The organism is Pleomorphomonas sp. T1.2MG-36, from assembly GCF_950100655.1.
In the GTDB taxonomy this organism is placed as follows: domain Bacteria; phylum Pseudomonadota; class Alphaproteobacteria; order Rhizobiales; family Pleomorphomonadaceae; genus Pleomorphomonas.
On record NZ_CATNLY010000052.1, the window covers coordinates 1 to 112575 of the forward strand.

103 protein-coding genes, 1 tRNA gene, 1 pseudogene and 1 riboswitch (1 of these 106 only partly in view) are annotated in these 112575 nt (G+C 64.8%); of the genes and pseudogenes, 67 read left to right on the forward strand and 38 right to left on the reverse strand.

The window, feature by feature from the left end:
- The first annotated feature begins 913 nt into the window (after positions 1 to 913).
- The 11 genes from QQZ18_RS21085 (at position 914) to QQZ18_RS21135 (ending at position 12605) form a co-directional block, all read left to right on the forward strand.
- Entirely contained in the window at positions 914 to 1429 is a 516-nt protein-coding gene (locus QQZ18_RS21085; RefSeq protein ID WP_284542965.1) for an SH3 domain-containing protein, read from the forward strand.
- A 1-nt stretch (position 1430) separates the two neighbouring features.
- On the forward strand, positions 1431 to 2030 hold the full coding sequence (locus QQZ18_RS21090; protein ID WP_284542966.1) for a cation transporter: 600 nt from the start codon (positions 1431 to 1433) through the stop codon (positions 2028 to 2030).
- A 557-nt stretch (positions 2031 to 2587) separates the two neighbouring features.
- Complete coding sequence (locus tag QQZ18_RS21095; protein ID WP_284542967.1) at positions 2588 to 3313, forward strand: hypothetical protein; 726 nt, start codon at positions 2588 to 2590, stop codon at positions 3311 to 3313.
- A 92-nt stretch (positions 3314 to 3405) separates the two neighbouring features.
- A complete protein-coding gene (locus QQZ18_RS21100; RefSeq protein WP_284542968.1) occupies positions 3406 to 4278 on the forward strand; it encodes a hypothetical protein in 873 nt (290 codons plus the stop codon).
- A gap of 31 nt (positions 4279 to 4309) precedes the next feature.
- The gene (locus QQZ18_RS21105; RefSeq protein WP_284542969.1) at positions 4310 to 5197 is read left to right on the forward strand and encodes a hypothetical protein; all 888 of its coding nucleotides are present in this window, start codon (positions 4310 to 4312) and stop codon (positions 5195 to 5197) included.
- A gap of 666 nt (positions 5198 to 5863) precedes the next feature.
- Positions 5864 to 6571 (forward strand): hypothetical protein, encoded by a 708-nt coding sequence (locus tag QQZ18_RS21110; protein ID WP_284542970.1) that lies wholly within the window; start codon positions 5864 to 5866, stop codon positions 6569 to 6571.
- Positions 6572 to 6614: 43 nt separating this feature from the next.
- Positions 6615 to 7544 carry a hypothetical protein gene (locus QQZ18_RS21115; RefSeq protein ID WP_284542971.1) on the forward strand — a complete coding sequence of 310 codons (930 nt, stop codon included), beginning with the start codon at positions 6615 to 6617 and terminating at the stop codon, positions 7542 to 7544.
- A 25-nt stretch (positions 7545 to 7569) separates the two neighbouring features.
- Positions 7570 to 9447 (forward strand): hypothetical protein, encoded by a 1878-nt coding sequence (locus QQZ18_RS21120; protein ID WP_284542972.1) that lies wholly within the window; start codon positions 7570 to 7572, stop codon positions 9445 to 9447.
- 214 nt (positions 9448 to 9661) lie between these two features.
- A complete protein-coding gene (locus QQZ18_RS21125; protein ID WP_284542973.1) occupies positions 9662 to 11527 on the forward strand; it encodes a hypothetical protein in 1866 nt (621 codons plus the stop codon).
- Positions 11528 to 11844: 317 nt separating this feature from the next.
- Positions 11845 to 12222, forward strand: a complete 378-nt coding sequence (locus tag QQZ18_RS21130; protein WP_284542974.1) for a DUF134 domain-containing protein — start codon at positions 11845 to 11847, stop codon at positions 12220 to 12222.
- Positions 12219 to 12605, forward strand: a complete 387-nt coding sequence (locus QQZ18_RS21135) for a NifB/NifX family molybdenum-iron cluster-binding protein (protein ID WP_284542975.1) — start codon at positions 12219 to 12221, stop codon at positions 12603 to 12605. Before QQZ18_RS21130 ends, QQZ18_RS21135 begins: the two co-directional genes overlap by 4 nt.
- A 740-nt stretch (positions 12606 to 13345) precedes the next feature.
- Here the strand turns inward: QQZ18_RS21135 and QQZ18_RS21140 are convergent.
- Positions 13346 to 14068 carry a type 1 glutamine amidotransferase gene (locus QQZ18_RS21140; protein WP_284542976.1) on the reverse strand — a complete coding sequence of 241 codons (723 nt, stop codon included), beginning with the start codon at positions 14066 to 14068 and terminating at the stop codon, positions 13346 to 13348.
- A gap of 242 nt (positions 14069 to 14310) precedes the next feature.
- On the opposite strand from QQZ18_RS21140, the gene QQZ18_RS21145 reads away from it, so the two are divergent.
- Both QQZ18_RS21145 and QQZ18_RS21150 read left to right on the forward strand, forming a co-directional pair.
- Positions 14311 to 15213 carry a DUF4405 domain-containing protein gene (locus tag QQZ18_RS21145; RefSeq protein ID WP_284542977.1) on the forward strand — a complete coding sequence of 301 codons (903 nt, stop codon included), beginning with the start codon at positions 14311 to 14313 and terminating at the stop codon, positions 15211 to 15213.
- A 113-nt stretch (positions 15214 to 15326) separates the two neighbouring features.
- The gene (locus QQZ18_RS21150; RefSeq protein WP_284542978.1) at positions 15327 to 15452 is read left to right on the forward strand and encodes a hypothetical protein; all 126 of its coding nucleotides are present in this window, start codon (positions 15327 to 15329) and stop codon (positions 15450 to 15452) included.
- Positions 15453 to 15464: 12 nt separating this feature from the next.
- Here QQZ18_RS21150 and QQZ18_RS21155 read toward each other — a convergent pair whose 3' ends face one another.
- The 4 genes from QQZ18_RS21155 to QQZ18_RS21170 form a co-directional block, all read right to left on the reverse strand.
- Positions 15465 to 15896 carry a hypothetical protein gene (locus QQZ18_RS21155; RefSeq protein WP_284542979.1) on the reverse strand — a complete coding sequence of 144 codons (432 nt, stop codon included), beginning with the start codon at positions 15894 to 15896 and terminating at the stop codon, positions 15465 to 15467.
- Between the two features lie 33 nt (positions 15897 to 15929).
- Positions 15930 to 16238, reverse strand: coding sequence for a class I SAM-dependent methyltransferase (locus QQZ18_RS21160; protein ID WP_284542980.1), 309 nt, complete (start codon positions 16236 to 16238; stop codon positions 15930 to 15932).
- Positions 16239 to 16424: 186 nt separating this feature from the next.
- Positions 16425 to 16832, reverse strand: a complete 408-nt coding sequence (locus QQZ18_RS21165) for a type II toxin-antitoxin system MqsA family antitoxin (protein ID WP_284542981.1) — start codon at positions 16830 to 16832, stop codon at positions 16425 to 16427.
- Positions 16829 to 17011 (reverse strand): type II toxin-antitoxin system MqsR family toxin, encoded by a 183-nt coding sequence (locus tag QQZ18_RS21170; protein ID WP_284542982.1) that lies wholly within the window; start codon positions 17009 to 17011, stop codon positions 16829 to 16831. Before QQZ18_RS21170 ends, QQZ18_RS21165 begins: the two co-directional genes overlap by 4 nt.
- Positions 17012 to 17480: 469 nt before the next feature.
- On the opposite strand from QQZ18_RS21170, the gene QQZ18_RS21175 reads away from it, so the two are divergent.
- Positions 17481 to 17639, forward strand: coding sequence for a DUF3309 family protein (locus QQZ18_RS21175; RefSeq protein WP_284542983.1), 159 nt, complete (start codon positions 17481 to 17483; stop codon positions 17637 to 17639).
- Between the two features lie 111 nt (positions 17640 to 17750).
- Here the strand turns inward: QQZ18_RS21175 and QQZ18_RS21180 are convergent, their stop codons facing one another.
- On the reverse strand, positions 17751 to 18068 hold the full coding sequence (locus tag QQZ18_RS21180) for a type II toxin-antitoxin system RelE/ParE family toxin (protein ID WP_284542984.1): 318 nt from the start codon (positions 18066 to 18068) through the stop codon (positions 17751 to 17753).
- Complete coding sequence (locus QQZ18_RS21185; protein ID WP_284542985.1) at positions 18058 to 18339, reverse strand: ribbon-helix-helix domain-containing protein; 282 nt, start codon at positions 18337 to 18339, stop codon at positions 18058 to 18060. Before QQZ18_RS21185 ends, QQZ18_RS21180 begins: the two co-directional genes overlap by 11 nt.
- 338 nt (positions 18340 to 18677) lie before the next feature.
- Here QQZ18_RS21185 and QQZ18_RS21190 point away from each other — a divergent pair, with 338 nt between their 5' ends.
- The 4 genes from QQZ18_RS21190 to QQZ18_RS21205 are packed head-to-tail and all read left to right on the forward strand — an operon-like array spanning position 18678 to position 22417.
- Positions 18678 to 19280: a hypothetical protein gene (locus QQZ18_RS21190; protein ID WP_284542986.1), complete on the forward strand. Its 603-nt coding sequence runs from the start codon at positions 18678 to 18680 to the stop codon at positions 19278 to 19280.
- Entirely contained in the window at positions 19277 to 21373 is a 2097-nt protein-coding gene (locus QQZ18_RS21195) for a hypothetical protein (RefSeq protein ID WP_284542987.1), read from the forward strand. The genes QQZ18_RS21190 and QQZ18_RS21195 overlap by 4 nt, the downstream gene beginning before the upstream one ends.
- A complete protein-coding gene (locus QQZ18_RS21200) occupies positions 21363 to 21818 on the forward strand; it encodes a hypothetical protein (RefSeq protein ID WP_284542988.1) in 456 nt (151 codons plus the stop codon). Before QQZ18_RS21195 ends, QQZ18_RS21200 begins: the two co-directional genes overlap by 11 nt.
- A 2-nt stretch (positions 21819 to 21820) precedes the next feature.
- Complete coding sequence (locus QQZ18_RS21205) at positions 21821 to 22417, forward strand: virion core protein, T7 gp14 family (protein WP_284542989.1); 597 nt, start codon at positions 21821 to 21823, stop codon at positions 22415 to 22417.
- A gap of 45 nt (positions 22418 to 22462) precedes the next feature.
- Here QQZ18_RS21205 and QQZ18_RS21210 read toward each other — a convergent pair whose 3' ends face one another.
- Positions 22463 to 22864: a hypothetical protein gene (locus QQZ18_RS21210; protein WP_284542990.1), complete on the reverse strand. Its 402-nt coding sequence runs from the start codon at positions 22862 to 22864 to the stop codon at positions 22463 to 22465.
- A 346-nt stretch (positions 22865 to 23210) separates the two neighbouring features.
- On the opposite strand from QQZ18_RS21210, the gene QQZ18_RS21215 reads away from it, so the two are divergent.
- Complete coding sequence (locus QQZ18_RS21215; protein WP_284542991.1) at positions 23211 to 24119, forward strand: HNH endonuclease; 909 nt, start codon at positions 23211 to 23213, stop codon at positions 24117 to 24119.
- A gap of 32 nt (positions 24120 to 24151) precedes the next feature.
- Here the strand turns inward: QQZ18_RS21215 and QQZ18_RS21220 are convergent, their stop codons facing one another.
- Both QQZ18_RS21220 and QQZ18_RS21225 read right to left on the reverse strand, forming a co-directional pair.
- Positions 24152 to 25723 carry a Fic family protein gene (locus tag QQZ18_RS21220; protein WP_284542992.1) on the reverse strand — a complete coding sequence of 524 codons (1572 nt, stop codon included), beginning with the start codon at positions 25721 to 25723 and terminating at the stop codon, positions 24152 to 24154.
- Between the two features lie 338 nt (positions 25724 to 26061).
- Entirely contained in the window at positions 26062 to 26676 is a 615-nt protein-coding gene (locus tag QQZ18_RS21225; RefSeq protein WP_284542993.1) for a TetR/AcrR family transcriptional regulator, read from the reverse strand.
- A 398-nt stretch (positions 26677 to 27074) separates the two neighbouring features.
- Between QQZ18_RS21225 and QQZ18_RS21230 the strand changes: the two genes are divergently transcribed.
- The 8 genes from QQZ18_RS21230 to QQZ18_RS21265 all read left to right on the forward strand — a co-directional run bounded on the left by QQZ18_RS21230 (position 27075) and on the right by QQZ18_RS21265 (position 39078).
- The gene (locus tag QQZ18_RS21230; RefSeq protein WP_284542994.1) at positions 27075 to 30467 is read left to right on the forward strand and encodes an acyl-[ACP]--phospholipid O-acyltransferase; all 3393 of its coding nucleotides are present in this window, start codon (positions 27075 to 27077) and stop codon (positions 30465 to 30467) included.
- 1046 nt (positions 30468 to 31513) lie between these two features.
- Positions 31514 to 32464, forward strand: a complete 951-nt coding sequence (locus QQZ18_RS21235; RefSeq protein ID WP_284542995.1) for a sugar-binding transcriptional regulator — start codon at positions 31514 to 31516, stop codon at positions 32462 to 32464.
- An 81-nt stretch (positions 32465 to 32545) separates the two neighbouring features.
- The gene (locus QQZ18_RS21240; protein ID WP_284542996.1) at positions 32546 to 33169 is read left to right on the forward strand and encodes an SIS domain-containing protein; all 624 of its coding nucleotides are present in this window, start codon (positions 32546 to 32548) and stop codon (positions 33167 to 33169) included.
- A 10-nt stretch (positions 33170 to 33179) separates the two neighbouring features.
- Positions 33180 to 34634, forward strand: coding sequence for a xylulokinase (xylB, locus tag QQZ18_RS21245; RefSeq protein ID WP_284542997.1), 1455 nt, complete (start codon positions 33180 to 33182; stop codon positions 34632 to 34634).
- Between the two features lie 17 nt (positions 34635 to 34651).
- On the forward strand, positions 34652 to 35674 hold the full coding sequence (locus tag QQZ18_RS21250; protein WP_284542998.1) for an ABC transporter permease: 1023 nt from the start codon (positions 34652 to 34654) through the stop codon (positions 35672 to 35674).
- 74 nt (positions 35675 to 35748) lie between these two features.
- Positions 35749 to 36702: a substrate-binding domain-containing protein gene (locus QQZ18_RS21255; protein ID WP_284542999.1), complete on the forward strand. Its 954-nt coding sequence runs from the start codon at positions 35749 to 35751 to the stop codon at positions 36700 to 36702.
- 229 nt (positions 36703 to 36931) lie between these two features.
- The gene (locus tag QQZ18_RS21260) at positions 36932 to 38428 is read left to right on the forward strand and encodes a sugar ABC transporter ATP-binding protein (RefSeq protein WP_284543000.1); all 1497 of its coding nucleotides are present in this window, start codon (positions 36932 to 36934) and stop codon (positions 38426 to 38428) included.
- Positions 38425 to 39078, forward strand: a complete 654-nt coding sequence (locus tag QQZ18_RS21265) for a hypothetical protein (RefSeq protein WP_284543001.1) — start codon at positions 38425 to 38427, stop codon at positions 39076 to 39078. The genes QQZ18_RS21260 and QQZ18_RS21265 overlap by 4 nt, the downstream gene beginning before the upstream one ends.
- A 26-nt stretch (positions 39079 to 39104) precedes the next feature.
- Here QQZ18_RS21265 and QQZ18_RS21270 read toward each other — a convergent pair whose 3' ends face one another.
- Positions 39105 to 39386 (reverse strand): hypothetical protein, encoded by a 282-nt coding sequence (locus QQZ18_RS21270; protein ID WP_284543002.1) that lies wholly within the window; start codon positions 39384 to 39386, stop codon positions 39105 to 39107.
- A 265-nt stretch (positions 39387 to 39651) separates the two neighbouring features.
- Here QQZ18_RS21270 and QQZ18_RS21275 point away from each other — a divergent pair, with 265 nt between their 5' ends.
- Positions 39652 to 41697 carry a hypothetical protein gene (locus QQZ18_RS21275; RefSeq protein WP_284543003.1) on the forward strand — a complete coding sequence of 682 codons (2046 nt, stop codon included), beginning with the start codon at positions 39652 to 39654 and terminating at the stop codon, positions 41695 to 41697.
- On the opposite strand, the gene QQZ18_RS21280 is transcribed toward QQZ18_RS21275, so the two are convergent.
- Positions 41694 to 42035 carry a hypothetical protein gene (locus QQZ18_RS21280; RefSeq protein WP_284543004.1) on the reverse strand — a complete coding sequence of 114 codons (342 nt, stop codon included), beginning with the start codon at positions 42033 to 42035 and terminating at the stop codon, positions 41694 to 41696. The two genes, QQZ18_RS21275 and QQZ18_RS21280, sit on opposite strands and share 4 nt — an antisense overlap.
- A 353-nt stretch (positions 42036 to 42388) precedes the next feature.
- On the opposite strand from QQZ18_RS21280, the gene QQZ18_RS21285 reads away from it, so the two are divergent.
- Positions 42389 to 45682: a hypothetical protein gene (locus QQZ18_RS21285; RefSeq protein ID WP_284543005.1), complete on the forward strand. Its 3294-nt coding sequence runs from the start codon at positions 42389 to 42391 to the stop codon at positions 45680 to 45682.
- A gap of 454 nt (positions 45683 to 46136) precedes the next feature.
- Positions 46137 to 49259 carry a hypothetical protein gene (locus QQZ18_RS21290; protein WP_284543006.1) on the forward strand — a complete coding sequence of 1041 codons (3123 nt, stop codon included), beginning with the start codon at positions 46137 to 46139 and terminating at the stop codon, positions 49257 to 49259.
- Between the two features lie 46 nt (positions 49260 to 49305).
- On the opposite strand, the gene QQZ18_RS21295 is transcribed toward QQZ18_RS21290, so the two are convergent.
- Positions 49306 to 49575 (reverse strand): hypothetical protein, encoded by a 270-nt coding sequence (locus QQZ18_RS21295; RefSeq protein ID WP_284543007.1) that lies wholly within the window; start codon positions 49573 to 49575, stop codon positions 49306 to 49308.
- Between the two features lie 241 nt (positions 49576 to 49816).
- Here QQZ18_RS21295 and QQZ18_RS21300 point away from each other — a divergent pair, with 241 nt between their 5' ends.
- The 13 genes from QQZ18_RS21300 (at position 49817) to QQZ18_RS21360 (ending at position 62397) form a co-directional block, all read left to right on the forward strand.
- On the forward strand, positions 49817 to 51079 hold the full coding sequence (locus tag QQZ18_RS21300) for a hypothetical protein (protein ID WP_284543008.1): 1263 nt from the start codon (positions 49817 to 49819) through the stop codon (positions 51077 to 51079).
- 547 nt (positions 51080 to 51626) lie between these two features.
- A complete protein-coding gene (locus QQZ18_RS21305; RefSeq protein WP_284543009.1) occupies positions 51627 to 52253 on the forward strand; it encodes a DUF4376 domain-containing protein in 627 nt (208 codons plus the stop codon).
- 414 nt (positions 52254 to 52667) lie between these two features.
- Positions 52668 to 53210: a hypothetical protein gene (locus QQZ18_RS21310; protein WP_284543010.1), complete on the forward strand. Its 543-nt coding sequence runs from the start codon at positions 52668 to 52670 to the stop codon at positions 53208 to 53210.
- Between the two features lie 261 nt (positions 53211 to 53471).
- Complete coding sequence (locus tag QQZ18_RS21315; RefSeq protein WP_284543011.1) at positions 53472 to 54488, forward strand: hypothetical protein; 1017 nt, start codon at positions 53472 to 53474, stop codon at positions 54486 to 54488.
- Positions 54485 to 55072, forward strand: a complete 588-nt coding sequence (locus QQZ18_RS21320) for a hypothetical protein (protein ID WP_284543012.1) — start codon at positions 54485 to 54487, stop codon at positions 55070 to 55072. The genes QQZ18_RS21315 and QQZ18_RS21320 overlap by 4 nt, the downstream gene beginning before the upstream one ends.
- Positions 55069 to 55554 carry a DUF4376 domain-containing protein gene (locus QQZ18_RS21325; RefSeq protein WP_284543013.1) on the forward strand — a complete coding sequence of 162 codons (486 nt, stop codon included), beginning with the start codon at positions 55069 to 55071 and terminating at the stop codon, positions 55552 to 55554. The genes QQZ18_RS21320 and QQZ18_RS21325 overlap by 4 nt, the downstream gene beginning before the upstream one ends.
- Before the next feature lie 9 nt (positions 55555 to 55563).
- On the forward strand, positions 55564 to 55962 hold the full coding sequence (locus tag QQZ18_RS21330) for a DUF1515 family protein (protein WP_284543014.1): 399 nt from the start codon (positions 55564 to 55566) through the stop codon (positions 55960 to 55962).
- A 105-nt stretch (positions 55963 to 56067) separates the two neighbouring features.
- On the forward strand, positions 56068 to 56301 hold the full coding sequence (locus QQZ18_RS21335; RefSeq protein WP_284543015.1) for a DUF7940 domain-containing protein: 234 nt from the start codon (positions 56068 to 56070) through the stop codon (positions 56299 to 56301).
- A complete protein-coding gene (locus QQZ18_RS21340; RefSeq protein ID WP_284543016.1) occupies positions 56288 to 56878 on the forward strand; it encodes a lysozyme in 591 nt (196 codons plus the stop codon). The genes QQZ18_RS21335 and QQZ18_RS21340 overlap by 14 nt, the downstream gene beginning before the upstream one ends.
- Positions 56875 to 57276, forward strand: coding sequence for a hypothetical protein (locus tag QQZ18_RS21345; RefSeq protein WP_284543017.1), 402 nt, complete (start codon positions 56875 to 56877; stop codon positions 57274 to 57276). The genes QQZ18_RS21340 and QQZ18_RS21345 overlap by 4 nt, the downstream gene beginning before the upstream one ends.
- Positions 57227 to 57505: a hypothetical protein gene (locus tag QQZ18_RS21350; protein WP_284543018.1), complete on the forward strand. Its 279-nt coding sequence runs from the start codon at positions 57227 to 57229 to the stop codon at positions 57503 to 57505. The genes QQZ18_RS21345 and QQZ18_RS21350 overlap by 50 nt, the downstream gene beginning before the upstream one ends.
- Positions 57506 to 57596: 91 nt before the next feature.
- A tRNA-Ile gene (locus QQZ18_RS21355) sits at positions 57597 to 57672 on the forward strand.
- A gap of 318 nt (positions 57673 to 57990) precedes the next feature.
- The gene (locus QQZ18_RS21360; RefSeq protein WP_284543019.1) at positions 57991 to 62397 is read left to right on the forward strand and encodes a hypothetical protein; all 4407 of its coding nucleotides are present in this window, start codon (positions 57991 to 57993) and stop codon (positions 62395 to 62397) included.
- A 406-nt stretch (positions 62398 to 62803) separates the two neighbouring features.
- Here the strand turns inward: QQZ18_RS21360 and QQZ18_RS21365 are convergent, their stop codons facing one another.
- The gene (locus QQZ18_RS21365; RefSeq protein WP_284543020.1) at positions 62804 to 64783 is read right to left on the reverse strand and encodes a putative bifunctional diguanylate cyclase/phosphodiesterase; all 1980 of its coding nucleotides are present in this window, start codon (positions 64781 to 64783) and stop codon (positions 62804 to 62806) included.
- A gap of 323 nt (positions 64784 to 65106) precedes the next feature.
- Positions 65107 to 65673 (reverse strand): hypothetical protein, encoded by a 567-nt coding sequence (locus QQZ18_RS21370; protein WP_284543021.1) that lies wholly within the window; start codon positions 65671 to 65673, stop codon positions 65107 to 65109.
- Positions 65674 to 66359: 686 nt separating this feature from the next.
- On the opposite strand from QQZ18_RS21370, the gene QQZ18_RS21375 reads away from it, so the two are divergent.
- A complete protein-coding gene (locus QQZ18_RS21375; RefSeq protein WP_284543022.1) occupies positions 66360 to 66785 on the forward strand; it encodes a DUF805 domain-containing protein in 426 nt (141 codons plus the stop codon).
- 322 nt (positions 66786 to 67107) lie between these two features.
- Positions 67108 to 67204, forward strand: a riboswitch (yybP-ykoY riboswitch).
- 79 nt (positions 67205 to 67283) lie between these two features.
- Positions 67284 to 67847 carry a manganese efflux pump MntP gene (locus QQZ18_RS21380; protein WP_284543023.1) on the forward strand — a complete coding sequence of 188 codons (564 nt, stop codon included), beginning with the start codon at positions 67284 to 67286 and terminating at the stop codon, positions 67845 to 67847.
- Positions 67848 to 67941: 94 nt separating this feature from the next.
- On the opposite strand, the gene QQZ18_RS21385 is transcribed toward QQZ18_RS21380, so the two are convergent.
- On the reverse strand, positions 67942 to 68610 hold the full coding sequence (locus QQZ18_RS21385; protein ID WP_284543024.1) for an outer membrane protein: 669 nt from the start codon (positions 68608 to 68610) through the stop codon (positions 67942 to 67944).
- A 509-nt stretch (positions 68611 to 69119) separates the two neighbouring features.
- Between QQZ18_RS21385 and QQZ18_RS21390 the strand changes: the two genes are divergently transcribed.
- Positions 69120 to 70055, forward strand: a complete 936-nt coding sequence (locus QQZ18_RS21390) for a transposase (protein WP_284543286.1) — start codon at positions 69120 to 69122, stop codon at positions 70053 to 70055.
- Between the two features lie 14 nt (positions 70056 to 70069).
- Here the strand turns inward: QQZ18_RS21390 and QQZ18_RS21395 are convergent, their stop codons facing one another.
- Positions 70070 to 70264: a hypothetical protein gene (locus QQZ18_RS21395; protein WP_284543025.1), complete on the reverse strand. Its 195-nt coding sequence runs from the start codon at positions 70262 to 70264 to the stop codon at positions 70070 to 70072.
- A gap of 269 nt (positions 70265 to 70533) precedes the next feature.
- On the opposite strand from QQZ18_RS21395, the gene QQZ18_RS21400 reads away from it, so the two are divergent.
- Both QQZ18_RS21400 and QQZ18_RS21405 read left to right on the forward strand, forming a co-directional pair.
- Positions 70534 to 70782, forward strand: coding sequence for a type II toxin-antitoxin system ParD family antitoxin (locus tag QQZ18_RS21400; RefSeq protein WP_284543026.1), 249 nt, complete (start codon positions 70534 to 70536; stop codon positions 70780 to 70782).
- On the forward strand, positions 70779 to 71072 hold the full coding sequence (locus tag QQZ18_RS21405) for a type II toxin-antitoxin system RelE/ParE family toxin (RefSeq protein ID WP_284543027.1): 294 nt from the start codon (positions 70779 to 70781) through the stop codon (positions 71070 to 71072). The genes QQZ18_RS21400 and QQZ18_RS21405 overlap by 4 nt, the downstream gene beginning before the upstream one ends.
- A 75-nt stretch (positions 71073 to 71147) precedes the next feature.
- Here the strand turns inward: QQZ18_RS21405 and QQZ18_RS21410 are convergent, their stop codons facing one another.
- Positions 71148 to 72812 (reverse strand): methyl-accepting chemotaxis protein, encoded by a 1665-nt coding sequence (locus tag QQZ18_RS21410; RefSeq protein WP_284543028.1) that lies wholly within the window; start codon positions 72810 to 72812, stop codon positions 71148 to 71150.
- A gap of 426 nt (positions 72813 to 73238) precedes the next feature.
- Between QQZ18_RS21410 and QQZ18_RS21415 the strand changes: the two genes are divergently transcribed.
- The 9 genes from QQZ18_RS21415 (at position 73239) to QQZ18_RS21455 (ending at position 82834) form a co-directional block, all read left to right on the forward strand.
- Complete coding sequence (locus QQZ18_RS21415; protein ID WP_284543029.1) at positions 73239 to 74384, forward strand: ABC transporter ATP-binding protein; 1146 nt, start codon at positions 73239 to 73241, stop codon at positions 74382 to 74384.
- Entirely contained in the window at positions 74377 to 75303 is a 927-nt protein-coding gene (locus QQZ18_RS21420; protein WP_284543030.1) for a carbohydrate ABC transporter permease, read from the forward strand. Before QQZ18_RS21415 ends, QQZ18_RS21420 begins: the two co-directional genes overlap by 8 nt.
- Entirely contained in the window at positions 75303 to 76145 is an 843-nt protein-coding gene (locus QQZ18_RS21425; RefSeq protein ID WP_284543031.1) for a carbohydrate ABC transporter permease, read from the forward strand. Before QQZ18_RS21420 ends, QQZ18_RS21425 begins: the two co-directional genes overlap by 1 nt.
- Positions 76146 to 76276: 131 nt before the next feature.
- Entirely contained in the window at positions 76277 to 77557 is a 1281-nt protein-coding gene (locus tag QQZ18_RS21430; protein ID WP_284543032.1) for an ABC transporter substrate-binding protein, read from the forward strand.
- Positions 77558 to 77625: 68 nt separating this feature from the next.
- A complete protein-coding gene (locus QQZ18_RS21435) occupies positions 77626 to 78522 on the forward strand; it encodes a PHP domain-containing protein (RefSeq protein WP_284543033.1) in 897 nt (298 codons plus the stop codon).
- Between the two features lie 42 nt (positions 78523 to 78564).
- Complete coding sequence (locus tag QQZ18_RS21440; protein ID WP_284543034.1) at positions 78565 to 79344, forward strand: MurR/RpiR family transcriptional regulator; 780 nt, start codon at positions 78565 to 78567, stop codon at positions 79342 to 79344.
- Positions 79345 to 79480: 136 nt separating this feature from the next.
- Positions 79481 to 80095, forward strand: coding sequence for a DUF6273 domain-containing protein (locus QQZ18_RS21445; RefSeq protein ID WP_284543035.1), 615 nt, complete (start codon positions 79481 to 79483; stop codon positions 80093 to 80095).
- A gap of 359 nt (positions 80096 to 80454) precedes the next feature.
- Positions 80455 to 81927 (forward strand): N-6 DNA methylase, encoded by a 1473-nt coding sequence (locus QQZ18_RS21450; protein ID WP_284543036.1) that lies wholly within the window; start codon positions 80455 to 80457, stop codon positions 81925 to 81927.
- On the forward strand, positions 81917 to 82834 hold the full coding sequence (locus QQZ18_RS21455) for a hypothetical protein (protein ID WP_284543037.1): 918 nt from the start codon (positions 81917 to 81919) through the stop codon (positions 82832 to 82834). Before QQZ18_RS21450 ends, QQZ18_RS21455 begins: the two co-directional genes overlap by 11 nt.
- Before the next feature lie 41 nt (positions 82835 to 82875).
- Here the strand turns inward: QQZ18_RS21455 and QQZ18_RS21460 are convergent, their stop codons facing one another.
- The 4 genes and pseudogenes from QQZ18_RS21460 to QQZ18_RS21475 form a co-directional block, all read right to left on the reverse strand.
- Positions 82876 to 83343, reverse strand: a complete 468-nt coding sequence (locus QQZ18_RS21460; protein WP_284543038.1) for a GNAT family N-acetyltransferase — start codon at positions 83341 to 83343, stop codon at positions 82876 to 82878.
- 52 nt (positions 83344 to 83395) lie between these two features.
- Positions 83396 to 83515, reverse strand: a pseudogene (locus QQZ18_RS21465) (helix-turn-helix domain-containing protein); the annotation flags it as partial.
- Between the two features lie 12 nt (positions 83516 to 83527).
- Positions 83528 to 85414 carry a PAS domain-containing protein gene (locus tag QQZ18_RS21470; protein ID WP_284543040.1) on the reverse strand — a complete coding sequence of 629 codons (1887 nt, stop codon included), beginning with the start codon at positions 85412 to 85414 and terminating at the stop codon, positions 83528 to 83530.
- Between the two features lie 363 nt (positions 85415 to 85777).
- Positions 85778 to 86599 carry an alpha/beta fold hydrolase gene (locus QQZ18_RS21475; RefSeq protein WP_284543041.1) on the reverse strand — a complete coding sequence of 274 codons (822 nt, stop codon included), beginning with the start codon at positions 86597 to 86599 and terminating at the stop codon, positions 85778 to 85780.
- Positions 86600 to 86840: 241 nt separating this feature from the next.
- Here QQZ18_RS21475 and QQZ18_RS21480 point away from each other — a divergent pair, with 241 nt between their 5' ends.
- Positions 86841 to 87293, forward strand: a complete 453-nt coding sequence (locus tag QQZ18_RS21480) for a MarR family winged helix-turn-helix transcriptional regulator (protein ID WP_284543042.1) — start codon at positions 86841 to 86843, stop codon at positions 87291 to 87293.
- Between the two features lie 175 nt (positions 87294 to 87468).
- On the opposite strand, the gene QQZ18_RS21485 is transcribed toward QQZ18_RS21480, so the two are convergent.
- Entirely contained in the window at positions 87469 to 89124 is a 1656-nt protein-coding gene (locus QQZ18_RS21485; protein WP_284543043.1) for a methyl-accepting chemotaxis protein, read from the reverse strand.
- Between the two features lie 551 nt (positions 89125 to 89675).
- Between QQZ18_RS21485 and QQZ18_RS21490 the strand changes: the two genes are divergently transcribed.
- The 3 genes from QQZ18_RS21490 (at position 89676) to QQZ18_RS21500 (ending at position 92956) form a co-directional block, all read left to right on the forward strand.
- Entirely contained in the window at positions 89676 to 91769 is a 2094-nt protein-coding gene (locus tag QQZ18_RS21490; RefSeq protein ID WP_284543044.1) for a putative bifunctional diguanylate cyclase/phosphodiesterase, read from the forward strand.
- Between the two features lie 74 nt (positions 91770 to 91843).
- Positions 91844 to 92686 carry an alpha/beta hydrolase gene (locus tag QQZ18_RS21495; RefSeq protein ID WP_284543045.1) on the forward strand — a complete coding sequence of 281 codons (843 nt, stop codon included), beginning with the start codon at positions 91844 to 91846 and terminating at the stop codon, positions 92684 to 92686.
- 27 nt (positions 92687 to 92713) lie between these two features.
- The gene (locus tag QQZ18_RS21500) at positions 92714 to 92956 is read left to right on the forward strand and encodes a hypothetical protein (RefSeq protein ID WP_284543046.1); all 243 of its coding nucleotides are present in this window, start codon (positions 92714 to 92716) and stop codon (positions 92954 to 92956) included.
- Positions 92957 to 93561: 605 nt separating this feature from the next.
- Here the strand turns inward: QQZ18_RS21500 and QQZ18_RS21505 are convergent.
- Complete coding sequence (locus tag QQZ18_RS21505) at positions 93562 to 95733, reverse strand: TonB-dependent siderophore receptor (protein ID WP_284543047.1); 2172 nt, start codon at positions 95731 to 95733, stop codon at positions 93562 to 93564.
- 168 nt (positions 95734 to 95901) lie between these two features.
- Here QQZ18_RS21505 and QQZ18_RS21510 point away from each other — a divergent pair, with 168 nt between their 5' ends.
- Complete coding sequence (locus tag QQZ18_RS21510) at positions 95902 to 96915, forward strand: helix-turn-helix transcriptional regulator (RefSeq protein WP_284543048.1); 1014 nt, start codon at positions 95902 to 95904, stop codon at positions 96913 to 96915.
- A 30-nt stretch (positions 96916 to 96945) separates the two neighbouring features.
- Here QQZ18_RS21510 and QQZ18_RS21515 read toward each other — a convergent pair whose 3' ends face one another.
- From QQZ18_RS21515 to rpsU, 4 genes are all read right to left on the reverse strand, one after another.
- Positions 96946 to 97662, reverse strand: a complete 717-nt coding sequence (locus QQZ18_RS21515) for a hypothetical protein (protein ID WP_284543049.1) — start codon at positions 97660 to 97662, stop codon at positions 96946 to 96948.
- 58 nt (positions 97663 to 97720) lie between these two features.
- A complete protein-coding gene (locus QQZ18_RS21520; RefSeq protein WP_284543050.1) occupies positions 97721 to 97903 on the reverse strand; it encodes a hypothetical protein in 183 nt (60 codons plus the stop codon).
- 680 nt (positions 97904 to 98583) lie between these two features.
- Positions 98584 to 98793 carry a cold-shock protein gene (locus QQZ18_RS21525; protein ID WP_284543051.1) on the reverse strand — a complete coding sequence of 70 codons (210 nt, stop codon included), beginning with the start codon at positions 98791 to 98793 and terminating at the stop codon, positions 98584 to 98586.
- A 258-nt stretch (positions 98794 to 99051) separates the two neighbouring features.
- A complete protein-coding gene (gene rpsU, locus QQZ18_RS21530) occupies positions 99052 to 99333 on the reverse strand; it encodes a 30S ribosomal protein S21 (protein WP_284543052.1) in 282 nt (93 codons plus the stop codon).
- Between the two features lie 514 nt (positions 99334 to 99847).
- Between rpsU and QQZ18_RS21535 the strand changes: the two genes are divergently transcribed.
- The 3 genes from QQZ18_RS21535 (at position 99848) to QQZ18_RS21545 (ending at position 101089) form a co-directional block, all read left to right on the forward strand.
- Positions 99848 to 100147, forward strand: a complete 300-nt coding sequence (locus tag QQZ18_RS21535) for a hypothetical protein (RefSeq protein WP_284543053.1) — start codon at positions 99848 to 99850, stop codon at positions 100145 to 100147.
- Positions 100140 to 100298 carry a hypothetical protein gene (locus tag QQZ18_RS21540; RefSeq protein WP_284543054.1) on the forward strand — a complete coding sequence of 53 codons (159 nt, stop codon included), beginning with the start codon at positions 100140 to 100142 and terminating at the stop codon, positions 100296 to 100298. The genes QQZ18_RS21535 and QQZ18_RS21540 overlap by 8 nt, the downstream gene beginning before the upstream one ends.
- Before the next feature lie 155 nt (positions 100299 to 100453).
- The gene (locus tag QQZ18_RS21545) at positions 100454 to 101089 is read left to right on the forward strand and encodes a LysE family translocator (protein WP_284543055.1); all 636 of its coding nucleotides are present in this window, start codon (positions 100454 to 100456) and stop codon (positions 101087 to 101089) included.
- Between the two features lie 21 nt (positions 101090 to 101110).
- On the opposite strand, the gene QQZ18_RS21550 is transcribed toward QQZ18_RS21545, so the two are convergent.
- The 3 genes from QQZ18_RS21550 to QQZ18_RS21560 are packed head-to-tail and all read right to left on the reverse strand — an operon-like array spanning position 101111 to position 102722.
- The gene (locus QQZ18_RS21550; RefSeq protein ID WP_284543056.1) at positions 101111 to 101818 is read right to left on the reverse strand and encodes a GIN domain-containing protein; all 708 of its coding nucleotides are present in this window, start codon (positions 101816 to 101818) and stop codon (positions 101111 to 101113) included.
- Positions 101815 to 102399, reverse strand: coding sequence for a DUF1700 domain-containing protein (locus QQZ18_RS21555; protein ID WP_284543057.1), 585 nt, complete (start codon positions 102397 to 102399; stop codon positions 101815 to 101817). Before QQZ18_RS21555 ends, QQZ18_RS21550 begins: the two co-directional genes overlap by 4 nt.
- Entirely contained in the window at positions 102396 to 102722 is a 327-nt protein-coding gene (locus tag QQZ18_RS21560) for a PadR family transcriptional regulator (protein ID WP_284543058.1), read from the reverse strand. The genes QQZ18_RS21555 and QQZ18_RS21560 overlap by 4 nt, the downstream gene beginning before the upstream one ends.
- Positions 102723 to 103338: 616 nt before the next feature.
- Between QQZ18_RS21560 and catB the strand changes: the two genes are divergently transcribed.
- Positions 103339 to 103968, forward strand: a complete 630-nt coding sequence (gene catB, locus QQZ18_RS21565; protein WP_284543059.1) for a type B chloramphenicol O-acetyltransferase — start codon at positions 103339 to 103341, stop codon at positions 103966 to 103968.
- A 52-nt stretch (positions 103969 to 104020) separates the two neighbouring features.
- Here catB and QQZ18_RS21570 read toward each other — a convergent pair whose 3' ends face one another.
- The 7 genes from QQZ18_RS21570 to QQZ18_RS21600 form a co-directional block, all read right to left on the reverse strand.
- Entirely contained in the window at positions 104021 to 105472 is a 1452-nt protein-coding gene (locus QQZ18_RS21570; RefSeq protein ID WP_284543060.1) for a GGDEF domain-containing protein, read from the reverse strand.
- A gap of 277 nt (positions 105473 to 105749) precedes the next feature.
- Positions 105750 to 106277 carry a YccF domain-containing protein gene (locus QQZ18_RS21575; RefSeq protein WP_284543061.1) on the reverse strand — a complete coding sequence of 176 codons (528 nt, stop codon included), beginning with the start codon at positions 106275 to 106277 and terminating at the stop codon, positions 105750 to 105752.
- A gap of 146 nt (positions 106278 to 106423) precedes the next feature.
- Entirely contained in the window at positions 106424 to 106894 is a 471-nt protein-coding gene (locus QQZ18_RS21580) for a YccF family protein (RefSeq protein ID WP_284543062.1), read from the reverse strand.
- 571 nt (positions 106895 to 107465) lie between these two features.
- Positions 107466 to 108200 (reverse strand): class I SAM-dependent methyltransferase, encoded by a 735-nt coding sequence (locus tag QQZ18_RS21585; protein WP_284543063.1) that lies wholly within the window; start codon positions 108198 to 108200, stop codon positions 107466 to 107468.
- Between the two features lie 239 nt (positions 108201 to 108439).
- The gene (locus tag QQZ18_RS21590) at positions 108440 to 109423 is read right to left on the reverse strand and encodes a DUF4062 domain-containing protein (protein ID WP_284543064.1); all 984 of its coding nucleotides are present in this window, start codon (positions 109421 to 109423) and stop codon (positions 108440 to 108442) included.
- A 452-nt stretch (positions 109424 to 109875) separates the two neighbouring features.
- Positions 109876 to 110571 (reverse strand): class I SAM-dependent methyltransferase, encoded by a 696-nt coding sequence (locus tag QQZ18_RS21595; protein ID WP_284543065.1) that lies wholly within the window; start codon positions 110569 to 110571, stop codon positions 109876 to 109878.
- A 19-nt stretch (positions 110572 to 110590) separates the two neighbouring features.
- Positions 110591 to 111667 carry a LacI family DNA-binding transcriptional regulator gene (locus QQZ18_RS21600; RefSeq protein WP_342398938.1) on the reverse strand — a complete coding sequence of 359 codons (1077 nt, stop codon included), beginning with the start codon at positions 111665 to 111667 and terminating at the stop codon, positions 110591 to 110593.
- A 314-nt stretch (positions 111668 to 111981) separates the two neighbouring features.
- Between QQZ18_RS21600 and QQZ18_RS21605 the strand changes: the two genes are divergently transcribed.
- A protein-coding gene (locus tag QQZ18_RS21605; protein WP_284543066.1) for an extracellular solute-binding protein crosses the window boundary here: on the forward strand, positions 111982 to 112575 show its start. Its footprint extends 693 nt past the window's final position; only the first 594 of its 1287 coding nucleotides appear in the window; the start codon lies at positions 111982 to 111984; the stop codon falls past the right edge of the window.

Below are 112575 nucleotides of genomic sequence, written 5' to 3' on the forward strand. Positions count from 1 at the left end.
GATGCGGTGAACGTGTTCTTCCGGAAAACTTTACCAAGCCAATGGCCTAAGTTGAGAGACTTTATATCCGATGACTTCCATATCATCGATCCGAGAAATTTCCGGGTTTTGATGTAGGCCGGGTATAAAACAAATAGATAGAGTGTTGCGTGTGGGTGTGAGCGGGTGTGCCCTCTACTGGGGCGCGCAATGCGCCAAGTGGGTTGGCGCGCGGTCTATCCCACTGTTCCTTCTATATAAATTGTCATCCTTGCGAAAGCGAGGACCTCAGGCCGGAAGGGGCGATCGGCCCATATAGCGCAGCCTTGTTTCTGGGAGCTCGATAGGGCCGCTGCGCCATCTCGTCCCGAGGTCCAAGGGGGAGCCGGGATAGGGGGCGTGAAGGGGAGCGCTATATGGGCGTGGTGCTCCATTCGGCCTGAGGTCCTCGCTTTCGCGAGGATGACAGTTAATTGATATAAAACAAATAGATAGAGCGTTGAGTGTGGGTGTGAGCGGGTTTGCCCTGTTGGGGTACGCAATGCGCCAAGCGGGTTGGTGCGCGGACTATTCCACTGTTCCATCTATATAAATTGTCATCCTTGCGAAAGCGAGGACCTCAGGCCGTAAGGGGCAAGGGGTTGATATCGGGCTCCCTGTTTCTGGGAGCTTGATAGGGCCGCTGCGTCATCTCGTCCTGAGGTCCAAGGAGGATCTCGGGAGGATGGGCGATCGGGGAGTGTCCGGCGCTGCCCTACCCGTGGACGGCGGGCAGTGTCGCGGCCGTCCGTCGCGTAAGGTTGGAGGATTGGCCGTCGCGTGCTAGCAAAAGCAACCGTCGGCCGCGCCGAGTGCCTGCCGGCCCCATGCCCCGGCGCCATGTGCCAGGGCTCCCGCGCACCCTATCGTTCGAACATGGATTGCCCGAGGAGACATGAGCCGCACCTTTCGATTTTACTGCGTCGCGGCCTCGGTGGCGCTCTCTGTCCTGCTTGCGAGCGAGGCGGCGGCGGCCGGGTTGCGCGGGCCGTCGGGGCTGCCGCTGCCGCGCTTTGTCAGCGTCAAGGCGGCCGAGGCCAATGTCCGGCTCGGACCCGGCGCGAGTTACGGCGTGAAATGGACCTTCGTCCAGCACGGCCTGCCGGTGGAGATCTACCAGGAATTCGGCCACTGGCGGCGCATCCGCGACTGGACCGGCGAGGACGGCTGGATTTTCGGGCCTCTCTTGTCGGGCCGAAGGACGGCGCTGGTGGAGCCGTGGTCGGACGGCGACGCGGCCAAGCTCAAGACGCGCCCCGGCGGCCGGGTGGCGGCGGTGCTGGAGCCGGGCGTCGTCGTCCGCCTGCGCGGCTGCGACGGCACGTGGTGCGAGGTGGCGACGTCGGCGGTGTCGGGCTTCGTGCGGCAGGACCGCCTGTGGGGCGTCTACCCCGGCGAGCGGTTCGACTGACATGGCGGCCTCCTACTCCCCGCCCTGGGGCCCGCTTCGCCGTGCCGCGATGATCGTGGCGGTTCTCAACCTCGGCTACTTCGGGGTGGAGTTCGCCGTGGCCCTCGCCATCGGCTCGGTGTCGCTGTTCGCCGACAGCGTCGACTTCCTCGAGGATACCGCGATCAACCTCCTGATCGTGCTGGCGCTGGGCTGGTCGGCGCCGGCACGGGCGCGGGTGGGCATGGCGCTTGCCGCCATCATCCTGGTGCCGGGCCTCGCCACGCTGTGGACCGCCTGGCAGAAATTCATGGTGCCGGTGGCGCCGGAGCCGCTGGCGCTGTCGCTCACCGGGCTCGGGGCGCTGGCCGTGAACCTCGGCTGCGCGCTGCTGCTCGCCCGCGTGCGCCACCACGGCGGCAGCCTCGGCAAGGCGGCCTTCCTGTCGGCCCGCAACGACGCTCTCGCCAACGTGGCGATCGTCGCCGCCGGCCTCGTCACCGCCTTCCTGTGGCCCTCCGCCTGGCCCGACCTGATCGTCGGCCTCGCCATTGCGGCGATCAACGCCGACGCCGCGCACGAGGTGTGGGAAGCCGCGCGGGAGGAGGGGAAGGCGGGGTAGGGGGGGAGGGGGAGAGTTGGGGCCCTATATTGGCGTGGGTGCCTTCTCGTCCTGAGGTCCTGGCCTTCGCCAGGATGACAGTATTATGGTGACGTTTCAGTGGGATAGGCCGACCGCGAGCCGCACCATCGCAGCGTATGCCTCAACAATAAAGCGCGCAACCTCAGCCCGAAAACCCAGCGCCTATCACGACGCCCTATGAAAGCACACAAACTCTATCCGATTGATTCCCATACATAATGCTGGCCTCCTTGCGGGTGCGAGTATCTCGGGCAGAACAAGGCTCTCGGCCGATATCAGGCTCCCTCTCGCCGTGGCCTGACACCACCCTCTCTGCCTTCGCGAGGGCTTCCGCGAAGGGCCACCTGCCCCCTGTCCGTATTTCCATGGGGGTCCGCAGGACTGCGGTTGTGGGACCCATGATGCCAACATAGATTGCTACCTTGGGCTGCTGACACGGCTTGGCTCGCCTCTCTCTTGGGGCATGACGACGGTGTCGTTTCGTCGACGGTGGATGGAGGCCACGCCGGAGTGCGGCGTTTGGGGGCATTGAAGAGATGGACGATTACGAGGTTTGGCGGTGGGCTGTCACCGGGGCACTGTCGGGCTGTGCCGGCGCCTACATCGCGATCCTGAACAAGCGCCAACCGGTGATCTGGGGCGTGATCTGCTTCCTGACCGCCGGGCTTGGCTTCATCGCGCTGATGCTCCTCGGCAAGGCGCCGGAACCGAGGCCGCTTCGGGGCGCGGCCTGGGACATCGATCTCAACAAGGCACCGGCGCCCGTCCCCGCGAGCTCTGCGAACCCCACGAGCTCCGTCAGGCCCGAGCAGGCCTGGTGGGATCACCTCAAGGACATCGACCCCGACGTGAGGCAGGCGGCCGACGAGGTGGCGCGGCTGTCGCCAGCCTATGAGGACGTGCTGGCCGACCGGTTCCTCACGCCGACGGACAAGAAGGACCATCTCCGCTCGCTGGTCGAGGAATTGCGTGCGGAGCATGCCGCGCGCGTCGAGCCGCCGGTTGGCGAAGAGGACGCCGGTTTGCAGGCCAAGCGGAAGCTGGCGCTGGAAAAGCGACTGGAGCGCTCGAAGGCGATGATGGCCGAGATCGCCGCCAACGGCATGGTCTGCCGGCAGACCGGCAAGAAGGTGGCGTTGATGCAGCTCTATGCCGGCCGGCATGTCGACGATCACGGCTACGCCTACCTCCGCTACGAGGACGGCACCCGCGAGCTGAGGTCCGGCGACTACTTCACGCAGGCGCCGAGCGACGAGCCGTAGCTTCGGCTGCGCCCGGGGCGGGGCGCACTGCGATGGGGTGCGGAGACGCCGTTTCGTCGGGGCTTTGGGGACGTTGTGAAGGGGGCAGTCCGTTGGAAGAGCTGGCCGTAAAAGTCGTCATCAGTGGGCCGTATAATCTTGTTTCATATGGCTTGTTGCCGTTCGTGGCAGGGGCGCTTGCTGCGATCTTCGTACCCAAATCCGAGTTGAGGCTCGCGAGAGGGACTTACGTTTTCGCTATCGGGCTGGCCGGGCTTGTCCACGCACTGTGCTTTTTCTCCTGGGCGCATACGGCCGAGGCGATCGTGGCCGGAAGAGCCTGGATGCTGATGCTGGATGCGGCGAGCGCGTGGTTTGCCTTAGGACTCGTCCTGGCTTTGCTGGCGGTCGCAAGGTCGTACGATGCATACGGCCATGCCCAGGGCGCCGTTCTCGCCTTTATCCCCATTGCGAACCTCTGGCTTATTTTCTCTCGGTCGAGAGACAAAAGCGGCGCGGTGTTCCCATGGTTCGCGAAGGGCTTTGTCGGCGTCGTGCTCGGTTTGGTGCTTGCCACCTCGGGTAATGCCGTGACGAAGCAGATTCTCGAGGATAGGGTTAGTTCTATACTCGACAGTAAAACTTTTCCTGGAGAGACCTATGCGCAGTTTCTTGTCAATAATTGGGGGCTCAGGGATGCTCTAGATAATATTTTCAACTTTGATGGGAAGCCCTTCGACGTGGATTTCACCACCACTCTTGTCGATATGGATGTCGAAGGGACGACGGTGTCGTTCTTTTACAGATTGGGTGCGCTGGGGACGATGTTTGGTGTCTCGGAGAGTTCGATCAAGGCGAATGCCTGCGACACTCCTCTGGTTTTGACCCTTCTGCGCGCCGGGGCGACCTTCAAGCATGTCTTTAAAGATAAGAACGGCCGCGATGTCAGTGTCGTGACGGTGAGGCGCGGCGATTGCGAGAGCTGACCGGCTGGGCGGGAGTGGAGACACGGTGACGGTGGCGGGGTTCAACGATTTCGCATTGGGTTTCATGGTGATGGGCAGTGGCCGGATCGCGCTCGCCAGCTTCGGGTTGCTGATCGCGGGCGGCGCGCTGTCGGCCTTTCTGTTCGTTTCGACGGCGCGGACGGAGCGGCCCCGCTACGTGCTGGGAAACGCGGCGCTGTTGCTGGCGGCGACGTTGTCGGGGGCGATGCTGATCCCGGCGCCGGGGGTGATCGAGAAGGGCCTTGCCGGCCCGCTGTGGCTCGTCTGGGCGCTGGCCCAGATTGCCTGCGGCTTCGCCCTGTGGCGCCTTGCCGAAACGCGCTCGCGCGACGCCTACGGGCATGCCGGCGCGGCGCCGCTGGCTTTCGTGCCGCTGGTCAACCTCTGGCTGATCTTCGCGCCGCGGCGGCTGGAGAGCGGAGAGGCCGACCGGCCCGGAGCGCAGATGGGCGACATGGCGGCGCTGGTCGTCGGAATCGGGTTCGTCTGCCTGTCGCTGGTGGTGACGAGGATTGTCGCCGAGCGGACGGAGGCGGCCCTGCGCGGGGGCGGGGCGCCGTCCGAAGAGGCGTGGGTGCGATACCTTCTCGACGGGCACGGCCTCGAAAGGACGATCGAGGTGCTGGCGGCCGGCAGCCTGCCGCCGGCCGAGCCGGGGGCAAGCAACCTCACGCGCAGGGAGGCGGTGGGGACGGAGCTGCGCGGCACCTATGTGATCGACGGCGAGGGCTACACCTTCAGCGACGGCTTCCGCCAGGTGTTCATCATGACCGAATGCTCCGCCGGCACCGACCTGTTGCTGCTGAAGGCCGGCGCCACCATTCGCCACGACTATTTCGACAGGACCGGCGCCAAGCTCGGACAGCAGGCGATCACCATCAAGGATTGCCAGAGCTGACGCGACGGCTCATCGCGCGGGTCCTTGGTGCAAAGAAAGCCGCAGGGCGAAGGCTTGATATCGAGTCCGCCTTTCCCCTGTCGCCATCGTTGCGCACTGCATCCTTGGGCGCTCTATATCAGCGTTGCACTCCGTTCTGCCTGAGGTCCTCGCTTTCGCAAGGATGACAGTATTATATATAGGAAACAATCGGATAGCCTTGTGTACCCTCATGTAGCGTCGTGATCGGCGCTTGGCTTTGGGGCTGAGGGTTGCGCGCTTCAATTTTGGGGCATGCGCTGCGATGGTCAGTTCGCGATTGGCCTATCCCACTGAAACGACACTATAATACTGTCGTCCTTGCGAAAGGCGCTTGAATTCGCGTGCGAATTCAAGGTGTACCTCGGGCAGAACAAGGCTCGCGGCCCATATCGCGCTCCCTGTCATCGGCGCCGGACATTGGTCTCCGTCGTGGATCGTGCCGGAAGAGTTGTGCGGTTCGGGGACTCCCGCGAAGGGTGGCGGGTAACCTTGTCCTTATTTCCAAGGCGAGTCTGCAGGATTGCGATTGTCGGGCCCATTGGGGCTGCCTAGATTGCCACCTCAGGCTGCTGACACGGCTTGGTTCGCTCCGCTCTTATAGCGTGGCGTCGGAACCGGCGGGCGGGGTTTGGGGGCATTGACGACATGTACGATTACGAGATCTGGCGGTGGCTCTTCGCGGCGTGCCTGACGGGCTTTGTCGGCGGTTACATCGCGACGCTGAACGGGCGGAATCCCTGGATTTGGGGCGTGGTCTGCTTCTTCACGGCGGGGCTGGGCCTCATCGTGCTGATGATCCTCGGCAAGGGGGCGGAACCGAAGCCGCTGCCCCGCGCGGCCTGGGAGGTCGACCTCAACGCCGCGCCGGCGCCCGTTCCCGTGCGCCCCGAGCGCGCCTGGTGGGACCACCTGAAGGAGATCGACGCCGACGTTCGGGAGGCGGCCAGCGAGGTGGCCCAGCTGTCGGACGACTATGAGGACGTGCTGGCCGACCAGTTCGTTTCGCCGACGGACAAGAAGGACTATCTCCGCTCGCTGGTCGAGGCGCTGAAGGCGCAGCATGCCGCGCTGGTCGAGCAGCAGGCCGGCGAGGACGAGGCGGCGCTGCCGTCGATGCAGGCCAAGCGCAAGCTGGCGCTGGAAAAGCGCGTCGACCGCTCCCGGGCGATGATGGCGGAGATCGCCGCCAACGGCATGGTCTGCCGGCAGACCGGCAAGAAGGTGGCGCTGATGCAGCTCTATGCCGGCCGGCAGATCGATGACCACGGCTATGCCTACCTCCGCTACGAGGACGGCACCAGCGAGCTGAGGTCCGGCGACTATTTCGCGCTGGCCCCGAGCGACGGGCCATAGCCTCCCGCCCTGTCGGGAGCGACTGTTTGCATGGGAGAGGGACGTGACGGACGAGTTGGCGATCGACTTCATCGTGCGGAGCGAGTGGCAGATCTGGGCCACGGCCTTTGCGCTGGCCGTGCTGGGCGCCGCGATGTCGGCGCTGCTGTTCATTTCGAGCGCGCGCATGGCGAGGGCGCCGTATTTCCTCGGTTGCTGCATCGTGCTTGTGGTGATGGCGTTCTCCAAGGGGATGCTGGTGCCGACGCGGAACGCCATGGAAAAGGGCCACATGGCGGAATGGCTGGCGCTCTGGGGGCTGGTGCAGGCTGGCTGCGGCTTTGCGCTGTGGCGCCTCTCCCTGGCGCGGGTGAACCACGCGGGCCGCCATTGGGGACTGGCGGCGCTGGCCTTCGTGCCGCTGGCCAATCTGTGGCTGTTCCTCACCCCCGGGCAGGGGGAGACCGCGCTCGCGCAGGAGGCGCCCGGCCCGATCCGCCGCGAGCGCTCGTCCGGCCCTGCCGCCATCCGGCTGGTCGCGGGAGTCGCGGTCATCGCCGTGGCCCTGACGGCGCTGGTTGAGATCGACAAGCTGAAGCGGTGGGCGCTGGTCTCGGCCAAGGGGATTCCGTTCGGCGTGCTGGTTCAGTACGTGCTGAACAGGGATGGCGTGGAGAAGACCATCGAGCTGATCGCCGGCGTGCCGGTGGGGGCGGAGGCGCAGAGCGGCATGATCAGGAAGATCGACCACAGCGCGGATGGCACGACGCTCAAGCGGACCTTCCTCATCGACTCCGACGACCCCAAGCTCGTCGATCCCTCCGACCCCGAACTGGGCAAGCTGATCCGGGGCGCGGTGGTGCAGCGCGCCTGCGAGGAAGAGGATCTGGTGCCCTTGATGAAGGCGGGGGCCTCCATCGAGGAGACCTATCGGGACCGGCAGGGCCGGGAGATTGAGACCGTGACGATGACGTGGGGCGATTGCGAGAGCTGACCGACTGGGCGGGAGTGGGGGAGACATGACCTTGGAAGCGGTTGCCACCGCCTATCTCATCCAGGTGCCGGACGACCTTTGGATGGGGGTTTATGGCCTGGCGTGCGTCGGCGGGCTGGTCGGGTCGATCGCCGGCTTCTGGCTGACCAAGCCGCTGCGGCGGCCGGCGTATTTCTTCTGGGCCAGCCTTCTGGTCATGGCCATCAGCGGCTCCCAGTATTGGCTGACATCGGGGCCGGCGGCGATCGTCGCCGGGGCGGCCTGGCCGCTGATGATCAAGCTGATGCTCGGGCCGGTGGTCGGCGGTTTCCTCATCGGCCTCCTGTCGGCGGCGCGCTCGCTGGATGCCTTCGGCCACCCCAAGGCGGCGCCGCTGATCTTCGTGCCGCTCGTCAACCTGTGGCTGGTGCTGGCGCCGTCGCGGATACCCAAAGAGCGACAGGAGGATGTGGGGCCTGTCAGCGGCGCCGGAGTGGCGTCCGCGTTGGCCGGTTTCTTTCTCCTGACGGGGGCGAACATTTTCGGCTCGCTGCTGGTCAACGACGTGGCGCGCGCCTTTGGCGATGCCGAGGGCGTGCCGCTGGACGTCAGCGTTCAGTACCTCGTGAACGTGAGGGGGGTGAACGGTGGGGCCGTGTTCATCGCCGACCTCGCGACGCCGCCCTACCAACTGTCCGACACCCTGACGCTGTCGGACATCGAGGCATCGGGCAGCGAGCTCACCACGACCTACACCTACACCGGCGACGCGCCGCTGACGGAGGCTTTCTGGAACGAGGTCCGGTATCAGGCGTGCTCCAATGAGCTCAAGGCGCCGCTCGTCAAGGCCGGGGCGACGGTGCGCGAGATCTATGTCGACGGCGGCGGGCGGCGGCTGTGGGAGGCGACCGTCACCCGGCAGGACTGCCATCTCAAGCCGGAGGTGGGGGGCTGGTCGCGCCTTGCCGGGCTGATCGGCGGCTGGCCGAAGGCGATGACGCTGGAATACCGGGCGGTCGGCTTCAGCCTCGATGCCGATTGGCGGATCCAGACGGCGGGGCTGTGTCTTCTGGCGATCGGCGGGCTGTTCGCGGCGCTGTTCCAGCCGCGCGGCGGCACCGCGCGCCTGGGGCGGGGGCTGTATTTCCTTGGCAACTGCGCGCTCATTCTGGTGGCGGCGGCCTCTCTGGCCCTGCTGATCCCGACGCGTGAGGCGGTCTTCGGCGGTTACGTCGGCTGGAAGGTGGCGCTTTGGGCGCTGGCGCAGGCCGCCTGCGGCTTCGCCCTGTGGCACCTTGCCGTCCTGCGGTCGCGCAGCGCCTGCGGCCACGGCAAGGTGGCGGTGCTGGCCTTCATCCCGATCGCCAATGTCTGGCTGCTCGTCGCGCCCGAACGCCAGACGGGCGAGGGCGGCGACGCGGCCGAGGTCGTCGTGCGGTCCCGGCCGACGCCGATCCCCGTCGTTTCGGGCCTCGCCGGGCTGGCGGCGCTGGGGCTGGCCTATGTCGTGGCGGAAGAAATCGACACGCGCACCATCGTGAGCCTCGTGGTCAACGAGGATTTCCCGCCGGAGATGCGTGTCGAACACATGCTGGGCCGGATCGGGCTTGAGAAGACGCTGGAGGCGGCGACCGAGGCGCCGCCGGAGCCCGATGGCGACAAGCTGGTGCCGCAGCTCGCCCACTCGGCGCAGGGAACGGAGCTTCTGAGGACGTTCCTGATCACCCCGAGGGTCGTCGCGGAGATGGAGGCCGGCAATCCGATCTTCGCCACCTTCTTCACCCAGATGGCGCGCAACGAGATCTGCGACGGCCGCACCTTCATTCCGCTGTTGAGAGCCGGCGCCACGGTCATCAACAGCTACGGCGATGGCGCGCGAGAGAGGGTGAAGATCACGCTGACGGCGGCCGATTGCGGGCTATAGGGCGCCGGTCGATCTGATTGAATCAGATCGGCGCCCTAAGCTTTTGTTTGCAGCGCATCATCTTGCCGATCCTCGTTTCACTCCGGTCGGATGATGCTTTAGAGCGCTGTTCGATCTGACTGAATCAGATCGGCGCTCCAAGCTTTTGTTTGCAGCGCATCATCTTTTCGATCCTCGTTTCACTCTGGTCGGATGATGCTGTAGGGCTCTGGTCATGGAAGAACTTGCATCCGCTTATCTCATGCAGGACGGGCTTGCCTACTGGCTGAGCGTCTATGGCCTGATCGTCGCCGGCGGGCTCGTCGGCTGGATCTGGTCGGCGCTCGGCAGGCGGCGGGCGCGGCTGGGGCAGGCGCCGTTCTTCGTCCGGCTCTGCCTTGCCACCTTGTTCCTCTGCGTGGCTCAGATGGCCTCCTTCAAGTCGCCGGAGGCGATGGCGTGGATGGTTGAGACGCGGTTCGCCGCATGGCTGACGGCGTCGTCGCTGATCGGCGGCGTCTATATCGGGCGCATCGCGGCGGCGCGGTCGCTGGATGCCTTCGGCAACATGAACGGGACGCCGCTGGTCTTCATTCCGGTCGTCAACCTCCTGCTGGCGCTGATGGCGTCGGAGGAGGCGCGCCCCGCCCGGCGTTTCGGCCTGATGCATGGGGAGGAGGGGGCGGTGTTCGGCGTGATCCTTCTCGTGCTGGCTGGCGGGAGCTTGTGGTTCGCCAGCATCCCGAGCGGCGACCTCGAGGAAGTGCTCGTCTTGATGAAGGCCATGAACGCCACCGCGACGCAGAAATCCATCCGGGAGGACGGCCTTCCGAAGGCGCTGGAGTGGCCGGCCGAACTCGCCAGGAGATCGCCCGATTACGACGACACCTATGTCTACACCGCCGCCGAGATCGACCGGGAGACCATCACCTTTACCCTGAGGGCGCAGAAGCCGGGGGGCTCCGCCGACGCGGGCGTGCTGCGAGGGCGGCGGGAGAAGCTGTGCGACGATTCCGTGAATGCCGAGTTTCTCAAGGCCGGCGCCACCTACCGGACCGTTTTTCTCGACAGCGACGGCCGCGAACAGGCAACGGAGACGACGACGGCCGCCGATTGCACCTTTCCGCCGCTGCTCCGGCCGTGGTGGGCGGCGCCGCCATCCGAGATCCGCCTGTCGGACGCCCTCGGGCTCGACGGCGCCACGCCGAAGGAGAAGGCGCTGAGCTTTCTCATCCTGCCCGACAGCCGGATATGGCTTGTCAGCCTCGCCCTGACCGTGCTGGGCGGGCTGGGATCGGCGCTCGTCCGGTCGACGGGAACGGTGGGCCGGGCGTCGTATTTCCTTGGCAACTGCCTTCTCGCGATGGTGGCGGTGGGGTCCTGGGTCCTGCTCATTCCGACGCCGGTGGCCATGGTCGGCGAGCGTCTGGCGGCGATGGCGGGGCTTTGGGCGCTGGTGCAGGTGGCCTTGGGCGTCGTGCTGTGGCGGCTGGCCGCGCGGCGGTCGCGCGATGCGCATGGTCATGCCTGGGCGGCGCCGCTGGCCTTCATACCGATCGCCAATGTCTGGCTGCTGATCGCCCCGGCGCCGTCCCCGTCCCTGGGCGAGAAAGCGCCCGATGCCATCGTCGTCCGTCCGGTCTATTCGCGGCGACAGGCCGTGAGCGTTCTGGTCGGCCTGATGCTGCTTGGCGGATCGTACCTGGCCGCGGTGGAGATCGAAGAGGCGATCAGCCGCGCCCTGCTGGGAGACGAGGCGCCGCCGGAGCTGTGGATCCGACTGGCCATCAACAAGGAAGGCATCGAGACCGTTCTCAAGGGGCTGGCCGACGCCAGGAACCCGGACCCGCTGCCGGGCGAAGCCTTCACCCTGACCAAGATGCGGGCCGACGGGCTCGATCTTTATGAGACGTGGACCGTCAACGAGGCAAGCGGCCGCTTCACCCTGCGCCAGAAGGCCCAGTTCAAGGACTACCATTGCTCGGTCGAGAACGACGTTTCGTTGATGAAGGCCGGGGCGGTCCTCCACCATGCCTATGTCGCCCCAAGCGGCCGCACCCTCGGCACGATCAAGGTTTCCAAGGATATCTGCGGGCTATAGCGCGCTATTCGATCTGATTGAATCAGATCGGCGCCCTAAGCTCTTGTTTGCAAAGCATCATCTTGCCGATCCTCGCTTCGCTCCGGTCGGATGATGCTGTAGGGCGCCGTTCGATCTGATTGAATCAGATCGGCGCCCTAAGCTTGTTTGCAAAGCATCATCTTGCCGATCCTCGTTTCACTCCGGTCGGATGATGCTGTAGGGCGCGGGGTGGGCGACTTCCCCGCCGGCTCTGTTGTGGGTATACGTGCATAACCGACTGTCGCGCCGGGGATCGGTGGCGCATATTATGGGTGCATTCCCAAAACGGAGTCCGGATGGCACGACCGCAGAAGCCCCGCACCGTCAGCGACGATTTGCCCGCCAGCTACTTCAAGCCGCAGGGCATTCCGCTGGTCTCGCTGAGCGAGATCGTGCTGACGCTGGACGGCCACGAGGCGCTGCGCCTCGTCGACGTCGAGGGGCTGGACCAGCAGGAAGCGGCGCTCAGGATGAACGTGTCGCGGTCGACGCTGTCACGCATCCTCGCCGAGGCGCGGCGGGTGACGGCGACCGCCATCACGCGCGGGCTGGCGCTGCGCATCGAGGGCGGCGCCGTGGCGCGGCCCAAGGATGGCGGCTGCGGGCACAGGCCGAAGGACAGCTTCGTTGCGGGAGATACGCCGATGAACCTGAAGGACGAAGACCGATCATGACCTTGCTTGCCGTTCCCTCCGACGCCCCCGGCGGCTTCGATGCCGACATTTCCGGCCACTTCGGCCACTGCGACGCCTTCTCGCTGTTCCGCATCGACAACGGAACCGTGGTGGAAACGGCCGTGCTGCCGGCCCTGCCGCACGACAACTGCCTCGCGCCGGTGCGGCAGCTGGCCGAGCGCGGCGTGACGGCCATCGTCGCCTACGGCATGGGCGCGCGGCCGCTCAACGGCTTCCTCGCCTCGGGCATCCAGCCGTTCCACGCCGTCGAGCACCGCAAGGTGGGCGAGGTGGTCGACGCCTTCCTGAGCCAGCAGCTCCCCGCCTTCAGCCAGGACCACACCTGCGCGCATCATGCGGAAGGCGAGGACTGCCACCACTGAAAAAGCCGGCCTGAGAATTCTACTGGGGTGGGGCATCTAGCTTAGAGCGCTGCGCTTCCGGTGCTCACGAACCGTAAGTTCGCTCCGCTCCGGTTCTCGAACGCGTCGCCATCTACCGCACCCCAGCGAATTTTGAGGCCGGCTTTTGGGAGCGAGCTGGAGGGGAGCCCGATAGGGACCGGGGAGCCACTTCCTGCCTGAGGTCCTGGCTTTCGCCAGGATGACGGGAGGGGGATAGGGGCGGGAGTCTCTGCTGGTTGCGGAAGCACGTCGGAGGCACGACGCATCTCTTTGTTTTATATCACTCTCCTGTCATCCTCGCGAAGGCGAGGACCTCAGGACGAGAAGGCGCGGCGGCTTGTATCGGGCTCTCTCGGTTCATGGAGCACGATATTGGCCGATTGCCTTGTTCTGCCTGAGGTCCTGCGCCTCACGCGCAGGATGACAGCATGATGGTGGTGGGAGCCTCTTCTTGTGCCGGAGGCGCGGTGGAAGCGCGGCGCATCTCTTGTTTTATATCCCCCTCCTGTCATCCTGCGCTTCATGCGCAGGACCTCAGGACGAGAAATCGCAGCGGCTGATATCAGGCTCCCTGAACAGGGTGCGTGATAAGGGCCGATTGCCTCTTTCTGCCCGAGGTCCTCGCCTGCGCAAGGATGACGATTTATATTTAGGTTTCAGTGGGATCGGCCGGTCGCAAGCTCATTGAGCGATGCGGATGCCTGCGATAGCAGGTGCTCCTACAGCCTTGCCCGATACTCCGCCACCAGCTTGTCGAGGAAGGCGAACAGTTTCTCGTTCATCGCCGTGTAGTCGTTCTCGCGCAGGGCGGCGGGCTGCTGGACGAAGCGGTGGGCGGTGAGGGTGGCGAGTTCGGATTCCGAGGCGGCGATGAGGAGGTCGATCACCTCGGGGGTGAACTCCATGTGGCACTGGAAACCGTAGGCGAGCGGGCCGTATTCGACGATCTGGCGCGGGCAGCCTTCGCTGGTGGCGATCACCACGGCGCCGGGCGTCAGGCCGGGCATGTCGGAGTGCCAGTGGCCGACCTCGAGGGTGGGGCCGAAGTGGGCGAACTTGTCGTGGGCAAGGCCGGCCGGCGTCAGCGCGATGGGGAACTTGCCGATTTCCTTCTCGGGGCTGTGCTCGCAGGCGGCGCCCAGCGCCTCGCCCATCAGCTGCGAGCCGAGGCAGACGCCGACGACGGCCTTTTGGGCGGCGACCGCCCGGGCGATCAGCGCCTGCTCGGCGCGGCTGTCGAAATGCGGGCATTCTTCCAGCGTGGTGGCCGGCGACTGCGGGCCGCCCATCACCAGCAGCATGTCGAAGCCATCGACGGAGGCCGGCAGCGCGTCGCCGACATAGACGCGCGAATAGGCCACCCTGTGGCCCCGGCTCGCCGCCCAGGTTTCATAGGCGCCGGGCGCCTCGAAGGCTTCGTGGACGACGATGTGAATGCGCATGGCTCGGTTCCTTTCAATCGGTGGGCGACTGTATCGGCAGAGGGCCGGCGAGCGAAAGCCCCGACGAGGCGCAGCGGACATTTGTAACGAGGCGTATCGCCGGCCCTGCCGCCGCGACGGACGATTACAAAGCATCGGTATATTCGCGATTGCCAAAATACAGGCGTTGGCAACAGTGGCGGCAGGGGCGACGGGCCGCAGCTCGGGATTTGCGGCGCCGACGCCGGTGGCTGGAGGCAATGATGAGCGAGATGACGAGCGGCCGGCGGTTCAGCTGGCGGGCCATGACGTCGATGATGACCACGGGTGGCTTCCTGATCATGGGCGCCACCGGACTGATGCTGTTCGCGACGCCGGAAGGGCGGCTCGCCTACTGGGTGGACTGGTCGCTGGGCGGCCTGACCAAGGAGGAGTGGGGGGCGATCCACGTCACCTCCAGCCTGTTGTTCCTGATCGCCGGCTTCGTCCACCTGTGGTTCAACTGGCGGCAGTTCGTGGCCTATCTGCGCCATCGCCTGGAGCGGAAACTGTCGATCCGGCCGGAGGCACCGGCGGCGACGGCGCTGCTGGCCGTGCTGGTGGCGGGCACGCTCTGGGGCGTGCCGCCGTTCACCTGGGTGCTCGACCTCAGCGCCGCCGTCAAGGCGTCGTGGTCGGTGGATGCCAGCCTGGAGCCGCCGTTCGGCCACGCCGAGGAAGCGAGCCTCGACACCATGGCGCTGCGCACGGCGACGCCGGTGGGGGCGATCGTCGGCGCCATCCGCGCGGCCGGCTACACGGTGGAGAGCACGGCCGACACGCTGCGGCGGGTGGCCGACCGCAACGGCGTCAGCCCTGCCGAGATCTGGGTGGAGGTGGTGCGGCGCGTGCCCTCGGCGGCGCCGGCGCCCATCGATGCCAACGCCGCCTGGACGCCGGATCTGGTCGACCAGCGCTTCGAGGGCGCGGGCTTCGGCGCCAAGAGCATCGACGCCGTGGCGAAGGAACTGGCGCTTCCGACCGACGAGGTGGTGGCGCGCCTTGAGGCGGCCGGCATCGCCGCCACGCCCGGCGACCGGCTGAAGGCCGTGGCCGAAACGGCCGAGGCGACGCCGACGGAACTCCTGAAGGTGATCCTGGTGCCGGGCTTCAAGCTGCCCGAATGAGGACGGGTGGCGCGCCGCTCGGAACCGGGCGGCGTGCGCGCCGTTGTCCGGTCAGCGTCGGGCGTTCTGCCCGCGCGGCTTATGGAAGGGGCGGCCCCGCCGCCATCACCGACATGTTCCTTTGCTCCCGCCGGAACGGGCCCCTGCGCCGGGCCGTGAAGATCGCCATCCTCTGGACCGCCGTGGCGCTGGTCGTCGCGCCGGTGGTCGGCCGGATCATCGACGAACAGGGGAAGTAGGGTTGCGCGCCATCAAACGCCTTCGTTCGCCGGTCGCCGCGCTTCGAAGGTGATGATCTCGTCGTCCTTCTGCGGCGCACGTCCGTGCTGGTAGTTCCCCGACACGATCACGTCCTCAAAACCGGCGGCCCGTAGCGCCAGCGAGAACTCGTTGACGCCCCACCAGCGCAACTTGAACAGATCGAGTTCGGTCGCCACCAGGTTTCCGCCCTGCCAGTGCTCGTAGCGGAGGTGGGAGAGGGTGGTCTGCGCGATATAGTCGGTTTCGACCCGGTGATCGGTCAGCGTCAACAGGTCGCCGTCGTCCGTCATCCATGAGCGGATGGAGCCGGACCGGCCAAGGAAGCCGCCGATGGGGTCGAGGTCGACGATCAACCGGCCGTTGGGGGCCAAATGATCGTAAAATCGCCTCAGCACGGCGTCGGCCGAGGCGACATCGGTCACCAGTTGGAATGACCCCACGGGAAGGATGATCGCTTAGAAGCGCTTGTCGTAGGAGAACTCCGCAAACGTCTGCCGCGTCAGGCTGGCGGAGAGGTTTCGCGCACGGCACGCGGCCCGGCAATAGTCGAGCATCTCCTCGGAAGCATCGAACCCTTCGACCGCGTATCCCGCTTCGAGCAGCGGGATGAGAATGCGGCCGTTGCCGACGGCGGGCTCCAATATGGGGCCGGCGTCGCAGTGTTCGAGACGCTGCCGATAGTACGCCTGATCCCCGAACGAACGGCCGACCGGCTTGTCCAGGTTGTAGACCCAGGACGCAAGCTTTCCGTACCGATTCTGCATGTCATTCCTCTGGAGATGGAGCCGAAAAGACGGGGGCGGTTGCCGACCGGGCGTTCTATAGACGGTCGGCCGCGAAACGGGAAACACCCCGGCAAGGTGGCGAGGATGTCGCCGCCGCTTCCCTCGGCGGCTCCCGCGCGTCCGCTCCCAGGTTGATCGTGGCTTGTGCTGCCGTGCTGGGGCTTCCTACGCCCGCTTCAGCCGTTCCAGCTCCTCCGGATGGCGGTCGAGCAGGCGGAACAGATTGACGACGGCTGGCGCAGGGACGACCTTTCCGGTCTCGTAGCGCGAGAAGGCATTGTGGCCGCCGCCGGTGAGCTGTGAGGCTTCCGTCTGGTTGAGCTTCAGCTTCTTGCGGATGCGGCGCAGCTCCTCGCCGGCCGCCCGGCGGGCCGCCAGCACAAGGGCATCGCCGGCCGCCGCGTAGCGCTCGGCGCTTTCCGCGTCATATTCGGTCTCGCCGCATGCAGGGCAACGGAAGCCTGACAGGCCTTCGACCTCGGCCGTGGCGCCGCGATAGTCGACCCGGTGCGTCTCGCCCGAGAAAGGCGCCATCTCCGCGCCGGCATCGCAGCTCATGCAAATTCGGCTCATGGCTCCAACTCCTTGAACTGAATGACCGGAGCGCCATCGGCCCTGAGCGTCAGCTTGACGTAGGCTTTCCCGGCAGCGGTGTCGACGTGGTAGACGTCTTGCCAGATGGCGCTGTCCGCATAGGTGGTCATCGACTTGTAGAGGCAGTGTGGCGTAAGCCGACATACCGCCTCGATCATTTCGGAAAGCGTGAGAAGGCAGCTGCCCGTCGTTGCCGAACGAGGACGAGGATGGCCGACAGGTCGTAATGGGCTGTCCGCTTTTCCATGGGCAGATATTACCCTTGTAGGGTAAATCTTCAAGGGCTGGTTCTACAAGGTTGACGCCGTGCTTCCGCTGGCGACCGGGGGAGGCCGACGGATGTCCACGACGCTTTCCCGAGCGGGATATTTGGCCTGCCGGATGCCTGGCAATCTCCAGTTTATTCCCGCTCGGGAAATCAGGCTCGCCGCGTGTGGCTCCAAGTCCGCACGCACTGCTCCGGGCGATGTCCGTTTCTTCGTTCCGGCCGCCTGCGCAGCCCAACGAAACGCACCTCACGGTCGTCAGCATGGAACCGGCAGGGCCTCTCCGGAATTTGGTTAGGGTGGATCGATATTTCTCGCGGGGGACAGTCTCTCCGCGTCCCTCAAGCCACGGAGGTCGCACATGACACTCGGCACAATCCTGATCATCGTCCTCATTGTCATTCTGCTCGGCGCCCTGCCGACCTGGCCCTACTCCTCGCGCTGGGGTTACGGCCCCTCCGGTGGCCTCGGCCTGATCCTGCTGATCCTCGTGATCCTGATGCTGATGGGACGAATCTAGCGTCTCGGAGTCCGTCACTTGACGGCTGGAACGAATACGCCGCCGCGATGGAGAGATCCGTCGCGGCGGTTTCTCGTTGATGCCCCGCGCCCTACGGGTCGCCGTCGTGGTTCACTCGGGCAGCAGGCTGCGCAAGTCTCTCCGACCATCAACCACGCGGACGATCTCTACGGTTTCAATGGGGCCATCGTCCGTGTCCGGTTCGGTTTCGTAGAGCAGCACAAAGGGGCTTTCGACGAGCATGCGGGCCGCCGGATGGATGTCTGGGCGCCTTGCGCCGAGGCGTGGCTGATCGACCAGGAGCTGCGCCTTATGCTCCATTCGCGCCAGATAGCGATCGGCTGCCGCTGGCTGTTCCGCGCCGATCGTCAGGTAATTGTCGATGAGATCGGCTCTAGCTTGGGGCGTCCAGGTGAGTCTAGCCGCCATGACGCGAGGCGCTCTTGAGCTTGGCGCGCGCCTCTTTCCTCAGCTCGCCGAAATCGAGCGGTGCCGCCGGGCCGCTGGCCTTGCCCTCATCCCACAGCGCCTTGAGGCGACGGATTTCCTCGGAGCGGGCCAACCACTTGGCTTCCCAGTCGCGCATGGCCTCGCGGACGATCTCGCTGGTGGTGGCATAGGCACCGGTGCCGACGGCTTCGCGCATCATCGCGGCCTGCTGGGCGGTCAGGGCGAGGCTCATTTTCACGACGTTGGGCATTGTCGCCTCCTGCTCGTTGGTAGGAAAGTTTACTACCACCATCGCATCCTGCCAAGATGATCGATCGCGGGCGGGTGGAGTTGAGACCTATATCCACCTTCCGCTTCATTCTGCCCGAGGTCCTGCGCCCGCGCGCAGGATGACAGAATTATATAAATAAAACAGATAGATATGTTGTCTTCCTGCGCGAAGGCCGCTTGAATTCGCGCGCGAATTCAAAGTGGACCTCGGGCCGAAAGGGGCGAGCGACGCCTATCGGACGCCGTCGGTCCGCCGCCGCGCCGTCACCGCGCAAACCACCGCCTGCCTAGAGTGCGGCACGGTTTTCGAGGTGGTCCATGGCATCGACGGTTTCCATTTGCAATCTGGCCCTTGGCCATCTCGGCGCCGACAAGATCGACGCGCTTTCCGAGGCGAGCAGCGAGGCGCGGGCGTGTAATCGCTTCTATGGGCAGACGCTGGACGCGCTGCTGGCGGCCGGTCCGCCCTGGCGGTTCGCCCGCCATGCGACGGTGCTGGCCGAGGTGACCGGCACGGCGGCTGACGCGGGCAGTCTCGGCCGCTGGGCGCATGCCTATGCGCTGCCGGTGGACCTGATGCGGGTGCGGGCGCTGCGGCCGTCGGACGGGCCGCTCTCGGCCGATGGCTCGTACCCTTACGAACTCTCCGGCGACCGGCTCCATGCCGACGTGGCGCCGGCCGTGCTCCACTACATCCGCCGGGTCGACGACCCCTCGAAGTTTCCGCCACTGTTCGTGGAGGCGCTGTCCTGGCACCTCGCGGCGCGGCTGGCCATGCCGCTGACGCGCGAGCCCGGCCAGCGGCAGGCGGCCTTCCAGATGGCCTTGCAGACGCAGGCGGCGGCCGGCGCCGCCGACGCCAACGACGAGCGGGCCGAGGTGAGCTTCGTTTCCGACTATGAAAGGGCGCGCGGGGCATGACGCTCAGGGCCTATCAGCCGGCCTTCGTCGGCGGCGAGCTGTCGCCCGCCCTCTGGGCGCGGGTCGACACCAAGAACTATGCCGTCGGCCTGAAGACGGCGCTGAACCTGACCATCCAGGCGCACGGCGGGGCGAACAACCGCGCCGGCCTGGAGTTCGTGGGCGAGGTGAAGGCGAGCGGCCACCGAACGCGGCTGATCCCCTTCCAGTTCAACGAGAGCCAGTCCTACGTGATCGAGTTCGGCGAGGGCTCGCTGCGCTTCTGGCGCAATGGCGGGCTGATCGTCGCCCCGGGCGGCGGCGCCCTTGAGCTGGCCTCGCCCTATTCCTCCGCCGACCTCGACGAGCTGGTGTTCGCCCAGGAAGCGGACGTGATGTACATCGTCCACCCGCGCCACCCGGTGAAGAAGCTGTCGCGCTATGCCGACGACACCTGGACGCTGACGGAGCCGACCTTCGCGCCGGCCATGACGGCGCCCACCACCGTCGCCGCGGCGGCGCAATCCAGCACCTCCGGCCAGACCGGCTACAAGGCGCACACCTATCGCTACAAGGTGGCGGCGGTGAGCGAGGCCACCGGCGAGGAGAGCCTGCCCTCGGGCGAGGCCTCCTGCGTCAACGACCTTACGGTCGACGGCGGCATCAACCGTGTGACGTGGAGCGCGGTGACCGGCGCTTCCAAATACGTGGTCTACAAGTTTTCCAACGGCTCGTTCGGCTACATCGGCTCGACCACCGACCTTCTCATCGACGACGAGAATATCACCGCCGACACGGCCGACGGGCCGCAGATCGGCCGCAACCCGTTCTCGGGGCCGGGCAACTACCCGCGCGCCGTCACCTTCATCCAGCAGCGGCTGGCGCTGGCCTCCACCGACAGCGAGCCGCAGGCGGTCTATCTCTCCCAGACCGCCAACTACGAGAATTTCGGCTACGCCTCGCCGGCCAAAGACAGCGACGCCATCACCTTCCGCATGCGGGCGCGGCAGGTGAACATCGTCCGGTCCATGCTGGCGGCGCGCTATGGCCTGCTGCTGCTCACCTCGTCGGCCGAATGGGTGGTGACGGGCGGCTCGGCGTCGGACGCCATCACGCCCAGCGCCATCGTCATCGCCAACCAGGGCTACCGCGGCGCGGCGCCGGTGCAGCCGATCAACGTGGGCGAGACGGTGCTGTTCGCCCAACGCTCGGGCGGGGTGATCCGCGACTTCTCCTACAGCTACGGCGACGACGCCTGGGTGGGCAAGGACCTGACCATCATGAGCCGCCACCTGTTCGAGAACCGCTCGATCAAGGCCTGGGCCTATGCGCAGGCGCCGAGCTCCATCGTCTGGGTGGTGCTGGACGACGGCTCGCTGGTGTCGCTCACCTACATGAAGGAACACGAGGTGTGGGCGTGGACGCGGCACGAGAGCGGCGCCGGGGCGATCTTCGAGGACGTGACCACCATCGCCGAGAACGGCGAGGACGTGCCCTATTTCGTGGTCAAACGCACCATTGGCGGCGTGGCGAAGCGCTATATCGAGCGGCTGCATACCAGGGCCTTCGACCGGGTGGAGGATGCCTTCTTCGTCGACTGCGGCCTCACCTATTCGGGGCCGCCGGTGACGCGGCTGATCGGCCTTGCGCACCTCGAGGGCTGCGAGGTGGTGGCGCTGTCCGACGGCAACGTGGTGCGCGGCCTCACCGTGGAACATGGCGCGGTGAGCCTGCCGGTGGCGGCCGCCAAGGTGCATGTCGGCCTGCCATATTCGGCGGTGCTGCAGACGCTGGATCTCGACCTCGGCATGGTCCAGGACATCGGCTCCGTGCAGGGGCGCTTCAAGTCCGTCTCGCGGGTGGTGCTGCGCGTCGAGAAGACGCGCGGCATCTTCATCGGCCCGCGCGACGAGGCGCGCGACGGCGAACGCACCGTCGAGTTCAAGCAGCGCTCCACCGAGGCGTGGAACGAGGCGATCGGCCTTTACACCGGCGACATCGACATGGTGCCGCCGGCCAGCTGGAACCGGGCCGCCGGCATGTTCGTCAAGCAGTTCGACCCGCTGCCCATGTCGATCCTCTCGATCATGCCGGAGGTGACGCTTGGGCGTTGATATTCGGATCGTGCCGGCGCGCGGCAAGCACTGCCGGTCGATCGCGAGGCGCATGCGGGCGGAGGATGCCGAGGAGTGCCGGGCGATGGCGGGTCTCTCGCCGCTTGTCGGGCTCAGGCTGTCCATGAAGCGCTCGCAAGCATTCACGGGGCTCTATGACGGCCGACCCGAGGCGATGTTCGGCACGTCGGATCTCAACGTGCTCGCCGGCATCGGCTCGGTTTGGCTCCTGGGAACGGACGAGATCGCGCGGCACCCCAGGGATTTCCTGAGTCTTTGCCGTGAGTGGCGGCCGAAACTGTTCGAGCGCTATTCCGTGCTGAGGAACGTGGTCTCAGAGAGCAACGCCGCCTCGCTCCGCTGGCTCGTCTGGCTGGGCGCGCACTTCTACGAGCGGATCGAAGTCGGTGGGCGGGGCTTCTTGTTATTCGAGCTGAGGAAATAAACATGTGCGTCGATCTCGGAACCGCATTGATGATTGGCGGCGGGCTGTTGGGCGGCGTCAGCCAGATCGCCAGCGCCAATGCCCAGTCGAAGGCCGCCCGCTATAACGCCGAGGTGCAGCGCAACAACGCCATGCAAGCCGAGCGGCAGGCCAAGAACGTGCTGGAAGCCGGCATGCGCGAGGAGCAAAAACAGAAGGCCATGACGCAGCAGCTGATTGGCAAGCAGCAGGCGACCATAGCCGCCAGTGGCGTCGACCCGACCTTCGGAACGCCGCTCGACCTGATGGTGAACACAGCCATGCAGGGCGCCATCGACGACCTGACAATCAGGGTCAGCACCTACCGGCAGCACGACGACGTGCGCAATCAGGCGGTCAGCTACCGCAACCAGGCGGCGCTCTACGACATGGAAGCGAAGAACAGCCGCACGGCGGGAATACTGAGCGCGTTCGGGTCGATGGCGTCGAGCTTCGGCAGCGCGTATGCGAACGCGGCGAAGATGAATCCAGGCTCCGCCGCGAAAGGAAAAGTTGTTCTGTCCGGAAGACCATATGGCAGCAGTTGGGACACCCCTTCCTTCGACGTCGGTTGGGGTTAACGTCCGTCCGGCCAAAGGGCATAGGGCCTCAGACTCGTATTTCGCCTACTGCATGCGCCGGCTCGGCGCTTCGGCCGGCATGCGGGGCGGCGCCTTCTTGCCTTTCCGGTGGTTGATCACCACGTCGAGCGCCGCCTGGAACGGCGCGGTGACGTTGCTCTCGAAGATGATGCGCTCCCGCTCGCTCATGCCGCGCGTGTAGGCCTCCTGGGAGGCGGCGTTCGCGGCAGCGCAGGGGCCCTGGAGCATTACCGTGGCGATCGTTCCGGCATCGGAAACCCGGTCGTCCACCTTCGCCACGTTCCTGTAGAGGCAGTTGACGAAGCGATCGACGGCGGCCGACTGCTCCGCCTCGCTGGCCGGCGGTGGCAGTGGCGTCGTGTTGCAGCCCGCCATGACGAGAAGAAGGGCAGTGATGCCGATGGTCTTCTTAAGGCCCGCTCGCACGACAGATATCCTCCCAGCCGATTCCACTCGCCCGACTATGTCGCGTGCAGAGCGAGGCGGCAACGGGATGCAACTTTCTTTTGCATCAGGGTGAATACGGCGGGGGGAGGGTGATATGGGCCTGGGCGATTTCTCGTCCTGAGGTCCTGGCCTTCGCCAGGATGACAGAATTATATAATTGAAACATATATTTAATTGTCATTTTGCGCGGAGGCCGCTTGCATTCGCGCGAATGCAAGGTGGACCTCGGGACGAGACATTGAGCGGGTGATATCGGGCGTCCGCCTCGCTTCGTCTGCGTGCGTTTCCACATCCAAGGATTGCCGCGCCGTGCTACCAATCGGCCATGTCCTTCGGCGTGTTCATTCACCGCTTCGATTCGATCTATGACGACAGCCCGGCTGAGCGCTATCAGTTCCCGGCGCAGTATCTCGGCCGCGTCAGCGCCTGCGTCGGCGACTGGATCGTCTATTACGAGCCGCGCAAGATCCGCGACACGAAGGGCTATTTCGCCATCGCCCGCGTGGCGCGCGTCGTTCCGGATGCGACGCCGGGCATGTATGTCGCGGAGATCGAACCGGGCAGCTATCTCGACTTCGTCAGTCCGGTGCCGTTCTCCGACGAGGGCGGGGTGATCGAGCGCGGCGTTCTCAATGAGGACGGGCGCATCTCCGGCCGCGCCCAGTCGGCGGTGAGGCCGATCAGTGCCGCCGATTTCGACCGCATCCTGGCGCGCGGCTTCCACGAGGCGCAGCCCGAACTGCCGCGCATCGGCCCGATGCCGGATGCCGAGGCGGGCGTGGACTTCGGCGAGGGACCGCAGGCGCCCTTCATCCTGGAGCAGCCGCGCCTGCGCGTCGAACAACTGGGGTCGCGCATCGTTCGGGACCGGCTGTTTCGGCGCGTGGTGCTCCGTGCCTATGACAAGCGCTGCGCCGTGACGGGCCTGAGGCTGATTAACGGCGGCGGACGGGCGGAGGTGGATGCGGCGCACATCCGCCCCGTCGAGGCCAGCGGGCCGGACATCCTGAGCAACGGCCTGGCGCTGTCGGGAACGGCGCACTGGATGTTCGACCGTGGCCTGATCAGCCTCGACGACGATTTCAGGGTCCTGGTGTCGCGGCACGTCAACGACCCCGACAGCGCGCGCGGCCTGATCAATCCGACAGGCCACGCCATCGTCCCGCCGCGCCCCTCCGACCGCCCCAGCCCGCATTTCCTCAGGTGGCACCGGGACAACGTGTTTAAGGTGTAGGGGGCGGAAAGCGTGGGATCAGTTGAAATCGCTTATGCTGTCCGAAAGGTCGGCCAACCGGTTTCTTCCGGTCGGGGAGGGGGAGGCGCGGCTACCAGTTCTGCGATGAAAGACGCCAGCGGTCTGGCGTTTTCGTGCGAGCTCGCTTCTTCCAGCGCCGCCATGTATTCGGGTTTCCGCGCGACCGGAATGATGGTCCAGGGGTAGCCGCCCGAGGCAAGCATCGCGTTCATGATGAAGCGGCCGGTGCGGCCATTTCCGTCTCCGAACGGGTGGATGTAGGTGAACACGAAGGGACCGAGAACGGCACCGATGCGGGGATCGGTCTCGCCGGCCAGGCAGTCGAGCATGGCGTCCATCGCCGGCTGGATGGAGTGTTCGGAAACCGGAACATGCGCCGAGCCCCGGATATAGACCGGATGCTGGCGGTAGCCGATCAGATCGACGGGCTTGGTGAAGCCTGCGTTGACCAACGGCCGGAACAACTCCGCTCGCCAGTCGGCGTGGCGCTCGGAGACGATCTCAGCCGCGTTCTCGCCATCCAGAATCCGGGCGACGTCTGCCTTCACCAGCTGAAAGGCCTGCCAGTAGCCGCGAGCTGCGAGCGCGTTACGGGTTTCAAAGTCCGCCTGCCGATGATCCGGATCCCAGTCTCCGGCGCTGACGCGTTCGATCAGGTCGGGTGTCACCTGATAGCCTTCAATGGACAGCGAGTTGTAGGCATCGCTGATGTACCGGTCCTCGATCTCTGCGAGGTAGGTGCCCTTCGACGGTAACAGACCGGTCGGCAGCGTGAAGCCGTCGAGCACGCTATCGCGCAGTGCCGACCAGAGAAGGCGGATGCGCGTATCGATCGCCGCGACCGATCGCTTCGGTAAACGAAACTCCGGCACCTCGCCATCGAATGGATCGGTCTCGCGGACGTCATATCCCGCCGCCTTCATTGCCTGTAGAATCTGGTCGGCGTCTCGGGGCCTGTCCAGTTTGCGGAAGGCTCCGGCAAGGCGACCTGCCGAGGCCGATGCGCCAGCGTCCACCAAGTAACGCAGAATATCTGTCGTGCCTCGGATCGATCCCAACACGGACAGGATGTCCTTCCTGATCGTCCGCCAGGCGTTGGGCTGGATTTCGCAAATGGCCGCGGCCGCCGGATAGATCGGGGTGCCATTGATCTCCTGAGGCTGGCCTTCGAAGTTCTTTCCCAGCACGTAGATGCTGGTGCCGTAGGGCAAGGGCAGATTGCCATTGGCATTTGCCTTGGCGTGTACGACGACCTGGGCCGGGACCTCCCACCTTTCCGCGTGGATCGCCACGGACCCCTCGGGCGAGATCACCCAGTTGCCCACGCCGAAGCGATCATTGAGGTATTCTCTTGCAAATTCCCAGAACGCCGAATGCCAGGCTGCCGCATCGAAGCCGAGCCGGGATGCGTAATACCAGCCCTTCATGATCTCTTGGATGTACTTGGCTTCGATGAGCCGTTCTCGATGCAGCCGGGATAACTCGTCGCTGCGGAAAACGCGCCGTTGGCCTTCGTCGGTCACGCCGACCAACTGCCGCAAGGAATCCGCGATCTTCTCGTTCAACGGCTTTCCCTTGGCCATCGGGGACTCCTGGATTGGTTGCGATCGAGTTTTGTTGGGAATTCACAATAGGATTATGTCGTAAATTTACGATTGAATCATGTCGTAAATTTACGATCGGATTATGTCGGGAAATCGCGATTGAGTTTTGCTGGTAGCCGTGAGACGGCTGATGCTGCTGGGCGGGCGATAGGGGCCGCTGCGACTTCTCGTCCTGAGGTCCTGGCCTTCGCCAGGATGACGATCCATGGGGAGGCGGGCGAGCGGATACCGCTTTGTTTCGTCAATATATAAAGTTATCCTGCGCTTCAGACGCAGGACCTCGTGACGAGAACGGGAGCCGCCTATATCGGGCTCCTTTATTCCCCCAGCCCCCGGCAGGCTGCCCTGACCAGCCACTCGATCTGTGCTTCGAGGGCCGTCAGCGGGACCGCCACCAGGCGCTCTTCCAGGCCTAGCGTGACGATGCCGTGGACGGCGGCGAAGAGGGTGCGGGCGGCTAGGGTTTGCTGGGCTTCGTCCATGTCGGGGACGAGGAGGGCGAGGGGTTCGGCGACGTGGCGGAAGAGGCGGAGCTGGTCGTCGGCGGCCCAGGCGGGGAGGGCGGTGCCGGCGGCGAGGCGCACCTCGAACAGGGTGCGCCAGAGCCTGAGATTATCCCTGGCGAAATGCAGGTAGGCGTGGGCGATGGCGACGAGGCGGGTGATCGCGTCGGCCTTCGTTTGGAGCGGCAGCGCCTCGGAGGTGGCGGTGAGCGCCTCGCCGAGGCGGGCGAGGGTGCGCGAGGAGACGCGCAGCGACAGCTCGTCGAGGTCGGCGACGATGTTGTAGAGCCCGCCGAGCGCTATGCCGATGTCGGCGGCAAGGTCGCGCGCCTTGAGGCTGGCCATGCCGCCTTCGGCGATGCGGCGCTCGGCGGCGTCGATCAGCGCGCCGAGCTGGGCCTGTCGCCGTTCGGAAAGGGGGGCATTCATCGTGATCGGCCTTCATCTCTTTCTGAAGGCAGCTCCGGACGCAAAACCGGTTCCCACTTTTGCTGGGCTGCCTTTGCTTGCCGGCAGCTCCGGACGCAAAACCGGTTCCCACTTTTGCTGGGCTGCCTTTGCTTGCCGGCAGCTCCGGACGCAAAACCGGTTCCCACTTTTGCTGGGCTGCCTTTGTTGGCGAGAGATATGAACATCGTTCATTTCTATCTTGAACAACGTTCAAATCTCGGCTATATCCATCTCATGAACGATGTTCATAGCACGGAGACGGGGTGAGGTGAAGAGCGTGGCGGTGGAGCCTTTCCATCGTCATTTGCGTTTCATCTGCCGATCCGCTTCCCTGTTCCCACGGCCGTATCGCCCCCAAGGCCCTCTCGGGAGGTTCCATGACCAAGCCGCTCCTCATCCAGCGCCGTTTCGGGCCGCTGTTCCTGGTGCAGTTCTTTTCGGCCTTCAACGACAATTTCCTGAAGAACGCCCTGGTGTTCACCATCCTGTTCCAGATGGGCGTCGCCGGTGGCGAGGCGCTGGTGACGATCGCCACCGGCATATTGATGCTGCCCTTCATCTTTCTGTCGGGCCTCGGCGGCCAGTTGGCCGACCGCTACGACAAGGCGCGCGTCGCCGGCTGGTTGAAGCTGGTGGAGATCGCCATTGCCGGCCTTGCCGTGCTGGGCTTTGCCATCCAGTCGATCACCGTGCTGATGGTGGCGCTGGTGCTGTTCGGCGTGATCTCGGCGCTGTTCGGGCCGATCAAATACGGCATCCTGCCCGACCTGCTGGCCCCCTCCGAGCTGCCGCGCGGCAATGCCCTCGTCGAGGGCGCCACCTTCATCGCCATTCTCACCGGCACCTATGCCGGCGGCTTTGCCACGGGCGCCTATGGCGGTCCATGGGTGTTCGGCGTGGCCATGATGGTGCTGGCGGTAGCCAGCTGGATCGCCGCGCTCTACGTGCCCAAGGTGGGCGCCGCCGCGCCGGAAACAGTGATCGACCGCAATGTCGCCCGCTCCACCGTGCGGCTGATCGGCGAACTCTGGGCCGACGCGCGTCTCTGGCGCACCGGCGTGATGGTCAGCCTGTTCTGGATGTTCGGCGTGGTGGCGATGGCGCTGATGCCGACCTTCGTCAAAGACATTCTCGGCGGTCGCGAGGTGGCGGTGTCGGCCTATCTCACGGTGTTCGCGGTGTCGATCGCCGTGGGCTCGGCGCTGGGCGCCTGGCTGTCGGCCGGCCGCATCGTGCTGCTGCCGGTGCCGGTGGCCTCCGTCGCCATCGGTCTTGCGGCGCTCGATCTCGCCTGGACGCTCTCCGGCCTGACGCCGGCGCCGGCCACCGAAAGCCTCGCCGAGTTCTTCCGCCGGCCCGGCGCCATTCATGCCGCCATCGACCTCTCGGCGCTGGCGATTGCCGGCGGCGTGTTCATCGTGCCGTCGTTCGCCGCCGCCCAGCACTGGGCGCCGGTGGAGCGACGCGCCCGCGTCGTCGGCGCCATCAACGCGTTGACGGCCCTGTTCATGGTGGCTGGCGCCGGCACGGTGGCCGTAGCGCAGGCGTTGGGCGCGACGGTGCCCATGGTGCTGGTGGCGCTCGGCCTCTTCGCCTTCGGGTCGGCCGTGTGGATCTTCAAGGTGCTGCCGACCAACCCGCTCAGCGATTTCGTCTCCATCCTCTTGCGCGCCGTGTTCCGCATGGAGGTGACCGGCCTCAAGCACGTGCCGCCGGCCGGGCAGGGGACCATCGTGGCGCTCAACCACACCAGCTTCCTCGATGCCGTCGTCGCCGTATCGCTGCTCGACCGCAACCCGGTGTTTGCCATCGACCACACCATGGCCGAGGCGTGGTGGGTGAAGCCCTTCCTGCGCTTCACCCGCGCCATGCCGCTGGACCCGACCAAGCCGCTGGCGACGCGCGCGCTGATCGCCGCCGTCAAGGCGGGCGAGACGCTGGTGATCTTCCCCGAGGGGCGGATCACCGTGACCGGCGCGCTGATGAAGGTCTATGACGGCGTCGGCCTCATCGCCGACAAGGCCGAGGCGCCCATCGTGCCGGTGCGGCTGTCGGGGCTGGAAACCACCGTGTTCAGCCGCCTTAACTCGCTGCAGGTGAAGCGCCGCTGGTTCCCCAAGGTGACGGTGACCATCACCGAGCCGGTGCGGCTGTCCCTGCCCGAACACCTCAGGGGCAAGGCGCGCCGGCAGGCGGCGGGCAACGCGCTCTATGGCATCATGTCGGACATGATGTTCCGCACCACCGACACCGACCTCACCATTTTTGAGGCGATGGTGGCGGCGGCCCGCCAGCACGGCGCCGGGCGCATGGCGCTGCGCGACCCGGTGGGCGGCAAGCTCAGCTACCGCCGCATGCTGATGGGGGCGCGCATCCTCGGCCGCAAGCTGATGCCGCTGGCCGCGCCCGGCGAGACGGTGGCGCTGATGGTGCCCAACGCGGTGGGCGGCGCCGTGACCTTCCTCGGCCTGCAATCGTCGGGGCGGGTGCCGGCGATGATCAACTTCACGGCCGGCGCCGCCAACATCCTCTCCGCCTGCGAAGCGTCGAAGGCCAAGGTGTTCGTGACGTCGCGGCTGTTCGTGGAAAAGGGCCGGCTGGAGCCGCTGATCGCCGCGCTGGAAGGCAAGATCAGGATCGTCTGGCTGGAGGACGTCAGGGCCACGGTGACGCGGCTCGACAAGCTGGACGCTTTCCTCAACTGGCCGAAGCGGCTGGTGAAGGCCGGGCCGGACGATGCGGCGGCCATCCTGTTCACATCGGGTTCGGAGGGGACGCCGAAGGGCGTGGTTCTCAGCCACCGCAACATCCTCGCCAACGTGGCGCAGGTGGCGGCGCGCATCGACTTCTCGCGCACCGACACGGCGTTCAACGCGCTGCCGATCTTCCACTCGTTCGGTCTCAGCGCCGGGCTGATCCTGCCGCTGGTCTCCGGCGTGCCGGTGTTCCTCTACCCGACGCCGCTGCACTACCGGATCATTCCCGAACTGGTCTACCAGACCAACGCCACCGTGCTGTTCGGCACCGACACGTTCTTGAGCGGCTACGGCCGCATGGCGCACCCTTACGACTTCCGCTCGCTGCGGCTGCTGGTTGCCGGCGCCGAGGCGGTGAAGGAGACGACGCGCAAGCTCTACGCCGAGAAGTTCGGCCTGCGCATCTTCGAGGGCTATGGCGTGACCGAGACGGCCCCGGTGCTGGCGCTCAACACGCCGATGCACAACCGGGCGGGCACGGTGGGCCGCCTGTTGCCGGGCGTCGAGCATAAGCTGGAGCCGGTGGAGGGCATCGAAGCGGGCGGGCGGCTGCACGTGCGCGGGCCCAACGTGATGCTCGGCTACCTCCGGGTGGAGAACCCCGGCGTGCTGGAAGCGCCCGAGGGCGGCTGGCACGACACCGGCGACATCGTGGCGCTCGACGACGACGGCTTCGTCGCCATCAAGGGCCGCGCCAAGCGCTTCGCCAAGATCGGCGGCGAGATGGTGTCGCTGGCGGCGATCGACGCGCTCGCCACCCAGTGCTGGCCGGACGCCCTGTCGGCCGCCGCCAGCGTGCCGGATGCCAAGAAGGGCGAACGGATCATCCTGGTGACCGACCGGAAGGACGCCACGCGGGACGGGTTCATGGCGTTCGCGCGGGAGCGCGGGGCGACGGAGCTGATGATGCCGAGCGAGGTGCTGGTGGTGCCAGGGTTGCCGCTGCTCGGGTCGGGGAAGACGGATTTTGCCGGGCTGGGGAGGCTGGTGAAGGAGCGGGCGGCGGTGGCGTGAGGGTGGGTGGCTGGTTGAACGTTGGGGCTTCGGGGGAGCGCGATAGCGGCCGAGGAGCCCCAGTCGTCCTGAGGTCCTGCGCCTGAAGCGCAGGATGACGGGAGAGGGATATGAAACAAAGAGATGCGTGGTGTTCCCGCTGCGCTTTCGGTGAGCAAGAGAGGCTCCCGCTCCTATCATGCTGTCATCCTGCGCGTGAGGCGCAGGACCTCGGGCAGGAAGGAGCAAGGGAGGCATATCGGGTGCCCTTGCGTCATGGAGCGTGATATGGGCCGAGGAGCCCCTGTTGTCCTGAGGTCCTCGCCTGCGCGAGGATGACAGGAGTGGGATATAAAACAAAGGGATAGGCGTCGAGCTTGGGGTTAGAGGGGCGATGAGCGCGCTATCGGGGTAGATGATGCTGCGCTATTGAGGCAAGCGATGCTGTGGTGAACCTCACAAGCGGCTTATCCCACTGTTTCCTATATATAAATTGTCATCCTTGCGCAGGCGAGGACCTCGGGCCGGAGGGGCGGTGAGGTTGATATCGGGCGCCCCTCACCATCAAGCTGTCCTCCTCTGCGCAGGCAGAGGATCTCGGGCCGGAAGGGGCATGGGGTTGATATCGGGCGCCCCTGTTTCATGGAGCGTGATAGGGGCCGAGGAGCGATCTCGTCCTGAGGTCCTCGCCTTCGCGAGGATGACAGGAGAGTGATATATAACAAGGGGATAGGCGTTGAGCTTGGGTTTTAGGGCAATGCGCGCGCTATCGGGGTAGATGATGCGGTGCTATCGGGGCAAGCGCTGCTATGGTGAGGTGCGTGATCGGCTTATCCCACTGTTCCATATATATAAATTGTCATCCTTGCGCAGGCGAGGACCTCGGGCAGGAAGGGGCGGGGGGGATGTATAGGCCGCCCCTCAAGGCTCTCGTGTTTCGCCCTTGCAAGGCCCGGACGCGCAGAGCACTTATCGGTTGCATCCGACCATTTTCTTTCGTCATACGGGCTCACGCGGCCCTGCAAATGTGATAGCAGTTCCGATCAAATGAGCGGAGATACTTCCATATGCCCAAACGTCCTCTCCAGAAGCTTCAGGCCTCCCTTGTGGCGCGCCGCTACTATCTCGAGAACCAGACCAAGTCGGAAATTGCCGACAAGCTTGGCATTTCGCGGTTCAAGGTGGCGCGGCTGATCGAGACGGCGCTCAAGGAGGGCATCGTTCACATCGAGATTCGCGACCAGAGCGATCTCAACACCGAACTGGCCGAACGGCTGCGCGAGGCCTATGGCCTCAACGTCGCCCTGGTGCTCGATGGCCCCGATCTGCCGTCGAACTCGCTGATCGAGCCGCTGGGGTTGCTGGTTGCCGATTTTCTCGAGGAAACGCTGACCGACGGGCAGCTTCTCGGCCTCTCATGGGGGCGGACGCTGGCGGCGGCGGCCAAGGCCATCACCAAGCTGGCCAAGGTGGATGTGGTCCAGGCGGCCGGCAGTCCGGCGCGGCTCGATCTGTCGCAGAATCCCACCGAACTGGTGCATCGGTTCGCCCGCGCTGCCGGCGGCCTTGCCTATCCGCTGTTCGGGCCGATGTGGGTGGAAGACCCCGAGCTGGTGGACAAGCTGACGGCCGAGCCGTCGATCGCCGACGCCATGTCGCGCTACGACAAGATCGACGCGCTGGTGGTCGGCGTCGGCTCCTGGCGGCCGCAGGAATCCTGTCTCTGCTCCGGTTTTCCCGAGGATTGGCGGCGCGAGGCGCTGAAGCACAACGTGCTTGCCGACATCTGCGCCACGCTGATCGACCCCGACGGACAGGCGGTGGGCAGCCCGCTCGACAGCGTCGGCCTCTGCCTCAGCACCGAACAGCTCCGCCGCATTCCCGAGCGGATCGTGGCCGGCGGCGGCCTGGAAAAGGTCGACGCCATTCGCGCCGTGCTGAAGGGCGGCTGGGTGACGACGCTGATCACCGATGCCAGCGTGGCCCGACGGCTGGTGGGAGAATTGGGTCGCCCTTAACCGCTCAAATGAGCAGACATATACTCACTTGACGACAATGATCCGGCTGGCGTATGACTCCTTTCGCCAAGGGAGGCACACATGCAGTCAGATCAAGATTGGCTCGAACGGGCCAAGACCGTCGTCCGTGCGGACGCCGCTTCCATTGAAGCCATCCTCGACAGCGTCGACGACAACCTCATCGCCGTGGCCCGCCGCCTCGCCGCCTGCCGCGGCAAGATCCTGGTGACCGGCAGCGGCACCTCCGGCAACGTGGCGGCGCGTGGCGCCCACATCCTGTCGGTCTGCGGCGCCGCCGCCTTCTACCTGTCGCCCGGCGACGGCCTGCACGGCGGCCTCGGCGTGCTGCAGGCCGACGACGTGGTGCTCGCCCTCTCCAAGGGCGGCAGCTCGGCCGAACTCAACGACTTCTGCGCCCGCGCCAAGACGCTGTGCTCCGGCGTGATCGCCATCACCGCCGATCCGGCCTCGCCGCTGGCGGCCCTGTCGGACCATGTCATCACGCTGAAGCTGCCGGCCGACGGCGACCTCGGCGGCGTGGTCGCCACCGGCAGTTCGCTGGCCGCCGCGGCGGTGACCGACGTTCTGGCCGAGATGCTGCGCATCGCCCGGGACTATTCCTGGGAAAGCCTTCTGTTCACCCATCCCTCCGGCGCCGTCGGACGCGATGCCGAGAAGAGCCTGAAGCGTCTCGGCAGCAACTGAGGGTCACGTCATGCCCCGCGATCTCGTGGCCGGTATCGACTCGTCGACGCAGTCCAGCACCGTCGTTCTGAGGCGGATCGAGGATGGCGCCGTGGTCGGCGAGGCCCGCAAGCCGCACCCGCCGACGACGCCGCCCCGCAGCGAGCAGCCGCCGGAAGCCTGGTGGCAGGCGCTCCGCGCCGCCTTCGCCGACCTCGCCGACCTGGTGCCGCGCATCGCGGCCGTGTCGGTGGGCGGGCAGGGGCATGGCCTCGTCATGCTGGACGAGAACGGCGTCGCCCTGCGCGACGCCAAGCTCTGGAACGACACCGAGGCGGCGCCCGACGCCGCCCGGCTGCGCGACAGGCTGCCGGCGAAGGCCTGGGCCGAGCGCACCGGCTCGATCCCGGCGCCGGCGCTGACCGTCAGCAAGCTGGCCTGGACCGAGCGCGTCCATCCCGGCCTCGCCGCCAGGGCGCGGCACATCATGCTGCCGTCCGACTACGTCTTGTTCCGTCTCTCCGGCCGCGCCGCCACCGAGCGGGGCGTGTCCTCGGGTACCGGCTACTTCGATCCCTTCCGCAACGCCTGGGACTTTGAATTGGCCGAACATGCGGTGCCCGGCATCGACTGGCAGCGCGTGCTGCCCGACATCGTCGGTTCCAGCGAGATTTCCGGCGAAGTGCGGGCCGCTTCGGGCATCGACGGCCTGCTGGGCGCCGCCGTCGCCGCCGGATCGGGCGACAACCAGACTGCCGCGCTGGGCATGGGTATCAAGGAGGGCGACCTCGTCATCTCCTTCGGCACCAGCGGCACCATCTACGGCCGCACCTCCGTGGCCATCAAGGACGAGAGCGGCGCCATCAACGGCTATGCCGACGCCACCGAGGCGTTCCTGCCGATGGTGACGACACTGAATTCGGCCAAGGTCACCGATGCCTTCCGCCGCATTCTCGGCGTCGGCGTCGAGGCCTTCGACGCCATGGCGCTGGAAACGCCGCCCGGCGCGCGCGGGCTGGTGCTGGTGCCCTATCTCGACGGCGAGAGGACGCCGGACCTGCCCAACGCCACCGGTTTCCTGAGCGGATTGCGCAGCGACGTCACCCCTGGGCAGATGGCCCGCGCGGCGGTCGAGGGTGTCATCTGCGGTCTCCTGGAAGGAGGAGATCTGCTGGTGTCCCACGGTCTTCGCCCCGACGGCCGCCTGATCGTCACCGGCGGCGCTTCGCGCTCGCAAGCCTATCGGCAGATCCTCGCCGACCTGACCGGACGGCCGGTCTGGACCTGCGACCTGCCGGAGGCGGCGGCGGCCGGCGCGGCGGTGCAGGCGGCGGCAGCGGTGACCGGCCGCACGGCCTCGGACGTCGCCGAGGCGTGGATGCCGCACTACCAGATCGTCGCCGAGCCGAGGGCCGACGTCGCCGCGGAGGCGGATGGCGTGAGGGAGACCTATCGCCGGGCAAGGCGGCTTGCCGAGACGGCTTGAGCCTTTAGGGAGGAATCATGACCAACGCCACCCAGTCGCCAGCCAAGGCGGCGAACACCATCAGAATTCCCGCCGAGGCCGGCATTGCCTTCGTGCTGCTGGTCGTGCTGGCCGGCGGAGCCCTCGCGTCGCCGAATTTCCTGACGTTTTCCAACATCTTCGTGCTGCTGCTCAACGGCGCGGTGATCGGCTTCCTGTGCCTTGGACAGAGCTTCGTGCTGTTCACCGGCGGCATCGACCTGTCGTGCGGTTCGGTGGTGGCGATGACCTGCGTGCTGGCGGCCGTGTTCATGGAAACGCTGGGGCTACCCTGGCAGGTGGCCTCGCTGCTGGTGCTGGCCGTCGGGGCGATGGTCGGCGCGATCAACGGCCTGATCATCGACAAGACCGGCGTGCCGCCGTTCATCGTCACCTTCGCCATGATGGGCGTCGCCGCCTCGATCCCGCAGATCATCACCGGCGCCGAGTCGATCCGCGTGATGCAGTTCGGCTATCGCATGATCGGTCAGGCGCGGTTCTTCGGCATCCCCTTCCCGGTGATCGCACTTGCCATCGCCATCGCCGTCGCCGCCGTGTTCATCAAGCGATCCGTGACGGGCACGCACATCCTGGCCGTGGGCGGCAATGCCGAGGCGGCGCGGCTGGCCGGCGTCAACACCTCGCGCATCACCGTTCTGGTCTACGCCATTGCCGGCTTCTGCGGCGCCTGCGGCGGCCTGATCTACGGCTCGCGCCTGATGACCGGCTACCCGACGGCCGGCCGCGGCGACGAGCTGTTCTTCTCGATCGCCGGTGCGGTGGTCGGCGGCGTCAGCCTGTTCGGCGGTATCGGCACCATCTACGGCGCCATGATCGGCGCGACGCTGATCGCCACCATTTCCAACCTCATGAACGTGCTGAACGTCAACGCCTACTGGCAGCCCCTGGTGATCGGCGTGATCATCCTGGTGGGCGTGACCTTCGACACCATGCGGACGTCGAGCCGCCTGTCCCTCTCGTGGGTGAGGCTGCTCAAGGACAAGGTTTCCGGCGGGAAGTGAGTTTCCGCCCGAAAGAGACGCCGGGCGTCGCCCAGCGTGCCATCCAGCCAAAGCATCAAGCTTGGAGGAGTAAGATGAAGGACTTGTGGAGGAATTCCGCCCTGATCGCCGCTGGCGCGTCGATGCTGTTCGCAGCCTCGGCCTATGCGGCCGACAAGCCGGTGCTGGGCGTTGCCCTGCCCAACCTGACCAACCCCTACTACGTGGCGATGAAGAAGAGCTTCGAGCAGAACGGGGCCGACCAGGGCTTCGAGGTGCGCGTGCTCATTGCCGACAACGACGAAGCCAAGCAGCTGTCGCAGGTGCAGACCTTCGCGCAGCAGGGCGTCAGCGCCGTGGCCCTCAACTGCGTGTCGTCGGGGCCGTGCGTCGCCTCGGTGGCCGAGCTGAACCAGGCCAAGATCCCGGTGTTCACCATCAACCTGCTGCCCGACCCGGAAGGCCTGAAGGCGGAGAACCTCACCGTCGTCCAGGCCGTGCAGACCGACCAGAAGGCCGGCGGCGTCTACATCGGCCAGCAGCTGCTGAAGGACCTCGGACCGACCGGCAAGGCGGTGATCGGCATCGTCGGCGAGCCGACCTCGGTGTCCGCCAACACCCGCGACGAGGGCTTCAAGGAGGCGCTCGCGTCCAACCCGAACGTCAGCTTCGTGGCGCTGGTCAACGGCAAGGTGGAAGAGACCACCTCGCTCAAGGTGACCACCGAGATGCTGCAGGGCAACCCGGACATCACCGTGGTCTATTCGGACACCGAGCCGGCCGCCCTCGGCGCGATCGCCGCCATCCAGCAGATCGGCCGCGAGGACGTGAAGCTCTACGCCTTCGTCGACAAGCTCGGCGTCAAGCACATCGAGGACAACTCGATCCTCAAGGCCGGCGCCATCCAGGAGCCCGCCAAGCTCGCGCAGATCCAGGTCGAGAACATCAAGAAGTACCTGGCCGGCGAGACCCTGGCGCCGGTGATCGACAGCCCGCCGCTGCTCGTCAACAAGGACAATGCGGCGGAGACGGTCGACAAGGCCTACTGAGCCGCCTGTCCAGAAATCCTACTGGGGCGGGTATCCAGCTTAGTCTTCTGCGCTTCCGGTGCTCACGAACCTCAAGTTCGCTCCGCTCCGGTTCTCGAAGCCGTCGCTGGCTCCCGCACCCCAGCGGATTTCAGGCCAGGCTTGTAGCGACAATAAAGCATTGAGCCAGCAACGCTGTCGCGCGGACCCGAGAGGCCCGCGCGACCATTCCCCGAGACAGGAGACGGGCATGGCGGCGACGATCAGCTACAGGGCGGAGGGTATCGTGAAGGCCTTCGCCGGCGTCGTGGTGTTGCACGGCGTCGATTTCGAAGTTCGGCCCGGCACCATCCACGGTCTGCTCGGCCACAACGGCGCCGGCAAATCGACGCTGTTGAAGATCCTGGCCGGCGCCCAGCCGCACGACCGCGGCACGCTGTCGATCGGCGGCGAGGCGCTGTCCTTCGGTTCTCCCCGCGAGGCGCTCGCCAAGGGGATCGGCTGCGTCTACCAGGAGCTTCGCCTCATTCCCAACCTGACGGTGGCCGAAAACCTGTTTCTCGGCCGCGAGATGATGCGGCGCGGCCTCCGCGATACCGCCGCCATGAACGACTACACGCGCGATCTTCTGGCGTCCTACGGGTTGAAGATCGACGTGGCCCGGCCGGTCAAGGAGCTGTCCCACCCCGAAAAGCAGCTGATCGAGGTGATCGCCAACCTCGACGGCAAGGCGCGCTTCCTGTTCCTCGACGAGCCGACCACGGCGCTCGACGGCCGCCAGTCGAAGGAGCTGCTCGACAGCGTCCGCCGCATCGCGGTCGAGCGCCACATCGGCATCGTCCTGGTCTCCCACAAGCTCGACGAGGTGCTGCCGGTTTCCGACGAGGTCACCGTGCTCTCCGGCGGCCGGGTGGTCTATCGCGATCAGGGGGGAGCGGCCAACAAGCAGGCGATCGTCGACGCCATCGTCGGCGATGCCCACGTCCGCTCCGGCCCCAAGGTGGAGCGCCGCGTCACCGAAGGCGAGGTGATGGTGTCGGTGCGCGGCCTCGCCGGCAAGCGGCTGAAGGGGGCCGACCTCGAGGCCCGCCGGGGCGAGGTGCTCGGCCTCTACGGCCTCGTCGGCGCCGGCCGTACCCGCTTCCTGCGCACGCTCTACGGCATGGAGCCGGTTCTCTCCGGCACCATCGAACTGGGCGGGCAACCCTACAAGCCGACCAACGCGGCAGGCGCCATCGCGCGCGGCATCGCCTTCCTGACCGAGGAGCGCAAGATCGACGGGTTCGTGCCGATGATGTCGGCCTGGAAGAACGTCGTTCTGTCGACGCTTCATCGCTACCGCTCGGGCGGCCTCGTCAACGTGGCGGGCTCGCGCGCCTCGGCCGTGGCAACGCTGGACAGGATCGGCACGCTCGGCCGGTTCGATGCGCCGGCACGGTCGCTGTCGGGCGGCAACCAGCAGAAGGTGCTGCTCGGCCGCATCATCGAGCAGAACGCCGACGTGGTGCTGCTCGACGAGCCGACCAAGGGCGTCGACATCGGCGCCAAGGGCGACATCTACGACATCATCCGCCGCCTCGCCGACGAAGGGCGCTGCATCATCGTCGTGTCCAGCGAGGAGGAGGAACTGATGGAGGTGTGCGACCGCGTCGCCATCTTCCGGCAGGGCCGCTGCGACGGAACGACCCGGCCGATCGGCGAGTGGTCGCTCGGCAAGCTGCGCGAAGCGGCCTGGGCGCCTGCATGACCGGGCTTTCCGCTTCCCTTTACGCCGCCGATCCCCTGCGCCTCGAGCAGGAGATCGTGGCGGTGGCGCCTTATGTCGAGTCCTTCCATCTCGACATCATGGACGGCTTGTTCGCGCCGGAGTACGGCCTCAGCGGCCGGCTGGTGGGCGACGTCCGGCGGGTGACGGACAGGCCGCTCGACGTGCACCTGATGGTGGCCGATCCGCGCGGCGCCATCGTGCGCTATGCCGAGGCCGGCGTCCGGTCGATCGCCGTTCACATCGAGGGTGGCAGCGACCTTGTCGAGGCGGCGGCCATCGTTCGCGCCAATGGCGGCCGGCTTATGGCGGCCATCCGGCACACGACGCCCGTCGCCCGCCTTCAGGACGTGGCGGACACCGTCGACGGCATCCTGTTCATGACGGCGCCGCTCGGCGGAGGGGCGTTCGACCAACATGCGTTTTCCCGCCTCGCCCAGCGGCCCCGGCATCTGCCGACGACGGTCGATGGCCGCATCGACGCCAGCCACTTCCGGCAACTGACGGACCTCGGCGTCGACCTCGCGGTGATGGGCGCGGCGCTGTTCGCCGAAGGACGGGCGGCCGAGCTGGCGCGCCAACATGCCGCGGAGCTGGCGGGGCATGGTTCGGCGTCGAAAGCGAGGTCTTGAGGGACACGGGGCTCGGTCCCTTGCGGCTACCGCCTTTTGAAGCCGCTGGCATAGGGATCGGCGTTGTAGGTCGTTGATCCCTTGCCATAGGTGTATTCGGTGACGGAGCCGTAGAGGTTCTCCTGCGTCTGGGAATAGGGCGCGCCGTTGCGATAGGTGGTGTAGCCGAAGCCCAGGTTTTTCTCGGTGACGTAGGTGTTGCCGTGGGAATCCGTGCGGCAGGGGCTGGTGATCAGCGCGCAGTCGGCATGGGCGGGCAGTGAGAGAAGCACCGCCAGTGCGGCAAGCGAAAAAGCCTTTGAAAACATGATGATCGTTCCGTGGCAGAGAGAGGAAACCTGTCTGTAGCTTGATCTGCTTGCGCAAAGCGTCTTACTGTGTTCTTTATATGTTCCATTGGTCGCGCAATCAATGGATGTTTTCTGTGTTGGTGCAATTTTTTGTAGAGATACGGTGAATATCCCGCCTTGATGCCGGGTTCCCCACCCCACCACGGAAACCTCAAGTCCTTAGCGTCGGGCCGACAGCGTCGGACCGCCAAGCGTCCTGGCGCGCAAGCGACATGAGGACAAGATGCCCGTTGTGCCGACCTATGAAGACCGGGGCATCCGCCTCGACCCCGGCCTCAACTTCCGCGACAACACCCACGCCACGCCGGAGATGTTCGGCTCGCAGGTGGGGGAGGGGCTGATGAAGGCCGGGCAGGGCCTCACCAGTCTGGGCGGAGCGGTGGCCGAGGTTGAGGATCTCGACGCGACCAACGCGGCGAAGGACAAAAGCAGCAATTTCATCAGCCAAGTCAACGAGCGCACCTATGGCGAGAACGGCTACCTGAGCACGAGCGGTCGAGCCAGCGTGGAGGGGCGCAAGGGATTCCTGGCGGACATCACGCGAATGGCGAAAGAGGGGGCCAAAGGGCTGTCGCCGCTTGCCGAGAGGCGGTATTGGGACGCGGTCTATGTCGTCATCGGCGATGTAACGAAGGAAGCCAATCGCCACGAGATGGCGCAGCGGTCGGTGTGGAGGGCGACGGCCGACAACAACCGCACCGCCGTGCTCTCCGAAAGCGCCATCGCCAAGCCGGAAGGAAGCGAGGGGGTGCCGCTGATGGTCGCCGCCGCCGTGGCTCAAAACGACCAGGCGGCGCGAGATCAGGGAATGCCCGATCAGAAGCGCGTGGAGGGAAATGCCCAGGTCGCTGCCGACATTACCGTGGCGCGGTTGGGCAAGGTAGCCGAGAGCGACCCCAAGGGCGCGCTGACCAAGCTCGAACTGGTAAAAGGTATTCTTCCGAAAGAGGTCTATGACAGGCTGCAGCTTAGCTTCGGCAAGGCGGCCGGCGACGAGGAAACGCGGCAGGGGGCGCTGGCTTTCGCGGCTGGAACACGCAAGCCGCTTGCCGCCGACGGGGTGCCCTTCGAGCCTGACGTCGGCACCGGGCCGACCGCGGAGAGAACGGCGCTGCTCGATCGCGCCAAGGTGGCCGATGCCGCTGCCGTTCTCAAGCTCGACGGTCCCTTTGCCATCAACCTCTCCGCCATGATGGAGGATGCGCCGGCTGGCGCGGGCCTCGGCATCGCCTTTCGCAAGGGCAGCGACGACACGGAGGGACGGTCGGTCGAATTGACTTACAATGGCGACCGCCTCGACAAGGCGCCGGACGAGGTGCAGGCGTGGGCGCGGCGCAACGCCGGCCGCTATGGCCTCACCATGCCGGTTGGCGGGGCAGTTGGCGTTGTGACGGCGGTGTCCGACGCGGTGGCGGCGCGGGCGCTGCGGCCGTCATTGGCGGCCATCGACAAGCATCTCCAGTCCATCGACGATCCGCGCCGGCGGGAGATTGCCAAGCAGGCCATCGCCACCTCGCTGGATCTCGAAAGCCAGCAGGAGCGAGAGCGGCAGCGGCAGGCCAAGGCCACGCTGTGGCAGCAGGTGGAGGCCGGCACGCCGCCCGATGCGCTGCCCTATACCCTCCGTCAGGCGGTCGGCGACCAGGCCATGACGGTGGCGCGCAACTACATCGGCAAGAAGCAGGCCGGGCCGATCGTCACCGACGACATGCTGCTGGCCGACATGCGGCTGTTCTCGGCCGAGCGGCCGGAGGACTTCGCGCTGGTCGACCTCAACGACTATCGCGACCGGCTGGAGGACTCCGACCTCAAGGCGCTGGCCGAGACGCAGGCGGCGATCGGCCGCGACGGGCGCAAGGCGCGCGACCAGGGCGCCGAGCTGAAGGACGCCTTCGACATGGCGAAGGCGCGCCTGGAGGACGCCGGCGCGATCCTGCCGGGCGAGGAGAACAGCGGCCAGCGGCGCCAGCTGCTGGCCGAAGTGCAGAACGCCGTCTATACCGGCCTTGCCGACTTCCGGGCGAAGAACCCCGGCATCAAGCCGGCGCCGGCCGACGTCCGCAAGATGATCGACAAGTTCCTCCTGCCCTACTACGTGCCGCTGCCGGACCCGAGGCGCGAGAGGCCCGTAGCCGTCAAACTCTCCGACATCTCGCCCGACCTGCGCAGGAGCATCACCCGCCAGCTCGCCACCGAGTATGGCCGCAAGCCGACGGAGGGTGAGGTGGCGCGCGAGTATCAGGCTTTCATGCAGGCGCAATCGAGTTAGTAGGGTGGGTAGACGCCCATTACTTGCAGACGGACATATTGGAATAGCATGGCGCACCAGATCAGGGTGACGACGACTCCCGTGATCAGCCCCGCAGTCGGTGTCTTGGTCTTCCGCACCATCCTGACGAAGCCAAAGAAGATCATCGCAACCACAAAAGAGGCGATGGCCTCCCCGGTCAACTCTCCGGCCCATCCTGCATATGAACCGATACGTATATCTAGCGCATAGCCTTTGTACAGGTCGACTATGAGATTGCCAAAGATCGAAAGGAGAAGCAGAATAGAGACGCACTTTCTAAAGCCGCCTGTTCTTTCTTCTGGGCTATAGTCTCTCACTTCGAATTATCCTTTTATTCGGCGCGTTCTGGCTAAGCTCACGTCGTGAGCCCGCCTCGACGGTTTGGCCCGGCTTGAATTTCTTCGCCGTCCTTCCTTGCTCCTTGAATTCGCTCGATCTTGCGCAGACCCCTCTACTACGTTCCTTTTATGTTCCGATGTATGCACCACCAGGAGGCGAGTCGGCAACCGGATACAGTCTTTTATAGAGTCGTGGTGAGTACTGAGGTGAGCTAGTCGGGGCTGCCAGGTTTTGCTCATGATGCTGCTGGTTGGATCGGCCATTGCAACCGATCACCACGGAAACCCCCAGGACTTAGCGTCAGGCCTGATCCTTTTCGGGAGATAGGTCTTTGCGCACCCCAGACAGCCCTGAAAACTACAACGCCTTCAAGGATAGCCAGCGGCGGCAAAACGAAAAGCGCCAGCAGTTCCGGGTCGTGACGCGGCTGGCAGGCGACGACAGCTCGCCCGTCAGCGACGAGCAGCTTGCCAACGACGTGGCCAAACAAACCGGGAGCGCCCCGGCACCTGAGGACATCGTCAGAGCCAATCGCGAACTGTTCCGCGAGGCGAGCGACCGGGCATGGGCGGAGAAGATCGGGAGAGAAGCGCCGATTACGTTGGTGGTGGCAGGCGATCCCAAGAACGTGTCCCGTCCAAGGGAATACTTCGATGCGCTGGCTTCCTTGGAGCAGGTCGCCGGCAAGCTTGTCACGGCTCCGCAGGCTTCTACTGACGGAACAGCCTGGGAGAGAGGAAGGCTGAACTCGCCTTCAATCCGGAATGCGGACTTTGTGGATGAGCTTGCTGCTGTCCGCCAGCAGGTCAATGAGCATAGTGGTGGCCATCCGGCGCCATCAGGTGGGCAAGGCAATAGCAATGGGCTTCGGCCCGGCGAGAAGGTGATCAATGTCGAGGTGGTGCCGGATAGCGATGTTCCGGCCTCGTTGCCGCGCAGCGATCCTGCTGCCGATCCGACGTCTGACAATGCGCAGTCTGGTTCTTCCTCGGCAGACTCCCGGAACTCAACATCCTCAACTGAAGCGAGTGCGGGCCGGGGGGACAACAGCGGGCTTCGGTCTGGCGAAAGGGTAGTGACCGTCGAAGTGGTGCCCGAGCCTCGCAGCAGTTCGACAAATAGCGCTACGGCTAGCACCCCTTTGCCGGGTGATGTCGAGGCTAAAGCTCCTCCGAATGGCACTGGCGAGCAGTCGGTTATGCCTGGTATCGGGCCGGAAAAAGCTCCCGCCCTCGGGAGTTCGTTACCTTTTGGTTCGGATCCATCGATACCGAACGTTACGACCTTTGAAATGCCGCAGATTAAGCTACCCGATGCTCCCTCGGCGGGCGCTTCGCTTGCGCTGGGTATCGCCGGTCTCGGCAAAAACCCTGGTTATTGGGTCGTCGCGGCCTACAGGGACTTGATCGACAAGCAGTCTGACATCCCGAAAGATCTGGCTCTTAGCGTTCTTGATGGCGTGATTACCGGAAGTCTTACGCAAGAAAAAGCACTAGCGAGGCTGACAGAGGGATCCTCCACTGCGGTGCCGGACGGCGGCCTAGCCTTAGGAGGAGCGGAAGGTTTCGGTTTGGATGATGGCATATCGCCGGATTCCTATATGCCGTTTAGGCCCCGGAGTGAGCCGATTCTGCCCGAACGGACCTTTGAACTGCCAGAAATCCCGCTTAGCAAAGACGCTCCCTCGAAACGCGCCGCGCTTTCGGAAGCTATCGCTGGCCTTGGCAAAAACCCTGGTTACTACGTCGTAGCGGCGCTCAAGGATTTGATCTCCAAACAGCCCGATCTTCCCCAAGATATAGCTCTCGATGTTCTTAATAAAGTCGCTAGCGGTAGCCTCACGCGAGAGCAAGCGCTAGATAGGCTGCTTTACACACCGCTACCGGATCGTGAAAAACTTGCGGATGAGATTGCTAATGCTGCAATGCTTACAGAGGAGCAGGCAAAAGCACTCGAGGAGCGGCTTAAGAAACAGCCCTATATTCCGGTTGACCGGGCTTTGGAGGTATTCCGTTCGGTTCGCCATATGGATTATGGACCGGGACCTGCAAAAAACCTGCTAATGGCAACTACCGACGAAGAACTCGCCAATCTTACTGAAAGGATGGTCCTCGCCAAGGGAAAGAATCCTGAGGAAATAGCAGCGGTACGCCGAGGGCTTTACGAACAAAATGCCGCCGATCCGGCAGTTTCTGATATGTATTTCACGGGGTTTATTAATGGTTATGTGACCGAAGGTCAGCTTCGGAAAATTATGGAGCGGCATGGTTTTGTAGGTTCAGTCATTGAGCTTGTGAATAGAACATTTGGTAGCCAATATAAGTCCGTTGGTGGCATTATAAAATTTCTCTACTACTACGTGGGGATGCCGGAAACGGAAGAATGGAAGAGGCGTAAAGCTCTCATCGACGATGTGTTGCATTTAAAAGGTAAGAGTGCAGCTGAGTTCGACGCTGTCTACCAACGCATTCTGGACAATGACGATCCAGGCTCTCTTGTTGAAGCTTGGAACGCTATGAAGGAGGGCAAGGATCCCGAGGAGGTGAGCAAAATGTTCCCGTCCTACCCTCTTGGGGACGGGGCCTTAGCACACAGTAAGGAATTTGTTACGCCTGGCTGGGAGAACAGCATCGCCGGCCGCGTTGGAGATGCGGCCGGACCTTTGGTAAACGCAGCCCTTCTCGATGCTGCGTTTAGGAATGGGTGGGTGGGCGCGCTCTACCTAGCCTTGGATGGGGGCGCGACCAATCACGCTGCAGCGGTAGCAGCCGACGCAGACGCCAAGACGATAAGAACATCGGACGCGGAGGCAACAGTCGCTAGCTTTCTTACGAATCTCTCTCCCGTGAAGTGGCTCTTGGGGGCTGCGCCGCTCAGGAAATTCGCCGGCGGGGCAATAGAGGATATGGTTGATGGCACTTACGGCATTGGCATGCAGGTAGTGCAACAGACCAGCCTAAACGCTATCGCACAGAGTTACGACAAGCACCGCGCTCTGTTCCAGGATGTGGGTCCCGCTGCCGCTGCCGGCGCCATACTGTGGGGGCTGAAGATCGCCGGTAGGGCTGGATTAGGAAGATTTGGCGCCGCGATCGATGCGTATAGTCTGCGGAATAATATTTCCGAGGCACAAGAGGCCATAAGGCGGGATGTTATACTGAAGGAGTTCAACGATATTATAGAACAAAACGCTCCGATCGTGTCCAACAAACGAAAGGAAATTGCCGATTTTATCCAGCAAAAAGTGACGAATAAGTCCAACGAGAACCTTTATTTTCAGGTGGATAAATTTAAGGAGTCTCTGACAAAGGCTGGTATAGACCCCCTAACTTTCGTTGAGAGCTTGGGCGGAGTTACGCTCGGCGACTTTCAAGGAGCAACTAAGGCCGGAGGGTATGTTCGTGTGCCATTGGCTGCCTTCGCAGCTTACGTGATGGGCACAAAGGCAAGTAAAGCTTTAATGGAACATGCAACGTTCAAGCCTGGGGCCAAGTCGCCGGCAATGAGTGAAGAGTTTCTGAAAAATCTTCTGATGGGTAAGTCAAACGGAACAGCAACCGTCCCTCCTGATGGGAAACCTGCTCCGACATACTCCTTCCCAGAAGACAAAGCTGGTCAGTCATAATCCCCCGTTCAGTTGCCCTTGGCTGAAAGCGCTGACGCGGCTGCTTCTTCCGCTGCGTCGTAGGCGTCACCCAAAGAGCCTGCTCTATCACCGAAAACCGGTGTGCTCAAAAGGTCAGCTTCGTTTCTAGCGCCCACAACTGGTGCAGGGGCGGCTACCGCAAAGTCTTCGCTGTCGGAGAACAAGAATGCAATCCTCAAAGGTCGCTGGCCCAGATGCGGTTCTCCTCTCGGAGAGACCTCAAATCGATCTCTCGGATAGGGATGAGGCTGTACGAGACGAAAATCGAAAGCAGCCAAGTAGCGTGTTACACCAACCGCCTGAAAACGGCAAAGCCGCCCCAATTAATGCATCCGCCGCTGATGCTAACACACTGAGGCGCCTAGTCTCGGCAATTGACCTTTCATCCTTTCTACGCGAAGCCGCGCGCACCTATCTCGCCGAACTCAACGCCATGGTGGAGCGGGGAGAACCCGCCGCCTCCCAAGACAAGGGCGGCCTTTCCCGCTGGTCGGGCGATGCCGAGGACGGCACCGAGCACTTCGCCCGTGCCTTCGTGGCGTATCTTCTGGACGGCACCGCACTGCCGGCCGGGCCGCGCGAGGCGTTTCGGCATTTTCGGGCGTGGTTGATCGGGCTCTATGTCGTTGAGCGCCAGCAGGGCGTGGCTGTCAGCGCCGAGGTGGCCGAGGTGCTCGACCGGCTGCTGGCCGTCGAGCTGGCGTTGGCCGAGGCGCGGCGGACGGCGGGTGATGTTGGGCCGGTGTCGCCGGATCTTCAGGAAAAGCGCACGGCGGCGGACGCCGAGGCCGAGGATCGGCTGACGCGGGAGATCTTGCGGCCGGTGCGGGCAGCGCGGGAGAAAGGCTATCGCCAGGAGCTGGCGGCGGCGACGGCCGAGGCGGAAGGGCGGATCAATGCGCTGCCGGTCTATCGGGCCACCGAGTGGCTGACCAACCGGCGTTGGTTGGGGGAAGAGATGCCGGCGCTGCCGACGATCCGGCTGTCGCGGCCCATCCTCGTCGAGCGTTACGGCGAGGCGGTGCTGGCGGCGCTGCCGCGTGGGCGGTTCACCGCTCATGCGGCGACGGGCGGTGTCGACCCCGACGAGGCGGCTGGGCTGTTCGGCTTTTCGAGCGGCGACGAGATGATCCAGGCGATGGCGCTGGTGCCGAAGCGCGAGGCGACCATTGCGCTCGAGGCCAAGCGGTTGATGGTGGAGCGGCGGGGCGATCCGCTGGTTGACGGCACGTTGCCGGAGGCGGCGCTGGCCGCCATTCACGGCCCTCGCATGGCCGAATGGCTGGCCGCGGAACTCAAGGCGCTGGCCGGCCCGGCCGGCGAGGCGCAGCCCGTCACCGCCGAAGGCGCGGCGGCGTTCGCCCGCGACGCGCTAGTGGATACGCCGGTGCGCGACGCCATCGACGCCCGTCGCCATCTGGTCGCCGAGCGGCGGGCCGGCGAGGAGGTGGCGAAGCTTGCCGCGTCCAGCGCGGAGGACAGGGCCAAAAAGCTCTACGATGCCCGGCGGCGGCAGTTGCTCAACGTGGCGCTCTATGCCGAGGCGCTGGGGATTGCCGACGATCTCGAGGCGGCGGAGGAGATGGTGCGCCGGCTCGACCGGCCCGAGCGGCCGGAGGTGACGACCGGCGTTGACGGCTGGCGGGCCATCGATGCCATTCTCGACCGTTTCGAGTTCCGCAAGACCGATGAGCCGGCGCCGCGCAACGCGGTGGCGACCTTCATGAAGGCGATGACGGCGGCCGGCCGGGACAACGAGCTGGCGATCGCCGATCTGGTGCTGCAGGGCGGCGAGGGGAAGCCTTACGGCGAGCTGCCAATCGGCGCGCTGAAGGCGGTTGTCGCCAGCCTTGACAACATCGAACACGCCATGGGCCGCAACGATGCGCTGGTGGACGGGCGCGGGCGGCAGCGCCTCAGCGAGGCCACCAAGGGCATCGCCGCCGCGCTGGTGCGGGTCAACGGCGGAGCCGGGAAGCGCCCGGTCGACCTCGGCCGGGCCGCCGACGAGGTGCTGCGCGAGATCGACGGCCGCGCCAAGGGGCCGGCTTTTGCCGCGCTGAAGGCGCCCGTCGATGCCGCCGTCGCGGCGCTGAAGGCGCGCCGAGAGCGGGCGGCCGAGGAGGTCGCGGCGCTCTATGCGCCCTACGACGCGGACGAGCGGCGGGCGATGGCGGTGCGCCGCTTCCTGCCGGCGCTGGGGCGGTCGCTGTCGCGCTGGGAGATGATCGCCGTGGCGCTCAACGCCGGCACCGAGGCCGGCCATACGGCGCTGACCGGTCCGGCGGGCTTTCCGCCGGAGATGGTGTCGGCGATCCTCGCGGCGCTCGATATGCGGGATGCACGCTTCATCCAGTCCGTCTGGGACCTTCTCGAGAGCTTCCGGGACGAGATCGCCGCGCGCGAGCGGCGGGCGACCGGCGCGGCGCCCAAATGGAGCGAGGCGCGGCCGGTGAGCGTCGGCGGCGTGGCGTTGACGGGCGGCTTCTATCCGCTGGCCGTCGACGGCGATCTTGCCGAGGGCGTGCGCGGCGGCCGTTTCGCCAAGGCGATGGTAGAGGGTGGCGGAGGGGATGGGGCCGTGGGGCTCGATCTCGCACTGTTCCATGCCTTCGTCGACCGGTTGCTGCACGATCTCGAACTGTCGGAGGCGGTGACCAACGCGCGCCGGCTGCTGGCGCAGCCCGAACTGCATGAGGCTTTCACCGCCAAGGGGCGCACCGACGATATCGAAACGCTGGCGGCCTGGCTCGACGCCGTGGCGGCGGGCGATCTCAGGCCGGCGGATTTCCATCTGCGCATGGCCTCGGCCGGGGGCGGCGATGCCGTGGCGCGGCAGCTGGCGCGGGATCTCGCGGCGGCGTTGACCGATGCGGCCGGTTTGCCCGAAGCGATCGAGGCGGTGGGGGCGGCGGCGTTCGCGGTGGGCGCCAGCGGGGCGTTTGTGCCCGACATCGCCGACCGGATCGCCGAGCGGTCGCCCTTGATGGCCGGGCGGCGACTGGCGGCGGCGAAGCGGGGCGAGGCGGGGTCGGACGATCTCGCGGCCTGGCTGATCCGGCGCGTCCGCTGGCACTTCGTCGAGGTTCCCGTCTGGCTCGCCGGTGACTGTCACGGGCTTGCGCGCTCCGGCGGCGAGGCCAGGGCGGTGGCCGAGGGCGACGGCTGGGTGAGGAAGATCGCAGCGCCGGACGGCAAGGCCGAGGCGGCGGTGAAGGTGATGGTTGCCGCCTTGATGGCATCCCCCGCCACGACGGAGGCGGCGGGCCTGACGCGCACCCTCGGCGCGACCCTGCTGTTCGCCCGCCAAAAGATGGTGCTGGCGGCGGCGCGAAGCGGCGAGGGCGCCTTCGGCCTGCTCGGCGCGGCGCCGGGCATCGACGATGCGGCGCCGACGGCCGGGGAGGGTACGGCCCGGGCGGCCACGTGGGCGAAGAGTGGCAGCCGTGACGGGGCAGGCGCTGCCGCCGTGCGGGCGGCCATGATGGCGGTGGCGCTCATGATCGACGCGCCAGCGGAGGTGGCGATCGGCCACACGTTCGGCGCGATGACGTAGAGCATTTTCGGCGAACTCAGGTTCGCCGGACGCGCTCTTGCCGGCCTTAGTGCTTGATATCCCTGCGGATGGCCTTGCCGATGAAGAAGGCGAGGCATGCGGCGGCCATGCCGGCGGCGATGCTGATGAACTCGACCGCGTCCCACCTGAAGCCCAGGATCTGCATGCTGCGCATGATGACATGCGTCAGAATGGCGAGGCCGATCGCCACGGGATAGCCGACGGCGTTCCGAACCTTGAACAGCCCGATGAACAGCGAGGCGATCGCCGCGACGTCGAGGAGCTGCACGGCAAGCATCACGAAAAACAGGGCCATCTTGAAAAGCTCCGGGAACGTTGCTGCGGCCTGTTGGCGGGCAGGCGAGTCGTGGTCAGCAGTTTGTGCTGCCCGAGCCGGCGTTCCAAGAGGGTTTGGCCGGATGGCGGGGCGCGCGGGGCGGCGCGCGTTGAAACAAACCCGGCGGCCCTAGGGTCTCGCCTGTCGATTCCCAGTGTCGCACCGTCATCGCGGAAGGCGCTTGCCGTTTCCGCGCCGGTGCTCGTCAGAAGGCCCGCCCATGACCATTGCGAGCGAAGCCAACCGCTCCGGCCCCTATGCCTGCAACGGCGCAACGACCGGCTTCCCCTACGCCTTCAAGATTTTCGACGAGGCGCATGTCCGCGTCATCCTGACCGACGCCGGAGGCGCCGAGACCACGCTGGCGCTCGGGACGGACTATGTCGTGACCGGCGTCGGTGCCGATGGCGGCGGCGCGGTGCAAACGGCCGTGGCCCATCCGCTCGGCTGCCTGGTGACGCTGATCCTCAACGTGCCCTTCACGCAAGGGACGGACCTTGAAAACCAGGGCGCATACTTTGCCGAGACCATCGAGCGGGCGCTGGACGTGCTTACGCAGCAAGCGCTGCAGCTCAAGGAGCTGATCGGCCGTTCGGTGGTGCTTCCGGTGACCTCGACCGTATCGACCACGGATCTGGTCAGCGCCACGCTCGCTCTGGCCGAGATTCAGAGCAAGATGGAGGCGCTGCTCGACATAGCCCCCGATATCCAGACCGTCGCCGGCATTTCCTCCAAGGTTGTCGCCGCCCAGGGGAATGCTGAGGCGGCGTCGACGGCAGCGGGAACCGCGACGGGGGCGGCCGGCGTGGCGACCGGGGCTGCGACCACGGCGACGCAGGCGGCGGTTCTTGCCGAAGCACTGGCAAACGCCGCGCCGCAAACGCCTGTCGGCAGCGGGTTCTCTGCCCGCCACTGGGCGGCCGTCGCGCAGGCGCTATCGGACGGCTTCGATCTCGATAGCTATTTGACGACGGATCAGATCCACACGCTGCTTGAAAACTACGCTCCAGCGACCCGGACGATCGCAGGTGGCGCTGGCGTCAAGATCAACGGCGGCGACAGCGCAACGCTTGAAGATACCGTAACGGTGAGACTTGATACTGCTTCTACCGAGGAAGTCCTCGCCGGTACTGTAGCGAAGCCGGTGAGTGTCGCCAACCTCTGGGGCGCCGGGACTCTCGTCGCCTTGACGGACGGGGCCGCTATTCCCATCGATCTCGCCTCCGGCATCAATTTCTCCGTAGTCGTTTTCGGCAATCGGACGCTCTCCGACCCTAGAAATCCAAAGGTCGGTCAGAGCGGATTTATTGTGGTGTCACAGGGCGGTAGTGGCGGGTTTACGCTATCATTCGGGTCCAGCTATAAATTCTTCGATGGCTTGGTTCCCGATCAGAGCATTACGCCCGGCGCGGTCAATGTGCTGCACTATGAGGTCATCTCCTCAACGCAGATCGCCATTTCCTATATCAGGGGGCTCGCATGATCCCTCTGCTGGGTGTTGCGCTACCACCCGTGGCTCTTATGCCGTTTCCCGCCATATCCGGCGCTTCCGTCTCTGGAGCTGGGAACGTAGCGGTGACTCTCCCAAACTCGCTCCGGACCATAGGACGCTATAGCCTGCTAGTAACCGTAGTCGGCTCTTGGGGTGGCTCTGCCGAAAGAGCCGGCATCGACGTGCTTGATAATGCCGGTGCCGCATTGCTCTCTATCACAGAGGGCAGCGCTATCAGCGGCTCGTTTCTGACTGCCAGTCAAGCCAATCATAATGGGAGCGAACTGGTCGTGAACGACCCGATAACGGTATGGGGCGGCGGACCTATAGGGACTCACACCGTCTATTTTCTGTTCGAGGGCATCGTTGGCGCGGCTTCGGTGCGTCTTCGCTCTGCCCCAGGAAACCGTTCAAATCCATCATACTTCGGCCCTTGGAGTGTACTCGGGATTGGTCGAGGGCGGCGCGCCCCGCCCAATTGGGCGGCGCTCACGGCGTCGATGACGGCGAGTGACGGCTACTTAAGGATTATCTGCTCATGACGCTCTATCTCAAGGTTGGCGCTGGGTACGTCGCTTGGAACGGCGAGCCTATTGCAGGCGTCCGTCATCCGCTCTCGATCGAAGACGCGTGGCCGGCCGAGGAGTTAGCGGCGATAGGGTTGTTCGTGCCGCGTGTTGCAGTTGAAGTGCCGGAAGACAAAATTGCGGTTGAACTGAGCGTTGAGGATGTCGCTGGGCGACCCGCCTACGTATGGCAGACCCGTGATCCAACCCTTGCCGAGTTGCGGGCCACCAAGCTCGCCGCCATCTCCGCCTCCGCCGACGTCCTCCTCTCTGCCGGCGCCCCCGTCGCAGGCGGCTTGCACGTCGCTCTTGATGACGGGAGCCGCGCCGATCTTACCGCAATGGCCTCGACCGCAACGGCCGCCTCCACCGGCACCTTACCTTGGCCGGAGAGCTATTCGCGCGGGTGGATCGCTGTCGAGAACCTGCGCATTCCGCTTGCCACGCCGGCCGATGGGCTGGCGCTGGTTGCCTCGGTGGGCGACTGGTACGCGGCTGTGGTTCAGCATCGGCGCGACCAGAAGGACGCGGCGCTTGCGGCCGGGGATGCCGCCGCGCTCGAAGCCATCGATCCGTCCGCCGGCTGGCCGGCGGCATAGGCGGGCGTGGTGAAGCCGCACTATTCCGAGGCCGATCCTGCCAACGAGGTGCTGGTGCGGCTTGGCGAGGTCAGTGCCAGCGTCCAGCACCTGTTGCGCCACTGGCTCCGCATCGGCTGAGCGCCATCCCCCAAATCCCTCTCGCCCAGTCTCCAGTCATTCTCGCCGGAGTTTGCGCCATGGAGCGACCGAGGCTCATGCCCAACGCAGGGATGGTGCTCCGGTGGTCCTGGATAGGCGCTAGGCGTCGGGCCCTCGGAATAGCCGGTCGCGGTGGCCTTGGGCGGGGGGCACGCATCAACCCGCGAGCAAACAAACGTCGCCGGGGTAGCGTCCGCGAAAGCTCGATTTCCTGTTGTCGCGTCGTGTGTGGTGTACCGGCTCTCCCGTGCGATGCCTTTTGCGAGGTCCTCCATGACCATTGCGAGCGAAGCCAACCGCTCCGGCCCCTATGCCTGCAACGGCGCGACGACGCGCTTTCCCTTTGCCTTCAAGATCTACGACGAGGCGCATATCCGCGTCATCCTGACCGACCCGGCCGGCGTCGAAGCCGATCTGGATCTCGGGCCGGACTATACGGTGACAGGCGTCGGCGACGATGGCGGCGGGGCGATCGTCGTCACCGCGCCGCCGCCGGCCGGCCATCAGCTGACGCTGGTGCTCGACGTGCCCTTCACCCAGGCGACCGACCTCGAAAACCAGGGCGCCTATTTCGCCGAAACCATCGAGCGGTCGTTCGACCTGCTGACGCAGCAGGCGCTGCAGCTGAAGGAGCTGGTCGCCCGCTCCGTCGTTCTGCCGGTCACGTCGATGGTGTCTGTGACCGAGCTGGTGAACGCCACGCTTGCCCTGGCCAAGGTCCAGAGCCAGATGGTGTCGCTGGTCGGCATCGCCCCCGACATCGAAACCGTCGCCGGCATCGTGGCGGACGTCGTCGCCGCGCAGGGCAACGCCTAGACGGCAACGACCGCCGCCGCCATCGCAACGACCAAAGCCGGCGAAGCGGCGGCAAGTGCGGCGGCGGCGGCCGGTGCCGCCGATCGCGCCGAGGTCGCCGCCGCGACTGTCGAAGGGGTCGTTTCCTATGCCATTGAGCAAGACCTGACTGCTGAAGAAAAGGCGCAAGCACAAGCGAACCTTGGCCTTGAGGGCCTTCGAAACGCGCTGACGCCGTTCGGCTTCACGGCAGCCGCCGGCCAGACGGCGTTCGACCTCGGCATGTCGCCTTTGCCGAGCGCCTGCATTTTCTCGCTCAACGGCGCTTGGCTCACCGGTGGCGGCGCCGACTACTCGGTTGCCGGATCGACGCTCACCCTTGCGACGCCAGCGGAAGGCGGCGACCGCATCTCGGGCGTGGCGATTGCCCCGTTCACCGTCGCGAATGCGATGCTGCCCGCTGCCAACCTCGCCGACCTCGCCAACGTCGCGGTCGCGCGGGCGAACCTGGGCATCACCCCGGCGACAATGGCGGCGTGGGCTGGCGGCGCTAAAGGGCACATTTTCGGGCTGACCATGTCGTATGTGGGGGCTGCGACTTTTGCCGTCGCGGCCGGCGAGGCCGCCAGCGAGGGCGGTACGCGGGCGGCTATCGTTCTCCCCACGGCCATGAACAAAGGGCTAGGCGCATGGTCGACAGGTCCCGGCGGCGGTTCCCTTGATGTCGGAGCCATCGCCGCAAATACTTGGTATCACGTACATCTCATCAGCTCTGCTGACGGCAACACGGTTGATGTGCTGCTATCTTTGTCGGCCTCGGCCCCGTCAATGCCGGCAGGCTACACTGCCCGCCGTCGCATCGGCTCGGTGCGAACCAATGGGTCGTCGCAGATCACGCCATTTGCGCAGCTTGGCGACGACTTTTTCTGGGATGCGCCCGTCGGCGATGTTGCCATCAATCCCATCCCCACAACTGCCACGCTTTACACGCTATCCGTTCCGTCCGGCGTGCGTGTTGCTGCCAACGTAACCGCGCAACAAATAGCGACGACGACAAACTTCGTTGGCGCATTGCTTTCGTCCCCTGATACGGCCGATGCGGCACCCGGTGCGGCGAACAATCCACCAACTGGCCCGTTCAATGTCGGCACAAACCTCAATATTTCCGGCTCGATGGTGTCGCTGCGTTTGCGCACTGACACCTCAGGTCGCATCCGCATCCGTGCAAACTCCGCCAACTCTAATCCACTCTATGTCTACACGTATGGGTGGACAGATGATCGAGGTAGATTGCAATGAGCCTTGCTGCAAATCTAGCTGCGCTCGCCCGTCGTGTCGTAGGCACCGCCGCAAACAATTTGCTCGCACTTGACGGTGCGGCTAAGTTGCCGGCTGTTGATGGATCGCAGCTCGTCGGTGTCGGCAGAAAGCTTATCTCCACGACAAGCATAAGCGCAGCGGCGTCTGTCGACATTACGTTGCCATCTGGGTATTCCAAATTCGAAGTCGAGTTGCTGGGACATACAGGCAACAACTACCTGATGGTGCAGGTACGAGTGGCGGGCGCCGGAGCCGTTCTTTCAGGAGCGATCGACTATAAACAGATAGCGCAGCTCCGCGCTACGGGCGTTGTTAGCTACGACGGTAGCGCAGGCGTAAGCTCGTACCGCATCATCCACGTAGCGATCTCTTGGTTCGACGCGTTGATCGACATCGATAATGTATCCGGCGCGATCAAGTCGCAAGGTTGGGCTGCTGGTAACGAGCTTTCAGCAATGGGCCGCGTCCAAACAGCCGGCCCTTACAATCTTCTTCGACTGACGCCCAATACGGGCACGCTCACCTGCACGTGCAAGCTCTTTGGCATCAAGGATGCGTCATGAGAAAGATCGTCATCGAAGCCGACGGATCATTTGTTGAGCGTGAAATGACGCCGGATGAGGTGTCAAGGCTCAATGCATTGAGAGGCGATGAGCTTCGACAACTCCGCGCCGCCAAACTCGCCGCCATCTCCGCCGCCTCCGACGCCCTCCTCGCCGCCGGCGCTCCCGTCGCTGGCGGCCTGCACGTCGCCCTCGATGACAGGAGCAGTGCCGATCTGATGGTCATGGCCTCGACTGCCACGGCTGCCTCGGCCGGCACCGTCTCCTGGCCGGAGAGTTATTCGCGCGGGTGGATCGCCGTCGAGAACCTGCGCATTCCGCTTGCCAGGCCGGCCGACGGGCTGGCGCTGGCTGCTTCGGTGGGTGACTGGTACGCGGCCGTGGTTCAGCATCGGCGCGATCTGAAGGATGCGGCGCTTGCGGCTGGGGATGCCGCCGCGCTCGATGCCATCGATCCGTCCGCCGGTTGGCCGGCGGCATAGGCGGGCGTGGTGAAGCCGCTCTTTTCCGAGGCCGATCCCGCCAACGAGGTGCTGGTGCGGCTTGGCGAGGTCAGCGCCAGCGTCCAGCACCTGTTGCGCGACTTTGGCGACGAGAAGATCGCCGCCCGCGACAATCGCGCCGCCATGCATCGCCGCCTCGACGAGCAGGCGCGCGAGCTGTCGGCGCTGAAGGCCGAGCTGACGCTCAGCCGGCGGGCGGTCGAGGACATGGCGCGGACGCAGAGCGAAACCGTGCTGCCGGCCGTCGGCGAGTGGCGCGACATGAAGACCACCGGGCTGCGCATCGTCGGCGTGCTGGCCATCGGCGGCGTCAGTGTCGGCGCCACGCTGGCCTGGTTCTCCGATCAGGCCGCGTCGCTTTTGCGCCATTGGCTCCGGATCGGCTGAGCGCCACCCTGCAAACCCATCCCGCCTAGTCTCCTGCCATTGCGAGAGCCCGATGCCAGGCCGTTTTCCGGTCTGGCCGGCGTGGCTCCGGCTGGAGTTTGCGCCATGAAGCGACCGAGGCTCGTGCCCAATGCCGGAAAGGTGCTCCGGCGGTCCTGGACCTCCCGCATCCTGATCGCCGGCGGCCTTCTCACCGCCGCCGAGGCGGTGCTGCCCTATCTCTCCGGCGGCGAGCTGATCCCGCCGGCCGTCTTTCCCTTCGTGGCCTTCGGCGTGGTGTTCGCCGCCTTCGTCGCCCGCCACGTGCTGCAGGAGGCCTTGCACGATGCCGACGATTAAGCTCGCGCCGACCAGGCGCGCCCGCGCGGCCATCGCCGCCGTGCTGCTGTCGGCCGGGGCCGGCGGCACGCTGGCGCTGATGCCGGGCGCCGCTCCCGTGCCCGACGACGTGGCCCTGGCGGTCACCGCGCTGGTCAAGCCCTGGGAGGGCCGCTCGCTCCGGGCCTATCTCGACACGGTGGCCAAGCCGCCGGTGTGGACCATCTGCGACGGCGACACCAAGGGCGTCAGGCCCGGCATGGTGGAAACCGCCGCCGGCTGCGACCGGCGCCTTGCCAGCCGCATCGCCCGCGACTATCGCGCCCGGCTCGTCGCCTGCGTGCCCAACTGGCCGGCCGCGCCGCTCAGCTGGCGGGCGATGATGACCTCGCTCGCCTGGAACATCGGCGTCGACGCAGCCTGCCGCTCGACGGCGGCGCGGCTTGGCCGGGCCGGCCGCTGGCTGGAAAGCTGCACGGCCGCCACTGCCTTCAACCGGGCCGGCGGGCGCATGGTGGTCGGCCTCGCCAACCGGCGCGGCATGGGCGATGCGACGCGCATCGGCGAGGGCGAACTCTGCGCCTCGGGGCTCGAATGATGTTCGGCCTCCTCGACAAGCTCGGCGCCACCGTTGCCGCCGTCGCCGGGCTGATCGTCGGTGCCGCCGTCACCTTCGCGGCCCTCCAGCTCTACGATGCCTGGATCGACGATCCGGCCGTCGCCCGCGCGGCGCGCGAAGGCTTCGTCGCGGCGTCCGAGAAGCTGGCGTTGCAAGGGCAGATCGAGGAGATGCGGCGCCAGTTCAAGGTGGCCGAGGCTGCGGCGGCGAGCGATCGCGCTCGGGCCGAGGCGGCGAACAGGGATGCGGACGATGCGTGGAAGCGATACGAGACGGCGGTGGCTGCCGATGGTGGCGACGATGGCTGCCGTGTCACTGACGGCGATCTTGACTGGCTGCGGCACGCTCGACCAGCGCCTCGCGACGGCCTCCCGTGAAATCGGCCGCGAGGCCGCCGGCGTGACCCTGCCGGCGCTGCCGCCCCGCTGCCGTGAGGACATGCCGCGCGTCGCGCCCAGGGCGGGCGAGAAGTGGCGCGCCGTGCAAGGGCGGTGGCAGATCGTCGCCGACGGCGTCGACCGCCGCACCGCCGATTGCGCCGCCTTCTACGACGACGTGCGATCCGGCTTGTCCACGCCGACGCCTTCGCTGCCGCCAAGCCGATGAAGCGCCTTGATTCCGGCGGTAGGGGATGGCAGAAACAGGCGCCCTGGAACGGGGCGCGTGTGGCCTGCGCCGCTCCGCCCGGTTTCTCGATGGGCCTGTAGCTCAATGGTTAGAGCCGGCCGCTCATAACGGTCTGGTTGCAGGTTCGAGTCCTGCCGGGCCCACCACACCTTCTATTGGGGTAGTTTTCTCGACTTTTTGATCTTGCTACGTGATTTGTATTTGTATGTTATACACTATGGTCTGGAGTGGACATCCAAAGACTTCGATATCTATCGTAGAGGCGCCTTGTAAGGTTGGTTGTGTTAGTTCCTCTGTTTGAATCACTTGGGTGATCAGAACGAGCCCCTGCTGCTTGCCGTCAAATTAACCGACCATGCTGAGCGGCGAATGCCGCCCTGGTTGTCGTCTTCTGTTGAGAGCGCAACAATCAAAGCGCACGTGTGCTCCGAGCGTTATACGCTGTCACCATGCAGAAGGGGGCGGTGGCGGTGACAAAGCAGCAACCAGACCGGTTTGTCGAACTCAATCGGGAGTTTCGCCCTCTGAGCGACAAGCACGATGATCTGGCGATAGAGGATGACGTCCACTTCCTTCGCATGACCGGCGGAGCGCTGAGCTGGTCAAAACTGCTGGAACATGATCGCGTCGTTGTCCTTTCAGAGGCGGCAAGTGGCAAGACGCAGGAGTTTCGAGGAATTGCGCGTCGGCTATGCCAAGAAAGGCGTTTTTCTCTCTTCCTAGAGATTAAGGATTTGGCCGGTGATGAGGTCGCTGACCTCATTTCACCGGACGACAATGCCAAACTTCAGGAATGGCTTGGCTCGGATCAACTGGGGTGGTTCTTTCTGGACGCGCGTGACGAAGCGTTGTTGGCGAATGCAGATTTCAAGAAGTCCCTTCGCTCACTACGCAAGGCTCTCGGAAGTGCCTTGAAACGAGCACATGTGTTCGTTTCATGCCGTCACACCGATTGGCAAGGCTCCGCAGACAGAGCTGCCGTTGCCGATATATTGGGGAATGGGCCAAGCGATCAGGCTCCGGCGTCCCCGATCGAGGGGGCGGATGCGTTGGCGTCTCAGGATTGGCGCGACGTAGTCCTTGCCCCTTATTTCGACAGGGAGGGCAAACGGCGGAGCGAAGTCCCGACGTCGACGCCGAAGAAGCAAGAGGCTGAGCCGGTCGTCGTGGTCAGGATGATGCCCCTTGATGCGGAACGAATGCTCAAATTCGTTCAGAAAGCTGAAGGCGGGCGTTTTGCAGCCGATGCCAGCGCCATTATCCAGGCGATCCAACAGGCGGGTCTGGAGCCAGTGAACTGCCGTCCCGGCGACCTGCTTCGGTCCCTAGGTTACTGGGGGCAGCAGCGCCGTCTTGGCTCTCGGCTGGAAATGATGGAGCACTCCGTCGCAGCCAACCTGGAAGAGTGGAAGGGCTTCCGAGCGGACGGGAGTGTGCTGTCCGTTGATGACGCACGTCGAGCGGCGGAACTATTGGCCGCCGCTCTGACCTTGTCAAAAGAGGTTTCTCTGATTGAGCCGGGAAGCAAAGTCGACAGTCTCGGGGATACCGATGCACGGCGTCCCGAGGAAATTCTCACGGGTTGGTCACCTGCCGAAATAGAGACTTTGCTGCGTCGCCCTCTCTTCGCACCGGCGACGAGAGGGCGTGTTCGGCTCCACCACCGCGAGACACAAGAGTTTCTCACAGGATGTTGGCTCCGGCGCCTGTACGAGCGTCCCGGCGGCCGGCGTGCTGTTTCACAAATCCTGTTTTGTGAGCGGTACGGCGTCCAGACCGTTGTCCGAACCTTAAGACCTGCGGCTGCATGGCTCGCTCTTTGGGAGCCGGAGTTTCTCGCCGGCATTCTTGCTCGCGAACCGATGACGCTGTTGCTCCATGGCGATCCCGGATCACTGCCGATCGACGTACGTCGGGAGCTGCTTCGGCGAGCTCTTGATCAGGAGGCGAACGGAAACAATCCTAACCCCGAGCCCGATGATCGAAACCTCTTTATGTTTTCGGATGCGAGGCTCGGACCTGATCTCGTGAAGGCATGGCAGGAGCATCAGGACGAAGACGCACGGAGGCTCATACTCGCGATCGCCACGATGGGACGCATTGAGGATTGTCGCGAGTTGGCCCGTTCGACCGCAATCGCTGACGAGACACCTTCGCGCGTCAGGGTGCCTGCGATTGAGTTGCTGGAAGCTCTTGGTGATACGGATGGCCTCCGTATGGTCGCGGATTGGCTTCGGAAGACGTCCTTGCGGATTGGCCACACCGTCGTTTCCTCGGCGCTCCCAATTCTATTTCCAACAGCTCTGAGCTTTGACGGTGTAATCGAGCTTTTCGAGCGATACCCTTCCGAGCCGCATAACGTCTTGGATTTCTCGATCGATCGCCTTTTCGCTAAATGTTCTGACGCGCAGGCACGCACTCTGCTGGAAAAGGTTCATAATTTCCTGGGCTCTCCGCCATCTCCTGTTGGAGATATCTTCTCTAGGAACCGAAATGCCTGGATTTCCTATAATATTGGTCGGCCGCTCAAAGATATTGTTCAGCGGATTTCTGTGAACGAACAGCCTACCATCGCTTTGCTTTCAGTAATTATTTGGGCCTACGTCTCGCGGTCGACCGCGACTGGGGACCTCCCAGGGGAGCAAACCCTCGCGGAGCTGATCAAGCAGAAGCCGAAAATTGTTCGTGGCCTTTTTTGGCTTCTCGCTGACAATGTCGCGAAAACTGGCGTGTATCCCACAAGTGTAATTGAGCTTAGGCTCTATGAGATATTCGATGGTGGCCTTGGAGAGGCAGATATCCAATGGCTTCTAGAAGACTTAGAATACAAAGAGCGGTTGGAAGAAAAGAAACTCGCGCTTGATGCTCTTTTATATCTCGTCAAGGTGACTGAAGCTCATGCTGGCTTTCTGCAAGAAATGAAGCAGAGTGCCTCGACGCATCAGGAACTGACTGACCTCATTGAGGATTTCTATAAGCCACGCCCTCCACGCCCGGAGTTCTTGGCGTTTGAGGCAAGTCAGGCCGAGCGAGAGAGAAAGCTAGCCGAACGCAGTGAGACAGCAAAGCGGCGGTTTCTCGACTTTGCTCTTGAGGTCAGAGCCGCCCCTGCAATGGTCGATCTTCCTGAGGACATAGGAAAACTAGACCGAAGCCATCCTGTTTTCTCGTTGCTGAACTGGGCCTTTGCGGCTTGTTCTCTTGCTTCCAAGCCGCCGTTACCTCAGCTTGCGGAGCCGCCGTTTCGGGTAGCGTTCGGGGATCAGACATGGGACCGCTTCGCGCATTCGCTGCAAGAGCTTTGGCGGAGATCCGCGCCCGAGGAACCTGCCAGTTCGTGGCGAGAGGGCTCTCCTGAGCAACTTCGCCGGAACCTCAACCGCGCAATCGGCGCGGGCTTGACGATGGCGAGCGCAAGCCCAAACTGGGCGGGTTCGCTCTCGGTGGATGATGTTCGCTTGGTCTTCCGACATGTCGTCTTGTCAAGGATCGACGACAACCTACCCGTCATAGATGTTTTGCTCGTGGCTAACACCCCGGTTGTTGAAGCTGAGATCAAGGGGGAGCTCAGCAAGGAGTGGACGGACGCATCATGCCCGCGTGGTTACCTATGGAACCGGATCAATCCAGAGTATGAAAGCCGCAAATGGTACACGCTTGATCTGAGCGGCCTCGCGTTGGCGGAACCAAATTCAAGCACCGAAAACCATGAGGCGGCTCTTCGTTGGTTGCGCGCGTTCGGTCACGGCGATAGCTCCCGCCGGCAGCTCTTCGGTACGCGATTGCTCGCCCAGGCTCAGGCAGCGATTAATGACGAAGCCTTATACTTTCTGCTGTTAGGGGGCGCACTCGAATTCAACCCAGAGCTTGCACTTCCCGAACTCAAGCAGCGAATTGAAGGGCGATGCGACGACAGTCAGGACTACGTCGCCAGGATGTTCATTGCGATGTTCCGGGAAAGCATGAGAGGCGGCCCGGTCAGCCTCGACGGGTTCGAGCCGGAAATTCTGTTTGAGTTGCTTGCGATCCTTTACGCTCATTTTCCGCCTCGCACGGACCCCCACCATCAAGGCGTCTGGTCGCCCGATCAGAGGGACAAGGTCGGTGAAGTCCGCGACAACTTGCAGAAGGAACTCCTCAGCCGATCTGGAAAGGTAGCTCACACTCTCATCCGTCGCGTTGCGGATGAACTTGACGTGTCGTTTCGGAAGCAAATCCTGCAACAAGCGCGCTTGCAGGCAGAAAGAGATGCCGATCTTCCAGTTTGGAGCGCCGCAGAAACAAGAAGTTTTGGGGACACCTTTTTAGGGCCGTTGCGGACTTGTGATGACCTGTTTGGCAGAGTGGGAGCTGCGCTTCTGGATATTGCTGACTTCTTGCTGACTGGAGATTTTTCTAGCGCAAACCATGTTCGCGCTATGGGAAAAGAAGAAGCGGTTCAACTTTGGCTCGCCGACAATCTGCGGCAGCGCCTGGGAGATCGATACAAAGTCACGCGTGAGTTGGAAGTTCACAACCGAAAGAAGCCGGATATCGAGGTCGAGAGCCGAGAGATTGGGCTGGCTTGCGCTGTGGAAATCAAAAGAGGCGACAGCTGGACTATCCCCGATCTGCAAAAGGCGTTGCATCATCAGCTCGTTGGGCAATACCTCAAACCCGAGACAAGGCGACGGGGATTTTTGGTTATTTCTTCACACGGCGAGAAGGCGCATTGGGAGGTTGGTGCCCACACGCGAGGGCGCCTAACGTTTACCGAGGTCATTGAGAGGCTTCAAGCCGAAGCTGCCGTCTATGAGACTAATCTGGAGGTCGATGTTCGCATAAAGGTGATCGGGCTACTTACCGACAGCAGCCTAGCGACTCCTGCATAAGCCGACGTGCGGGGAGTTCCTAGTCGACGGCGCTTGTTGTTGTCTGCCAGACTTATTCTCGCTCCGGCTTCTGCGCCCTACCCATTCCGCTCGGGAAATAGTCCCGGCATAGCGGCCTGCGAACTTGGCGGGGAAGGCCAGCCTGAGCGGCGGGCGCTAGGTGTGTGCTTTCAGGAGGTTATCCGTCAGTACGGTGTGGATCCGGCAGGGCACCGCCTTGATCAAGGCGACCAGAAAGGCCGAAGCCGAGGTCCGGCCGGAGGATCCTCCTGGAGAAGGAGAACGGCGCTGGCGGATCAAGAAGATGGTGGATGGCTGGACGGCGAACTGACCGGTGAGCTGCTTCTATTGCCGGCCGACATTCTGCGCTTCTCCCTCAGCCAGGTGGATGGAGCCGCTTGGCTGTTCACGAGATCCGCTTCAGCCGTCCCGCCTCGGCGCTCTCGTCCCTCACCTTCGCCAGGATCTCCTTCGCCGCCACCGGGCGGGAGAAGTGGAAGCCTTGCACCTGGGCGCAGCCGTAGCGGCTGAGCATGTCGGCTTCGGCGGCGGTTTCGACGCCTTCGGCCAGGACGGAGAAATTGAGCTGGGTGCCGAGGTTGATCAGCGTGCCGATCAACTGGGCGTTCTTCTCCAGGCTGTCGATGCCGGCGATCAGGGAGCGGTCGATCTTCAGCCGGCCGAAGGGCAGGGAGGCTAGCTTGACCAGCGAGGAGTGGCCGGAGCCGAAATCGTCGATGGCGATCCTCATCCCTCCGTCCACCAGCCGCCGGAGTTCGGCGCTGACGCCCATGAGGTCGTGGATGGTTTCCTCGGTGACCTCCACCTCGAAGCGGTCGGGGCGGATGGCGAAGCGGTCGATGGTGGCAAGCAGGATGTCCACCGGCTTGCCGGTCAGGAACTCGCCGGGCGAGATGTTGATGGCCACGGTGGAGCTGGCGTCGCCGGCATGGGTCAGCGCGCGCAGCAGGCGGCAGGCCTCGGTGGCGACGAACTGGGTGAGGCGGTCGCCCATGTCGGCGGCGCGCACCGCGGCCAGGATCTCCGGCGGACTGATGGCGCCGAGCTCGGGGTGGGACCAGCGGATCAGCGTTTCATGGCCGATGACGGCGCCGGTCCCGAGGTCGTGCTGGCCCTGGAAGACCACGTGAAGGCGGCCGTCCGAGAGGGCGTCGCCGATCTCGGCCTCGATGCGCTGGCTGCGCTGGAGCTTGATGCGCAGCTCGGCGTCGAAGCGGGAGACGCGGCGCTTGCCCTTTTCCTTGGCGGCATAGAGCGCGATGTCGGCGGCGGCGAACAGCCCGGACAGCTCCGCCGCGTCCTGCGGGAACAGGGCGAGGCCGATCGAGGCGCCCACCGGCGAGGCGATGCTGTCGGTCAGGAAGGGGCGCTCCATGTCCGCCACCACCCGTTCGCACAGGGCTTCGGCCCGTTTCCCGTCGTCGCCGGCGCCGATGATGATGGCGAACTCGTCGCCGCCGAGCCGGGCGATGAAGTCCGAGGGATGGCAGGCGCGGGAGAGCCGCACGGCGGCCTCGATCAGCACCTTGTCGCCGACGAGATGGCCGTGGGTGTCGTTGATCAGCTTGAAATTGTCGAGGTCGACGACGGCCAGCGCCAGCGCGGCGCCCCGCGCCTCGCGGGCCGACAGCTCGGCGTTGAAGGCCGCCCGGTTGGGCAGGCCGGTCAGGCTGTCGTGGTTGGCGAGATAGTCCAGCTTGCGGTTGGACTCGTTGAGCGACCGGGCGAGCGCCTGCGAGCTGAGGCGGGCCTCCTCGCCCTGCCAGAACCGCGCCGAGCCGCGCCTGGCCTGGAGGATCATCATGATGAGCAGCAGCAGGGTGTTCGCCCCGATCACGCCGCAGGCCAGGTCGCCCTGGGCAAGGAAGGTGCCGGTGGTGGAGAGAAGGATGGGCGTGAAGAACACGATGCCCGGCTGGGCCAGCGTCATGCTCTGGATGAGCGCGCCGGCGGAGATGCCGGCCATCAGGAAGGCCGTCAGCGCGCCGGACATGGTCTCAATGCCGCCGACCTGCATCAGCGGCACGGCCGACCAGACGAGGCCGGCCAGAAAGGCGAAGTTGCGCAGTTGCCGCAGGCAGGCCTCGGTGTCGCGCGTGGCCTCGGGCCTGCTGCGCAGCCGGAGGAGCCAGAGCCCACGCACGATCGCCACGGCGACCACGGCGGCAACCCACCAGGGGATCCACCAATAGCCACCCTCGATGTTGAGGACGACGGCGCCCGACAGGGCGATCAGGGCGGACGAGATCAGCGTGGTGGGCAGGTTGGCGAGGGCAATGGACAGCTGCTCGGCCCGTATCTCCGGGAGATACGGCCGCTCGTTCAGAGGTTCGCCCCGTACGGCTCCGGGGTCGGTCGCTCCCATCCATGCCCTCCAAGGCAAACAAGATATGAAACGGATCGAGTAAATTTACGTTCGCCTATGCGACTTCCACGCAGATGACGCCATCGTATCCGCTATTATTTGAGCGTCCATTAATGTGAGCTGGAGTTCTCGGCGACGAAGTTGTGTGTAATTTTGAGTGAAAGGAGGGGATTCTTTCGATTGTTTCCTTTTGTTTATCCGTATTACTTACAGTGTGCGTCGATGGGGCATGCCGACGAACCCTCCGGGTGACCCGCTTCAGCGCTCTGCCTGCTCGACGGCCGGGATATCCGCGACCGCCTCGCGCGCCTGGCGGCCGCTTCTCACGAGGGCGACGAGGGGAATGCTGGCGGCGGTGTCGAGCCGTTCGTCGGCCTGGCCTGAGTCTGGAACGGGCGGCTTGCGGTGGACGACCGCCAGGAGCGCGGATTTTGGGCCGTCGTTCGCTCGGCCTCGCCAATCAAGCCGGTCTCCACGCGGCGCGTCGTCACCTCGCGAGGCGGCTCGGCCGCTTCCCGGCCGCATGCGGCGAGGTCGACCGTGTTGAAGTGCGGCCGCAGAGCCATGATCAGGCGCTCCACCAGACGGCGCCCGTCCGCCTCGGAGGCGACCGGCTTCCAGTAGAAGCCGTGGGCGAGGCGATGCAGGGCATCGCGCTCCGACAAGACATCCCCGATGGCGGCCCGTATCGACCGGCCATAGCCCACGTAAAGCGGATGCAGGTGATTCCGATACTCGAAGATCAATATGTAGACGCCGGCACGGTCCGGCGCTTCGACGCCGTAATGAAAGCTTTGGCCGCCGAACGAGGCTGGAGATTGGCCGATGCGCGGCAAGTTCTCATCCGAAGCAAGGAAAGCTTCGGTGAACAGCGAGTCGAACTCCATCATTGTGATAGACCTCATCTTCGTCGTTGTTGTCGACGAAAATATATATAATCAGAAATTGAGAACAGTAGTTTTTAAATCGTTAAATCGACGTTTCGAGAACGAAGGGAATCATATGTATATCTTTGAGCGAGGCGGCTTTCATTGAAATTGTAATTGGAATTTATGGGCTCATCCGCTGGGCGAGTGTCGTGTGTTTGCCTATGCTGTGCTCTATATTTGCAAACATACCATTCATTTTATCTTTTGTGTCTTTTGCATAGGACTCGCAATTGGCGGCGTTTATCTTGAATTTTCTCCTCTTGGTTGCGTCTATGGCGGCGCGCCCAGCCCGGCAACACTTCGCGTCGGGCGATGGCGATCAACATTCGCCGGGATGGGATCGAGCGCGCGTCCGGCGAAATCCGGTTCGCCAACACGCTCCATCTCCCTGTTGTCGCATCGTGCGGAAAACCGGCTCCCACTTTTTCGCACGATGCTCCAGGGCGGCTTCGGCAGAGGTGGTAACCGGTCTTGCGTCCGCCTTCGCGGGCGCCGATGCCGCGCGTCGCGCTGGGGGTACTTATCCCAAGTTGCGGAAGCGCCGTGCGGGACACTATATCGTTTAACATCGCGCAGTCTCTGGAGGGAGGCGCAGCCGGCCGTCCTGTCGGGCCGACGCGGGCGCGCGGTTGCGAGAGGAGGCGAACATGGAATCCGGGCTCATGCTGGTGCTGATGGCGATCTGGGTTGTCATCCCGATCCCGTTCATTCTCTCGCGCGCGCCGGCCGGTCCCAACCGGTTCGGCGAAACCGGCCGGCCGATGGAGTTCGTGCCGGCGGTCAAGGCGTTTTTCTCGAACTATTTCAACTTCTCGGGCCGCGCCAGCCGGTCGGAGTTCTGGTGGGCGATCCTGTTCGTCTTCATCGGCGGCACCATCGCCTCGTTCGTATCGCTGATCAACGCGGTGTGGACGCTGGCCATCTTCTTTCCCTCGATCGCCCTGGCGGCGCGGCGCCTGCACGACATCAACCGCAGCGGATGGCTGCAACTGATGTCGCTGTTCTTCCCCATCGGCTTCGTGGCGCTGATCGTCTGGTACTGCGCCGCGCCGAAGGAGCAGACCGCCGGCTGACCGGGACGCCCGCTTGCGTCGCCGGCCTGCCGGGCCGGTTGACGGCGAGGGGCGGCGAGGCGAGGGGAGGACGGTCGTCGCCCTCCGTGCGTCCGCCATCACATTCGCATGATCCGTAGTTCGGGCTTCAAATTCCAGCTGACGGACCGAACTGCGGATTTGCGTGAGGCTATGGTCCGAGCATTGACGCGGGGGTGCCGAGAAAATCGCCGATTTCCGCGCTTTTCCACTTGCGGATATAGATCCGCTCTTACTTGCGAACGCTTCTTAATACCATGAAAACATGAGCGAAAAGCTTGACACGCTGGCCGGGGCTGCTAGACGGCGAGCCATCGGGGAGTAGTCACCGCCCGCGGGCGGGATCGTGTCAACAGGCTTGCGCCAATGCGCATGGCACGATCAGCCGAGAACATCGGCCCGGCAAGACCGTGGTGCCACCTGCTGCGTGCGGACCAGCGGGCGTGGGCGCCCGGTCGCGTGTCCGTCGGAGCCGTTTCCATGTCGCCCCTGTCCATTGCCGTTCTCGCCGTCAGCATGTCGGTCGACGCCTTTGCCGTGTCCGTCGGACGGGGAGCGGCCATCGGCCGGCCGCCGGTCCGCGAAGCGCTGCGCACCGGCCTGGTGTTCGGCATCGTCGAGGCGCTGACCCCGCTGATCGGCTGGGCCGCCGGCTTTGCCGCCAGCCGCTACGTCGAGGCGGTCGACCACTGGATCGCCTTCGCGCTGCTGGCCGGCGTCGGCCTGCACATGCTCTATGCGACGTTCCGCAAGGACGACGCGGCGGCGGCGCCGGCCGGCCGGTCGCTGGCGGTCCTGATCGCGACGGCCATCGGCACCAGCCTCGACGCCATGGCCGTCGGCGTGTCGCTGGCCTTCCTCGACGTCAACATCGTGGTGGTCGCCATCGCCATCGGCCTCGCCACCTTCGTCATGTCGTCGGGCGGCATGCTGATCGGCCGCCTGATCGGCGAGCGCTTCGGCAAGGTCGCCGAAGCCGTGGCGGGCCTCGCCCTCTGCGGCCTCGGCGTGTTCATCCTGTTCGAGCACCTGTCGCTGGGCTGATCGCGCCGGAAGGCCGGGCGCGGCGCGATGCCCCGCCCGGGTGGTCCCAATGGTTCCGGGCGCAAAACTGGTGCCCGCTTTTGCTGGAACCGGTCTAGAACTTCCAGTTCAGTCCGACGCGGACGACCGCGAACTGGTCGTCGCTGGTGAACGTATAGTTGCTTCTGCGCACTTCCGCCTTGTTCAGGTCGACGTAGAGCGCTTCGATCTTGGCTGTGACGTTCTCGGAAAGCGCCTTTTCGATACCGGCGCCGATGGCATAACCGAACACGTTCTCGTCCAGGTCCGTCACGCCGGGGACGGACGGATTGCCATCACGGCTCTTGACGTTGGCGTAGGCGAGGCCGCCGGTCACGAAGGGCAGGTAGCCGTCGAAGGCGTAGCCCAGGCGGCCGCGCAGCGTCGCAAACCAGTCGACATCGTTGACGCACGAGGCGGTGTTGCAGGTCCACGCGGGTATCGTTCCCGCCGTTCCGCCGATGCCCGAGGCCTGGAAGTCGGCTTCCAGGCCGAAAACGAACTGATTTGACTGGTAGTTGTAGCCAACCGTCGCGCCGCCAACGAGGCCCTTCATGTCTCGGCCAAAGATGCCTGGGGTGCCGGGATAGCCCGCCGCGTACTGGTCGTACTCACCCATGCCATAGCCGGCGGTCGCGCCGACGTAGAGGCCGCTCCAGTCGTAGAGCGAGCCGGCGGACGCGGCGGACGTCCCAACCAGAAGCGCTGCCAGAAGCGAGGAAAGTCGACGAAATCCCGTCATCATGAAGCCAAGTCCCCCTGTTCCCAAACCCAATGCGCACACTGCGCGAGTCCTATCCCCGGATCGGTTGGACTCGGTCACGTAGACCGATAATCAGGTATTTGCTGGTTAACAATACTGAGAGATGCAAAAGCAACGGGACACGCCACGGGATCCGCCTGTCGTGTCTTCGCGGCCACGATCATCCGTGTGCCGCTGCCGGGAGGGCGGATGACGCGACGGGACGGCCGAAACCCGGTTTTGTGTCGGGACTGGCGTAAAAACAAAGAGATAGAGCGTGTTGGCGAACCAGAGTTCGCTGGAACTGCTTGTCTTATGAGAATCCGTGCCGATAAGGCACAAAAGAACCGCTGAGAGAGGGTTGCAGCCTCTCGTCAGCGGCGAGGGACGGATCGTGGAACTGCCAGCCGTTTGACGGGCCGAGCTAGAGTATGATCGCCCTCGTCTTTTCCATGTGGCCTGAACGGATACTCGGGGCTTGGACCCGAATGACAAGCAGAGGCACGGAAAAGATGACGAACTTTACCATTGGCATCGACATCTCGAAAGACAGTTTGGACACCCATCGCTGGCCCGATGGCGCGACAAGGCGCTTTCCCAACAAGCCGGCTGGCCATAAAGCGCTGATCGGCTGGATCGGGACCGATGCATCGCGCATCGTCTTCGAGCCAACCGGCCCCTATCATCGCGCTTTGGAACAGCGTCTGTCGGAGGCTGGTCTTCCCTTCGTCAAGGTCAATCCCCGCCAGGCCCGGCGCTTTGCCGAGGCAACCGGCCGGCTTGCCAAGACAGATCGAGCCGATGCGGCTCTCCTGGCGCGGATGGGTGCAGTTCTCGACCTGCCGCCCAGGCCTGTCGTCGACGACAGGCTCAACGACTTGAGAGAGTTGCGGGTTGCCCGTGACGCCCTGATCAAGGATCGAACGGCGGCGCTGAATCGCGGCAAACAGCTAACCATTGCCCTGCTCAAACGGCAGAACGCCGACCGGCTGAAGCAGATCGCGCGTCAACTGGCGCAGATCGATGCCGAAATCAGCCAAGGGATCGAAGCTGAGCCGGTGCTCAAGGCACGGCTCGACATCCTCGTCAGCATTCCGGGCATCTCTATCATCACCGCCGCGACCTTGCTCATCGACATGCCCGAACTCGGCAGCCTCGAACAAGCTCAAGCCGCCTGCCTGGCTGGATTGGCGCCGATCGCCCGGCAGTCGGGAAGCTGGACCGGCCGCGCCTTCATTCGCGGCGGACGATCCAGCGTACGCCGAGCACTCTTTATGCCTGCTCTCGTGGCCGCACGCTTCAACCCCGACCTCAAAGCCAAATACCAACACCTCATCGCAGCAGGAAAATCAGCTAAAGTCGCTTTGACTGCTATCATGCGAAAGCTCGTCGTCCTCGCAAACGCACTGCTCAAGGCAGGCAGGACATGGGCACCAAAAAACGCTTGATCAACACGGATACTCTAGGTTCCGCCGAAGGGGTAGTCGCCGGCCATCATCACGGCGGCGAAGATCAGGACGGCCGCGACGGTGACGAGAATGGTGAAGGCGGGCCAGGAGATGCAGTGCCGGCCGTCAAGCCGGATATCCTCGGCCAGAACCTTGAACTTGTCCGGGGCGCCGTGCTTGAGCCGGCGAAACTGGAAGAGCTTGCCCATGCCGCTGGCGAGGGTCCGGCAAGTCGGCTTCCCGGAGCCCCCGTCTCCCTGTTTTCCGCAACTCCCGGCCGCTCCGCCATCGGCGGGCGGACGAGATGGCGCGTCACGTTTGCCGGCGAGAATAGCCAGTAATTGCTAATCAAGGATTGATGCGGTCTTACACGCTCGCTCAGATGGTGTTGTATGGATGTTCCGGCTATCTTGCCCGGCCGGCGCCGGTGTAATACATTTTGGTACACGACCCGCGTTTCAGACTGGAGAGAGCGCCGATGGCCCGCAATACGTCCGTGACGCTCGGGGAGCACTTTGCCGGTTTCATCGGCGACCAGGTCAAGTCCGGTCGCTATGGATCGGCCAGCGATGTCGTGCGGGCCGGGCTGCGGCTTCTGGAAGAGCACGAAGCCAAGGTCAAGGCCTTGCAGGACGCGCTGATCGCCGGGGAGGATTCCGGCGAGCCGCAGCCGTTCGATTTCGAGGGGTTCAAGGCCCGAAAGCGGGCGGAGCATGAAGGGCGGTGAAGGCCCTCGCGTTCTCGCCCGCCGCCGCTGCCGACCTCGAACACATCTGGGATCATAGTGCTAGACGCTGGGGAGTGGATCAGGCGGACCGCTACATCGATGAGATTCGCGATGCCTGTCTCGGCCTGGCATCCGGGATCAGACAGGGCAGGCTGGTCGACGTGCGGCCGGGCTATCTGAAGTATGCCACCGGAACGCACATGATCTACGTCCGCGATCGAGGCGATCGACTGGATGTCATCCGCATTCTGCACCAAAGGCAGGATGTGAGCCGGAACCTGCCGATCTAGAGCCACGCCCGAAATTGTGTAAATACAAAGAGATAGGGCGTTGGCGAATGGGACTCGCCAACCTGCTCTAGATCCTCACGCCGCCCCGAGCTCCCTCACGAAGGCCTGGACCTGGTTGCCGAGGTCGCGGGACTGGGTGTCGAGGTGGCTGGAGAGGGTCATCAGCTGGGTGGCGGCGGTGCCGGTCATTTCGGCTGCCGCGCCGACGCCGGTGATGGTCTGCGTCACGTCGGCGGTGCCGGCGGCGGCGCGCTGGGTGTTCTGGGCGATCTCGCCGGTGGCCGCGCCCTGTTCCTCGACGGCGCCGGCGATCGCCTCGGAGGTGTGCTGGATGCGGTCGATGGTCTCGACGATGTGCGAGATGGATTCGACGGCCAGCGTGGTGGCCGACTGCACCTCGGCGATCTTGCGACCGATCTCGTCGGTGGCCTTGGCGGTCTGCTCGGCGAGCTGCTTCACCTCGGAGGCGACCACCGCGAAGCCCTTGCCGGCGTCGCCGGCGCGCGCCGCCTCGATGGTGGCGTTGAGCGCCAACAGGTTGGTCTGGCTGGCGATGGAGTTGATCAGCGTCACCACTTGGCCGATCTCCTGGGCCGAGACGGACAGCACCTCGACGTTCCTGGCCGAGGCCTGGGCCTCTTCGGCGGCGGCGCGGGCGATCTGAGAGGAATGGGAAACCTGCTGGGAGATTTCGTCGATAGGGGCGGACAGTTCCTCGGCGCCAGCGGCCACGGTCTGCACGTTGGTGGAGGCCTCCTCGGCGGCGCCGGCCACCTGCTGGGCTTGCAGCGCCGTTTCCTCGGCGGTGGCGGAGAGGTTGCGCGCACTGTCGGCCACGTCGCCCGACGACTTGGCGAAATCCTGCGACAGCGCCCGCATGCGTTCGGCGAAGTCGCGGGTCAGCGCGGCGGTCCGTTCGAGACGCTCGCGCTCCACCGCCTGCCGGCTGGACATGTCGTTGCGCATCGCCTCGGCGTCCAGGAGGTTGCGCCGCACCTGATCGAGCTCCCCGGCCATCAGGCCGAACTCGTCGCGCCGCGTGGTGGCGGCGGAGGCGGCAAGCTCGCCGCGCGCGATGGCCTGCAGCGAGCGGGAAATGCCGACGACGCCGGTCGAGACGCCCCGGTCGATCTTCAGGCTGAGAAGGACGATGATGACGAGCGCCACGGCCAGAAGGATGAGCACCGTGGTCTGGAAGGTGGCGGTCAGGCTATCGAAGGTTCCGTCGACGGCCTTCGCCTCCTGCTCGGCCAGCGTGCGCAGCGTGCCGAAGGCGGTGGCGATCTCGGTCACCACGTCGTCGATCTTTCCGTCGAGGTCGCGGATGTCCTGGGTCATCTCCGCCGACTTTTGCAGCCGCGGCAGCATGTCGGTCTCGTAGAGGGCGACGAGACGGTCGAGGGCGGCCTCGCCGTCCTTGAGGGCGGCGGCCTGATCGGGGGCGTCGATCCAGGTCTTCAGGCCGTCGATGGCGGCGCGTTCCTCGGCGATGGCGGCCGCCCAGTCGCGGCGGCTGACGTCGAGGTCGCGGTTGATCTCGGTGTCGGCGATGATGCGGTAGAGCCGGGCGCCCATGCCGCTGGCGTTGGCCGCCTGATTGGCATGCACGGCGATGGTGGCGCCGTCGTCCTGCGTGGCGCGGATCCAGGTCAGGCTGTACCAGGTCCCCACGGAGAGAAATACCAGCAGCGTCGTGAAGATCACGAGCAGAGACCTCAGCTGAAACCTGATCGACAGCATTCTGAACCCTCGGCTTGATCCATGCGGGCGTCGGCAACGCTATTGCGGCCCATGTATCCTGACGAGAGAGTATTGGCGTAACTGAATAATTTTCAGTTACGTCTGCTCCGGACGACTTATTGTCCGCCATCGCAGAACTCGCAAAAGACTACTCAGAATTGACAAGGTCCTGAAGATCAAATGACTTATGGTCCATGCCGGTGTCGGCGTGGCGCTTCCGGGGGAGGGCGGCGGGGAGCCGATGGAGACGGAGCGAGGCGCTGCGGATGCGCCTGACGGCCACCGGGCCGAGTGACGCGCGGGGTTCAAGAAGGGCGGGTATCGTCGGTCTCGACGGTTGATGTGAAGGAAAATTCTCCGAAACGTCATTGGAGTGAAGCAAAACTCCACTATCAGGCATCCATTGCGAAAACAGCGAGGGGTGCCATGTCGGCCGCAGTCGAGATCAGGGCGATCGAAAAGCGCTATGGAGACACCGTCTCCCTCCGTTCGGCCTCGCTGTCGGTGCGGCCGGGCGAATTCATGACGCTGGTGGGGCCGTCGGGCTGCGGCAAGTCGACGCTGCTGCGGATCATCGCCGGCCTGGCACCGCAGACCTCGGGCGAGATCGCCATCGGCGGCGAGCCGGTCGACCATCTGCCGCCCAAGGCGCGCGACGTCGCCATGGTGTTCCAGTCCTATGCCCTCTACCCGCATATGACGGTGGCCGAGAACATCGCGACGCCGCTTCGCATGCGCGAGCTGCCGCGCGGCGCCCGCCTGCCGCTTCTCGGCCGCCTGTGGCCGGGCGTCGGCGAGAAGCGCGCCCGCATCCGCGCGGCGGTGGGCCGGGCAGCCGAGATGGTGGAGATCGATGGCCTCCTGGCCCGGCGGCCGGCGACGCTGTCGGGTGGCCAGCGCCAGCGCGTGGCGCTCGCCCGCGCCATCGTCCGCCATCCGCGCGTCTTCCTGATGGACGAGCCGCTCAGCAACCTCGACGCCCGCCTGCGCGTCGCCATGCGCGGCGAGATCACGGTGCTGCACCAGAAGCTGGGCGCCACCTTCATCTACGTCACCCACGATCAGGTCGAAGCGATGACCATGTCGAGCCGGGTGGCGGTGATGATGGACGGCGGCATCGTCCAGTGCGCCAGCCCGGCCGAGCTCTACGCCGACCCGCAGGACCTGCGCGTCGCCCGCTTCATCGGCTCGCCCGAGATCAATGTGCTCTCCGTCGACGCCCTCATCGCCGCCAACGCCGGCTTTGCCCCGCTCGTCGCCGAGTGGAAGGGCGCTACCCACGCCGCCTTCCGGCCGGAAGCATTGCGCCTTGCGTCCGATGGCCCCGGCCTTGCCATCGCCTGCCGCGTCGAGCGCGTCGAGGGGCTGGGTCACGAGACGCTGGTCTTCCTTCGCTCCGAGGTGGGTGGCCATCCGCTGACGGCGCGTCTTGCGGCCGGCACTCTCGCCCTGTTCTCCGGCGACAGCGCGGTGGCGCGCCTGTCCCCTGACGACGTTTTGCTGTTCGACGGCGCCGGCCAGCGGCTCGACCGCCGCCACGTCACGCCCACGGGAGGTTACGCCCATGGCTGACATCGTGCTCACCGAGGCGCCGTCCGCCGTCCGGCCGCGCCGGCTTGGCGCCGTGCTGCCGGCCCGCGTCGCCTATGCCATGGCCATTCCGGCGGTGGCGCTGATGGTGCTGACCGTGCTCGCCCCCATCGCCGTCATGCTGGCGATGAGCTTCACCGGCTACCGCTTCGGCGAGGATGCCGTGCCCTTCGTCGGGCTCGACAACTACATGGCCCTCATCAACGACCGCACTTTCCGCAAGGCGCTGTTCAACACCTTCGCCTATGTCGCCATGGTGGTGCCGGGCTCGGTGATCCTGGGCCTGCTGCTCGCCGTGCTGATCGACGGGCTCGACCATGGCGGCCGGCTCTACCGGCTGGTGTTCTTCCTGCCGGTCACCGCCACCGTCGTCGCCATGGCCATGGTGTGGAAGTATCTGCTGCACGGCACCATCGGCCCGTTCAACCTGCTGCTCGCCGGGCTGGGGCTGCCGGCCATCGACGTGTTCGGCGATCGCAGTCTGGCGCTGGCCGGCCTTGCCGTCATCAACATCTGGAGCCTTGCCGGCTTCAACATGGTGCTGTTCTCGGCCGGACTGACGGCGGTGCCGCAGGACCTCTACGACGCCGCCGCCATCGACGGCATGGACGACAAGCTCGACCGCTTCTTCTCGGTGACGCTGCCGCTGATCGGGCCGACCATGATGTTCGTGCTGGTCACCTCCACCATCACCGCCTTCAAGGTGTTCGACACGGTGGCCGTCATCACGCGCGGCGGGCCGCGCGGCGCTTCCGACGTGCTGCTCTACACCACCTATCTCGAGGGCTTCAGCTACTTCCGCATGGGGTCGGCCGCGGCGATGACCACGGTGTTCCTCCTGATCATGCTGGTGTTCGCCTGGGTCCAGGCCCGCGTCCTCGATCGCCGGGTGCACTACTGATGTCCGCTCGCTCGCCCTACCGCATCCGCCCCGGCCAGCTCCTCGCGCACCTCGTGCTGTTGTTCCTGGCCTTCCTGTTCCTCTTCCCCTTCTACGTGCTGCTGGTCACCTCGGTGCGCACGCCGCAGGAGCTGTTCACGCCGCATTTCAGCTGGCTGCCGGTCGAGTTCACCGGGCTCAAGTATTACATCCAGTCGGTCACCCACTCGCCGGTGCTGACCTTCATGAAGAATGGCGTGGTGGTCTGCGCCGGCATCCTGATCGTGCAACTGCTCACCGCCATTCCCTGCGCCTACGCGCTGGCGAAATACGAGTTTCGCGGTCGCGACCTGTTGTTCGCCACGGTGCTGTTCTGCCTCACCGTGCCGATCCAGGCTCCTGCCCTGCCGCTCTACCTGGCGCTCAACGCCATGGGGGCGCTCGACAGCTATTTCGCGATGATGGCGCCGTTCTTCCTGTCGGTGTTCGCCATCTTCCTGTTCCGGCAGACCTTCAAGTCCTATCCGGACGAGATCATCCAGGCCGCCCGGCTCGACGGCATGTCGGAAGGGGCGATCCTGTGGACCATCGTCGTGCCTGCCTCGCTGCCGGCCATCGCCGCCTTCGCGGTGTTCTCGGTCACAGCCCACTGGAACGATCTCTACTGGCCGCTGATCGTCGTCCGCTCCAACGAGCTGATGACGCCGCCGCTCGGCCTTGCCTACTTCACCGATGTCGAGAGCGGGGAGAACTACGGTGCGCTGATGGCGACGGCTGCCATCCTCACCGCTCCGCTGATGCTGGGCTTTCTTCTGGCGCAGCGGCATTTCATCCGCGGCATCACCACCATGGGCCTCAAGTAGCTCCAGTCCGTTCCGGGGTCCGGCCGGTGGCCGGGGCCCGGCGGGCAGGATGGGATTGCGCCCCATCCCGCCCCGGCCGCGGCGGTTCCGCGCGCCGTTCCTGTCGTCCACCGAAGCAACGGAGAACACCAATGAACAGGCTCCTCGGCGTCGCAGCCGTAACGGCCAGCCTAGCCTTCGCCGCCGCCTCCGCGCAAGCGGAAGTCACCATCGAGGTGATGCATCCCTGGCCGGGCCACAACCATTTCCATGAGGCCGAGGCCAAGGCCTTCATGGAGAAGCACCCGGACATCAAGGTCGTCTTCCGCGCCTCGCCGGAAAGCTACGACGCCGGCCATCAGGCGATCATCCGCGACGCCATGACCGGCAACCTGCCGGACGTCTATCACGCCGGCTATCACCTGTTGCCGGCGCTGGTGCGCACGCTGGAGCCGAAGGGCCAGATCGTCGACCTCAAGCCGTTCATCGACAAGGAAGGCGGCAAGGGCTGGCTCGACGACAACTTCAACCCGGCGATGATCAACCTGACCACCGTCGACGGCAAGATCTGGGGCATGCCGTTCAACGCCTCGACGCCGATCATCTTCTACAACAAGGAGCTGGTCGAGAAGGCCGGCGGCGACACCGCCCACCTGCCGACCGACTGGGACGGCTGGATCGCCTTGGGCGCCAAAGTTGCCGCCCTCGGCGGCGGCGTCACCGGCGCCTCCTACACCATCGACGTCTGGCCGGACGACTGGCTGTGGCGCGCCCTGATCTCGCAGCAGGGCCAGCCCTTCATGAAGGACGACGGCAAGGCCGTGGCCTGGGACGGCGATAGCGGTCGCAAGGCGCTTGAGCTCGCCCGCCGCTTCGTTGCCGAAGGCGGCATGAAGCAGATGGAGTTCGACCAGGCCCGCCAGCAGTTCGTCGCCGGCCTCACCGGCTTCACCGTGCAGTCGGTCAACTCGGCCCGCTCCTTCGAGGAGATGTCGGCCGGCAAGTTCACCGTGGGTACCGCCGTGTTCCCGGTGACGAACAAGGAGGCCGGCAAGGTGCCGACCGGCGGCAATGGCGCGCTGATCCTCGCCAAGGATGCCGACAAGCAGGCTGCCGCCTGGGAATACGTCAAGTTCATCTCCTCGCCGGAAGGCCAGAAGATCGCCGTGCTCGGCTCGGGCTACATGCCGACCAACCAGAAGGCCATGGCGCCGGAGCTGCTGGGCGATTTCTACGCCAGCCATCCCAACTGGCGCACCTCGCTCGACCAGATCGACCGCGCCGCGCCCTGGGCCGGCTATCCCGGCACCAACGCCGTGGAGATCTGGCGCACCCAGCGCGACCTGATCGCCGAGGTGATGAGCGGCGAGCTCCCGGTCGACGACGGTCTCGCCGAAATGGTCAAGGCCACCAACGGCCTGATCGCCAAGTGACATGATGGTTCGTGGTGGGGCTCGCCCCCGCCACGGCCCTCCCGCGCCCCTCTTTTCCGGATGATCATATGACCGCCTTCGCCGCCTTCAACGCCCCCGGCCGCTTCCTCAAGGGGAACATCCACACCCACACCAACCGTTCGGACGGTCGTCTGCCGCCGGACGAGGTGGTGGCCCGCTACCGCGCCGCCGGCTACGATTTCCTGTCGATCACCGACCATTTCCTGCCGTCCTACGGCTTCCCCATTACCGACGCCGGCCCTGTCGATGGCCTGACGCTGATCCTCGGCGCCGAGCTGCACGCCCCGCGCACCGAGATGAGCGAGCTGTGGCATCTGGTGGCCGTCGGTCTGCCGGCCGATTTCGCGCCGACCGCCGAGGGCGAGGACGGCCCGGCGCTGGCCCGCCGCGCCCGGGCGGCTGGCGCCTTCGTCGGTATGGCCCATCCGGCCTGGTACCAGCTGTCGCTCGCCGACGCCGAGACGGTCGCCGACGCCTGCCACGCGGTGGAGATCTACAACCACGGCTGCCAGATCGTTCACGACAAGGGCGACGGCGCCTACATGCTCGACGGCCTCGCCGACAAGGGCCGGCGGCTGCTCGCCTATGCCTCCGACGACGCGCATTTCAAGACGCCGGATTTCGGCGCCGCCTGGGTGATGGTGAAGGCGGCCGAGAATAGCGCCGAGGCCATCCTCGCCGCGCTCAAGGCCGGCGCGTTCTATTCCAGCCAGGGGCCGGAGATCCACAACCTCGCCTTCGAGGGCGACCGGTTGATCGTCGAGTGCTCGCCGTCCTCGAGCGTGCTCGCCATCGGCCGGGGCTACCAGTACGAGCACAGCTTCGGTGCCGGCATGAGCCGTGTGTCGCTGCCGCTCGACGGGCTCGAGGGCAGCCCATGGCTGCGCGTCATCGTCACCGACGCCGTCGGCCGTCGCGCCTGGAGCAACCCGGTCTGGCTCTGATTGGTGTACGCTTCCGGAGAATCGAGCGGAGACGAGAGACCAGTGGCCGATACGCTGTTCGGACGGGGGCTTCTGGCCGAAATCCAGGGTGCGATGGGCGAGATGCCCGAGGCGCTGTCGCGGGTTGGCGGCTACATTCTCGGCCAGCCCGAGGCGGCCATCCGCGCCTCGACGGCCGAACTGGCGCTGCAATGCGGAACGGGCGAGGCGAGCATCGTCCGCTTCTGCCGCCAGATGGGCTTTGCCGGCTTTCGCGAGCTGAAGATCGCGCTGGCCTCCGACATCGCCTATCGGCGCAGCGACGAGACGCGCGGTTCGTCCGACCTCGCCGACCGCATGATCGCCGCTCTGAAGTCGACCTCGGACACCATATCCGGGGCCGACCTCAAGACGGTGGCGGCGCGGCTTACGGCCGCCCGCCATGTCGACGTGTTCGGCTCGGGCGTTTCGGGCATCGTCGCCGAGCTCTACGCCTACCGCTTCTCCCGCCTTGGCCTCGTCGCCCGAGCCTTCCAGGACCCGATCCTCGCCGACGAGGTGGCCGGGGCGCGCGGTGGCGACAGCGTGGTGATCGCCATTTCCGAAACGGGGCTGACGGTGCCGGCCGAGCGCTTCCTCACCCAGTCCCGCGCGGCCGGCGCCTTCACGGTGGCGATCTCCGGCCGCCAGTTCGGCGGCCTCGAAGACCTCTGCGACGTCGTCTTCGTGGCGACGCCGGTCTCTCCGTTGCCGCAGCGCGGCGAAATGAGCCCGGTGGCCGCCAAACTGTTCATCTGCGACCTGCTGGCCCAGGAGGTGACGGCGGCGCTGGCGGCGGGGTAAGGCCGGGAAAGCTGTCTGTTTTCTGAAGCTTAAAAGTTGGTGCAGGGAACGGCTTCACGCTTGATTTGTCGGTCCCGGCTGGGGAAAACAGGCCGAAGGCGAGCGGTGCCGCCAGTCAGGGAAGAGCGTTTTTCGAATGAGCGATATGGAAATCGGCGCATCGCTGTCGTTCGGCGGTCTGGATTGGCGCGTGCTGGATGTGCGCGACGGGGCGGCGCTGATCATCACCGAACGGATCATCGATCAGCGCCCCTATCACGATGCCTACACGGAGATCACCTGGGCCGACTGCGCCTTGCGGCGCCACCTCAACGGCGCCTTTCTCGACGGCTTCGGCGCGGCCGACAGGGCGCGGATCGTGCCGGTCGTCAACCGCAACCTCGACAATCAGTGGTACGGCACGCCGGGCGGGGCCGACACCGAGGACAGCGTGTTCCTTCTCAGCATCGAGGAGGCGGTCTGCCGCTATTTCGGCGACAGCAGCGCCAAGCTCTACGACGAGGGGCGCAAGCGACGCTACTGGTTCGAGCGGAAGGACGAGAACAATGCCAAGCGATCCGCCAATCTCTGGCGCGGCGACGGCGGCACCTGGTGGTGGTGGCTGCGCTCGCCCGGCCGCCTCGGCGTCAAGGCCGTCTACATCCACGGCGACGGCAACATCGGCATCCAGGGCAACAACATCCTGAAAGGCAACATCGCCGACGGTTGGTGTACGGGCGGGGTCCGTCCAGCCGTTTGGATCAGAATCTGATGTGATTGGCGCAGAGACGGCATACACCGAGTGGAGTTGCGCTCATTCTTGACGAAGTGGTCTGGCGATGGTTTTTGCCACTTCGTTTCGCCCCTCGCGATGATCTCGCCATGGTGTCGATGCTCAATCTGGGAGATGAGGTCTTCGTGTCCCAGCGACATGCTAGGACGGCATGAGGATGCAACTGGTCGAAGGCGGGAGCGACATGTCGCGTTTGTTCACAGGCGCCATAGGTCTTGATTTCTCACCCCTTCTTCGGAAATCGAGCGAGACGGGTGCATTTGTTCATGGTATGTTCCGGAGCGAAAGTGGGATTTGCCCCACACCGGTGCTGCATCGCACGCTACCCTAGGTGAACTATGGGATACGAATCGCCGATCTTTGATCAGAAGGAGTCCGGGGCTTTTTTCACCCCAATTGACGTTGCGCAGGCGCTCGTCCGTTGGGCGGTGCATAATCCGTCGGATAGATTGCTCGACCCGTCATGTGGTAGCGGGCATTTTCTGGCCGCTCATCGCAATTCCGTTGGCATAGAGCAAAACCCTCTGTCCGCACAGACAGCGATGACGGTGGCGCCATGGTCTCTGGTGCACGAAGGCGATTTCTTTGCCTGGGCATCCGAGACACAGGAACGATTTGAGTGCGCCGCCGGAAATCCACCGTTTATTCGATATCAGAGTTTTTCCGGGATCCTCCGCAACCGTGCCCTCAAGCTTTGTGCGGAGCATGGGGTCAACTTCTCCGGACTCTCGTCTTCCTGGGCGCCTTTTTTGGTCGCGACTGCCAGCTTGTTGAAGCAAGGCGGCCGCATGGCTTTCGTCGTCCCCGCAGAGATAGGACACGCCCCTTATGCCGCGCCCTTGCTTGAATATCTGGTTGCCTCATTTTCCACGGTGCACATCGTAGCGATCCGGAGCAAGCTTTTCCCAACTCTGTCGGAAGATTGCTGGCTCCTTTATGCCGATGGCCATGGTGGCGTGTCCGATCGGATTGGCATTTCCATTTGTGATCGGTTTGCACCTTCAAAGGAAAGGCCCGTTCCTGATTTCTTCGTTGATGTAGTTGAATGGCGAAGCGTTTGGGGAAGGCGACTTCGCCCATACTTGATCTCTGCAGAGGCACGCAGATTGTATTCAGAGGCTGCAGGGAGCCAGCAGGCAAAGCGTCTTGGCGATTTTGCTCAGGTCGGAATAGGCTACGTAAGCGGAGACAACGAGTTCTTCCATCTTCGCCCGTCGGAAGTGAGCCGGTTGGGAATCTCCCAGGAGTTTCTGCATCCCAGCCTGCGCAACGGGCGGGCTATGCCAAGCGCAAAGCTTACGCCGGAGACGGTGGAAAACTGGACAAAGCAAGACCAGAAAATTTTTCTTCTGCGTTTGCAACGGGGGCAGCAGCTTCCAGGAAACGTTCGACGCTACCTCGATAGTAGTGCCGGCCGTGAGGCCAGCCGTGGCTACAAGTGCCGGAATCGCTCTCCTTGGTATGTAGTTCCCGATGTGCAAGTGCCCGACTATTTTCTTAGCTACATGTCGGGGAGGGCAGCTAACCTTGTCCGAAATTTGGCCGGCGTGACATGCACAAACAGCGTTCACTCAGTCAGGTTGCACGATAGGGCACTCGCTAAAAGGCTGCTTCCACTTTGGTCGAGCCCATTTGTGAAGTTGAGTTGCGAGCTTGAGGGGCACGCGCTTGGTGGTGGTATGCTGAAACTGGAGCCGCGCGAGGCCAAACGGATTCTGTTTCCGTCATCGGAGATCGCCAATAGCCTGAGTTCAGAGATACTGGAAGAGGCGACGAGGACGCTTCAACGCTGGAGGCATTATGCCGGGTAGGTCGGACATCAAGGTATGCCAGTGGACTAGCCAAGCTGAAGCGTTGGCGGCATTTGCTCAATTCGCCGGGAAGACACAAAGCGCGAGTCATATCAAACCGCTGCACTGGTACGTTGCATGCCGTCTCGTGCTTGAGGGCGGTTTCGACCCTGACGATGTCACCCCAAGGCCGCCATTCCGGTGCGAAAGGAGGCCAGGGCGCGCGCCGGTGCTGCATTATGCGCCCGAGTTGGCTGGCGGCGGTGAAAGAACTGTCTTGGGTGGTCTGAAAACAAAGAACGTTGATGTCGTGGTCACTCGGAATGGTATCGGCCCCGTGCTCGCAGTCTCGTGTAAGGGGGTAACCGGAGCATTTCGTAACCTGACAAATCGAATGGAAGAGACGATTGGTGAGTGTACCAACCTGCACATCACCTATCCGGCTCTTGTGCTTGGATATCTCGTTCTTCTTCGCGCAAATCAGATGGCCGAGCAGGTGCTTGATGATGCAGCGACGATCGCCGAAAGTTCAGAAATTCTACCTGAGACAAAGATTCTAGGTGCAAACGACATTGCGATTGCGGAGGGCGGAGACCCAGTTGCAGGCATAGTCCGTTTCCATAATGCTCTCAGGGAGATGGCCGGTCGCCGCGGAATCCGAAATGATGTCAGTCGTTACGAGGCAATTGGTTTCGGTCTGGTGGAAATGCAGGGGGTGAACAAGAACGGTCTCTTGAACAGCTTTCCGTTGCCCGACAGCCCGCTCAACCTAGGCGGCTTTTTCAACACTCTCTATGCCCGTTACGATGAGCGCTTTGTCGTAAGTGCGCCCGATCTCTCTTCCGTTACTCGGCGTCTAGAGTGGGATGCAGAGTCGCCGGCCCTCAAGCTTCCCGCCCTGGATTTCCCGACTAGGCAATCTAACTAGTTGGGAAATCCAGGGCGGGTTCAAATGCCCACTGCACCCGACTACTCAGTCTCGCAGCGCCATGTGACGAGCCGGCCGTCTTCATCGTCCCAGCGCGTGCCGGTGCGGACGAAGCCGGCGCATTCGAGGACGCGCTGCGAGGCGATGTTGTCGGGGCTGGTGTCGGCGGTGATGGCGCGGACGGCGGGGGTGGCCTTTGCCCAGCGCACGATGTCGCGGATGGCCGCGCCGGCATGGCCCCGTTGCTGACGGCTCGGCGCGATGCCGTAGCCGATGTCGACCACGCCATCCTTTGGCGGGCGGGTGACGGAGCACAGCCCCACCAGTTCGCCGTCGCTGACGATCAGCCAGGACGCTGGCGAGAAGGTTTGACGCACCTCGGCCGCCACGTCGTCCAGTATGTCCAGGATATCGGAAGAGGCGATCGGCGTGTCGGCGAACCGAAGATCCCTCGGCGCGCGACCCTCGATGAGGGCCGCGTAGTCCTGTTCGGTGGTTGCGAGAATCATCGTCGCCTCATGGCTTCGGCGCCGAGCCGCTTGGCGTCGGGGCGGGCGTGCGACACGTTTCGTCGAAGGTCTTCATCGTTGCCCTGTCGACGGTTCCCGCCGCGTACATGCCCCGGACCGCGTCGTGGATGGCCGCGAAGGCCTCGCTCTTGAACGCTCGCTTCGCCGTCATTGCAATCCCTTTTCAGCCCGCCACCCCGTCGTCCTCGACGATGGCCTTGGCGGAGAACACGAACTGGCAGCGCACGCCGTCGGGGGCGGCGGTCCAGTCGGCGCGGCCCATGGTGTCGTGGGCGAGGCTGTTGCGGATCAGCATCGAGCCGAAGCCCTTGCTGGTGCCGACCTCCACCGGCGGGCCGCCGGCCTCGCGCCAGTCGAGCTTCACCCGCGCGCCTTCGCCCTCGGGGCAGGGCGTCAGCGTCCAGCCGATGTGGACCTTGCCGTCGGGCGTCGACAGTGCGCCGTATTTCATGGCGTTGGTGATCAGCTCGTGCAGGGCCAGCGCCAGGCCGAGGCCGGTGCGCGGCGCCAGCTCGGCGTCGCCGTCGGCATCGATGACGATGCGGTCGTCGAGCTGGTAGGTCACGGTGAAGGTGTCGCGGACGATGGCGCCGAGGCGGCTGTCGCCGGGGCCGGCCAGGATGCGGATCTGCGCCTTGTTGAGGGCGGCGATGCGGTCGCCGAGGCTCTGGCGGGCGGCCTCGATCGACGGCGCCCGGCGCAGCGTGTTCTCGGTGATGATCTGGATGATGGTCAGGATGTTCTTGACGCGGTGGGCGCTCTCGCGCGCCACCATGTCGAGCCGCTCCTCGATCTGCTTCCTCTGCGTCAGGTCCTGCACGGCGCCGAGCACGCGCTCGGGCCGGCCCCGGGCGTCGCGCACGACGGTGCCGCGCGCGCCGATCCAGGTGATCTGGCCGTCGATCAGCAGGCGCATCTCGCCAGGCATCTCCACGTCGGCGCCACCCGCGCTTTCGGCCGCGAGGCGGACCAGGCGGGAGGCGTCCTCGGGGTGGATGCGGTTCAACACCTCGACGATGGGCACGTCCTCCATCGTTTCCGGCAGCCGCAACAGGTCGTGGAACAGGCGCGAGCCGCGCACGGTGCGGCGCCGGAAATCCCAGTCGTAGGTGCCGAAGCCGCCGCCTTCCTGGGACAGGCGCAACAGCTCGGTCTGCCGTTCGAGGTCGCGCTGGGCGCGCCAGCGCTCCGTCACGTCGTGGCCCTGGACGAAGATGCCGGTCATCTCGCCCTGGGCGTCGCGGATCGGCTGGTAGACGAAGTCGACGTGCCGGAGTTCGGGCAGCGCCACGCCGCTCCAGCGCAGGAACACCGGCATGTTCTGGCCCGAGTAGGGCACGCCGGTGCGCCAGACCTCGTCGAGAATGTCGGTGAAGCCCTGGCCGACCACCTCCGGCAGCGCCTCGGCGACGCTGAGGCCGACGAGGTTGCCGCGCCCGACCAGCCGGCGATAGGCGTCGTTGGCCAGCTGGAAGACGTGGGTCGGCCCGGTCAGCACGGCGATGAAGCCGGGCGCCTGCTCGAACAGCTCGCGCAGCAGGGCGATCTCGCCGAACAGCTTGTCGCTGGCCGTCTGCACCGCCTGCGCCCGCGCCAGCACGCCGGATTCGGCCATGTTGGCCCGCGCGTCGCGCTCGCGCAGCTCCTGAAGCTCGGTGACGTCCTCGGTGTGCTGGAGGATGTAGGCGAGTTCGCCGCTCCGGTTCTTGAGCGGCGTATGGGTGGCGCTCCAGAAGCGGAGCGAGGGTGGATCGCCGGGGCGCGAGGTGTCGTAGGGAACCAGCGCCACGTGGTCGGGCTGGTTGGTCTCCAGCACCCGGTTGAACGACGCCGTGAGGATCCGGTATCCGTCGGAGTTGGGATCGGCCGGGAAGGCTTCGAACAGACCCCGGCCGATGATCTCGTCGCGATTTTCTCGCCCGACGGCTTCGAGATAGGCGTCGTTGCAACCGGCGATCACCAGATCCCGAGTAAAAATGACATAGGCGTTCGCCGAGGCATTGAATAGGTCTCGAAGATCAAGATCGTCGGCCGCCAGTTTGCTGAACATCTTCGTCCCGCCGCATCACCGTGACGAAGAATGACAAAAATAACCTTGACTTTCAATGACAAAAGCAAGGTCGGAAGAGGGGGAGGGGCGCCACGAAATTCTTCAGTAACAGCGGCCCGCGAGGCGCTCCGCCGAAGTGGCCGCGTCGGCCGGCCGAGGTATGGTACGGCTCCGTACGGGCATAGTCGCCGCAAGCGGCGGCTGCAAAGTGGGTGTTGCATCGCCCTTATCTTCGTGGGCGGCGTCGATATGCCGATGCATACTTTCTGGAACGATTCCGAGATGAGGGTTTTCCCTCATGGAGCGATCTTTTGCTGATGGGCCGGCCCCCTCTATGGGGCCGGCCGGTTCATGCGCCTTGCATCAGCCGCGGATGAAGGCGAGCACGTCGGCGTTGAAGCGGTCGGCGTGCGTCTCGGCAAGGCCGTGCGGGGCGCCGGCATAGACCTTCAGCGTCGAGCCGGCGACCAGTTCGGCGGCGCGGGTGGCGGAGGCCTTGATCGGCACGATCTGGTCGTCGTCGCCGTGGACGATCAGCGTCGGCCGGTCGATGGCCTTGAGGTCGTCGGTGTAGTCGACCTCCGAGAACTCGTGGACGCAGTCGTACTGGCCCTTGATGCCGCCTTGCAGGCCGATGCGGCGGAAGTTCTGCCGAAGGCCGTCGTTGACCGCCACGCCATCGCGGTTGAAGCCGTAGAAGGGGATGGTCAGGTCGTAGAAGAACTGCGAGCGGTTTTTGGCCGTGCCCTCGCGGATGCCGTCGAAGGCTTCGAGCGGCGTGCCGTCCGGGTTGGCCGGCGTCTTCAGCATCAGCGGCGGCACGGCGCCGACCAGCACCACCTTGGCGACGCGGGCGGTGCCGTGGCGGCCGACGTAGTGGGCGACCTCGCCGCCGCCGGTGGAATGGCCGACGAGCACGACATCCTTGAGGTCGAGCGCCTCGATCAGTTCGGCGAGGTCGTCGGCGTAGCGGTCCATGTCGTTGCCGGTCCAGGTCTGGTCGGAACGGCCGTGGCTGCGCCGGTCGTGGGCGATGACGCGGAAGCCGTTCTGGCCGAAGAAAAGCATCTGCTGGTCCCAGGCATCCGACGACAGCGGCCAGCCGTGGGAGAAGACGATGGGCTGGCCGGCGCCCCAATCCTTGTAGAACAGGGTGGTGCCGTCGGTGGTGGTGAAATGGCTCATGACAACGTCCTTTCGGTGATATTGAATTGCGCACAATTTGTTTGTACGCGATTTGTATGACGGAGCGAAAGGCAACTGTCAATCGCTTGCCGACAAATCGTGTGCGAATTATTTGTGACGCAAGCGGCAGCGCCTGCCCGAGCTCCGGCCGGGGCAGGCCGTCCGCAGTTACACTGAACCCAAATAGATAGAGCGGGGCGGGCGATGCTGCTATCGCTCGTCGCGAGTTGGAGAACCGCCGATGACCGCCGATTCCGATCCTGCCGAACCGCCGCGTATCGACGATCTCCTGTGCTTTTCGGTCTATTCGGCCGGCCTTGCCTTCAACCAGCTCTATCGGCCGCTCCTCGAGGAGATCGGCCTCACCTATCCGCAGTTCCTGGTGATGGTGGCGCTGTGGCAGCGCGAAGGGGGCACGGTGAAGGACCTCGGCGATGCGCTCACCCTCGATTCCAGCACGCTGACGCCCCTGCTCAAGCGCCTGGAGGCGGCGGGGCTGATCTCGCGCACCCGCAACCCGAGGGACGAGCGGCAGGTGCTGCTGACCGTCACCGAGGCGGGCAACGGCCTGCGCGAGCAGGCGGCCAGGGTGTCCTGCGCCATCGTCGAGGCCGTCGGCCTCAGCGCCGAGGCGACCAGGGCGCTGAGGGCCGGGCTCGACGGCATCCGCGACAAGATCCACGGCCGCCAATGAAAACGGGCGCCGGATGAGCGGCGCCCGCATGTCTTTCGGTGGTGCGGCCTTATGCCAGGATGCATTGAAAATGGATCCTGGCATTCCGCTTGCCGATTTCTCATGCCACTGATGCAAATGAGAAATCGGCAATGACCTCAATGAGCGGATGCGTCAGCATCCTCGCGGGTTGGTGTTAGGCCGCGTTGAGGCTCTTCACGAAGTCGCCGACTTCCTTCTGAAGCGAGGCGGACTGTTCGTTCAGACGGTCGGACAGCGTCATCAGCTGCGTCGAGGCGGCGCCGGTCATTTCGGCGGCGGTGCTGACGCCGGAGATGTTGGCGGTGACGTCGGTGGTGCCGGCCGCCGCCCGCTGGGTGTTGCGGGCGATCTCGCTGGAGGCGGCGCCCTGTTCCTCGACGGCGCTGGCGATGGCGGCCGAGGAGTCCTGGATGTTGCCCACCGTCCTGACGATGCGGGAGATGGCATCGACCGTGCCGCCGGTGGCCGACTGGATCTCGTTGATCTTGCGGCCGATCTGGTCGGTGGCCTTGGCGGTCTGGTCGGCCAGCTGCTTGACCTCGGCGGCGACCACCGCGAAGCCCTTGCCGGCCTCGCCGGCCCGCGCCGCCTCGATGGTGGCGTTGAGCGCCAGGAGGTTGGTCTGGGCGGCGATGTTGGAGATCAGCGTCACCACCTCGCCGATCTGCTGGGCGGCCAGCGACAGCGCCTGGACGTTCTGCGAGCTGGTCTCGGCCTCCTTCGCCGCCTCGCGGGCGATGGTGGAGGAGTGGGTGATCTGCTCGGAGATCTCCCGGATCGAGGCCGACAGTTCCTCGGCGCCGGCGGCGACCGTCTGCACGTTGGTGGCCGCTTCCTCGGCGGCGCCGGTGACGGCCTGAGCCTGACGGGCGGTTTCCTCGGCGGTGGCGGAGAGGTTGCGGGCGGCGTCGGCCACTTCGGTCGACGAGGCGCCGAAACCGGTGGCGAGTTCCTGCATGCGGCCGACGAAGCGCTCGGCCCTGTCGGACCGTTTGCGCATGGCGACGTCCTCGGCGGCCTTGGCCGCCTCCTGCGCCTTGCGGGCCGTCTCGGCGTCGATCAGGCTGAGGCGGAAGGATTCCAGGCCACCGGCCAGTTCGCCGACCTCGTCCTTGCGGCCGATGCCGTTGACGGAGATGTCGTAGTGGCCCGACTGCATCGTCTTCATGGCCTCGACCAGCTTGGCGATCGGCCGGGTCACGCCGGAGCTGAGCAGCAGGATGGCAAGGCCGACCACCACCACCACCATCAGGGCGATGATGCCGAGCGTCATCCACATTGACGTCCAGGAAGCGTCGGTGTTGGCGTCGCTGATCTGCTGCGTTTCGCCGATCAGCACGCCGTTGAGGGCGACCGACTTCTTCTGCATGGCGATGAGCTGCGGGTGGCAGTCGCTCTGGAGCAGCGCCAGCGCCTTGGTGATGGCGCTTGGGTCGGTCGACTGCGACAGCTTGATCACGTCGTTGCAGACGCCGGAGACCAGTTGGTGGATGCCGGTGGTGATGTCGTCGAGCTCGGCCTTCCGCTCGGGCACGGCGGTCTTGGTCAGCTCTATGTTCTTGTCGAAGTCGCCCAGCGCCGTCTCACGTGCGGCGGTGGCGGCGCGGATGCCATCTTCGGTTGTCGCGGCGGCGATCCAGTAGAGGCTGGTGCTGAGGTCCGAGACTCCCCGGTTGGCGCGCGAGAAGTAGACGCTGCCGGCCGAGCGTCCGTTCAACAGCTGGCTGTAGCTGTTGTCGATGGTGATCATCTGGTAGGCGGCATAGCCGCCGCCGAACAGCGCGCCGACCCCGAGAAATACTAGCAGCATAGACACTTTTGCCAGTATCGACAAATTTGCGTAAGACAAAGTACCACCCTCCAAAGTTCAGTCTGCACTTTTTGGTGGCAGGCCGGTCCGGATAACAAACCTTCGGAAATTACGGTTAATAAAGGTCTAAGGTTCGGACTAAATTTATCGTTATTTTTACCAGCGATACGCTGTTTGGCTAATAGTTATTTGTAGCTCGCCGGCCCAAGCCGGCGTGCCTGAAGTATTGGTGGGGTCAATGCGTTGAGCTTGTTCCGGTGGTTTCGCCCGGTGCCTCGTCCAGGATTTCCGCGCTTTTCCGCGTGGCCATCCGTCCTCGGCCGGGGGTGGACGACGCGGCGGCGCCCGGCAACGCGCTTTTTCAATAAAGCGAAATCTGCGCGCCAGCCGCAGCTGAAAAATGCCCGATCGACCAATGGTCAAAAGTGGCAGTACTTGTCGAATCAGACAATTTGTCTTTCTTTCAAAAGAGGAATCAAAGCCATACGCGGCTTTTTTAGAATTCTTGTCGCTTTGTGATCCGAGTTCAGACACCGGGGGCGGTCTGAAACATGAAGCAGTCAGCAGATCGCGACCCGGATCGCCTGATGCGCGCGATCCTCAGCCGGGCGCCGGTGGGCATCGCGGTGATCGACCATGGCGGTCGCTACATCTCGGTCAACCCCGCCTATGCCGAGATCTACGGCTATTCCACCGAGGACATGCTGGGCAAGAGCTTCCTGATGGTGTTCCCCGAGGAGGCCCGCGCGGCGGTGCTGGCCCGCCACCAGAGCTTTCTGGACCATGGCGGCAATCTCGGCGGCGAGTGGGCGGTCGTCCGGCGCGACGGCACGAGCCTCACCGTCTGGTCGAACTCCGTGTCGTTTCCCTCCGGTCGCGGCAAGCCGGACCGGCTAGTCTACGTGCTCGACATCACCGAGCACAAGAAGGCGCAGGAGCAGGAGCGCATCGCCGCCACGGTCTACCAGACCACCTCCGAGGCCATCCTGGTGGTCGACGCCGAGCGCCGCATCATCGCCGTCAACCCGGCCTTCACCCGCCTCACCGGCTGGTCTTTCGCCGAGATCGAGGGGCGCAGCCCCGACATGTTCCGCTCCGACCGGCACGATGATGCGTTCTACGACGAGATCCGGCGAACGCTGGAGGCGGAAGGGTATTGGGCCGGCGAGCTGTGGGACCAGCGCAAGTCGGGCGAATATTACCTCCGGGAAACGACGGTCACCGTCGTCAAGGACGCGCTCGACAAGGTCAAGAACGTCGTCGTCGTGTTTTCCGACATCACGGCGCGCAAGTCGGCCGAGGACATCATCCGCTGGCAGGCCAACTACGATTCCGTCACCGGCCTGCCCAACCGGCACATGTTCACCGACAAGCTGGCCGAGGGCGCGCATCGGGCGACCGAGACCGGCCAGACCATGGCGCTCTTGATGATCGACCTCGATCGCTTCAAGGAGATCAACGACACGCTCGGCCATTCGGTGGGCGATCGGCTGCTGGCCAAGGTGGCGGCCCGCCTGCAGGAGTGCGAGCGGCCGGGCGACACCATCGCCCGCATCGGCGGCGACGAGTTCGCGCTCATCCTCAACGGCGTCACCGACATCGCCGAGATCGAGGCGGTGGCGCGTGGCGTGCTGAAATGCTTCGAGGCGCCGGTGACCATCGACTACGAGCAGATGTTCGTCACCGCCAGCATCGGCATCTCGCTCTATCCGGGCGATACCCACTCGCTGGAGGAGCTGTTCCGCAACGCCGACCAGGCGCTCTATGCCGCCAAGGGGTTCGGGCGCAACTGCCTGCATTTCTTCACGCCGGCGCTGCAGCGGGCGGCCAGCCTCCGCATGCGCCTCGCCAACGATCTCCGGCAGGCGATCGCCGAGCGGCAGTTCGTCGTCCACTACCAGCCGGTGGTCGACCTCAGGAGCGGGCGGATCGTCAAGGCGGAGGCGCTGGTCCGCTGGCAGCATCCGACGCGCGGCCTCGTCAGTCCGGCCACCTTCATTCCGCTGGCCGAGGAAACCGGCCTGATCGTGCCGCTGGGCGACTGGGTGGCGCGGCAGGCCATCGCCGAGGTGGCCCGCTGCCGGGCTCTCCATGACCCCGATTTCCAGATGGCCATCAACCAGTCGCCGACGCAGTTCCGCAACGCCGCCTTTTCGGGGCTCGGCTGGGTGGCCGAGCTGGCGCGGCACGGGCTGACCGGGGCGGCCATCTGCCTGGAGATCACCGAGGGCATGCTGCTCAACGCCGAGCCGCAGGTGATGTCCAACCTGATCGCCTTCCGCGACGCCGGCATCGAGATCGCCATCGACGACTTCGGCACCGGCTATTCCTCGCTGGCCTATCTTCGTCGCTTCGACATCGACACGCTGAAGGTCGACCGCTCCTTCGTGTCCGAACTCGACGGCGCCGGCCTCGACATCTGCGAGGCGATCATCGTCATGGCCCACCGCCTGGGGCTTCAGGTGGTGGCCGAGGGCGTGGAAACCGCCACGCAGCGCGACGTCCTGACGTCGATCGGCTGCGATTATGCCCAGGGCTACCTGTTCGCCCCGGCGTTGCCGCCCGCCGCCTTCGAGGCCATGCTCGCCCAGCAGGGGCGGACGGACGAGACCGGCGCCGGCCACCGGGCGGCGTCGGCCGAATAGAGGCGGTTGCCGCGGCGGCCCATCTTCCGTATCGCTCTTGTTGGCGGGCGATGGCCGGCACGGGAGAGCGAATCATGATGCTTGAGACCGACGGATGGAGCGACGTCCGCCTTCCCGGCGCGCGGTGCTTCGAGATGGCCTCCGAGGCGACGGGCGAGACCTATCGCATCCTGGTGCGCATTCCCGCCGAGCCGCCGCCGCCCGGCGGCTACCCGGTGCTGTGGATGCTCGACGGCGACGCCAGCTTTCCGATGTGCTTTGCCGAGGCCCTCCATCCCGCCACCGGACGCGACGGCGGCCGCGCCGACCCCGGCGTGATCGTGGCGGTGGGCTTTCCCGGCGGGGCGCCCTTCGACGTCGACGCGCGGGCACGCAACTACACGCCGGCGCCCGACGGAGACACCGGCGACCACCATTCGCCGGCCTTCGGCGGCGCGGCCGGCTTCCTCGGCTTTCTCTGCGAGGAACTGCGGCCGGCCATCGCCGCCCGCCTGCCGCTCGATGCGACCCGGCAGACGCTGTTCGGCTTTTCCTATGGCGGCCTGTTCACCGTCTACGCCGCGCTGGAGGGCCATGGCCGCTTCCAGCGCTACTGGGCGGCCAGCCCGTCGCTGTGGTTCTCCGGCGGCCTGCTGCTGCGCCGCATGCGGGCGGCGGCGCCGGTGGTGGCCGGCGAGCGGCTGGTGCTGACCGTCGGCCGCGACGAGCAATATCCGGCCCGCGACCCCGGCGAGGAGCGGCGCCGCCACATCGACCGGCGGGCCATGGTCGACGGCGTCACCGAAGCGGCCGTGCTGATCGCCGCCGCCAACCCCGACCTCCGCGCCGAACTGATCGTCGCCGCCGACCACGACCATTTCGACATGCTGATGCACGGCACCCGCCGCGCCCGGCGGCTGGCGTTCGGCGAGGGCTGAACGGCGAAAGGGCGCGCGATTGTGTCGATGACTGACGAAAGAACCGAACTCGGGCTTTCCCTGGAAGAGGGGCTGAAGGAAGCCTTGGCGTGGAAGCGCGGAGAGATCGCCCTTGAGACCGTAAACCTCGATCCCATGCGAGGACGAGATGCCGAAGGGCCATATCAGGCTGGCTCGCTTTTGGAGCACGATATCGGCGTCGCGTTTCGTTCTGCAATTCATGCGGCCTTCGCACTACGGCATGCACTTATCTGCGGCGAGGAAACCTGAGGACGGTGGAACGAACGGGTTCACGCTGGCTCGGCTTTTTGGAGCGCGATATTTGCGTTGCGCTCCATCCTGCCCGAGGTACACCTTGAATTCGCACGCGAATTCAAGCGGCTTTCGCAAGGATGACAACTTGATAGAAAAGGGAAACATCTGGAGTGCTGCCATACAGCTCGATATGCATGAGCGGCAAGCGTTGCGAATGGCGGTGCGATGAAAGAGGACCTCCACCTAACCGATTGTCATTCCTATATATAATTCTGTCATCCTTGCGCAGGCGAGGACCTCGGGCAGGATGGAGCTCGACGCCGATATCGCGCTCCAAAAACCACGCCAGCCTGATACATCCCTTCCTTCCACCGTTCCCAGACTCTCTCGCCGCGGATGCGTGCGTGCCAGAGCGCCTGCGCGGGGCTGCGCGGAATGAAGCCCAAGAGGACAGAAAGCTCATATCTCCCTTAGGGATATCGTGCCGCTCCGCATCGTTCGGGCTGGGCGGCTTTCCAAAGGCCAGAATTGTCCTTCCGGTCCCGCGCGCCTTCCCGGCCAGCAAACGGCGAAAGGGCGACCCGGAGGCCGCCCTTCTTGTTCGAACGTTTTGGTCTCTGTCAGAACGTCGTGGCGAGCTTGAAGGAGACGCTGCGGGGTTCGCCGTAGAAGTTGAACACCGAGGTGCCGCCGACGCGCTCGTAGTACTTCTCGTCGAACACGTTGTTGACGGTCAGCGTCGCCGTCACGTTGTCGCTGAACTTGTAGCCGGCCTGCAGGTCGACCACCGCGTAGGCGGGCGCCTCGATGGCGGTGGCGGTGGCGACGCCCGTGCCGGCGTTGACGGCGCGCGAGACGTTCTTGAACGAGGAGAACACCTTGACGCCGCCGCCGACGAACAGGCCGTCGGACCAGTCGCCGCGCCCGTCGAAGGTGTACTTGGTCCACAGCTGCAGCATGTGCTCGGGGGTATAGAACTCCGAGCCGGCGGCGCGCGTCGTGTTCTTGTACTCGGTGTCGGTATAGGTGTAGCCGAAGGCCACCTCCCAGTTCTCCATCACCTTGCCGCTCAGCTCGGCCTCAAGGCCGCGGAGGTGGGCCTTGCCGACCCCGAGATAGCTGCCGAGGTTGTTCGGGTCGGAGATGGCCCGGTTGCTGTCGGTGAGGTCGAACAGGGCTAGCGAGGCGTTGACGCCGTCGAACAGCTCGGCCTTGAGGCCGACCTCGAACTGCCGGCCGGAGCGCGGGTCGATCAGGGCGCCGGAGGCGTCGGTCGCCGTCTGCGGCTGGAACACCTCGGTGTAGCTGCCATAGGCGGAGACAGCGTCGGTGAGGTCGTAGACGACGCCGGCATAGGGCGTGAACTTGCCCTTCTCGCTCGACGACGTGCTGCCCGAGGTGGTCTCGAACCAGGAGAAGCGACCGCCGCCGATCAGCGTCAGCGGGTCGATCGGCTTGACGCGCAGCTGGCCGTAGAGGCCCCACTGCTCGAGGTCGGTGTCGGTGGCCGGGCCGAGGTTGACCGTCGGCTTGGCGATGTCCGAGTTCCAGTCGTAGATGTTCTGGTTGCCGGCGATGGTGCCGGTGGCGGTCCTGAGCGAACTGTCGGTGGTGCGGTAGTCGGCGCCGGCGATGATGTTGTGTTCCTGGCCGAACAGCTCGAACGGCTTGGAGACATGGGCGTCGAGCGACACGGAGTCCTGACTGTAGTCGCGGGCGAGCCAGCGGGTGTCGGCCGAGCCGTTGATGTCGCCGTTGGGCAGGGCGTAGCTCGACGCGTAGGCGTAGAGGAAGTCCACGTCGACGTGCGAGTAGAGCGCCGACACCTTGGCGTGGCCGCCGTCGTCGAACTTGTGCTCGACCTCGGCGATATAGTCGGTGACGTTGTTCTCGAAGTTGTTCCACTTGGCGCCGGTGTAGGTGGAGCGGTCGAGATCGAGCAGCGTGCCGTTCTCGTAGGTCGGCAGGCCGTTGAACGGCGTGATGTCGCGCTGGCGGTGGTTGATGGTCAGCGTCGCCGTGGTGGTGTCGGTGATGTCGGCGGCGACGGTGCCGTAGGCGACGGCCACCTTGTTGTCGACCGTGTCGGTCCAGCTGTCCTTGGCGGCGAGCGCGCCGACGAGGCGGCCGCGCACGCTGCCAGACTGGTTGAGCGGGCCGGTGATGTCGCCCTCGACGCGCTTGCCCTTCCAACTGTCGAAGATGGTGTTGACCTGGGTCTTGTACTGGTCGGACGCTTGCTTCAGGCGCATGTTGATGGCGCCGCTCGGCTCGGAGGCGCCGCCGAACAGGCCGGCCGGGCCGCGCAGGATCTCGATGTGGTCGACGGTCGCCATGTCAGGCTGGGTACCGTAGATGGAGGAGACCGGCGTCGGCAGGCCGTTGAGGTAGAGATAGTCGTATTCGAAGCCGCGCGAATAGAGGCTGGAGCGGCCGTCGTCGTTCGACAGCACGACGACGCCCGGCGTCTTGCGCAGCACGGTGTCGAGCGAGGTGAAGTTGCCGTCGTCGAGGCGCTTGCGGGTGACGACGGTGGACGACTGCGGCACCTCGCGCTGCGGGCGGGTGTCCTTGTCGCCGACCGAGACCAGCTTGGAGGAATAGCTGCCGCTGCCCTCGGTCTCGTAGGTGGCGCCTTCGACGACGATCGGCTCCAGCTCGGTGGCGTCCTCGGCCTGATCGGCCTTGGCGGTCGGCTGTTGCGCCTTCACGGCGGTGATCGTGCCGGCCAGCATGGTCGTGGCCAGGAGTGCGATGCCGTAGGCCCGGCACAGGCTTCTATAGTCGCTCATCCATACCCCCAAAGGCGGCGGAGCCCCTCCGCCGCGCCCCGGCGGCCACCCTTGCGGGGCGGTCGCTTGCCGAGGCAAATCTTGACTGTGAGATCGCCCTATTCCTATACGTGGTCGGGATGGCGCCCGCTGTCGTTAACCGGTCAGAAACTTATGCAGGAGGCTCACGTGAGCGGAGTGCCGACCCCTTCGCCCCGTGCCGACGGCAACCTGGTTCTGACCCGGCGCGCCTTGCGCACGCAGGGCGTGCGATTGCTCGACGGCGGACGGCAGGGCGACGAGGTCGTCGCCTGCGGCGTGGTCGGCGCCGTGCGGATGGACTCAGGCATCTACGCCAACTTCGGGCGGCGCATGCAGATCAGCGACCTCGAAATGGAGGTGCCGCTCAAGGCCGAGGTGTCGATCAAGATCTTCGTGGAGGGGCACGTCGAGGCGTCGATCGACGGCGAGCCTATCCCCATGCCGCGCCGCACCGCGCAGGGGCGCTGGGTGCCCTCGGCGATCATCGCCTCGCACGGAGAGGGCGCCCGGCTGCGCCGCAAGGCGCGCAAGGGCCAGTATCTCGACAAGATGGTGATCGGCCTGCCGCGCGAGTGGCTAAAACGCTGGCAGGGCTTCGCCGACACGCCGGCCGGCCTGCAAGCGCTGATCGACGGCCGTCCCGGCTTCTGGCACTGGCAGCCGAGCTCGCGCGTCGAGTTCCTGGTGCGGCAGATGTTCGACATCGCCGCCCGCAAGCCGGCCTTCGCCAGCCTGCAGCTCGAAAGCCATACGCTGGCCATCATCACCGAGGCGCTGGGCGACACCTTCGGGTCGGACGCCGATGCGGTGGCCCAGCCCGGCGGCCTGACGGCCGTCGAGCAGCAGCGGCTCTATGCGCTGGTCAAGTGCATCGACCGCAAGCCCGGCTGCGAGCTGTGCCTGACCGACGTGGTGGGCGAACTCGCCACCAGCCCGGCCACCTTGCAGCGGCTGGTGCGCAAGGCGCACAACTGCTCGCTGGCCGAGTTCATCCGCAACAAGTATCTCGACGACGCCCGGCAGGCGCTGATGTTCACCGACCGGTCGATCTCCGACATCGCCTATTCGGCCGGCTACGCGCACCTCTCCAACTTCACCGCCGCCTTCCGCCGTCGCTTCGGCCATCCGCCGTCGCAGCTGCGGCGGCCCGGCGCGGCCTGAGCCGCCCACCGATCGCCAGAGAAGATCCGATCACCAGAGAAGATCGACGGCGGCGTCGACCGCCCGCCGCGTGCCCTTCACCACGGCGCCGGAGGTGGCCTCCACGCCCTTGACCAGCGCCTTGCCGCTGTCGACGGCAAGGTCGACCGGCCCGCGCTGCGGCGCCATCGGGATCGGCTCGCCACCCACCGGGTCGAGGAGCGGCAGCGGCGGCACCGGCCCATCCGGCAGGGCGGAGGCGACCGGGGCGGGAGCGACCGACATGGAAGGCGCGGGCATCGAGGTGCCCGGCACCGAGGCGACGGGCAGGGTGCCAAGGGGCGCGGCGGGCGCGTCCACCCCCGCCACCAGCGGGTCGCGCGTTTCGCAGGAGGGCAGGCAACTGTCGAAGTGGGCGACGTCGGCGGGCGTCTCGCGCACCCGGAACACCTTGCTGATGGCGCTCCTGGGCTTCAGGACCGGCTTGTCGGGCGGCAGCATCACGGGAGGCTCGGCGCTGGGGATGATCGGCAGGTCGAGCGAGGCGGTGGTCAGCGGCGTTCCGCCGATGCTGGCGACGCCGGTGGCCTCGATCGGAGACGCGGCCCCGGCAAGGCCCGGTTCCGTCACGGCAACGCGCGTGGCGACGTGCTGGCTGCCGACCACGAAAACAGCGCCGGCGCATGCGGCGCCAACGCTGATGCCCAGCGCCCACTGCCAGAAGACCACCGTGCAGGCGAAGCGCCCCGATCGACCGCTGCTGACCATCTCCGTCTCTCCGGAAAAACTTCGGATGACCGAGACGTCGCACGGATTCATGGCTTTTTCATCCGGCGAGCTTGGCAAAACGAAGGCATTGTTCGACGCTATGTTGCCGGGGCGGCGGTTCGGTACCGAGGGTTTCTCTGTGCACCCAGACCATGCGGTCGAGCAGCCACAGCTTGGACAGCATGGCGACGGCGAGGCCGGTGAGAAGGAGAAGCTCGCCGAGGGCGGCGAGCGCGGTCAAGTCATTGACTTATATAGGACTGTCATCCTTGCGAAAGCGAGGACCTCGGGCAGGACGAGGCGCTACGTTCATATCGGGCTCCCTCCGGTACTGGGAGATCTATATCGGCCGATTCTTCTATTCTGATTGAGGTCCTCGCTTTCGCAAGGATGACAAATTTATATATGGGAACAAACGGTTAGGTGGCGGCTGTATCGCATCGTGCTGCCCTGGCGGAAGCCGCTTGAGTTCGCGTGCAAGTTCAAGGTGTACCTTAGGCAGAACGGAGCGCAACGCCGATATCGTGCTCCAAAAGCCTAGCCGGCGTGATCCTCCGCGCTCCACTGTCCCGGGATTTCTCGCTGCAGATGCTTGAATGCCATAGCGGCAGATCGGGGGCGGGCTTTGCGGTGGGGGAGATGGCGTGGGCGGCGCGGCGGTGTTTTGGGAACGGGCGGGCAGGGCAGGCGACCGTGCACCTTCGCGATGCCCCAGATAGCAAAAAGACCGGGCGAACCCGGTCTTCTCTCTAGTGCCTCGATGGCCAGTGCCAGTACATCCGTGGTCAAAGACCAGAAGCACAAGTGGAGTTGCGCAACTCACAGTCAGTCATATGGGCGGTGCCGATCGAAATTCAAGGGGGTGTCCCTGAAAATGGCCGATCAAGCTTGCCCCGGGCCGACCGAAGGCGTTTCTCTGCTTCAGGCGGCGCGGAGGTTCTGCGCCGCGTTGCGGCCGGTCCGGCTGTCCTGAACGATATCGAAGCTCACCTTCTGACCGTCGCTGAGCGAGGACATGCCAGACTGCTCGACGGCGGAGATGTGGACGAACACGTCCGGTTGGCCGTTGCCGATCTCGATGAAGCCGAAACCCTTGACGGAATTGAAGAACTTGACGGTACCTTCGCTCATGGAACTATTCCTTTCAATAGCATGGTTTTCAGCGCCCGGCGAAGCGCCGTGCGTGGTTATTTGCGATATTGAAAAGGAAGATCGTAGGGCGCGCGTGCGCTTTAACAAAGTTCGTCAACAAGATCGATGATGGATACATACATCCAAACGGATGTCTTCACAAGCGCTGTGTGAAATATTGCCGAAAATCTAAGCTTGGCCCTTCAATTCGCTGGATTACCCGAGAGAATTTCAGGGCCGCTCAGAGTGTCGCCGCGCTCAGGACTGCTCGGACGCAGTCAACGGCATCGCCGCGGGCCGCGGCCGTGCCGGGCGTTCCTTCGGCTTGGGCATCGGCAGCAGGCCGTCGCGCTGGGCCTTCTTGCGGGCGAGCTTGCGCGAACGCCGGATGGCGTCGGCCTGTTCCCGCTTGCGCTTTTCCGAGGGTTTTTCATAGGCGCGGTGCGCCTTCATCTCGCGGAATACGCCCTCTCGCTGCAACTTTTTCTTGAGGACGCGAAGAGCCTGGTCGACGTTGTTGTCTCGTACGAGAACCTGCACTGAGTTTCCGATCCTTTGGGAGAGCAAGGCGCCGCCCCGAAAGCGGCGATCGACTGGTTCCGTCCGACTTTCGGCCTCGGGCGCCGGAGGGTCCGGCGAAGGCGCAGCGGTGCCGGAAGAGACGGAGGTGTCCCAATTCGCACCCTCCGATCAGCGTCACGCGATCCTCTTATGATATTTCGAGCCCAAATGCCACCCTTTGAAAATAAATCCGTTTTTACCCTTGTGTCGATTTGGGGGCGGGTGCATATTCATTGTCCGTCAATTCGGTTTTTCGACGCCTGAATCTTGTCGTTTTCTGGCAATGGCAAGCTTAAGATTTTCGCGGCGTGCGAGATATCCAAGTATTTCATCTTTCGTCGCGGTATAAAAGCATGACGGCTCGTGTATGCCGCTGAGTCCGTTGGACTCATCGACTTACGAAAGGCCGCATCCCGAGGCAGCAACAGCCGGATCGAACCAGTTCGGCCGGATATCGTCTGCCGCCGCGATTGCTCAAGGGAAGGCTATCATCATGGCAACAACGGACGCGCAACGCCGGTCCGGCCCCTCGGCGGCCTACACCGCCCCCAGCCATTTCTTCCACGTGGGCGACACCGTGCTGGTGCGGCGCAGCTACCTGCACGCCGCCGCTGCCGGAGTCTACCGGGTGGTGGCGACGCTGCCGCCGTCCGATGGCCAGTTCCAGTACCGGGTCCGCAACGACGAGGAGCGCTACGAGCGCGTCGTTGCGCAGGACCGCCTGGAGCCGTTCAGCGCACCGGCTTCCAGCAAACAGGACACTCTCATCAAGAGGACATTCGATCGTGGCTAACAAAGGACAGCAGCGCGGCAACCGGGAAGTGCGCAAGCCCAAGCAGGCCAAGGCCACCGCGCCCCAAACCGTCAATCCCTTCGCCGCCGTGAACAAGGGCGGCGCGACGACCGGCAACACCGGCAATACCGGCGGCAAGGGCAAGGGCTGACAGCCTTCGCCGAGCTGCCCGTCGAGGGGCGCGGTTTCGGCCGCGCCGCCGACACAGCTGACAGTTTCCTGTCAGTGGACCTTCTAGAGAGCGGGCCATGACGACTTGAGAACCGGTGGCAACGGGCCGCCGGTCCGTCGGGATGGTCGCCGCTCATGACTTACGCCGAAAACCTCTGGATCTACTTCCTGCTGCTGGCGGGCATCATTGTCGTGCCCGGCATGGACATGATGTTCGTGCTGGCCAACGCGCTGACGCGCGGCCGGCGCGCCGGCATCGCCGCGACGCTGGGGCTGATGGTGGGCGGCGTCTGCCACACGCTGTTCGGCACGGTGGCGGTGGCCGGACTCAGCCGGCTGATCCCCGCCGTCTCCGGCGTCATGCTGATCGCCGGCTCGGCCTACATGATGTGGATCGGCCTGACGCTGGCCCGCAGCTCCATCGTCGTCGACCGGGTGGACGGCGGCCTCGTCAGGTCGTCGCGGACGGTGTTCGGGCAGGGCATCGTCACCTGCCTCCTGAACCCCAAGGCGTGGCTGTTCATCCTCGCCGTCTATCCGCAGTTCATGTCGCCGGTCTACGGCCCGCTGTGGCCGCAGGCGGTGGCGATGGGCACGATGACCGTCGCCACCCAGTTCGTCGTCTACGGCGGGCTGGCGCTGGCGGCGGCGCGCGGCCGCGACGGGCTGATCGCCAATCCCGGCCTGACCATCTGGGTCGGCCGGGCGGCCGGCCTGCTGCTGGTGGCGGTGGCGGTCTACACGCTGTTGCGCGGCTGGAGCCAGCTGTAGGGCCCGCTCCGCCGGCTTCGGTCATTGCGTCTGGGTGATGCGGCCGCTGCCCATGATCCGCGATTGCCGCATCACCGGCCGGCCGCTGATCTCGACGTTGCCGCTGCCGTAGATCGCGACGGAGGCGTCCGATTGGGCGTTCACCTCGGCATCGCCGCTGCCGTGGATGCTGACCTCGGCCGACTTCGCCGTCAGGTCGTCGAGCCGCGCCGTCCCCGACCCCTTGATGCTCACCGAAACGACGTCGGCGGCGCCGGTGGCGGCGATGGAGCCGCTGCCCATGATGCTCAGCGTCAGCTTGGGCTGGTCGATGTCGGTGAGCGCCAGCTTGCCGCTGCCGTTCATCTTCCAGTCGGTGATCGCCGGTCCCGACAGGGCGACCTCGATGCCCGACGCGCCCCAGCCCGGATCGCAATCGAACGTCAGTCGCTGGCCGTCGATCCGGACATGCCCGATAAGCTCGGGGTCGCCACGGACGACCGCCTCCGCCTTGTCGCCCGGCCGATAGGTGACGGAGGCGGGGATGTCGATCCTGAGGCTGTCGCCAGCGGTGAAGGGCAGGGTGATCTCCCGGCCGGCGGCGGTGGCGCCGCGGCAGGTGGAGGACGAGCCGCCCCACAGCTTCCGCGCTTCGGCCAGGCCTTGCCCGGACAGTCCGATGCCCAGCGCCAGCAGGGTGACCCCGCCGACCAGCCCGGTCACGGCGACGATTGCCAGTTTCCCCATCATGACCCAAGTCCTCCAGCGATCTCTTGGTTTGGCCGCGCAAGGCGGAAATGCAGACGGGCGTAGTGGCCGAGCAGGCGGATGCCCACGCCGAGCCCCATCAGCAGCAAGGCGGCGCCGCCGACGACGCAGCTCAGCAGGCCGGCGCCGATCAGCATGCGCGCCAGCGTTCCGATCATCGTCAGGTCGTTGAAAGGCAGATCGCCGGCGCCGAATATGATGGCCACGGCGACGATGCCTGAAACGCCCAGTGCGCCGGCGATGGCGGTCGTGACGATGAATGCCGCCAGGAGCAACGGCAGCAGCAGGATGAGGTCGACGATGGCAAGGCCGGCCAGCGCAACGGCGGCGCCCACGAGGTTGCCCACGCTCCAGTGGGCCTCGAGGCGACGGAGCCCGGCCTCGGCGCGCAATTCGCGGGCGATGCGGGCCGGGTCGCCGAGGGCGGCGGCCACTTCCTCTTCGCTGCGGCCCGAGGCGTCGGCGAAATGGGCGGCATAGTCGGCGAGGATGTCGTCGATCTCGCGGGGCGGCAGGCCGGCCAGCTCCAGTTTCAACGTGCGCAGGAAAGCGTCCCTGGTCATGGCAGGTCCTCAAGCAGTGTGTCGACGGCGCCGGTGAAGCTCTTCCAGTCGCGGCGGTGGGCCTCGAACACCGACAAGCCCAGCGGCGTGAGCCGGTAGTACTTGCGCGGCGGTCCGTTGCTCGATTCGACGATGCGGGTGGCGACGAGGCCGTCGTTCTGCATGCGCCGCATCAGCGGATAGATGGTGCCTTCGCCCATGCCGACGGCGGCGACCAGTTGGCTGGCGATCTCGTAGCCATAGCTCTCCCCCCGCGAAAGCACGGCGAGAACGCACAGGTCGAGCGCGCCTTTCCGAAGCTGGACGAGGATGGAGTCGGCCATGGGCACCTCATTGTCGAGATGTTGGATATAGCAAGCTATCTGTTTATGCAAGGTACCAGATCGCAGGGGACTTCGCGAGGGCGGGCCGGCGGTCGGGCGGTGTGTCCTGAGGGAGTGGATGGGGGAGTGGAAAGGTCTTGCGAGCGTCATGCCCGTTCCGCTTGATCTGGACTCATCCAGCTCAAGCGGTATCAGTCGCGATGTTGAAGATCGCGCGCCAGTGCAGATAGCAAAGTGCAGATAGCAAAAAGGCCGGGACGAACCCGACCTTCTCTCCAACGCCTCCATGATCAGTGCCAGTACATCCGTGGTCAAAGATCAGAAGCGTCAGTGGTGTGTGTACACTCACAGAATGACAGATAGGTGACAATCTCGGATATTCAAGGGGCAGGGGATGTTTTCCCTGAAATGCGCCCGAACACTGCCTGCCAAGGCCGGCGATTGCAGCGCGGCGTTCCCTGGCTTATCATCGCAGCCGTTGACCCATGAGGACAGAGTGAAAGCCGCACGACGAACCCTCTGAATGATGCCCCGGGCCACGCATCGGGGCGATAGCGCGAAGCCAACCGACTCTCGCGCCGCGTTTCTATGCTCCGTTCATTCAGAGATCGTCACCATGGACAACTATTTCGAAAGCCCCTTCCGGGGCGTGACCCTCGACAAGCAGGTCACCAATCCCAACATCGTCGTCGGCCGCTTCAGCTACTATTCCGGCTACTACCACGGCCACAGCTTCGAAGACTGCGCCCGCTATCTGCTGCCCGACGAGGGCGTCGACCGGCTGATCGTCGGCAGTTTCTGCTCGATCGGCTCCGGCGCCGCCTTCATCATGGCCGGCAACCAGGGCCACCGGCACGACTGGATCAGCAGCTTTCCCTTCTACTGGATGCCCGAGGTGCCGGCCTTCGCCGGGGCTGAAAATGGCTACCGTCCCTCGGGCGACACCGTGATCGGCAACGACGTGTGGATCGGCTCGGAGGCGGTGATCATGCCCGGCGTCACGGTGGGCGACGGCGCGGTGATCGGCACGCGCGCCCTCGTCACCCGCGACGTCGAGCCCTACGCCATCGTCGGCGGCAATCCGGCCAAGCCGATCCGCAAGCGGTTCGACGATCGGCAGATCGCCCTGCTGCTGGAGATGAGGTGGTGGGAGTGGGACGCCGCCGCGCTGGTCGGCGCCATGCCGTTCCTCACCAGCGGCGACGTCGACGGCCTCCACCGCTACTGGCTCGGCCTCGGGGCCTGATGCCGACGCCTGTCCCGCTCCGGCGGGGCAGGCTGCCTTGGCGATGGTGCCGTCAGCGCGGCGCGGGGGCGTCCGGCTGCGTCTCCACCCGGTCGCGGCCGTTCCGCTTGGCCTGATAGAGCAGCAGGTCCGCCTCGGTCATGACGTCGTCGGGCGACGGGGCCGGGCCGCCCTGCCGCGCCACCAGCCCGATGCTGACCGTCATGGTGAGGACGACGCCGTCGGCGAACGACACCGGCGCCTTGATGGCCTGGCGAATCCTTTCGGCGAACGCGTCCGCCTGCTCTCCGGAGCGGCCCGTCGCGAGCAGGGCGAACTCCTCTCCGCCGAGCCGGCCGAACAGGTCGTCCGGCCCGAGTTCGCGGCCGATGGCCTCGGCGAAGCTCGCCAGGGCGAGGTCGCCGGCCGCGTGGCCGTAGCGGTCGTTGATCTGCTTGAAGTGATCGATGTCGAGCGCCAGGAAGGCGAACGGCCGGCCGGTCAGCATAGCCGCCCGCGCGGCGCTCCGGAACGCCTCGGCATTCAGGACGCCGGTCAGCGCGTCGTGGGTGGCGCTGTGCCGGAGCCGCGCCAGCAATTCGTTGCGGTCCCGCATCACCAGGGACAGCGCGACCGGGAACAGGGCGATCAGGGAGATGCCGAGCCGGAGGGAGGCCTGCGCCTTCTGGTCGGTCGGCGCGATGCCGAGAAAGTCGCCGCTCGAAACGGAATAGCCAAACCACAGGCTGAGGAGCATGGCGAGGAGGGCGGTGGACGACACCGAATAGGTCAGCGCCGCCCACAGCAGCGCCGGAATGGGAAAGGCCAGGGCGCCAGGGCCTTCGAAGGCGATCGACAGGATGACCGACAGCAGGACGGCCAGCGCGGGGGCGATGTGCCCGCAGGCCTGCCGCATGGGGTCGGGCCGCGCCCAGTCGAGGGAGCGCCGCGTGGGCCTGGCCGTCAGCAGCACCGGCAGAAAGATCATGTAGTTGCTGAACTCGGTGGCGAACCAGTAAGTCCAGCCGCGCCAGTAGCTGCCGTCGAACAGGATGTGATCGGTCGGCGCGCCGACCAGCCCGGCAGCGGCGGAACCGACGCCGCAGGCGACGATCAGGCCGAGGGCGGCATTCGGCGCCTCCAGGAACGACCGGTCGCCCGCGAAAGCCTTCCAGGCGAAGTAGCTCGCGAGGACGCTGACCATGTTGCCGGCGTTGAGGAGGGCGGTGTGGGCGATGGACGAGCCGAGATAGAGATCCACCAGCACGTAGGACGCCGCCGCGGCGAGAATGCCGGGCAGGCTGGCGGAGGACGGCAGCCGCATGAACAGCGCCAGCAGCACGGCATTGGCGGGCCAGAGCGCGGCCAGAAAGCCCGGCGGCCGCGTGATGATGCCGGTGAGGCAGCTCGCGGTGACGCACAGCGCGACGATGGCGGCGGTTTGCCAGTTCGAGCGACCAAACCCCAGCAGACGGCGGTCCGGTGGCTTGGTGTCGGGGATCATGGAGAACGCATTTCCGATCATACGCCTTGCTTCTCGGTGTTGGCGCCGCTTTCGGGTCGCAGACGCTTCCGGCATGGCCGCGAGGGCAATGGGGCCAGAGTGCTCCATAGGGGACGCCATCCCCGGTCGGCGGTCGGGCATCACTCCGGGAGGTGGTATCTGGCGAGGTCGCTCTATCGGTACATTGCAGTTCTTATATATTCGTTATCCCCATCAGGGATTGTGTCTATCGCCCGTCGCGGCGACGGGTTGCCGGGCCTGCCGGACGAAACGCCGCTTTCCCGCCGGGTTCGGCGTCCTATCTTGCCGTGGCCGGCGGCAGGCCGCCCGGCCGGTCGGCCCGCCCGTCGCGGCTCGATTGCCGGAGGCGGGCGCGGGCGAAGCGCTCCACCGCCGCCTGCTGGCGGGGAACGGTGGCGAGATCGGTGCTGATGACGCGCTGGCCGGCCGGCCAGGGCGCAATGCCGGCCAGCTTGAAGCATTGCCGGCCGAGCGGGAGGCCGCGCACCGTCAGGCAGCAGAGGGCGCCGAGGATGAGATAGGCGGCCGAGAGCAGCATGCCGAAGGTCAGCATCCACAGGGTGCCGAGCGCGAGGCCGAGGATGCGGCGGGCCGGCGTCACTGGCGCGTCCTGTCCACCGAGATCGCGAACGTGCACGGCGTCGCGGCCGAAGGGGGAGATGCTGAGCCCGGCCATCTCGATGGCGGCGCGGCAGAGCGGCTCGCCGCCGGGAACGCGGCCGAAGATGGCGGCGCCGACAAGCCAGAGGCATGCCGTCCAGCCTCCGCCCAGCGCGAACCACATCAGCCTTGCCGCGAACCGCACAGCGCCCTCCCAAACCGTCGTCGATCTGCCAAGGCAGGTTACATGCGGCGAGTTGTCTGGCAATGGGCCGGAAACGCCATGGTGGTGGCTTTCTGGCGGGAGGCTTAAGATTGGAAGGCGTCCAGGTCGCAACTGTCTGCCGCCGCTCAGCCGGCGCGGCGGCGGGCGAAGGTGGCCTCGGCGGTCTGGCGGCGGGCGACGTCGGCCAGCTCGATGCTGACGACGCGCCGGCCGACCGGCCAGAGCGAGATGCCGGCCAGCTTGAAGCATTGCAGGCCGAAGGGAATGCCGATGATCGTCAGGCAGTAGACGATGCCGAGCGCCAGATAGGACAGGCAGAGCGCCAGGCCGAAGGTGACCAGCCACAGCACGTTGAACACGAAGCCGACGGTGCCGGTGACGGCGGTGACCGGCGTCACGCCCTTGCCGTCGAGCTCGCGCACGTGGACCACGTCCTTGCCGAAGGGAAAGGCGCTGAGCTTGGCCATCTCGATGGCCGCCCGCGTCAGCGGCAGCCCGACGATGGACAGCGCGAACACCGCCGCGCCCAGAAGCCACAACAGCGCCGTGAAGGCGCCGCCGAACACGAACCAGATGACATTGCCGGCAAGCCGCATGATGGACCCCTCGGGGAAGACGCAAAATCCGTCAACGGGATAGGTGGGGATCGCGCCGGGGGAGGGCAATCGGGGAGTATGAGATTGGGTCCTATTTTACGTATATTTTGACGTCGTTGCTTTGAAGTGACTCAAAAATACTGTGTAATTCATAATAATCAAGATAAGTTAGTGCAAATAATGTCCATCTTCTTCCTTTTATAAGTGTTTTTAGTTTGTATTCTATCGAGATTATATTGGTTATTACCATAATTTCTTCTAGTTTTTCGTGGTTCTTATCAACTATAAAGTTCGGAAATACGATTACTAATATTCTCCATTTGGGGCGTTGTGACGGTCTAATGTTTGCCATTTATTTAACTACGGGCGATCTGGGAAATTAGAATGGAAGATTCAGTTCCGATTTATGGCTGTGCCGTTGACGCTGTCGCGAGCGCTGCCGGGGCTTACTCGTACTCCGGTATGTTTGCTGCTTCTCTAGCGACGATAGGCGAGAGGCGGCAATAGAGCCGATAGACTAGTATTTGGCGAGCCGCCCGCCTTTCGTCGCGGGCGGCTCGATGTTCGTGGATTACGGCCTGTGCACCGCGACCAGCAGCATCATCGGCCGCTCGACCTCCTCCTCGGAGAGGTCGGGCGAGCGGCTGACCTCCTCGGGCGTCGGGCCGAACTCCCTCAGCCGCCGGAGCGTGAAGCCCTCCTCGATCAGGGTGTTGAGCGTGGTGGCCATGGTGCGGTGGTACTTCAGCACGTCTTTCACGAACCACTCGGTGCGGCGCTCGCCTTCGATCGAGTAGCTGTTGACGGGCCAGATCTTGCGGCCGTCCTCGTCGACCAGCCAGCGCGGGTGCGCCGGCGCCATGTAGATCGGGTGCTCGGTGGTGAACACCAGATCGCCGTTTGGCACCAGCGCGTCGTGGATGGTGCGCATCAGGCGCCTGATATCCTTGACGTAGTGGAAGGCGAGCGAGCTGTAGACGAGGTCGAACGCCGCCTCGGGCAACTCCAGCGTCTCGAGGTCGGCGATGCGATAGTCGATGGCCGGGTCGTCCGTATCCTCATGGGCGCGGGCGATCATCTTCTCGGAGAGGTCGAAGCCCTGGACGGACGCTGCGCCTTGCGAGCGCATCCAGCGCGAGGCCCAGCCGAAGCCGCAGCCGAGATCGGCCACCCGCTTGCCCTGGATTGGAGGCAGCATGGCGCGCACGGCGGGCCACTCGGTGGCGCCGTCGAGGCCGATCACCTGCCGGGGGTATTGGGTGTAGCCGGAGAAGAACTCGGGATTGTCGTAGATGTTCTGTGCCATGGTCATGTCCTTGGAAAAAGATGGGACGAGGCACACGTCCAACGCCAAAAACCTCGTCCGCGAGGGCGAGGCCAGGGTTGGCGATCCGCTGGTTCAGCTTGCGTGGTCGACATCCCGGCACCCCACCGTGGAGATGCCGGCCAAGCGGGAGACAATGTGGGTGTCCGGTTCGACCATGCTCAATTTTTGCGAGAGGTTGGCGACATTGTCAAGCGGGAGCATTCGAGCCGGCGGCGTGGCTATGCTGGATAGTCCTCCGAAGCCAACTGCTCGGCATAGCCGACGAAGTCCTTCCCATAGTCAGTAAGTATGAATCTCGTGTCGGTTTCTATTCTTCCGAAAAATTCTCGCTGAATTTCATACGCAGATATGAGCTTATTGAGAATGTATTCCTCTATGAGTCTGTCGCACATGATGACTTTTAGATTTGTGTTCTGTGAGTTATCAAAAATTGAATTATCAATCTCATTTTTAACTTGCATCTCAGATGCGCCCATTGTGAACACTCTGCTTATGATCGTGAATGTTTCATATATGTCGATGTCTTTTCGAGTGTCGTCTTCCGTCGTAATGTATTTGTTTATATTTTTACTTCTCATGCTCTTTATTCTGGCGACGACCTCTCTGGGGGGTATTTCTGAACTAGAAAATCTCTCGATCTCGGATTTTAGCTGTCTGTTTTCCTCAGATAACTTTGCTATTTCGTTCGCAACTGTTGGTGAAGCTGCCTTGTCGGCTTTTACCCAGCCCGTCCGAGGAAAATTTGTAAACATACTGACCAATGTTGTGGTCACCTTTGCCGCTAGCTCGTCACCGTTCTTCCAGTAATTAACTAGTTTTCTTTCGCATAATTCGCGGAATTTATTTATTTTGTCGAGCTTGCTGGACTCAACTTTACTCTGAGGCCAGCGTTCTCTTGCTGAGTTATGGAGCAGAAATGCCGCAACAGGTACACCTCTTTCTATCGCGTATTCATACTCCATCTGGGTGTAACTCTTGTTTTTAAGTTCGGATCCGTAGCGCTCTCCAACGATAACAATGTAGTAATCCGACTCGTCGATCCGGCGTTTAATATAATTCCATTGCGTATCGTCAGATGCGTGGAATAATTCCATTCCAATAGGAATGTGTCCCAGGCTTAATATTTGCTCTATTACAATTCGGCGCTCATCCTCCAGATCTGAGAAAGTCGAGCTGACGAATACCTGAAACTTGACGTCCATTTTTCCCTCTGGCGAGCTAATACAATCTATTAGGGTCTATACTTAATTCTTAATGGCGACTATTCAATAGAAAGGAGAGTGGTAATTGTGGCTTCTCCGTGAAGGAGGCAGCTGTGCCCAACTCTGTATACAGCCAATTTAGGCAAGCCATCTTAGAGAAAAAGCAAATTAGCTGCACGTATAAAGGATTAGTTCGCTATATTTGCCCGCACGTCATAGGGCTGAAACACGGCAAAGAGCACGTCCTTGCATTTCAGTTCGATGGTGAAAGCTCTCGTGGTTTGCCCCCGGGAGGAGAGTGGCGCTGTATGGCCGTTGTAGATATATCAGCAGTGACAATTATGGCAGGCCCTTGGTACACGGGCACTGGTCATTCTCAAGACCAAACCTGTGTGGATGAGGTCGATGTGGAAGTCGACTACTAACTGCCCCCTCCGCTGCGGAACATCCGTTCACACCTTCACCGTCGAGAAGAAGATGAAGCGGGGCTCGGTTGTCAGGGATTTGTAGGCGTCCGGAAACAGGTCGCGGGCCTCTGGGGCGGGTTGTGGTTCGCGAACCGTTTCGATGCGGAAGCCAGCTGTCTTGAGGGCGTCGAACATGGCGTGCAGCGGGCGATGCCAGAAGCGCATGGTCATGGTTTTTCCGCCGCGCTGCCACGTGTCGTTGAAGCCGTAGGTCTCGAAGTAGTTCTCATGGCCTGCCAGTTGGTGGTCCATGAACGGATGATGGGTGGAGAAGACGAAGCGGCCGTTCGGGGATAGCAGGCGGTGGAACTCCGACAGAGGGCGTGACCAGTCGGGCAGGTAGTGCATGACCAGCGAGGCGACGATCAGGTCGAAGGAGCCATCGGCGAAGGGCAGGGGTTCGTTCAGGTTGGTCACCAGCAGGCGCGCCCGGCCGTTGAGGCGGCGTTTGGCGATGTCCAGCAGGCCGGCGCTGGCGTCGATGCCGGTCAGTATCGCCCCGCGCTCGACCAATATCGCGGCGTGGGCTCCGCCGCCGCATCCCGCGTCGAGCACCCTGAGCCCGTGGACGTCTCCGGCCAGCGACAGGATGGCCGGCCGTTCGTAATGGGCGTTCCAGGCGTTGGTCTCGTTGTCGGCATCATAGGCCGCCGCGAAGGCGTCATAGTCGTTGTCGGGCATCGTCTGGCTCCGGCGCCGCCTACCTCGCGAGGTTCGCCGTCCCCACGCTCGCCCGCACCACCTTCACCGCCTCTTCCTTCTTCCGCTTCGCCTTCAGCGGCGTCGTCGACTCGCGGACGATCAGCTGGGTGGGCAGGACGATCTGCTCGGAGGGAGCTTCGAGGCCGGCGATGAGGGCGAGGAGGAGGTTGACGGAGGCGCGGGCCATCTGCTGCAGCGGCTGGCGCACGGTGGTGAGCTGGGGGTGCAGTTGCGAGGCGATGGGGATGTCGTCGAAGCCGACGACGGAGATATCGCCGGGCACGGAGAGGCCGGCCTCGCGGATGGCGGCGATGGCGCCGTAGGCGGAGGTGTCGTTGGCGGCGAAGATGGCGGTGGGCCGGTCGTCGAGGGCCAGCAGCTTTTGGGCCGCCTCGAAGCCGCTCTTGCGCAGGAAGTCGCCGTCCACCTCCAGCGCAGGGTCGTGGGGCAGGCGGGCCTGGGCCAGCACGTCGCGATAGGCGCGGCGGCGGTCGCGCGCCGAGGTCAGGCGGTCGTTGCCGGAGATGAAGGCGATGCGGCGGTGGCCGAGCTCGATGAGGTGGCGGAGCGCCGCACAGCCGCCCTGGTAGTTGTCGGCGGTGACTGAGGGAAAGGCAGACTCGACGCCCTGCTCGATGGTGACCACGGGAATGTGGGCGGTGGCCATCGATTCGAGATAGTCGGATTCGTAAGGCAGGATGACGATGACGCCGTCGGCGATCTGCCTGAGCATGTCGATGATGGAGTGCGGCGGGCGGCGGTCGCAGACCGGCAGCGAGTAGACCAGCATCTCGTAGTCGGCGGCGCGTGCCACCGCGCCCATGCCGAGCAGCAGGTCGGAGGTGAACGGCGTGTGCAGCTCGGCCACCACGCCGATGATGCGCGTGCGGGCGCCGGTCAGCTTCTGGGCGGCGCGGTTGGCGACATAGCCCATCTCGTCGGCGATGCGCAGGATGTCCTCGCGCTTTTCGGGCGAGACGCCGGGCCGGTTGTTGATCGCCCGCGAAGCCGTCATCAGGGAGACCCCGGCGACCTTGGCGACCTCGGCTAACGTTGGATACAGTCGCTTCATCATTTGGTCGAATGGTTTCCGGGCCTCGGACCTGTTTGTCCGATGCCCCGCTGGCTGTCAACTGCGCCGATGGCCCTCCGACCTTGAAAAGACGCGGAAAACCGCCGGCTGTGGGTGGCGAGCAACGAGATACACCCCTCCAGCAAGAGCTTTGGGGACGGCCGCGTCAACGCCCAACTGGTAGTGTTGACGTTGCAGAACGTTAGCGCTAACGTTCGGCTGTCACCCGTTGCCAGAGCATCGGCCGAAAAGTGGATTTCGGTTTTCGGGGGACCCGATGCGGGTATCTGGCTCAACGTGATCCTTGGGAGGAGAAGGTGTCTTCTAATTTCGTTTCCAAACTCTCGGCGCTGGCTTGCGGCGCCGCCATGATGGCCGTCGTTCCGTTCGCGGCGCATTCGGCCGACAAAGTCATCTCGGTGTGGGACCTTCAGACCACCGAAGGCGCCGTCAAGGTCATCCGCGACGCCGCCGACCGCTTCGAGAAGGCCAACCCGGGCTACAAGGTCGAGGATACCCATATCCTCAACGATGCCTACAAGACCAAGATCAAGATCGCTTTCGGCGCCAACGAGCCGCCGTGCGTGTTCAGCTCCTGGGGCGGTGGTCCGTTCCGTGAGTATGTCGCCGCCAACCAGGTGGTCGACCTGACGCCGTATCTCGACAAGGATGCGGCCTTCAAGGACCGCTTCGCGCCGGCCAGCTTCGGCGCCGTCACCGTCGACGGCAAGATCTACGGCCTGCCGGCCGAGAACACCGCCATCGCCGTCGTCTTCTACAACAAGGAGATGTTCGAGAAGCTCAGCCTGACGCCGCCGAAGACCTGGGACGAACTGCTCCATGTCATCGACGTCCTCAAGAAGAACGACATCGCTCCCTTCGCGCTCGCCAACAAGAACAAGTGGACGGGC

Bases quoted from the DNA above. Each gene is read 5' to 3' on its own strand.
- QQZ18_RS21085 (WP_284542965.1), top strand. From the start codon at position 914: ATGAGCCGCACCTTTCGATTTTACTGCGTCGCGGCCTCGGTGGCGCTC.
- QQZ18_RS21090 (WP_284542966.1), top strand. From the start codon at position 1,431: ATGGCGGCCTCCTACTCCCCGCCCTGGGGCCCGCTTCGCCGTGCCGCG.
- QQZ18_RS21095 (WP_284542967.1), top strand. From the start codon at position 2,588: ATGGACGATTACGAGGTTTGGCGGTGGGCTGTCACCGGGGCACTGTCG.
- QQZ18_RS21110 (WP_284542970.1), top strand. From the start codon at position 5,864: ATGTACGATTACGAGATCTGGCGGTGGCTCTTCGCGGCGTGCCTGACG.
- QQZ18_RS21120 (WP_284542972.1), top strand. From the start codon at position 7,570: ATGACCTTGGAAGCGGTTGCCACCGCCTATCTCATCCAGGTGCCGGAC.
- QQZ18_RS21125 (WP_284542973.1), top strand. From the start codon at position 9,662: ATGGAAGAACTTGCATCCGCTTATCTCATGCAGGACGGGCTTGCCTAC.
- QQZ18_RS21130 (WP_284542974.1), top strand. From the start codon at position 11,845: ATGGCACGACCGCAGAAGCCCCGCACCGTCAGCGACGATTTGCCCGCC.
- QQZ18_RS21135 (WP_284542975.1), top strand. From the start codon at position 12,219: ATGACCTTGCTTGCCGTTCCCTCCGACGCCCCCGGCGGCTTCGATGCC.
- QQZ18_RS21140 (WP_284542976.1), bottom strand. From the start codon at position 14,068: ATGCGCATTCACATCGTCGTCCACGAAGCCTTCGAGGCGCCCGGCGCC.
- QQZ18_RS21145 (WP_284542977.1), top strand. From the start codon at position 14,311: ATGAGCGAGATGACGAGCGGCCGGCGGTTCAGCTGGCGGGCCATGACG.
- QQZ18_RS21150 (WP_284542978.1), top strand. From the start codon at position 15,327: ATGTTCCTTTGCTCCCGCCGGAACGGGCCCCTGCGCCGGGCCGTGAAG.
- QQZ18_RS21160 (WP_284542980.1), bottom strand. From the start codon at position 16,238: ATGCAGAATCGGTACGGAAAGCTTGCGTCCTGGGTCTACAACCTGGAC.
- QQZ18_RS21165 (WP_284542981.1), bottom strand. From the start codon at position 16,832: ATGAGCCGAATTTGCATGAGCTGCGATGCCGGCGCGGAGATGGCGCCT.
- QQZ18_RS21170 (WP_284542982.1), bottom strand. From the start codon at position 17,011: ATGATCGAGGCGGTATGTCGGCTTACGCCACACTGCCTCTACAAGTCG.
- QQZ18_RS21175 (WP_284542983.1), top strand. From the start codon at position 17,481: ATGACACTCGGCACAATCCTGATCATCGTCCTCATTGTCATTCTGCTC.
- QQZ18_RS21180 (WP_284542984.1), bottom strand. From the start codon at position 18,068: ATGGCGGCTAGACTCACCTGGACGCCCCAAGCTAGAGCCGATCTCATC.
- QQZ18_RS21185 (WP_284542985.1), bottom strand. From the start codon at position 18,339: ATGCCCAACGTCGTGAAAATGAGCCTCGCCCTGACCGCCCAGCAGGCC.
- QQZ18_RS21190 (WP_284542986.1), top strand. From the start codon at position 18,678: ATGGCATCGACGGTTTCCATTTGCAATCTGGCCCTTGGCCATCTCGGC.
- QQZ18_RS21195 (WP_284542987.1), top strand. From the start codon at position 19,277: ATGACGCTCAGGGCCTATCAGCCGGCCTTCGTCGGCGGCGAGCTGTCG.
- QQZ18_RS21205 (WP_284542989.1), top strand. From the start codon at position 21,821: ATGTGCGTCGATCTCGGAACCGCATTGATGATTGGCGGCGGGCTGTTG.
- QQZ18_RS21215 (WP_284542991.1), top strand. From the start codon at position 23,211: ATGTCCTTCGGCGTGTTCATTCACCGCTTCGATTCGATCTATGACGAC.
- QQZ18_RS21220 (WP_284542992.1), bottom strand. From the start codon at position 25,723: ATGGCCAAGGGAAAGCCGTTGAACGAGAAGATCGCGGATTCCTTGCGG.
- QQZ18_RS21225 (WP_284542993.1), bottom strand. From the start codon at position 26,676: ATGAATGCCCCCCTTTCCGAACGGCGACAGGCCCAGCTCGGCGCGCTG.
- QQZ18_RS21230 (WP_284542994.1), top strand. From the start codon at position 27,075: ATGACCAAGCCGCTCCTCATCCAGCGCCGTTTCGGGCCGCTGTTCCTG.
- QQZ18_RS21235 (WP_284542995.1), top strand. From the start codon at position 31,514: ATGCCCAAACGTCCTCTCCAGAAGCTTCAGGCCTCCCTTGTGGCGCGC.
- QQZ18_RS21240 (WP_284542996.1), top strand. From the start codon at position 32,546: ATGCAGTCAGATCAAGATTGGCTCGAACGGGCCAAGACCGTCGTCCGT.
- xylB (WP_284542997.1), top strand. From the start codon at position 33,180: ATGCCCCGCGATCTCGTGGCCGGTATCGACTCGTCGACGCAGTCCAGC.
- QQZ18_RS21250 (WP_284542998.1), top strand. From the start codon at position 34,652: ATGACCAACGCCACCCAGTCGCCAGCCAAGGCGGCGAACACCATCAGA.
- QQZ18_RS21255 (WP_284542999.1), top strand. From the start codon at position 35,749: ATGAAGGACTTGTGGAGGAATTCCGCCCTGATCGCCGCTGGCGCGTCG.
- QQZ18_RS21260 (WP_284543000.1), top strand. From the start codon at position 36,932: ATGGCGGCGACGATCAGCTACAGGGCGGAGGGTATCGTGAAGGCCTTC.
- QQZ18_RS21265 (WP_284543001.1), top strand. From the start codon at position 38,425: ATGACCGGGCTTTCCGCTTCCCTTTACGCCGCCGATCCCCTGCGCCTC.
- QQZ18_RS21270 (WP_284543002.1), bottom strand. From the start codon at position 39,386: ATGTTTTCAAAGGCTTTTTCGCTTGCCGCACTGGCGGTGCTTCTCTCA.
- QQZ18_RS21275 (WP_284543003.1), top strand. From the start codon at position 39,652: ATGCCCGTTGTGCCGACCTATGAAGACCGGGGCATCCGCCTCGACCCC.
- QQZ18_RS21290 (WP_284543006.1), top strand. From the start codon at position 46,137: ATGGTGGAGCGGGGAGAACCCGCCGCCTCCCAAGACAAGGGCGGCCTT.
- QQZ18_RS21295 (WP_284543007.1), bottom strand. From the start codon at position 49,575: ATGGCCCTGTTTTTCGTGATGCTTGCCGTGCAGCTCCTCGACGTCGCG.
- QQZ18_RS21300 (WP_284543008.1), top strand. From the start codon at position 49,817: ATGACCATTGCGAGCGAAGCCAACCGCTCCGGCCCCTATGCCTGCAAC.
- QQZ18_RS21305 (WP_284543009.1), top strand. From the start codon at position 51,627: ATGACGCTCTATCTCAAGGTTGGCGCTGGGTACGTCGCTTGGAACGGC.
- QQZ18_RS21310 (WP_284543010.1), top strand. From the start codon at position 52,668: ATGACCATTGCGAGCGAAGCCAACCGCTCCGGCCCCTATGCCTGCAAC.
- QQZ18_RS21315 (WP_284543011.1), top strand. From the start codon at position 53,472: ATGTCGCCTTTGCCGAGCGCCTGCATTTTCTCGCTCAACGGCGCTTGG.
- QQZ18_RS21320 (WP_284543012.1), top strand. From the start codon at position 54,485: ATGAGCCTTGCTGCAAATCTAGCTGCGCTCGCCCGTCGTGTCGTAGGC.
- QQZ18_RS21325 (WP_284543013.1), top strand. From the start codon at position 55,069: ATGAGAAAGATCGTCATCGAAGCCGACGGATCATTTGTTGAGCGTGAA.
- QQZ18_RS21335 (WP_284543015.1), top strand. From the start codon at position 56,068: ATGAAGCGACCGAGGCTCGTGCCCAATGCCGGAAAGGTGCTCCGGCGG.
- QQZ18_RS21340 (WP_284543016.1), top strand. From the start codon at position 56,288: ATGCCGACGATTAAGCTCGCGCCGACCAGGCGCGCCCGCGCGGCCATC.
- QQZ18_RS21345 (WP_284543017.1), top strand. From the start codon at position 56,875: ATGATGTTCGGCCTCCTCGACAAGCTCGGCGCCACCGTTGCCGCCGTC.
- QQZ18_RS21365 (WP_284543020.1), bottom strand. From the start codon at position 64,783: ATGGGAGCGACCGACCCCGGAGCCGTACGGGGCGAACCTCTGAACGAG.
- QQZ18_RS21370 (WP_284543021.1), bottom strand. From the start codon at position 65,673: ATGATGGAGTTCGACTCGCTGTTCACCGAAGCTTTCCTTGCTTCGGAT.
- QQZ18_RS21375 (WP_284543022.1), top strand. From the start codon at position 66,360: ATGGAATCCGGGCTCATGCTGGTGCTGATGGCGATCTGGGTTGTCATC.
- QQZ18_RS21380 (WP_284543023.1), top strand. From the start codon at position 67,284: ATGTCGCCCCTGTCCATTGCCGTTCTCGCCGTCAGCATGTCGGTCGAC.
- QQZ18_RS21385 (WP_284543024.1), bottom strand. From the start codon at position 68,610: ATGATGACGGGATTTCGTCGACTTTCCTCGCTTCTGGCAGCGCTTCTG.
- QQZ18_RS21390 (WP_284543286.1), top strand. From the start codon at position 69,120: ATGACGAACTTTACCATTGGCATCGACATCTCGAAAGACAGTTTGGAC.
- QQZ18_RS21395 (WP_284543025.1), bottom strand. From the start codon at position 70,264: ATGGGCAAGCTCTTCCAGTTTCGCCGGCTCAAGCACGGCGCCCCGGAC.
- QQZ18_RS21400 (WP_284543026.1), top strand. From the start codon at position 70,534: ATGGCCCGCAATACGTCCGTGACGCTCGGGGAGCACTTTGCCGGTTTC.
- QQZ18_RS21410 (WP_284543028.1), bottom strand. From the start codon at position 72,812: ATGCTGTCGATCAGGTTTCAGCTGAGGTCTCTGCTCGTGATCTTCACG.
- QQZ18_RS21415 (WP_284543029.1), top strand. From the start codon at position 73,239: ATGTCGGCCGCAGTCGAGATCAGGGCGATCGAAAAGCGCTATGGAGAC.
- QQZ18_RS21420 (WP_284543030.1), top strand. From the start codon at position 74,377: ATGGCTGACATCGTGCTCACCGAGGCGCCGTCCGCCGTCCGGCCGCGC.
- QQZ18_RS21425 (WP_284543031.1), top strand. From the start codon at position 75,303: ATGTCCGCTCGCTCGCCCTACCGCATCCGCCCCGGCCAGCTCCTCGCG.
- QQZ18_RS21430 (WP_284543032.1), top strand. From the start codon at position 76,277: ATGAACAGGCTCCTCGGCGTCGCAGCCGTAACGGCCAGCCTAGCCTTC.
- QQZ18_RS21435 (WP_284543033.1), top strand. From the start codon at position 77,626: ATGACCGCCTTCGCCGCCTTCAACGCCCCCGGCCGCTTCCTCAAGGGG.
- QQZ18_RS21445 (WP_284543035.1), top strand. From the start codon at position 79,481: ATGAGCGATATGGAAATCGGCGCATCGCTGTCGTTCGGCGGTCTGGAT.
- QQZ18_RS21450 (WP_284543036.1), top strand. From the start codon at position 80,455: ATGGGATACGAATCGCCGATCTTTGATCAGAAGGAGTCCGGGGCTTTT.
- QQZ18_RS21455 (WP_284543037.1), top strand. From the start codon at position 81,917: ATGCCGGGTAGGTCGGACATCAAGGTATGCCAGTGGACTAGCCAAGCT.
- QQZ18_RS21460 (WP_284543038.1), bottom strand. From the start codon at position 83,343: ATGATTCTCGCAACCACCGAACAGGACTACGCGGCCCTCATCGAGGGT.
- QQZ18_RS21470 (WP_284543040.1), bottom strand. From the start codon at position 85,414: ATGTTCAGCAAACTGGCGGCCGACGATCTTGATCTTCGAGACCTATTC.
- QQZ18_RS21475 (WP_284543041.1), bottom strand. From the start codon at position 86,599: ATGAGCCATTTCACCACCACCGACGGCACCACCCTGTTCTACAAGGAT.
- QQZ18_RS21480 (WP_284543042.1), top strand. From the start codon at position 86,841: ATGACCGCCGATTCCGATCCTGCCGAACCGCCGCGTATCGACGATCTC.
- QQZ18_RS21485 (WP_284543043.1), bottom strand. From the start codon at position 89,124: ATGCTGCTAGTATTTCTCGGGGTCGGCGCGCTGTTCGGCGGCGGCTAT.
- QQZ18_RS21490 (WP_284543044.1), top strand. From the start codon at position 89,676: ATGAAGCAGTCAGCAGATCGCGACCCGGATCGCCTGATGCGCGCGATC.
- QQZ18_RS21495 (WP_284543045.1), top strand. From the start codon at position 91,844: ATGATGCTTGAGACCGACGGATGGAGCGACGTCCGCCTTCCCGGCGCG.
- QQZ18_RS21500 (WP_284543046.1), top strand. From the start codon at position 92,714: ATGACTGACGAAAGAACCGAACTCGGGCTTTCCCTGGAAGAGGGGCTG.
- QQZ18_RS21505 (WP_284543047.1), bottom strand. From the start codon at position 95,733: ATGAGCGACTATAGAAGCCTGTGCCGGGCCTACGGCATCGCACTCCTG.
- QQZ18_RS21515 (WP_284543049.1), bottom strand. From the start codon at position 97,662: ATGGTCAGCAGCGGTCGATCGGGGCGCTTCGCCTGCACGGTGGTCTTC.
- QQZ18_RS21525 (WP_284543051.1), bottom strand. From the start codon at position 98,793: ATGAGCGAAGGTACCGTCAAGTTCTTCAATTCCGTCAAGGGTTTCGGC.
- QQZ18_RS21535 (WP_284543053.1), top strand. From the start codon at position 99,848: ATGGCAACAACGGACGCGCAACGCCGGTCCGGCCCCTCGGCGGCCTAC.
- QQZ18_RS21545 (WP_284543055.1), top strand. From the start codon at position 100,454: ATGACTTACGCCGAAAACCTCTGGATCTACTTCCTGCTGCTGGCGGGC.
- QQZ18_RS21550 (WP_284543056.1), bottom strand. From the start codon at position 101,818: ATGATGGGGAAACTGGCAATCGTCGCCGTGACCGGGCTGGTCGGCGGG.
- QQZ18_RS21555 (WP_284543057.1), bottom strand. From the start codon at position 102,399: ATGACCAGGGACGCTTTCCTGCGCACGTTGAAACTGGAGCTGGCCGGC.
- QQZ18_RS21560 (WP_284543058.1), bottom strand. From the start codon at position 102,722: ATGGCCGACTCCATCCTCGTCCAGCTTCGGAAAGGCGCGCTCGACCTG.
- catB (WP_284543059.1), top strand. From the start codon at position 103,339: ATGGACAACTATTTCGAAAGCCCCTTCCGGGGCGTGACCCTCGACAAG.
- QQZ18_RS21570 (WP_284543060.1), bottom strand. From the start codon at position 105,472: ATGATCGGAAATGCGTTCTCCATGATCCCCGACACCAAGCCACCGGAC.
- QQZ18_RS21580 (WP_284543062.1), bottom strand. From the start codon at position 106,894: ATGCGGCTTGCCGGCAATGTCATCTGGTTCGTGTTCGGCGGCGCCTTC.
- QQZ18_RS21585 (WP_284543063.1), bottom strand. From the start codon at position 108,200: ATGGCACAGAACATCTACGACAATCCCGAGTTCTTCTCCGGCTACACC.
- QQZ18_RS21590 (WP_284543064.1), bottom strand. From the start codon at position 109,423: ATGGACGTCAAGTTTCAGGTATTCGTCAGCTCGACTTTCTCAGATCTG.
- QQZ18_RS21595 (WP_284543065.1), bottom strand. From the start codon at position 110,571: ATGCCCGACAACGACTATGACGCCTTCGCGGCGGCCTATGATGCCGAC.
- QQZ18_RS21600 (WP_342398938.1), bottom strand. From the start codon at position 111,667: ATGATGAAGCGACTGTATCCAACGTTAGCCGAGGTCGCCAAGGTCGCC.